We start from the raw sequence: 115,343 nt of genomic DNA on the forward strand, positions 1-115,343 counted from the left end.
TGGTGGGTTTGAAGTAAGGTCTCAATCCAACGTTTGAAAAGCTCGAAGCCGTCACGATGATTTCCAAATTGAAGCGGATTCCCTAGAGCAATCCCACGAAAGCTGACGGCCCTGGCTACATGGGTCTCTTGAGCGATATCTACGCCGACCACTAAATGATGAACGGTAATGTTTTCAATGAGTTGATTTTGTTTGTTTTGTGCTTTAAACTTCATGATAGAGCGACCTCCAGATGGGCTTTTTGAGGCAATGACCTCGTGCGTAACCCCATCATAACGAGGCGTTCTTTTTTATTCAAACTCCAAATATTCGTATTACAGGAATTCTAACGGGAAACATTAATTGAATAATATAATTAGCAGCTGATCAATCTGATCGGACTGCTTTTTTTAAGCCATAAGTTCAATTGTAGAGCTATTTCCATTATCTAATCCATTATTTTCACTTATTAGATACATATCAAATTATAATATTATATAATTAGTTAGGCAGTTATAAAATGTCCCAAGTCTGGAGTCATATCTAATAAACAAAAGGAGAGAACCTATGAACGTAAAGGATATTCCCGTTGAGCTTATAGATCAAATCGGTAAGATCCGCAACATCTCATATCCAAGGCAGGGGCATACTTCGCTTGTTGTTAAGATCGACACTAGTGATCATCAGTTCATTATCAAAAAAACACACCATGACCTATATAACGAATGGTTATCTGATGAATATGCAGCACTACAATTTCTTTCGACTACAGGCCTGCCTGTACCACATACTTATGCTTTCCATACAGATAGCAAATCAAGCTGGCTGCTTATGGATTACATCCAAGGTATTAGTTTAAGACATTATCTAAGCGACCAACCTAACCTTAGGGATCGAGAAGAGGTGGTGTCTCAATATGGTGCATGCCTACGGCAAATTCATGAATGCCCATGTCCTGTAGAGCTGCTCAAGGATGAGTCACCCTGGATCGATTCGATGCTCATGAAAGCCAGATACAATCTGGATAATTACAGTGTAGACGGGACGGAGGATCTCCTCGTACGACTAGATAGGAATAGACCATTACAGATTAAAAATACCCTGATCCATGGTGATTTTCATACAAATAATATATTAGTCAAAGACAATAAGGTATGTGGTATTATCGATTGGCCCAGAGCCGGTTATGGTGATCCTCGATTTGATATGGCACTAGCCATCCGTCCGAAGCAGGGGGTATTTGATCAAGCGAGGGATAAGGAAGTTTTTTTGGAGTCCTATGGCAGGTTAAGGATAACGGATGAAGAGTATAGCTATTTTCAGGAAGGCATATATAAGTTCTTTTAAATGTACTACTTGTGACGTATCTATTTCTTGAAATACCACTTTCTTTGATAACGGATGCATTGCACAAAGCGTTAAAATCTGTAGGTGATGGCAAGGAGCAATTTTATTTCCATTAATTATCGGACTTATCAGCAGGAAATTGAAAGAGAGAAAAAGAGCCTAAATTAAATCTGTAGATTTTTTATGTTATTTTAATGTTTTATTTTTGAAATCCTTTATATTTAATAAAAGGTCATGATATGGAAAGACACGAAGGGAGTTTTAGTTTAATGGATAACAACAAACCATCGCGTTTCGACAACGATGAAGAGAAGCAGGATGCTTTGCAAGAAGAGAAAGAAGTGCAACAGGGAAGTGAGCCTGATACTGAGCCTCATACACAGCTTGAATCAACGTCTGAAATACAGCCGGTAACAGAGGTGGAAGCACAGCCGGAAGCAGCTTCAGAGCCGGAGATGCAAAAGGATCATGCAGAGAATGAAGAACAGCCAGCAGCCAAAGGGAAGAGCAGTGTAGTCTGGATGGTGATATCGGGAGTTCTTGCTGCTGCGCTGATTATTGTGCTTATATATCCTCCGTTTGGAGGCGGTAAGGAAGCTGTTGCATCGGTGAATGGTACGGACATTTCCAAGGACGAGCTGTATAACGAACTCTTGACACTTGGCGGACAAGCTACGCTGGAGAACATGATTACGATGGAGCTTGTCGATCAGGCAGCAGCTGAGGCTAATGTGACGGTTACAGACGAGGACGTAAACGCAGAGCTTGAAACGTTGAAGACGCAATATGGCGGTGAAGAAGCATTTGACATGGCACTTGCCCAATCCGGGATGACACTTGACGCTCTTAAGAAGAATATGGATCTGCAAGTCAAAATGCGTAAAATTCTAGAACCGCAAACGGATGTAACCGATGAAGAGATCAGCACTTACTATGAGGAGAACAAGGCATCCTTCGCTACACCAGAGCAGGTAAGAGCGTCCCATATTCTCGTTGAAACCAAAGAAGAAGCGGATGCGATCAAGAAAGAGCTTGATGGCGGAGCAGACTTTGCAACACTTGCAACGGAAAAATCCACAGATACCGCTTCCGCAGCGAATGGCGGGGATCTCGGATTCTTTGGCGAAGAAGATATGCTAGAGCCATTCTCGAAGGCGGCTTTCTCCATGCAAGTTGATGAAATCAGCGATCCGGTGCAGTCGGATTATGGTTATCACATCATTATGAAGACAGATCATAAAGAAGCGACGAATCCAACCTTGGAAGACAAGAAAGAAGAGATTCGCAAAATATTGGTGGATCAACAGATCGGTGAACTTAGCTCAACCTGGATGACGGATCTGCGTTCCAATGCTACAATCTCGAATACACTTACGCCAGCAGAGGAAAGCACAGATGCTGGAGCTGATACGAATTCCACGGATTCCACGACTGAGGATACAGAGTCCACAACAAACGAATAATAGGTAACGATTAGTTAGATGAAAAAAGTAAGCAGCCAAGCAATTGAACCAGGGTTCATTGCTATGGCTGCTTTTTTCTACTCTAAAAATGACATGGATACATAATAGGATACAAAAAAATCATTATATGTGAATCAATTTCATATCTCATTAAAATGAAGATTATGAAATCATACATAGTCAAATTACACCGTTTTGATCTATATATACTCATGATTAAAGCAATTTGAGGTATTATGAAATGGATGACCCATGCTCAATCTATCTCTTCTGAACCGTCTCACCGTAAACAAGCTCGGGCTGATAGTACGTATTGTCCGGCAAATCCTTTTTGCCTTGCAATTTCTTAATAATCCAGTCGGCAGCATCGCGTCCCATTGCTTCTTGGGGGTGAGTCAGCGTCGTTAACTGGATATTCGCATTCTTGGCAATATAGGAATTGTCCTGACCGATGATAGATAACTCCTCCGGAATTGAGATGCCAAGCTGTCTGCACGCATGAACTACTTCAAGGCCGACCTCGTCGTTATAGCAGACGAGGGCTGTAAGCCCCTCTCTGTTCACATCCAGGAAATCCTTCAGGTTGCTCGAGAGTGCCTGCTTCGTCTCTGTATCAAAGGAAAAAACAAGCTCCGGGTGAAAACGTAATTTAGCTTCGCCGAGTGCTTTGATATAGCCTTTCATTCGATACTTTCCTTGCAAATCATCCATCTTAGAAATGAGTCCGATCTGCGAGTGTCCGTTCGATATCAGCTCTTTTGTCGCCAGATAGCTGGACTGCACGTCGTCGAGGCACAGAAAAGGCACATCAATCTCTTCGTAATAAGCATTAATCATAATAAAGGGGATGTCTTGTTCCTTGAAGGACAGGTAATAAGCAATATTCGGATTGTACAGATTGCTCTTGGTAGGCTCAATGATCAGTCCGTCCACACCGTAAGAGAGCATCATCTCCAGCGCCTTTTTCTCCTGAGCGACATCATTGTTGGTGCTGGCCAGCAGAAGTGAATAATTGTCCTCGTTCAGCCTGCTTTCAATCCCCCGAATGATAGAGGGGAAGATATAGTCAGAGATGTAGGTCGTGATGACACCGATCGTCTTTTTGTTAGAGGCTCCGCTTGTCCTCGTCCGATACTGGTTGCTGACATAGGTGCCGGATCCTTTTTCACTCCGCAAAAATCCCTCATTCGATAACTCCAGGATCGCCTTCCGAACCGTTTGCCGACTGACCTCGTACATGGTTTGCAGGGCAGACTCCGTTGGAATTTGTTCTCCTACACCATAATCCCCGGATAGTATTTTACTCTTTATATCATCAATGATGACTTGATACTTTGGTTTCATGAAACTCCTTCTTCCATACTTGTTCGCTAGGTTATTCGTTCATTTGGTAAATTTGTATGTACAAATTATAGCATGATTGTGAAATAAATAAAGAGAAGGTCCCATTTTAAATGACCGTGCGCTATTTTTATGTAGACTTAGAAAGTTATCACTATATTTGTAAACCTATACCAGATCGCTTTGATGCAGCTTTTTATAGGACAGAATTTGAAGAAAGGCACAAAATTTTATTGTATCCATATTTGTATGTATATATAACATATGATATTGACAAATGTACGTACAAAAAATATACTATACCTGTCAATTTAGAAAGCGCCTTCTTACAATTATCCTATTAATGAAGCGCTGCCAGAGAGGTGACCAAGGTAATGTCGAGTCAAGTAAGCATCGAACAAGCGATTGCTAAGGGAGAAACGTCGCTTGGTATTGAGTTTGGATCCACACGGATCAAGGCCGTACTCATTGATGGGCGGTTTCAAACGATCGCTTCCGGAAGCTATGAGTGGGAGAATCAGCTGAAGGACGGTTTTTGGACGTACAGCCTGGATGACATTATTACAGGCCTGCAAGAAGCTTACCGCGAGATGAAGCAGGAGGTTGAACGAAAATACGGAATCACCCTCCAAACGGTCGGTTCGATCGGTTTCTCTGCGATGATGCACGGATATATGGCTTTTGACGATACAGATAAACTGCTTGTTCCGTTCCGGACCTGGCGTAATGCAACAACAGGTGCGGCGGCGAGAGCATTGACCGAAGAGTTCAAGTTCAATATCCCTGAACGCTGGAGCATTGCTCACCTCTATCAAGCGATATTAAACGAAGAAGAGCATGTGCCTCAGATCCGTTTCGTGACGACATTGGCGGGATATATACACTGGCTGCTTACTGGAAACAAGGCGCTTGGCATCGGCGATGCGTCAGGCATGTTCCCAATCGATGAATCCACGCAAAATTATAATGAATCCATGATCCAGCAGTTTAATGAGCTGGTTGCAGATAAAGGCTATCCGTGGAAGGTAAGTGACCTGCTGCCTAAGGTGTATTCTGCAGGTGAAGCAGCAGGCGTGCTGTCCGAAGCAGGGGCCAAGATTTTGGACCCTTCACTAGATTTACAGCCAGGCATTCCTTTGTGTCCTCCAGAAGGGGACGCGGGAACAGGGATGGTGGCGACGAACAGTGTGAGAAAGCGTACGGGGAATGTCTCGGTAGGAACGTCCGTTTTTGCCATGATCGTCCTGGAGAAGGAGCTGTCCAAGGTTTACCCGGAGATCGATATGGTTACGACGCCAAACGGTAGTCCGGTCGGTATGGTTCATGCCAACAACTGCTCAAGCGACCTTAATGCCTGGCTCGGATTGTTCCGTGAGTTCTCTGAAGCAGCCGGACAAAAGGTGGATACAGAGAAGCTGTACAGCGTGCTGCTGAACAAAGCACTGGAGGCCGATCCTGACGGCGGCGGCTTGCTGAGCTATGGTTATTATTCCGGTGAGAATATTACGGGTCTTGAGCAAGGACGTCCGCTGTTCGTACGTTCCCCGGAGAGCAGATTTAATCTCGCTAACTTTATGCGGGTTCATCTGTTCACTGCATTTGGCGCTCTAAAGATCGGGATGGACATTTTGACGAAGGAAGAGAGTGTCGCGATCGACAGCATCCTGGCTCATGGCGGATTGTTCAAGACGCCGATCGTCGGCCAGAAAATGATGGCAGCTGCACTTCATGTGCCCGTGTCTGTTACATCGACGGCCGGAGAAGGCGGAGCTTGGGGGATGGCAGTGCTCGCTTCATACCTCCTGAACAAGACTGACGGAGAGAGCTTGGATGATTTCCTTGACCAGAAAGTGTTCAGCGATGTGGAAGAAGTAGAAATTAAACCGGATGCTGCTGATGTGAAGGGCTTTGAGGTCTTTATCGAGCGATACAAGAAGGGGCTTGTCATTGAGCAGGCCGCTGTCGACAATTTAGTGTGAAATGGGAGGGAGCAAGGTGTTAGAACAACTGAAAGAAGAAGTGTTTCAGGCCAACCTTGATTTGCCGAAGCAAGGTCTGATCAAATATACATGGGGTAATGTTAGTGCGATTGATCGGGAGAGCGGATTATTCGTCATCAAACCGAGCGGTGTCAGCTATGAGAAGATGAAGGCCAGCGATATGGTCGTTGTGGATCTGGATGGTAACGTAGTTGAGGGAGAGCTAAGACCTTCTTCCGACACACCAACGCATGCCGTGCTGTATAAGCACTATGCAGAGATCGGCGGCATCGTACACACGCATTCCATGTGGGCAACCGTTTGGGCTCAAGCCGGGCTGGATGTACCTGTGATGGGAACAACACATGCGGATACATTTTATGGTTCGATCCCATGTGCGCGTTTCTTGACCCAAGAGGAAGTGGATCGTGGTTATGAGGCGGAGACAGGACATGTCATTATCGAAACCTTCGAGCAGCGCGGTATTGATATCATGTCGATTCCAGGTGTATTGCTCCAGGGGCACGGACCTTTTACTTGGGGCAAGGATGCTAAATCCGCGGTCATGAACAGTGTCGTGCTTGAGGAAGTATCGAAGATGAATCTGTTTGCCAGAGAATTAAACCGGTTTGCACCAGAGCTGCCACAGCGTATTCTTGACAAGCACTATTTGCGCAAGCACGGTAAAGACGCTTATTACGGACAGAAGTAACGCAGAGGATTCAAGCCGGATTTTTAACTATACATTTATAGAAAAGAGGATGAAAATATGTCAGCAAACGTAGCAAAACAATTCTGGTTTGTCGTAGGTTCACAGCACTTGTACGGAGAAGAAGCTCTGTCTGAAGTTAAGGCACATGCACAGGAAATGACGGATGCGCTGAACAACAGCGGCGTGCTGCCTTATCCGCTTGTACTGCAGGATCTCGCTGTCAGCGCAGACAAAATTACAAGTATTATGAAGGAAGTTAACTATCGTGACGAGGTTGCCGGTGTAATTACCTGGATGCATACGTTCTCGCCTGCAAAAATGTGGATCCGTGGAACGAAGCTGCTCCAAAAGCCATTGCTTCATCTGGCTACACAATACAATGAGAGCATTCCTTGGGCAACCATTGATATGGACTTCATGAACTTGAACCAGGCCGCGCATGGTGACCGTGAGTATGGATTTATCAACGCACGGCTGAAAAAGCAAAATAAAATCGTAGTCGGTTATTGGGAGCGCCCTGAAGTACAGCAGCAAATTGCAGATTGGATGGACGTCGCTGTTGCTTATAACGAGAGCTTCAACATCAGAGTAGCCCGCTTTGGCGATAACATGCGTAACGTTGGCGTTACAGAAGGGGATAAGGTCGAAGCGCAAATCCAATTCGGATGGACAGTAGACTACTTCGGAATCGGCGACCTTGTGCAAGTTGTTAATGAGGTTACCGAGGAAGAAATCAATGATTTGTTTGGTGAATATGCGGAGCTCTACGAATTTGATTATGGTACTTACAGCAAGGAAGATTGGGAAGCCAGTGTCAAAGTCCAAGCGAGCTATGAAATTGCCCTTAAGCGTTTCCTCGATCAAGGGGGCTACAATGCCTTCACTTCGAACTTCGAGGATCTGCATGGCATGAAGCAGCTTCCAGGTCTCGCGGTACAACGCCTGATGGCACAAGGCTACGGATTTGCGGGTGAAGGCGACTGGAAGACAGCAGCCCTCGACCGTCTTCTCAAAGTCATGAGCCATAACGAGTCTACCGGCTTTATGGAGGACTACACGTATGAGCTCGCTGCGGGTCAGGAATCCATTCTTCAATCCCACATGCTCGAGGTAGATCCAACACTGGCGGTTAACAAGCCTAAGGTTGTCGTTTCTCCACTGGGAATCGGCGATCGCGAAGATCCAGCCCGTCTTGTGTTCGATGGCAAGGCAGGAGAAGGTGTGGTTGTATCGATGGCTGACTTTGGCACACATTACAAGCTGCTCATTAACGAGGTATCCTTGTTTGAGCCGACGACGCCTGCGCCTAAGCTTCCGGTTGCCCGTGTGCTCTGGAATGTGAAGCCGAACTTCCAGGATGGAGTCAAAGCGTGGATTGAGAATGGCGGCGGTCACCATACCGTTGTTTCCCTGAACCTGACCACCGATCAAATCGTAACCTATGCGAAGCTTGTGAATTTGGATTATGTCATTATTAAATAACAATTAATAATTAACCGAGGAACCGGCCGTATGCCGGTTCTTCTTTTTTTGCTGCAAATGAACGGGTAAGGCATAGGTAAACAATACAGACATGGTATAATCTTACAGGCGACTGCTAAGTACCATAGTCTAAATTAGGAGTGATCGTATGAAAGTGCGATTGAGTGATTACAGCGAGGCATGGTTCAGGCTGTTTCAAGAAGAAGCCAATTTCCTTATGATCTTATTCGAGGGTGAGATTCTGAGCATAGAGCATTTTGGAAGTACCGCAGTTCCCGGTTTAAAAGCCAAGCCTGTCATTGACATGATGTGTATCGTAAGTCAGATTGATCGAATTGACCGCTTCAATGATACCATGCAAGCTCTCGGCTATGACGTGGCTGGAGAATGGGGGATTCCGGGAAGAAGACTGTTTCGCAAGGGCGGAGAACATAGAACCCATCATATTCACTTTTACCAAGCAGGCAATCCTCATATTGAGCGGCATCTCGTATTCAGAGACTATCTGAGAAGTCATCCAGAGGAAGCTAAAAGATACGGCAGATTTAAAGAGGAATTAGCTCAGCGCTATGAGCACACAAGTGAATACAGTCCAGCCAAAAAAGCTTTTGTAACGGAAATGGAGCAGCTCGCGCTAGCCTGGTTTAGAGAATACAGTGTAAAGCATAACGGTAACTTTGGAAATCATCTTTGACGGTACAATTATGAAATTGTGCGCTTGCGGCTAGCTTACGCTAATGAGCATTGTCGCACCAGGAGGGGAAGTTGCTTGGTACTTGTTGTCGTAATACTGCTGCTGGCAGTTGGAGTATTTCTTATTGTAAGATCAAACAAAGAGGACGAAAATTCTGTACTTCTTCGTTGGGTCGGAATCTCTATTGTAATCATGTCTCTATTTTTTATAGTATTCTTAGCTTATCAAATCATTGATATAGAAACGCATCGCGTTGGGCATTAATCGAGAACGCTGGAATATTCACAAAATAAAAGAAGGAGCAGCTTGCCGGGTTGGCAGTTGCTCCATTTTTCTATTCAAGCAACTTATTATACTCGATTCTTGTAAATCCGCATGGCAAAGAAGTAGGAGATGATAATAATTCCGACACACCAGGCAAGAGCGACCCAAATTTCATTGCCCACCGGTGTCCCAGACAATAACGCACGAATGGTTTCTACGATCGAGGTCACGGGCTGGTTCTCAGCAAAGGCGCGAACGACTGTCGGCATCGTATCGGTTGGCACAAACGCTGAGCTGATGAATGGAAGGAAGATAAGTGGATAAGAAAAGGCGCTTGCACCTTCGACCGAATTTGCAGTCAGTCCGGCGATGACTGCGACCCAGGTCAAAGCCAGTGTGAACAATACGAGTATACCAGCCACTGCAAGCCAAGGCAGTATTCCTGCTGAGGAGCGAAAACCCATTACAAGTGCTACGAGGATGATGACGACAACAGATAGGACATTGGATACCACCGAGGTAAGAACATGCCCCCATAGTAAGGCAGAACGGGAAATGGGCATCGTGTTAAACCGTTCAATAATGCCTCGCTGCTTATCCAGAAACAGTCGGTAAGCCGTGTAGGATATACCACTGGCAATCGCAATCAGCAGGATGCCGGGCAGCAGGTAGTTAACATAGTTATCGGTATCGGTTTGGATTGCACCGCCAAATACATAGACGAATAGCAGCATCATGGCAATCGGTGTGATGCAGACTGTAATAATAGTATCCATACTGCGAAATATATGCCGCATGGAACGCCCAAGCATAACGCCCATATCGCTGAAAAAGTGCTTTTTTGTCATCTCCATGTTACTTTACCCCCTTGGTGCCGACGATTGCGAGGAATATTTCCTCTAGTGAAGGCTGTTTTTCAACATACTCCACCTTTGCAGACGGGAACAACTGCTTCAGCTCTGCGAGCGTGCCGCTTGCGATAATTCGGCCCTCGTGCAGAATGGCAATTCGATCGGCCAACTGTTCGGCCTCCTCCAGATACTGCGTGGTGAGTAGTACCGTTTTGCCTCCGTCAGCCAATTCTTTCACATTCTTCCATACTTCGATGCGCGCCTCCGGATCAAGCCCAGTCGTTGGCTCATCGAGGAATATAACCTCTGGATTCCCCACAAGGCTCAAGGCGATGTCCAGCCTGCGGCGCATCCCGCCGGAATACGTAGACACCCTGCGGTCGGCTGCATCTGTCAGGCCAAAGCGTGTCAGCAGCTCATCGGCAACCTGGCGTGGATTTTTGAGATATCGCAGCTTGGCGATCATGACCAAGTTTTCTCGTCCGGTCAAAATTTCGTCCACGGCGGCAAATTGTCCGGTCAGACTGATCGACTGGCGCACCTTATCAGGCTCGGCTGCTACATCGAATCCGTTAACGATCGCACTTCCGCTGTCTTGCTTGAGCAGTGTAGTAAGAATTCTGACGGTTGTGGTCTTACCAGCCCCGTTGGAGCCGAGCAGGGCAAAGATACTCCCCTTTTCGACCTCAAAATCTACACCCTTTAGGACTTGATGCTGCTTGTAGGACTTTTGAAGTCCTGTAACCTTAATAGAAATGTTTCGCATATTTTTTCCCCCTCCTTATCGAACCGTCACTTTGGACAGATCGGCCTCAATGCCTTTAAGCGAAGCGTAAGTCAGCTTATCCATGACTGCACCGTCAAAGCAGATCGTTTTGATGGCACGGTAATACTTCTTGGACAGCGGGAACCCTTGGAATGATACATTTCTCAGCGTAGCGCCCTTGAACGAAACCTCATTCAGTCCTGCTTTGTTAAACTTGACACCGATAAACGTCTGCCCGTCAAAACACATGCCTCCCAGATCTGATTTGCTGAAGTCCACTCCGTCAAAGATACAATTCTGGAAGGTGGTCTCTCGAAGATAAGTCATACTCAGATTGACGTCTGTCAGTCGTGCGTTAAGGAATTTGGCTCCGGCCAGCCACGATTTGCTGTAGTTGGTACGCACAAGGATCGATTGATTGAAGCTGCCATTGGTGAGGTCAAGGGTGGAAAAATTGCAGTCCGTGAGGTTCGCGCCGTCAAAAATCGCATCACGTACATTGCTTGAATTAAATGAGCTGCCGGTTAAATCTGCATTCGTGAAATCAGAGCCTTGCAGCAAGCTTGATGAGAAATTTCCTTTGTATGCGGTGATACCCGCAAAGTCACTCTGAGGCAGGTTGCTCGCCTTTAAGTTGGTCACCACTTGCCGTTCCAGCGAGCGGGAGAGGTTAGCCACCTCGATCACCGTTTGTTCAATATCCCCAATGCTGTCGACTGTCATCTTAAAGGCAGTTTCATCGTCCTTGCCTTCAGCCTTGAGCTCACGGAACCGCTCCTCAAGATCGGAGAGCAGATCGCTCTTTAATTCGGTAACGCTCTTCACTCCATCATAGGGTGCGAACACACCGTTCAAATAACTCGTCAGCTTCTCATTCATAACTTCCATCTCCTTATAATAAGTTTTCAAGCACACGCTTGGCATATTCCCAGTTGTCTTTGTTGTGGACATAGATTGCCTTGCCCTTCTCGGTAACTCTGAAATATTTACGTCTTCCACCCTGAGATTCGTCACCCCAGTACCACTCTACATCTCCATCATTCTCTAGCCGCCGGACGCTGGAGTACATTGTCGCTTCCTTTAATTCGTATTCGCCTCCCGAGCGCTCAGCAATCATCTTGACGATCTCATAGCCATAACGGTCAGCTTCGGATAACAATCGTAATATCATGGTATCCGTGTGTCCACGAAGTAAATCTGAAGTAATCTTGTTCTCACCCATATTTATCTCCTCCGTTAATTGTATAGTACAGCAAAGTACTTTGACAGTCAAGGTAGTATTTTAAATAAAATACCTTATTTATAATAAATGGGTGTTTCTGATTATTAATTGGATTCAAAAATGGAGGGCGAATTGTACCGTGGAGCAATGAAATACGAATAAAAAGAGAGCAGCACACAGTGACATTCACTGGTGCGGCTCTCTATTACTAAGCGCCGGGCTTCTTCGGTATTCACTACGTCCGTAACACCAAACATTTCAAAAGCTGGTTTTTCCTCGATTCTGTAATTCATCTCCACATCTCCCCGGATTGAAATATGAAAGGATAACCGTGGATAGGCCTTAAGCGCAATTCCTTTTTCGCGTGCAGAAGTCGGCATTACACCATGCATTTTTTTGAACGCTCTGGAAAATGCCTCGGGTGATTCGTAGCCATGCTTCAGAGCGGTGTCGATGACTTTGGCATGACTCTGCTGTAGATCAAATGCGGCGAGGGTTAACCTTCTCCGGCGGATATACTCCGATAGCGGAACACCGGTTATAAATGAGAACATCCGCTGAAAATGATAAGTAGAGCAACAAGCAACTCTTGCCGCTTGATTGAGATCAATTTCTTCAGTTAAGTGTGATTCGATATATTCCATTGCATTATTCATCAGCTGCAGCCAATCCACGAGTAACCTCCTTTCAAGATTCAATATACGGGATGTTGAAGGAAGGCACCTTGCAATCCGTGCACCGAAATATCATGATATTAAATAAGCTGCTGAAAAGATAAGATGGTAAACACTATTCCACATGCAAGAAGAAAAATCCCCCTAAATTTCACTTTAACCAGATCAGTATCGCCATTTTCATCAACAAATCTATTGAATGGCCAAGAATCCGGTTCGTATGAAATGTGAAAAGGTTAAATTAAGTATTGGATAGGCTAAGTTAGGTATTTTTCTTTGTTAATTGAAGAAGAGGCTATACCATTACTTAGAGTCGGTTTAATGTCGGTCAGTGGGACAATTCTCTTGGGGGAAGAACGATGGCTTTATATTTTGTAAGGCATGGTGTTGACGATGAAGGATATCGTGGTGGCTGGAGTCAAAGAGGCCAGAATGTTGAGTGCTATAGACAATCAGAAAAACTGGGCATCCAATACATCGGATCATCAGTTGCAGAGGGCATTGGATACGGCAAATGAGCTTGCCAAGGATCTAAATTAAAGACGGAGCGGGATATGACCCTGCTCCGTTTTTTCATGATTTGTTTAAGTTCCGATTCGCTTTTACATATTTGAGCTGAGCTACGATGATGACACTGATGATGACAAGGAGGAACCAGGAGCTGATCTTACTGAAGCTCACAAGCTGCCAGGCGTCATGCTGATCGGGGTACTTCCATCCATTAAAGAATGTTGCAATATTCTCCGCTGTCCAGATGAAGAAGCCTACAATAATAAATGCAAGTGTCAAGGGCATTCGGTATGTTTTGGCCCGGACCCGATAGATGATCCATGTTTTCCAGAACACAATAAACACAAGCAGTGTCAGCCACCAGCGGAAATCCGGAATAAAATGATGTGTGAAGAAATTTAGATAGATCGCTCCGCCTAACAGCATCGAAGACATCGTCCCGGGCCATCCCGTCATGTCCATACGCAGCCTCCGCCATATTTGGCACATAAAGCTGGCTACACTTGCATACATGAATCCACTGTAGAGTGGAACACCGAAGATCTTCGTATATCCAGGCTCTGGATATGACCACGATCCCATCCACACCTTATATAGCTCCAGTACCAAGCCAATGACGTGAAATACGCAAATGACCTTGATCTCATCCATTGTCTCCAGTCCGCTTCGGTACATGAAATACTGCACGGCGAGCAATATCAACAGAATGGCATCGTACCGGTATAGGAAAGGAATCTCAATGACACTAGTTATGGCAAGCGTCCCAAAGATCGCAACAGGAAAGATACAGCTCATCGCCTGATGATATCCAAAATGGAGCAGCTGTACAATCGATTTCAAGTGATGTTTTCTCCTTTCCATACTTCAGATGAGTATGATGCACTCTAATTAATGTAGAGCTTGCTTCCTTTCTTATCTTTAATTCATCTTACAGGTGTTATATGTTTGGAAAAATAGAAAATCGGTTGATTAAATTTTCTTGTTTTTAGCTGTAGAATCATCAACTAGTTATTGAATCAGCGCTTATGTTTATATTCTGTCAGGAAATATATGAATGCAAACAATGGTATTAGAACCCCCAGCCATGCACTCCATATCCAGCCGCCGTATGCATAGGTTAATCCTCCAAGAAATGATCCGGCCGCTCCGCCAATGAAGAATATTGCCATAAATATTCCGTTCAATCTCCCACTCGCTTCATTTCCGAGAGAGTATATGATCCTTTGGCTGACAACCAGATTGCCAGACACAGCCATATCCAGTGTGATTGCTGAGATGAATAGCAGCACCAGTGCGACGAAAGAATGGTCATGGAACAAGGCAATAAGCAGAAAAGAGCCAATTGCGGTTCCGATCGAGACGATGGTTAGGGTCTTTGTAAACCCTTTATCAGCTAATCCTCCAGCTATAGGAGCGGCTATGGCTCCTGCTACACCTACCAGGGCGAATAAAGCAATGCCGCCTTGTGTAAATCCGAAGTCGTTGGCAAGTCTGAGAGGGACAACTGTCCAGAAGAGGCTGAATGATCCGAACAAACAGGCTTGATAAAATGCCCGGCGTCTCAATATCGGGTATTTTCTAAACAGTTGAATTAACGAGGCTACAAGCTGTAGATATGTTAATTGATTCTCCGGCTTTCGATGAGGTAAAGAACGCGCAAGCCAGATGGTCAACAGAGCCATGAGCACAGCAGACAGGACATAAATCATCCGCCACCCCCAAATGTCTGCGATGAAGCTTGCGGCAGGCCTAGCCAGCATGATTCCGAGTAAAAGGCCGCTCATTACATTGCCTACCACACGGCCTCGTTCTTGTTCATTGGACAAGTATGCGGCAAGAGGGACGAGAATTTGTGCGACGACGGAGCCCGTTCCGATGAATAAGGTTGCTGTCAAAAACAAAGGGGATTGCGTAGAAACGGCTGCTATGATGAGAGCGACGACTACAATGGAGAGAACGGAGACCATAAGGCGGCGGTTCTCAAGCTTGTCGCTTAGAGGAACAATGAATAACAGCCCGACCACATAGCCTATTTGGGTTAAAGTTACGATAAGTCCTGCGGTTTCAGTAGATAGGCCAAGTTCTGTGCTGATGGGACCAACAAGGGTTTGAGAATAGTAGAGGTTAGCGACAATCAGACCGCATGCGGTTGCGAAAATAATCATCATCGCAGTTGAAATCTTACTTTGCTTGGTTATATCGACCTCATTCATAAATAATCATTCTCCTTTAACTTTTTTGTATTAAGTAAACGCTACGTTCACTTAATCGTTGAACAAAATATATACTGAACGCATCGTTTTGTAAATACCCAATTTATCATTTATACTGGAGCAAAGGATAGAAAGGGGAATTGGATTGGCAAAGAAGGGGCGCCCAAGGGATGTGACAATTCAACATTCCATATTGTCTGTGGCTTATGAATTGCTGCTTGAAAGTGGATTTGAAGAGGTAACGATTGAAAAAATTGCTGAGAGAGCAGGAGTAAGTAAAGCCACCATTTACAAATGGTGGCCTAATAAAGCTGCTGTTGTTGCGGATGGTTTTTTTGAAGGAGCAGCTAGCAGGCTGCCTGTTCCGGATACGGGATCTGTTAAGGAAGATATATTAACTCATGCAATCAACCTGTCATTATATATGTCAGGCAAGGAAGGGAAAGTGATCTCCGAGCTGATCGGGCATGGGCAGGTGAATTCGACACTAATCGAAGTATTTAGACAATACTATATTCAACCTCGTCGTGCGGAAGCCGCAGGAATACTGAGGAAGGGGATTGAACGCGGCGAACTGAGTGCAGAACTGGATGTGGACTCTAGTTTGGATTTGCTGTACGGCCCTTTATTCTACCGCCTGCTAGTTACAGGAGAGCCGTTAGCCGAGGACAAGGTAAGACCCATCTTGTTAGCAGCATTCGACGGAATGAAATCGTTATAACCTATGGCATGAAATGGATTCACTCTATGGATTTTGAACTGAGAAGGCCGCTGGCCTTCTTTTTTTATTTTTGTGTGAGATGTCGATTTCCACTTCTATTGTTCGTTGTTCTTATATAAGCAGGTGTTTTTGAAAAAATATCCAATTATATGAAATGAACACAGAGGAGATGAGGAATATGCATTTCGCCATTTCGAAGGACGGTACTCAAATCGCATATGACAAAAAAGGGAACGGTCCCGCAGTCATTCTTGTAACAGGTGCTTTCAGCTATCGAAAGTTTCCGGCGCAGGTAGAACTGACCGATCTGTTATCCGAGCAGTTTACCGTATACAACTATGATCGCCGGGGCCGTGGAGACAGTGGGGATACCCAGCCCTATGCGGTGCAGTGTGAGATTGAGGATCTGGAAGCTGTCATTCACGAGGCTGGAGGCTCGGCAGCTGTATGGGGGCTGTCATCAGGAGCCATCATTGCATTACAAGCGGCAGCAAACGGTGCAGCCATTACCAAGCTGGCTTTGCATGAGCCTCCATTTCTAGTGGAAGCTGATGGTCGCAAGGTCCCCGCGGATTTCCTTCAGCAAGTGACTAGATTGATTAAGGAGAATCGCCGAGCAGATGCTGTCAAATACTTCATGACCACGGGGATGGGAGCGCCAGCCTTTGTCGTCGGCATGATGCGGATGATGCCTGGTGTTTGGTCCAAATTAGTATCCATTGCTCATACACTGCCTTACGATGCAGCAATAAGTGATGAATACATGAAGGGAAGAGCGCTGCCCAGGGATCTATGGAGCTCTGTGAAGATACCGACCGCAGTGCTTGAAGGTACCGAGAGTCCAGCAGAGCTGCGTCAGGGAGCTGCTGCTCTTGCGAAGGTTCTTCCGAATGCACAGCTTGTCAGCAAGAAGGGGCTCGGTCACACCAAGAAACTGAATGCAAAGCTCATTGCATCCGAGCTGTCTGCTTTTTTTGCAGAAGGTCATTCGACTGCGTTTAGGATTGCAAAATAAATGCAGAACATTATTTTAGAGAGATGTCGATTTGCGTGAATATCATTCGTTGTATACATAAGGAGCGAAGAACGACTCTGGCTATAGCAATCGGTGAGAGTCAAGCCAAAAAAACGGAAACTCGAGCTGCTTCGCTTCACAATAAAACTTAGGAGGTAGTTAAACATGAGATTTATGATGATTGTTAAGGGAACAACGGATTCAGAGGCCGGCAAGCTGCCAAGCAAGGAGCTGATTGATGCGATGCACCGATATAACGAGGAATTGGCAAAAGCAGGAGTGCTGCTGGGAGGTGACGGCTTAGCACCAACCTCATCAGGAATTCGGATCTCCTATCCGGAGCCAGGCGGCAAGCCGAAGGTGGTCGATGGACCATTTACTGAAGCGAAGGAGATTATTGCGGGGTACACGCTCATCGAGGTCAAGTCAAGGGAGGAAGCAATTGAATGGGCGCTGCGCATGCCGGATCCCCATGGATTCGGACAGGGCGAGATTGAACTCAGGCAAGTATATGGGATCGAGGATTTAACAGATGATATGGAGTTCATCGAGAAAGAAAATGTGCTGCGGCAGCGAATTGAGGAGTCCAGAAAAGCGTGACCAGAAGCAGCACGACGGGGACAATTGATGCCATATGGCGGATGGAGTCGGCGAAGCTGATTGCAAGTCTTACGAGAATGGTTCGGGATGTGGGTCTGGCTGAAGATCTTGCGCAGGATGCCTTGGTTATCGCTCTTGAGAAATGGCCGGAATCCGGTATTCCAGACAACCCGGGCGCCTGGCTGATGACAACGGCCAAACGCCGTGCCATTGATCTTATGCGCCGAAGCAAAAGGCTTGATCAGAAATATGAGGAGATAGCTAAGAATACAGATTTATATACGGAGGAGGACATGGATCGGAGGCTTCACGGGGAGATCAGTGATGATCTTCTTCGTCTGATCTTTATGACCTGCCATCCCGTGCTGTCACAAGAGGCTAGAGTTGCTTTGACTCTGCGCCTCTTATGCGGACTTACTACGGATGAAATTGCCCGTTCTTTTCTGGCAGCGGAAGCTACGATTGCTCAGCGCATTGTAAGAGCGAAGAAGACGTTAAGTGCTTCGAAGGTTCCTTTCGAAATCCCGGTAGGGGAAGAGCTGAATAAACGACTGTCCGCTGTTCTTGAGGTGATCTATCTCATGTTTAATGAAGGATATTCGGCTACCTCGGGGGAGCAATGGTTCCGCCCCTTGTTATGTCAGGAGGCTCTTCGACTCGGACGCATGCTGGCTGAAATTGCAGCGCTTGAGCCGGAGGTGCACGGCCTGGTCGCTCTAATGGAGCTCCAATCTTCTCGTCTGAAGACCCGAATCAATAAGGATGGGGCGCCGGTACTGCTGCTGGATCAGAACAGGGGGCAGTGGGATCATCATTTGATCAGACGGGGGCTTGCTGCCCTTGAACGTGCCCGCAAGCTGGGCCGTACACTTGGTCCCTATTCACTACAGGCGGCAATCTCAGCCTGTCATGCGGTGGCTCCTACACCTGAAGCTACAGATTGGATCCGGATTGCGGCACTATATGAAGCTTTGTCCCGAGTATCTCCTTCACCTGTGGTTGAACTAAATCGGGCGGTTGCCGTATCAATGGCATTTGGTCCTGAATTTGGACTTCAGCTTCTCGACGAGTTAATGGGGGAGCCAGCGCTTAGAGGGTATCATTTGCTTCCGAGTGTTAGAGGAGATCTGTTAATGAAGCTTGGACGCTTCGATGAAGCTCGGACTGAATTGGAGCGGGCTGCTTCCATGACACGAAATGTCCGCGAGCGTGAGCTCTTGTTAGGCAGGGCTGCTGTATGCAGGGACAAAGGAAGGGGATGAAGGCATGAGAATGATGCTGATGATCAAAGCCACAGATTACTCCGAGACCGGTGTAAATTACAGCTCGGAGCACACGAAGAAGCTTCAAGAATACAAAACGATGCTGGCGCGAGAAGGCATACTGCTCGCAGAGGAAGAGCTTCAGCCGAGTACAAGAGGGATAAAAATCACGTATTCGCAAGATGGAAAGCCTGAGCTGCTGGCAGGTCCTTTTGAGGGGAACAGCAAGGAGCTTGTAGCAGCGTATTATGTGTTTGATGTGGAGACGGAGGAGGAAGCTGTGCAGTGGGCACTGCGAATGCCGATCGGGGCAGGTCAGGCTGGTCATGAGCTTGAGCTCAGATGGCTTGAAGAGAAGGGCGAACGAAAGCGAGAGCCTGTAATTGAAGGAATGGAAGCGGATCTGCAGGAGCAGCTGTATATTTATCAAAATCAGCCTAAAGGGAGCGAGCGAGTATGAATCAAGAAGTTACGGCATTTATTGAACAGATCAAGGAACCTTGGCAAGGAGATTTAGCTGTGAACCTGCGGAATGCGGTACATGCAGCTATACCGGAAGTGACGGAACGGATACAGTACAAGAAGCCACACTTTTTAAAAAATGGAAAGTATGCAGCTGTCATCTCCACTTCGAAAGAGGCGGTCAGCTTTACCATATTTAATGCAACAGGTCTTGCACTTCCAGAAGGGGAATTTGAAGGGCCTGAAGAAAGAAAAACCCGGAAGCTGCGTAAAGGCGACGCCATTGATCTGGATCAGCTGACAGAATGGGTGAGGCAGGCCTCGGAATCTCTTTAATAAGAGTAAAATGGAAAATACACAAATAAGAACTAGCTTTCGAAAGCACTAGACTATGCCTTGTCAAGCGTCCGGTGCTTTTTTTGCTGTATAAAAATAGGCGTGGCTTGTGAAGTGAAACTATCGCGCATTAATGGTATCATTGCAGTTACAAGAATTGAAACGTGATAGCCAGAAGGAAGGTAACAAAGCGAAATGACGACAATGCTGAATCGGAAGAAGATTAAACTGATGTGCGGCAAGAAGTTTTATGAACGTGGTGAAGAATACTACAATGCGGGCATGGTAGGTATAACCTTATCGGACGCATCGGCGGGCAATTTTCAGGCCGTAGTTAAGGGCGGCGGCAAAAATAAATATGATGTTTCAATCCAGTTGAAGGCCGGAGGAGATATTGAAGCACAATGCACTTGTCCTGCCTACAATAATTACAATTATTATTGCAAGCATATTGCCGCTGCCCTCCTTCAGATTAATGAGATGCAGCAGGAGGGGCGCATTGAGGTGAACGCTTACCCCTCTTTGCTTCATCCCGAGACGGTTGTTCCAGAGGGGAGATTAACCCCGCGCTACCACAGAGAAGCGAGCGAGGAGCAGATCATAGAGGATGTGCTGGCTCTCTTCAGCAGTACGGCTAAGGTGAGTCCAGCTGCAAAATATATTATGGAGACAAGAGAGCCTCTGAGCATCGAGTATCTAATTAAGCTGGTTCCATACGGTCTGAACAAGCATATGATTGGATTGGAGATGAAGCTTGGAGCGAGGCGCTTGTATATCGTTCAGCAGATGAAGCAGTTTCTAAGCCGGATGCAGCATGGGGGATCGTATGTCTTTTCGAAGAATTTCACCTATAACCCCGAAGCTCATTATTTCAAACCCCATGACGAAGCTGTGTTGAAAGAGCTGATCCAATTGGAGCGTCAGGAGGAAATGTATCACGAGTCGTTAAACTCCTATCCGGGACGCGGCAAGAACCAGGACAGGCTGCTGCTGATTCCCCCGCTGGCGTGGGAACAAATCGCCCCACTGCTTCAGAATGTGCCTGAGGCATATACGCAGCAGGAAGAGCAGATATTCAGCGGAGTTTCCCTTACGGACAGCTTGCTGCCGCTTGATTTTGAATTTAACAAGACGGACACAGGCGCAGGCTATGAGCTGACGGCTATGGGAATCCGTGATGTCCTGATCCTGCCTGAGTATCGGATGGCGGTGAAAAACGGCATTTTCTACAAAATGTCAGAGGAATCCGTCAGCCAGATCGCAGGCTTGCAGGAGAAGCTGTCACGTGTACATTTTCCGAAGCTCACGATACCTGCCAAGCAGATGGGACCTTATATCGAGAAGGTCGTCCCGGGTCTAATGCGGCTCGGACGAGTACATCTGGCAGAGGAAGTGTCCAGTCACATGGTCCAGGTGCCGCTGAAGGCAAGGCTGTATCTGGATCGCGTTCGGGACAAGCTGCTGGCGAGTCTCGAATTCCAGTATGGAGATGTCGTGATCAATCCAGTGGAGGAGAAGGTGAGGCTCCCGGAGAACAAGATCATTATTCGGGACAAGTCACAAGAGGAACAAATTATCCGGCTGATGCAAACAAGTGATTTTACCCAGACGGAATCTGGATATTACCTGGAGAATGAGGATGCGGAATTTGATTTTTTGTATTACACAATGCCTCAGCTTGAGCAGCTGCTTGATGTGTATGCCACTTCGGCAGTGAAGGTTAGGATTCTGTCTGAGCCGGTCAGCCCGAAGCTTCATGTGGATATGGATGAGCGGACGGACTGGATGGAATTCAAATTTGATATTAACGGCATACCGCTGAATGAAATCAAGCACGTGATAGAGAGTGTGGAGGCAAAAAGAAGATATCATAGGCTGTCGAATGGGGCACTTATGCCCTTGTCAGCTTCTGCCTTTCAAGAGATTGTGAGACTCATGAACGACATGGGCTTTCGCAAGGGAGAGATCGACGACGGGATCATGAAGCTTCCGGTCGCAGCAGGTCTTAAGATAATGGACCGGGATCTGGGGGAGCAAGTACAGCTTGGCAGCAGACTGAAGGAATTTATAGGGAACCTCGCCCATCCAGAACATATGGATTTTCCCATTCCTGATAGGCTCGCTCCTATACTGAGGGACTATCAGAAGCAGGGCTATCAATGGATGAAGACGCTCGCCTCCTATCGGTTTGGCGGTATTCTGGCAGACGATATGGGACTCGGCAAAACGCTTCAGAGCATCACCTATATCGTGTCTGAGCTTCAAACCATACGGGAGCATAAGCAGCCCGTAATGATCGCAGCGCCTGCTTCCCTCATCTACAATTGGAAGAATGAGCTTGAGAAATTTGCTCCAGAGCTCACGACAATCATCGTAGACGGAACCAAACCGGAGCGACTGAAGATCATCCGTGAGCATACCGCGGTGGATGTACTTATCACCTCCTATCCGCTTCTGCGCATGGATGCGGATATGTATAGTGAAAGGCATTTCCATGCCTTTATTATGGATGAAGCGCAGGCGTTCAAGAATCATGTGACACAAACTGCACATGCGGTAAAATCAGTCAGTGCAAGACATCGTTTCGCACTCACCGGAACACCGATCGAGAACCGTCTGGAAGAGCTATGGTCTATCTATGACGTTGTCTTTCCAGAGCTGTTTCAAGGCAGAAAAGCCTTTAATGAGTTGCCAAGAGAAGTAGTTGCTCGTAGAATCCGTCCGTTCCTGCTGCGCCGTGTGAAGGCAGATGTCCTTGCGGAGCTGCCGGAGAAGATTGAGTCCTTGCACACTTCCGAGCTGCTGACCGAGCAGAAGAAGCTCTATGTTGCCTTCTTGGCCAAGCTGCGGGCAGAGACCGTGAAGCATCTGAGCGAGAAGCAGTTCGACAAGAATCGAATCAAGATCTTGGCTGGCTTGACCCGGCTAAGACAGCTGTGCTGCCATCCTGGTCTATTTGTAGAAGGATATACGGGAAGCTCTGCGAAATTCGAGCAGCTGTTGGAGCTCATCGAAGAAAGCCGAAGCGCAGGCAAAAGGGTGCTGCTCTTCTCTCAATTTACTGAAATGCTGGGCATCATCGGCAGGGAGCTCGGGGCTCAAGGGGTTCCATTCTTTTATCTGGATGGGCAGACACCGGGCCAAGAGCGTGTTGAAATGTGCCAGCGCTACAACGAAGGAGAGAAGGATTTCTTCCTGATATCGCTGAAGGCCGGCGGTACAGGACTTAACTTGACGGGGGCGGATACCGTTATTCTGTATGATCTATGGTGGAACCCTGCGGTAGAAGACCAGGCAGCGAGCCGGGCACACCGGATGGGACAGAAGAACGTGGTTCAGGTGATCCGGCTGGTGAGCCGTGGAACGGTAGAGGATAAAATGTACGAGCTTCAGCAGCGCAAGAAAAATCTCATAGAAGAAATTATTCAGCCCGGTCAGGAATCATCATCCGCCTTAAGTGAGGAAGAAATCCGCGAAATACTGGCGATCTAGCATGTATGATCCTGAAGAAAGAAAAGGATAGAATCGACAGATACCCGCTGCGTACGGGTATTCGATTCTATCCTTTTATACATTAATTGAGCTTTGATTTATCCTGCTGCTGCTCAAGCTTGAGTTTCTCTGGAGTGACGTCGTCCCCATTCGGATCAACGATGGTCAGTCCGGATATCGTGGACAATACCTGTCCGCGGATGGCCTTCAAATATTCCTCACGAAGCGCCTTCTGCTCGGTAATTTCCTCCGGCGTGAGGCCTTCCTTCTTCTGTTTGCGGCTCAGCTCATTGATTCTATTTAATGAAGGGATCTCCATGGTATCAGCCTTCCTTTCAAGTAACATTGTATCATGACAGTTTACTGTATGAAGCAGCTTTATGCAACCCGAATAGGTAGAAGATAGGCTGTTATCTGCCTTGCTGCTTAAATTCTTCTTAAACAATTCAGATATATCGCTGAATTAATCCAAACTTTACAAAACAGGAGAAAGCAGTATAATGGGATACGATTGGAACAGCATAATCGAAATGTAGCACTAGGGGTGCCTTAACTGGCTGAGAGACCAATACGTCGATGAAGGAAATGGACGATGGCGGTTAACCCTTTACACCCGATCTAGATCATACTAGCGTGGGGAAGTGCGGGGATATGAAATGATAATAGCCCATTCAAATCTGAACCGAAGGCTTCGGTTCAGATGAAGTAAGATTTTGGGCTTCACATTTTATTGAGCTGCACTCACTTAGGGGTGCAGCTCTTTTTGTGTTGTTTCAACAATACTTGACCTGAGGAGATGGAGCAATGAGTACAGAAGTCTGTGGAACAAGCCGAATCGTGGGCTGTCGTTTTTCGCTATATCCGATGAGTGATCGGTTTGTTGATATTATTCTTGGTGCGATCAAGGAGGCAGACACCTCCAAGGTATGGACAGAGACCGGTGATGTAAGTACTTGCGTACGAGGCAGGCTGGAGCATGTGTTTGATGTAATGAAGGCGATCTTTCTGCATGCGGCAAATACAGGCGAGCACGTAGTGTTCAGCGGCACCTTCTCTATTGGCTGTCCGGGTGATTCGGCGGGTGAAGTGTATATGTCAGAAGATGCCGCTCGAATGAATGAAGATACGGTATCCTCCATCCGTATGGAAGGAGCGGCGGAATATGCGCTGTACGCTCTCGGGGAGCCGGAATACATGAAGAAGATTGCGCATGTCGTTGATATTGCGAAGGACGATGGCAGCTACGGTGGGGGCATACATTACGCTACACGCCTTGAAGGAGATGTACATACGATCTTTAAGACATTGGAGCAGTCCTTTGAAGTGACGCAGGAGTCGGTGTCCCATGTCGTGATGACTGTAACCCTGTCCTGCAACAGTCCGTCCAAAAAGGTACAAGGGAAGGTGGTATAGCTTATGGGAGCCTGGAAGCTGCGTGACATTATCGTATTAAGCTCATTGTCCGTTGTTTTTGCTGTCATTTATCTCGTGTTCTTACAGATTGGAAATCTGCTGACAGGTGTTATGGGGCCGATGGGTTATGAGGTGATCTTCGGAATCTGGTTCATTGTCTCGATCATTGCTGCCTACATTATTCGTAAGCCAGGGGCTGCCTTTCTGTCAGAAACGATTGCCGGCATCATTGAAGTCCTGATTGGAAATACAACGGGACCCATTCTTATCGTATCGGCCATGATACAAGGTCTTGGAGCTGAAGCGGTCTTTGCGGCTGTTCGTTATCGTAAATATTCGCTCCCGGTCCTGATGCTGTCAGGTATTGGTGCGGCGGTGTTCAGCTTCGCCTGGGGCTACTTCCGATCCGGCTTCGCCGCTTTATCACCTGAATTTGTCATCGCGATGCTGGGGGTTCGTATCATCAGTGGGGCACTCCTGGCCGGTCTGCTTGGAAAATGGATCGCGGATGCGCTTGTTCGGACCGGTGTGCTGCGGAGCTTTCCGGTTGCCAAAGCAGCAGCCCGGTCACACAAAGCATAATGGTACTCCAACCGCGTAAAGATCAGCCGGCTGATGAGATACTCAGATCCTCTGCTGCCATTGAAGTGAGAGATTTAACGCTGAAGTTCGAAGAAGAAGCTGCGCTCATATTAAACGGGGTTACATTCGACTTGAATCCAGGTGAAATGCTGCTGCTCCTGGGACCTAGCGGCAGCGGTAAGAGCTCATTGGCGCTGTGTCTGAACGGAATTTATCCGCAAGAGATCGAGAGTATGGTTACGGGAAGTGTCAGGATATGGGGCAGATCCATGACAGAAGAGAGTGCAGCCGTACATGCACAAGCAGTAGGAATCGTCTTTCAAGATGTAGACAGCCAGTTCTGCATGCTGACAGTGGAAGAAGAAGCTGCCTTCTGCCTGGAGAACGTGGGATGTCCACATGAGAGGATCAGCGGCCGAATAGATGAAGCACTTCAGATGGTTGATTTGCACCAGTACAGGACAGCGCAGATTCATACACTCTCGGGCGGTATGAAGCAGCGTCTAGCTATCGCCTGTGCACTCGCACTTCGGCCCGGCATCCTTGTGCTGGATGAACCGACGGCTAATCTTGACCCGGTTTCTACTCGAAATCTGGCTCAGCTCATCTCATTACTTCGCAAGAAGCATGGAATAACCGTCCTTCTGATCGAGCATCAGCTGGATGCCTGGATGGCTGATGTTGATCGTATTGTCTTAATGGATCACGAAGGGCGAATATGTCGAATGGCTGCGCCAGACGTATTTTTTTCCATGTATCGTGCTGAACTGGATCAAATGGGAATTTGGGTGCCCGGACCAGTGAGCCTGCAGCGGCAATTATGTGAACATGTACCTGGAACGGCTGAAGTCCTTCCACTTACGGCAGAGGAGCTCATTGATTATTGGAGATCGCGTCCGGTGCTTGAGCAAGAACAGGTTAGTCATTACTTGCGGGAGAGGGCTGAGCAATCTCCGTTTCCTCGAAGAGATGAAGAGAGACGGGATCCGGTGCTGGAGGCCCAAGGTATAACATTCTATCGGCAGAATCGGCCAGTCATTCAGAATGTCTCTCTAAGTGTAAGGGGAGGTGAATTCATTGCCGTAACTGGACCGAACGGAGCAGGAAAGTCTACCCTGGCCGGGCTTCTGTCCGGATTGCTCACGCCTAAGGAGGGGCGGGTGCTGGCTGGCGGAGAGGATATGACCCGGCTGCCGGAGTCCATCATTCGCAAGCGGGTGGGCCTCGTCTTTCAGCATCCCGAGCATCAGTTCGTCACGGATAAAGTGAGCGAGGAGCTTGCATTTGGACTGCGTTTGCAGGGCATACCCGAGAGAGAGGTTCAGCTAAGGTCAGCTGAGCTTCTAGCCGAGTTTCGTCTATCCCATCTTGCAGATCGCAGTCCTTATGCACTGAGTCAGGGCCAGAAACGAAGGCTGAGCGTGGCTTCAATGCTTGTGGAAGAGCAGCAGGTGCTCATATGTGATGAGCCCACCTACGGGCAGGATGCCTATGCATCTCTGCGGCTGCTGGAAGCACTGAAGGCAAGGGTCCGGCAAGGGCTTACTGTTATCATGATTACACATGATATGGAGTGGGTCCGGGCATATGCGAGCCGTGTGATCGTGGTGGTGGATGGAGGAATAGAACTGGATGACAGCGCGACAACATTGTGGCACTGGCCCGAGGACAGACTTGCCGGGGTGAAGCTGGTGCTGCCGCTTGAGGTACAGCTGGCAAGAGCACTCGAAGCAAACACAGACACCGCAACGAACAGGGACATCGCAACAAGCACAGGCATTGGAACAGGCACAGACCTCACAACGGAGAGGGACTTCTCTAACCCACACCCCGCTCACGCGGCATTGCTTGCTTCCGAAAGTGCTCAGCACGCCGGTTGGAATCTTCACCAGATGAATCCGAGTATCAAGGCACTTGCAGTTACCCTTGGCGTCATTCTGCTGTCCTTTGCGTTTGATCCCATAACACAGCTCAGCGCTTTAATGGTAACGATCCTGCTTACGGCTCGGCTTGGTCAAGTATCCTGGCGCAGATGGCTGCTGCTGTTTGCTCCGTTTCTGATCATGGCACTCGGCTACGTATGGACAGCTATCGTTTTCCCTAGAGAAAGCATCGCTATGGATGATGTAGTATGGATCAGGATCGGAGGCTTTGAGGCAGGTCGAGAAACGGTGCTTACCGCTCTGTCCCTCGGACTTCGTACCCTCGCATTCTCTGCGCTCTCGCTCTTGTTCATTCTTACGACTGATCCAGTGAAGCTGATGTTTAGCCTGATGCAGCAGTGCAAGCTGTCTCCGAAGCTGGCTTACGGGGTTATGGCGGGTTATCGCTTCTTGCCGCTATTTCGGGAAGAGCTTGCGACCATGCAGCAGGCTCACCGTATGCGTGGGATTCTGCGGCAGAGGGGAGTTCGCTTTTTTCTTCATGCCTTCAAGAGGTACTCTATTCCGCTGCTTGCCAGCAGTATCCGCAAATCCGAACGGGTAGCCGTCGCCATGGTATCAAGAGGATTCACTGGGGTGCGCAATCGCGACTTTTACTTGAAGCTTCAGGTAAGGTGGCAGGATTGGTGCTTCCTGTTGGTACTGCTGGCTGCAATCTCAGCATGTTTTATCCTGGCTGATCAGCTTGGTTATTTGGAATGGTATGGAGGACAACTGTAAGAGGATAATCTGCGCAGGTGGAGGATACATGACATTTGTCATACTCATGACTTGACGTTTATGACTTCAAGGGGTGACATTCTTCTTCTATAATGGAAGGAGAATAGGGACGCGAGTACATAGGATCGTTATGCTTCGATCTCTGTGCTGTCCTGATATGAAGGAGACGATGTCATGTCTGCATCATTTAAAACCCAGTTGAAAAAGGAAGTGGCTCCTTACGAAAGAACGGAGCTTAAAGCAAGTGTAATCCAAATGGTAAATACGCTTATTCCTTTATTTGTGCTTTGGTATTTGGCATATGCAAGTCTGTCTGTATCCTACTGGCTCACCTTGCCTATAACCCTGGTTGCTTCCGGTTTTGTCATTCGGACATTTATCATCTTTCATGACTGCTGTCATGGTTCATTTTTCAAAAATAAAAAAGCCAATAACATTGTGGGTACGCTGACAGGTGTCATCTCACTTACCCCTTACATGCAATGGAAATACAGTCATTCGATGCATCATGCTTCCAGCGGTAATCTGGATAAACGGGGGATCGGCGATATCTGGATGATGACCGTCACCGAATATAATGAATCTCCATGGTATACAAAGCTATATTATCGTGTTTATCGTAATCCGATCATTCTGTTCGGTATCGGTCCAATTGCAGTATTTTTGCTGCAATATCGATTTAATCGGCGCGATGCCAAGCGCAAAGAACGCTTAAATACGTATTTGACGAATCTGCTCATTGTGACTGTGTACGCGCTTCTAATCCTGGCCATTGGCTGGAAGGCGTTCCTGCTTGTACAGGTGCCGATATTCTATTTTGCCAGCATGCTTGGCATTTGGCTGTTTTATGTACAGCACACCTTTGAGGATTCTTATTTTGAGAATGAGGAAGAATGGTCCTATATTCAAGCTGCTGTTGAAGGCAGCTCCTATTATAAGCTTCCGAAGCCGCTGCAGTGGATCACGGGAAATATCGGATTCCATCATGTTCACCATCTGAGCCCAAGAGTGCCAAACTACCATTTGGAAGAGGCGCACAACGCCACGCCGCCTTTGCAGCAAGCAACGACGATTACCGTAATAGAGAGCTTCCAGGCGATGAGATTCCGATTATGGAATGAGGAAATGAAGAAATTCGTAACATTCAGGCAATATAAGAAAGGGCAGCGTCTTAAGGAGCGAGCGCAGCGCGAGCTTGCATCAAGAAGACTGCAGCCATTCAAATAGGAAGCATAAGACCCCAATGCTTATGGTAAGATGACTATAGATGATCATTTCATCTGTAGTCTTTTTACTGTTAAGATGGATAATTTTAGAAATGAGCAGGTGAGCTTAAGTGAACAGCATGCATCGCTGGCAGGATATGTTCCGCAAGAATACGGGCCTGAACCCTTATGTGTGGCTGGTCTGTTTTATATTGCCGTTTTATTTTATTATCGGATCTTCTTCCAGAGGATATATTGTATTTGGTGTTTTGCTGATCATCCTCTTCTTTGCTTCAAATCTGCTTGGCCTTGTCATGAGGGGATGGCCGGTATACATCTGGTATGGTATGCAAATCGCGATTTCGGTTATGATGGCGCTCATTTTTGGCTTTGTTTATTTTTCTCTGTTTCTAGCTTTCTTCATCGGGACGATTCAAAATAAGGCTGGGTTTATTACGCTTTATACCGTACACCTCGTCAGCACCTTTATTACGATTAATTACTCACTGGCTTCGGCCAATGAAGTCGTCATTAAGCAGCTTCCCTTCGTGCTGATCAGTATGATGGCTGTTATTTTGCTGCCTGTCAGCACCTATAACAAAAATAAACAAGATCGGCTTGAAGGCCAGCTGGAGAATGCGAATAAACGGATCTCCGAACTGGTTAAGCTCGAAGAAAGGCAGAGAATTTCTCGTGACCTGCATGATACTTTGGGTCAGAAGCTGTCGCTGATTGGCCTGAAGAGTGAACTGGCGGGTAAGCTCGTCATCCGTGACCCAAAGCGTGCGCAGAGTGAAATGGATGATGTGCGGCAAACGGCACGCACCGCACTGAAGGAAGTGCGCGAGATGGTAACCCAAATGAGAGGCGCGCGGCTGGAGGACGAGCTGTTTCGAATCCGTCAAATTTTGAAGGCAGCTGACATTGAGCTTCATATTGAAGGAGAAGAGCATTTGAGTGACCTATCCTTAATGAATGAGAATGTGCTTGGAATGTCGCTGAAGGAAGCCGTGACGAATGTAGTGAAGCATAGCGAGGCGACCCGGTGTGATATAACGATTCACCCTGAGCGAACCGAGCTGGCAATCATCGTGAAGGATAACGGGCGAGGGATTGGAGAAGCGGCTAAGAAGTCTAGGGGCAATGGTCTAAGAGGAATGAAGGAACGACTTGAATTTGTAAACGGCAGTCTCCAAATCACAACGCATGAAGGAACCGAGCTGCGTATTGCTGTGCCACATGCAGTACTCGCGGCAGAGTGAAATAGGGGTGAATTATCTTGATACGAATTGTCATTGCAGAAGATCAGCGTTTGCTGTTAGGGGCTCTTGCTTCGCTGCTGGATCTTGAAGAGGATATGAAAGTGATCGGAAGGGCGAACAATGGAGAGGATGCAATCAAGCTTGTCCATCAGTATGAGCCGGATATTTGCATCATGGATATTGAGATGCCGGTTAAGAATGGGCTCGACGCCGCTGAGGAAATCAAGGGCAGGGACTGCAAAGTCATTATACTGACTACATTTGCCCGTACGGGTTATTTTGAGCGCGCCCTTAAGGCAGGTGTCAGCGGGTACTTGCTCAAGGACAGTCCGATTGAGGAGCTGGCCCAGACGATTCGAAGTGTCATGTCAGGAAGAAGAATCTATGCGGCAGAGCTGGTTGACGAAGGTTATGGTGAGAAGAACCCGCTGACCGATCGGGAGAAGGCTGTGCTTGAGCTGATTGCAGATGGCAAGAATACGAAGGAAATTTCAGATGAGCTGTACATTACGACAGGAACGGTACGCAATTATGTGTCGGTCATCCTGGACAAGCTCGGAGTCAGCAACCGGATTGAGGCCATCAAGCATTTCAAGGAAAAAGGCTGGTTTAAGTAAAAACACTTCTAATGATTATGTGTGTTACGATGAGATACAGAATATAACCTTGCATGTAATGAATCAGCTGATTCCGGTGTGTTGCTGCACACTTAGACTTCAATTATTCATTAAAGAGGACCACCTTGTCTAATGATTATTCCGGTACTTTTCTATCCCTTGATATACTGGAACACACGAAGCAAGTGAAGGTGCACATTCACCTGTATCGTGAGGACTTGTATTCAAATTATACGGGTAAAGGATGGGATTGATTATGAAGACAGTGCTCAAGAAACGTTTAACAGGAGCTTTGTTATCTACGACTCTGGTTGCGGCAGCATTTGGTATACTGCCAGGAAGTATGAATGCGGCTACAACTGTAAATGAAACCATCATTGTGCCTGCGGGACAAACTTATGACGGGCAGGGACAAACCTTTGTAGCCAACCCGAATACGCTTGGTGACGGTGGACAAGGTGAAGGACAGAAGCCAGTGTTCAGACTTGAAGCGGGAGCCACATTAAAGAACGTTGTTCTTGGCGCACCTGCAGCAGACGGGGTACACTGTTATGGAAACTGTAATATCACGAATGTAACTTGGCAGGATGTGGGCGAGGACGCATTAACCTTGAAATCCTCCGGAACGGTGAACATCACAGGCGGAGCAGCTTATAAAGCCTACGATAAAGTATTTCAAGCGAATGCAGCAGGTACATTCAATATTAAGAACTTCAGAGCCGACGATATCGGCAAGCTTGTTCGTCAGAATGGCGGAACCTCCTATAAAGTGGTGATGAATGTGGACAGCTCGGATATTTCGAACGTCAAGGATTCGATTCTGCGAACAGACAGCAGTACTTCCACTGGCAGGATCACGAATACTCGTTATCATGATGTGCCTACTCTATTCAAAGGCTTTGCTTCAGGGAACACCTCCCAGTCCGGGAATACACAGTACTGAGACTAGTGATTTTTTCAACATTTAGACCTTAAATGTTGAAAAAGCGGGGAATTTCAGGCACATATATGCTATAATCTATAAGGTTGTATTTTTTGAAAAAGTGTTACACACGCTCGCCCGGGTTATGTACTTCTATCCGGTGCGGGCTCTTTTATGATTAAGGAGGACTGAATTTTACGTGATATCGCTAAGCCATGTCAGCAAGACATTCGGGGCAGGGCATCATGGCAGTGGCTTGACCGTCGTTAATGATGTGTCTCTTCATATCGAGCAAGGGACCATTCACGGCATTATCGGAGCAAGCGGCGCGGGAAAGTCTACTCTTCTTCGTATGATGAATGTATTGGAAAGGCCGGACCAGGGACAAGTCTTCATGGGGGATCAGGAGCTGACCCAGATGAAGGAAGGCGAGCTGCGGGAAGCGAGAAGAAGAATCGGAATGATCTTTCAGCATTTCAATCTGCTGTCCAATCGAACCGTGCATGGAAATGTCGCTGTTCCGCTTGAGCTTGCTGGCGTTTCACGAGATGAACGCAATCAGCGGGTTCAGGAATACTTACAGTTTGTTGGCCTCTCAGACAAGGCGGCACAATATCCTGCTCAGCTCAGCGGTGGGCAGAAGCAGCGGGTAGCCATTGCCAGAGCGCTTGCGAATCAGCCTCAGGTACTGCTCTGTGATGAACCTACATCCGCACTTGATCCGAAGACAACAGGCGGTGTACTGGAGCTGCTGGAGCATGTCAACAGGGAAATGGGTATTACCATCGTCATCGTTACCCATGAGGTATCTGTTGTGGAGCGGCTGTGCCAATCCGTCTCCTTCATGGATTCGGGCAAGCTCCTCCGGACGGTACAGCTGGCAGAGGGGGCTCTCCCTCCAGATATGCTGGCCTGGTACGAGGAACAGGAAGCAGGTGACGAGGGATGAGTGATTTTTTTATAGGCCTATACGATTATGTCGTTAATTTCTATCCTAATTATGTGGAGACCTATTCTTCTGAAATGTGGGAATCGATCGGACAGACTTTTCTGATGGTCGGTATCTCACTGGCAGCGGCCATACTGCTGGGCCTTCCACTGGGAACACTTTTGTACTTGACGCGCAAAGGACAGAAATATGAGAATCGGACGCTATTTGGCGTACTCGACTTTGTCGTTAACATTGTCCGGTCGTTCCCGTTCCTGCTGCTGGTCGTATTCATGATTCCTTTTACCCGAATGATTGTGGGGACAGCACTTGGAACCGTCGCTGCTTCCGTACCGCTTGCCGTAGTGGCGATTGCCACCTATTCGCGTCTGGCAGAACAATCACTGCTTGAAGTGCCAAGAGGGGTTGTGGAAGCATCCTCGTCTATGGGAGCGACACTCCCGCAGTTTATATTCAAATTTTTGTTTGTTGAGGCACGTTCCGGCTTGGTCCGAGGCCTTACCACTTCAACCATCAGCTTCATTTCGTACTCGACCGTGGTCGGTGTCGTGGGGGGCGGCGGGATTGGAGACTTTGCCATTCGCTATGGTTATCAAAGATATGAGACTGAGCTTATGGTGTTTACGATTATGATCATGATTGTGCTTGTGCAGTTGGTTCAATATTTAGGTAATCTGTTATCGAGAAGCTTGGACAAACGCTAAACTAATTCAAATTTGGAAGGGAACTTGTAATTGATGAGAACATTAAGCAGCAAACGAGTTATGAAGTGGACAGGGCTCCTATTATTAGTGACAATAATGCTGGTCGCGGCGGGCTGCGGCTCCAATAGCGGCGATACAGCTGACAATAATGAAGGCGCATCAGAGACCGGTGAATCCCAGACTTTGCGAGTGGCAAGCAGTCTTCCAGCGATGGTCGATATGATGGAAGCCTTGAAGCCGACTTTGAAGGAAGAAGGAATCGAGCTTGAGGTTGTTAACGTGTCAGACAACATCCAGCCGAACGATGCGCTCAAGAATAATGAAGTGGATGCGAATTTCTTTCAGCATCAGGTGTTCATGCAGCAGTACAATGAGAATGCCGATGCTAACCTGACGGTTGTCACTCCGATTTACCATATCATTTATGGCGGCTATTCCAAGAACTATGACAGTATTGATGCGCTTCCGGAAGGTGCAACGATTGCCATTCCGAACGATCCGGCGAACATCGGACGCTCTCTTGCCATGTTTGATCAGAATGGAATGATCAAGCTGAAGGAAGGCGTAGGCACGGACGGACTTCAATCTGATATTGTGGAGAACCCGAAGAACTACAAGTTCCAGGAAGTGGATCTCTTGATGCTTGCTCGTGCATATGAGGATGTTGATCTGGTAACGATGTATCCTGCATATGCCTCCCCTCTGGGACTCACACCGAAGGACGCGATTGTAACAGAGGAGCTGGATGAGAAATATGCCATTTCACTTGTTGCGCGCGAGGATAACAAGGATTCAGAAGCGATTCAGAAGCTGGCCGAAGTGCTTACCAGCGATGAGGCTAGAAAATATATTGAAGAGAAGCACCCGGATACAATGATTCCGGCGTTCTAATTAACAGGAGGTCCCAGATAACGGGGCCTCCTTCTTTTTTAGGATATGTACATAAGGATCTAATCCTTAAATCTCTCATGTTTGGTTTTACACCTGCCATACAATTTGCTGCTATTCCCTTAATAGTTAGTTTATATAATAGCAAGACGCAGCTTAAATCTATTATTTAATTGGGGAGAGAGAATATGAGAATTAAGGCACGGAGATACATAACCATGTTGCTGGCCGCAGGACTTACCCTTGGTATGGTACCGGTAGGTCCCGCAGACGTATATGCAGATAGCAATGCACTTCAGATCAACAAGATCGGAAGCTATGAAGTAGGTGTTACCAATGCGGATGGCGGTATTGCCGAGATCGTCAGATATAACAAGGACAACGGCAGTTTTTATCTAGTAAACGGAGCTACTCAGCCGCCAAGTCTGGATATTGTGAAGCTTGCCGAAGACGGCAAGACTAGCAAAGTGAACAGCATTAACATTGAGGCGCTTGCGGCAGCAGCTGGTTTTGAGGTCGGCGATTTGACAAGCGTGGATGTGAACACAGTAGGGAAATATGTTGCTGTAGCGGTACAAGAAGAAGCATCCATGAAAGCAGGAAAAGTGCTGGTCTTGGATTACGATGGCAAGCTGCTTAAGGAATATGCGGTTGGTGTACAGCCGGATATGATCAAGATCAGCAAGGACGGACGCTATATTTTGACTGCGGATGAAGGAGAGCCTCGTGATGGCATCGGGGCAGATCCGAAGGGCAGTGTCACAATTATTGATACACGTACAGATGAAGTAAAACAGGTCTTGTTCAACGATCCTTCAGTGATACGCGATGACGTACATATTCGCGGTGATGTAAACGAGGATGGAATTATCGTTTCGATCGGCGCGAAGGAGAAGGCAGAGACGGATTTTGAGCCGGAATATATTGCACTGTCTGACGATAATAAGACGGCTTATGTGGCCCTGCAGGAGAACAATGCCATTGCTGCAATTGATCTGGCAGAGGCGAAGGTAATCTCTGTGCAAGGACTGGGAGCCAAGAATCTGAACGAGCCTGGAAACGAAGCTGACTTGATCTCTGATGGTCAGGTGAAGCTTGAGAATGCTCCTTTCAAAAGCCTGTATATGCCGGATGGCATCGTTTCTTACACGATAAATGGCCAGGCGTATCTCTTCACAGCGAATGAAGGAGATGCTACAGGATGGGAAGGTCTTGAGAATGAGCTCAAGGTATCTGATGTAAAAGAGGACTTCAAGCTGTCTGCATCCTTATCCGAGTGGCTGGGTCAAACGGAGGACTACGACGATGTTCGTGTCATTTCCGAAATGGGTATGAAAAATGGCGTATATGAAGAATTGTACTTGTACGGAGGCCGATCCTTCTCCATCTGGAATGCAGATACGATGGAGCAGGTGTATGATAGCGGAAGTGATTTTGAACGGATTACGGGAGAAATAAATCCTGAATTTTTCAACGTAAGCAATGATGATGAAGAGATGGATGACCGCAGTCCGAAGAAAGGTCCTGAGCCGGAATATGTGGCGGTTGGTGAGGTAGGAGACAAGCTCTATGCCTTTACGGGCCTTGAGAGAACGGGAGGGGTCATGGTATACGATGTGACTAATCCGGAGAATCCCGTGTTTACAAGCTATGTGAATACTCGCAAATATGGTCAAGAGGACATTCTGGCGACAGATACGGGACCGGAAGGTCTGGAATTCATTCCTGCTGCGGACAGTCCGACAGGCAACCCGCTGCTTCTTGTAGCCAATGAAGTAGGCGGCACAGTTACAATTCTAGAAATGAATACAGAGGGAGAAACGGATCCTGGAGAACTTCCGGAAGACAATACACCAGGTGAAACTCCTTCATTTACAGACCTAGAAGGTCACTGGGCGGCTCAAAGTATTACTGAACTTGCTACAAACGGAATCATTCATGGAATAACCAGTGAGCGATTTGCTCCCCATATGTCTGTGACCCGGGCTCAGTTCGCTTCGATGCTCGTTAACGCCCTGGATCTGACTTCAATCTCGGCTGAAGCAAGCAGCTTCACAGATGTAGCTCCGAATGCCTGGTATGCAGCACATGTACAGGCTGCTGTAGAGAATAACCTGATCTCCGGCAGAACCAGCAGCTCTTTTGCTCCCAATGCTCCTGTTACAAGGGCAGAGATGGCCGTAATGGTTGATCGTGCAGCCCGTCTCGTAGACGCTTCGGAGAAAGGAGCGATCTCTATACTGAGCAAGTATAAAGACTTCGCAGACGTGCAGGAATGGGCCAAGGAGAGCTTCGCAAACCTGGTTCACAGCGGTATGATCAAAGGCGATCAAGCTAATCGCCTAAGTCCAACGGCACACACAAGCCGTGCAGAGGCAGCCGAAGTGCTGTACAGACTATTAATCAAGGCAGGGACAATAGAATAAGCAAGATTACTGAGGTAAGTGAGTAATTTAACAGCAGCAGCGAGGTAGTGTTGTGTAAGTTCGTGTGACTCAGGATGGCGGTTTCGCTTGAATAGCGAAGCCGCTATTTTGCATTCCAGAAATTAGAAGTCGTAAATTTTGTCAATTTTCTAAAAATCGACCTCCTCCTACGCTGACACCTCATGTATAATATTTGAACGAGGAGGGGCGATAAATGAGTGATATTCAACAATTTGATCAGCAAGCCATAGCAAAACATATTTATAATCATGCACCGGTAGGCATCGCTCTAGTATCGACCCAGGGTAAGTTGATTCATGCGAATGAGGCTGCCTGCCACATTCTAGGTTATGCGCTGGAGGAGCTCATGTCCCTTCCAGCCATAGATTACATTTTGTCCGAAGCGATTCATCCATCAACGTTACTGGAAAGGGTTTCGACTTCAATTCAATTTGAGAAGGAATATCTGCACAGAAACGGAAATTTGGTATGGGCCAGTGTCCATGTGTCTTTGGTGCTTGATGAAACATCAGCGGAACCAATCTATTTCATTGCACATCTTATAGATATTACTGCAAATAAAATAGCAGAGTTAAAGCTGAATGAAAGTGTGGAAAGATACACTTCACTGAAAAAATATAATCACGATGCCATCATTTCATTTGGCCTGGATGGCAACATTATTAATGGCAATCAAATGACAGAAACATTGACGGGTTATAAAATTGCGGAATTGATCGGGACAAGGATTGCCAGGCTGATTGACGAAAAAGTACTGGAAAATCTGAAATCAGATGAACTTGATCATTCTCTGATTGAAGAGGAGATTGATCATATCAAGCATAAGGATGGTCATCTCGTCGAGGTCCTTGCCTCCCTTGCTCCAATTATTATTCACAATAACAGAGTTGGCTTCTATCTGATTCTGAAAGATATCACCGAGCAAAGGCGGCTTCTAATTGAGAAAGAAACGGCTGAGAAAACGAATAAGGCAAAAAGCGAGTTCCTGGCGATGATGAGTCATGAGATTCGCACGCCGATGAACGGTGTAATCGGTATGACGGATTTGCTGCTTGAAACCGAGCTTGAATCGGAACAGCGCCAGTATGTTGAAATTATTAAACAGAGCGGCAGCACCTTGCTGAATATTATTAACGATATTTTGGATTTCTCCAAGATTGAGTCCGGCAAGATTGAGCTGGTTCATGAAGTCTTTAGTATGCGAACCACCTTGTCCGAGGCTTTCTATATTAATCAGCCTAGGGCCATCGAGAAAGGGATTGAAATCACCACATTCATAGCTTCGAACGTACCTGAGTATATATTTGGTGACGGGACCAAAGTAAGACAAATATTGATGAATTTACTGAGCAATGCGGTTAAATTTACGCCAAGCGGCAGTGTATCGGTAAGCGTTGGACAAGTCGAACAGACAGCGAGACATGTGAGGCTAAGGGTAGAGGTTGAGGATACGGGAATTGGCGTGTCCGCAGATAAGAGGCTAAGGTTATTTGATCCCTTCTACCAGGTTGATAATTATATGACTCGGAAGATCGAGGGTACTGGTCTTGGGCTTGCGATATGTAAGAAGCTGGTTGAGCTGATGGAGGGAGAAATTTGGTATGAACCGAGACCGGATGGTCCGGGGTCCAAATTCATATTTACGGCGAACTTTAGACTTCAGCCTCCTTCTGTGGGTCAGTGGACTGATCAGAAACATCAGGATTATGAAACTTCTGTCGAACCACTTAAGATTTTAGTGGCTGAGGATAACGAGGTGAATCAGCTGGTGTTCATTAAGATGATGGACAGGCTGGGATATCGTGTAACGGTTGTGCCAAACGGAGAACAGGCAGTCCAGGCTTGTAAAGAGCAGGATTACGATATGGTGTTTATGGATGTCCAGATGCCTGTAGTGGATGGCCTGATGGCAACAAGAATGATTCGCCAAGAGAAGCCTGGTAATCGGGGGCCATACATCATCGCCGTCACGGCACATGCAATTCATGGGGATCGTAATAAATATTTGGAGCTTGGAATGGATGACTATGTGAGCAAGCCGCTCAGCATGACTGCTGTTTCAGCTGTGATTCAAAAATATTTTGCACAGCGAAAGGGCTAAGGAGGAACTGTGATGCGAGGCAGCTTTTTTCATCATGAGCTTTCTCCTTCCGAGGCAGGCCCTGGCTTTTACGCCTATTATTATAAACAGTGGCAGAATTATAAAATGGAATATCATGAGCATCGCTGGACAGAGATCATGTATATGATCCAAGGAACAGGTGCAATTGATGTTATGGGCGATGACGGCAGCACTGAGAGGATCGTTCTGCGTAGAGGTGAATTTATTGTTCTCGATGAGGGAGTTCCTCATCGATTAATTGTGGAGCAGGCGGCTCCCTGCCGAATGCTGAATGTAGAATTCGGTTTCCAGCCGTATTCGGGGCCATTCTCTCTTGGACATATAGCAAGGGAGGAGCAGGAGGTCGCTGTGTTTCTGGCACGTCCGTTCAGACATCTTGTGTTATCTGACCCGGAAGAAGTCTATTATGTGCTGAAGAGTCTCGTGCTGGAACTGGACCGGCAGGATACTGTAAACACCAGCTTCATGATTGAGCTTCTATTTAGCCAGCTGCTGGTGCGGATCGCAAGGCTGAGGATTGCTGCTGAAGGCAGTGAGCCGCTTGCGGATGGATACATTACCAAGAGTATCCAATACATGCATCAAAATGTTGACCAGCGGCTTCAAGTTAAGGATGTAGCTGGATTTGTTAATCTGCATCCGGGCTATTTGCACCGAATTTTTAAGAAACATACAGATCAAACACTAACCGAATATTTGACCAAAGTTCGGATGGATAAGGCGAAGATGCTGCTGTCCCAAACTGAAATCCCGGTTCAGGATATTCCGGATTATGTAGGCATTAGCAGTCGTCAATATTTTCACACCTTGTTTAAGAAGCATACAGGCTTAACGCCCGTTAAATATCGGGAGCTTGGTGAAAGAAAGTCCTGGGACTAGAGAAGAAGAGGTCTTGTGATCTCTTCTTTTTTGTGTTCACAGGTGAGGATTTTATACATTCAGCAGATGAAAAAGTCACGATATTGGTAACGCTTCCTGAATAGATATTGCTACAATGGCGAGGTAAGTATCAAAGATCTCAATATTGAAGGGTGATGAGAAGCAGATGTCTTTTAAAGTGGCATTTATCGGTGCTGGAAGTATTGGATTTACTCGGGGACTATTACGTGACTTGCTGACCGTACCGGAGTTTAGCGATATTGAAATTTCGTTTACAGATATTAGTCAACATAATCTGGATATGGTAACAGAGCTGTGTCAACGTGACATTCGGGAAAATGGTCTGTCCATCGAGATTAAAGCGACCACGGATCGACGTGAAGCGCTGAAGGACGCGAAATATGTCATTTGTACAATTCGTGTCGGAGGACTGGAGGCTTTTGCGACGGATGTCGATATTCCGCTGAAATATGGTGTCGATCAATGCGTAGGAGATACGCTGAGTGCAGGCGGCATCATGTATGGACAGCGCGGAATTGCTGAAATGATGAATATTTGTAAGGATATCCGCGAGGTATGCGCGGAGGATGTACTGCTGCTCAACTACTCCAATCCGATGGCGATGCTGACCTGGGCCTGCAACAAATACGGCGGCGTAGATACAGTAGGCTTATGTCATGGCGTGCAGCATGGACACCATCAAATCGCTCAGGTATACGGACTTGAGATGAAGGAAGTCGATATCGTCTGTGCCGGAATCAACCACCAGACCTGGTATATCAAAGCAAGCCATGAAGGCAAGGATTTGACCTCAGGTCTGCTTGAAGCGTTCGAGAAGCATCCGGAATTCAGTCGTACAGAAAAAGTGAGAATTGATATGCTGCGCCGGTTCGGTTATTACAGTACAGAATCGAATGGTCATCTTAGCGAATATGTGCCTTGGTACCGCAAGCGTCCGGATGAAATCCAGGAATGGATTGATCTGGGCAGCTGGATTAATGGTGAAACCGGCGGATATCTTCGTGTATGTACGGAGGGCAGAAACTGGTTCGAGACGGACTTCCCGAATTGGATGAAGGAGGCGCCGAACCAATTTGTGCCGGAGAAACGTGGACAGGAGCATGGTTCCTATATCATTGAGAGTTTGGAGACAGGCAGAGTGTACCGGGGACACTTTAACCGAGTTAATAACGGTGTTATTTCCAACCTCCCGAATGACGCAATTATCGAGGCCCCAGGCTATGTAGATCGGAACGGAATCTCGATGCCGCATGTCGGGGATCTCCCACTTGGACCGGCAGCGGTATGCAATGTGAGCATATCCGTACAGCGGCTTGCAGTCGAAGCGGCCATTCATGGAGATGATCAGCTGCTCCGCCAAGCGTTTATGATGGACCCGCTCGTAGGAGCGGTCTGCAATCCGAAGGAAATATGGCAAATGGTTGATGAAATGCTGGTCGCTGGAGAGACGTGGCTTCCACAATATACAGAAGCCATTGCTTCTGCCAAGGAACGGCTTGCTTCAGGCAACCTGATTCCAACCCGGGATTATCAAGGGGCTGCAAGGCTTAAAGTGAAGACCATTGAGGAAATGCAGCAGGATCGTGAAGCTGCGAATAAAAATGCAGGTGAATCCGACAAAGGCAAGGACCGCGAGAAAATTGAAAGTTGAAAAAAATTTCTCAGTTGAATCCATCAATTTCATAACTCATAGGGCAATACAGCGAATGCTGTCGTTGCTCTTTTTTTAATTAATCCAGCATGGCGTTAAAAAGCAGCTGAGAAAAATCGATATATAAACTATACAAAAATAAAACGAGCTGTTAAATTAAGGATAAATGCATATTGGAGGAGAAAATGATGGCAAAAAGTATGGATATGGTCGTAATGTTTAGTTATTTATGTTTTCTCCTGCTAGGAGTACTGCTCAAAGAAATACCTTATTCGTTAAGACGAAGATCGTAAGCAGCAATCACCATACATAACGTGAGAGCTTGTCCCTAAGCGGGGACAGGCTTTTTTCAATCCGATCATTATTGACCACTTGTTTATTCTGCCATATAATTATTAACAAAAATGTTAAGATATACGAAGCTGGATGTGAAGCTATAAACTCTTGATAAAGTAAGAAATGGTATTAGAAATTAATCGATTTACGTATATTCTGGGCATATCAAGCAATACATATTTATATGATCTGCTGAAAAAAGCATCACAAGTATGAGGAGTAAAGGAATGAGTGTAAATGATCAAGACTGAAACCGCTTACCGAAGAGCTTTGGAAAAAATGAAGGATCATAAGGCTTATATCGCTAATGAGAAGCTGCGTTATCAGAGCATCGGCATGAGCAAAGAACAGACAGACCTGGCCCTTCGCCCGCTGTTGTCTTTTAAAGAGGAGCTGGCCGAAGAGATTTATGACTATGAAATGATCAAGAAGGGATCATTTGGTCCGCTGGAGAGCATAACGGATCTCGGAAAGAATCTAATTGCATACCGGATCTTTATGAATATATCGCAAGCTGAGCTTGCCAAGAGATTAGGTGTGTCCGAGGCACAGGTATCAAGGGATGAGCGCAATGAATACAGCGGAGCCACAACAGAGAAGATTCAGTCCGTCATGAATGTCATGGGACTAAGAACAACGATCAAGATTGAAACTAGCGTAATGCAAGTATAGGTTAGGGAACGCGAACAGGCAAATCTCCATTTATTTGGATGATTTGCCTGTTTTATTTTTATATCCGAAGCGAGTTAGAAGTAATGCAGGTTGTAATTTCATAAATAAAAACTCCTTTATAGATGAGCAGTACATTTTGAGAAGAAAGGAGCTATTGCGATGAGTGAAGCAAATAAGCAGTCGGTAGAACAAAGTGCAAATGAGGAGGTTGTGCTTCCTCTTGATCCAGCTGAATGGGGAGATGTGATATCGGATTTGGAAGAAGAGCTTCCCCAAGACCCTAATGTCGTGTTAATGGATATTGATGCAATTTATGAACTGTAAGCATAACAAATGAGGAGGGGTTAGAATGTCTTTAAGAATGAATATGGTGAACACTGCCATTTCACAAGTGGGTACACTAGAAGGAGCTAATAACAATAATAAATATGGTGTTTGGTTCGGAATGAATAATGTTGCCTGGTGTGCAATTTTTGTTAGTTGGTGCGCTACGAATTCAGGTAACATGAATTTTGATGGTGGGCGTCCGTTGTTTGCAAGAAGTGCATCAGTAAGGGAACATCGCTGGTTTCATGAAGCTTTTGGTGAATACTTAGGGAAATCGGAGTTTATCGATTATATTGGCTACGATCAGAAGAGAATTGCTAGAGCAACAGGCTGCCTTATTTTTTTTAGTGGAGACTCTCACATCGGCATTGTGGAGAGGTACGATCCATCCAGCGGGACTGTTGTAACTATAGAAGGCAATACGTACCTGCCTTCCAAAGGTCAGAATTATCAAGGTGTGTTTAGAAGATATCGGAGAATGACGGATTCAAATATCGTAGGCTTTGCTATTCCTTATTACGAAAATTATGAGACAGAGTATGGAGGAAGTGAAGGCTCGGGAGCATCTGTTAAGCCACAGATGCCGCCTTATGGGAACAGCGGTGGGGCAGGTTCTGTTGCCTTCCCCGGCAGCCGATATTTCTACCTTGGAGCGAACAATAATTACGTTACGCTGCTAGGTAAAATGTTGATTCATGCAGGCTATGGAAGCTACTATCAAGTCGGAGCAGGTCCGCGTTTTACAGAAGCAGATCGTAATGCATGTGCAGCTTTTCAACGGGCACAAGGCTGGAGTGGAAGTGATGCAGACGGCTACCCTGGCCCGTCAACCTGGTCCCTTCTTACAGCTGCATATGCAGGTGGAGCCGGAACTATAAGCTGGCCGCCTGCATTCCCCGGCACATCCTACTTCAGGGCAGGAGCTTCAAATGCATATGTGACACAGCTCGGTGTTCAGTTAGTGAAAGCAGGATATGGAAGGCATTATACTGTAGGCCCGGGACCTACTTGGGGTGAAGCCGACAGATTAAATTGTCAGGAATTTCAACAAGCCCAGGGGTGGAGCGGCAGTGACGCGGATGGCTATCCAGGCCCCACTACGTGGCAGCGGTTATTTGAAATTGTAGGAAGCAATCCGAATGTTTCCGCATTTCCGGGGACACATTTTTTTGGAAATGGAGCAAACAACGAGTACGTTACTGCAATGGGGAAACGGTTGATTGCAAAGGGGTACGAAGAGTATTACGTTGTCGGGGCTGGCCCTAAATGGAGCGATGCAGACCGAAATGCCTGCGCAGCGTTTCAGCGCGCTCAAGGCTGGAGTGGAAGTGATGCGGACGGGATTCCGGGTCCATCGACTTGGAGCAGGCTCTTCGCCTGAATTTATAACTTACACTAAAAGGCGCCGTTATGGCGTCTTTTTAATGAACTGAATATTTTACATAAACAGCTATTGGATGTGACTTCCAGATAACATTTTCTTCCTATACTTGACCTAACCAAACGCATAAGGAGAGTGTTAGAACATGAAGCTGGCGATCCTGGGAGATTTGCATTACCACGAAGCCGACGAGAGTACTAAGGCGTGGGTAACGGCAAGAGATGCGTTTTATAAAAAAATGCTGCACCATTTCATGAGCGCTGAAGCGGATATGCATATATCGCTGGGTGATCTTACGAACTTTGGTACAGAGAGAGAGATCAATGAAGTATATGACATTATAGAACAATATGACGCAAGCTTCTTCCACGTACTTGGCAATCATGATACATATTCCCAGACCAAGAGGGATTTGCTCACTTTGACGGGACAAGCCCGTTATCAAGCACTCACGATGGGCAACGCGATTCTTGTGTTTCTGGATACGACAAGAGAGATGGATCTGACCAACTGGGGGGGCTGGATGGATGATGAGCAGCTGAGCTGGTTTGAGAATGTCATCGTCAGCTCAGGAACGAAGCCGTTACTGGTATTCGCTCACCATCCGATTCATTTGACGACAACAGGCTCAGACCGGGATAAGGGCTCGATTGACCCATCGATCGATATGTGGCGGATCTTAAGCAAGAAACAGGGAACGGCAGTATATTTTAATGGACATACACATGTTGATTCTATCACCAAACAAAATAATTGGACGTTTGTTCAGCTGTCTGCATGCCTGGACGAGCATGCATTCCGGATGGTGGAACTGGGAGAGGACTATATCGACGTCACGGCAGTAGACATTGAAGATGCTGAGCTTCCTAAGCAGCTCCCGGAAATCCATCTTCATATGAAGCATTTCTCTCCGTCCGTCAATGCAAGAGGAACAGAGCTCGAAAGAGGCTGCCGTGTGATGCTGACGGGTGGACAGGCTGCATTTGCATCTGCAGACACAGCAGCTCCTGGTCAAGGTCATGTCTAAAGAGCAGCCAAGCGCCATCAAGCAGCCTTTTGTAAAGAAGAGCCTGACAAGCACAAGGACAAGAGCTTCGGTCAGCACGCTGCTTGAGAGGCTCGAAACTTATAGAAATGTGGCTTCCATTCGAGATGTCAGACAGCTGGAGACAGCACTTGAGCATAAAGATCGTTTAAGCTGTGTCTTCCTGCTGACAGGAAGCATCGGGGTCATTAAGGGCTATGTAGATCTGTTTCGCAAGCACGAAATTCCGGTGTTCGTTCATGTTGAGAAGATCGGGGGCTTGTCCTATGATCAGCCGGGGCTGGATTACCTCGCCAATGCGATTAAACCGGATGGAATCATCACGACGAAGATTCAGGTTGTCAAGAAGGCACAGAAGCTTGGCCTGATGACGATTCAGCGCTTTTTCCTCATCGATTCGGAAGGGCTTGATAACATTGCCCAGTCGCTGGATCAGGCACAGCCCGATGTCATTGAGATCATGCCGGCTCGTATTCCCGAAGTGCTCGGTAAAGTGAGGTCAATGACGGAGCTGCCCATTATCTCAGGAGGACTGCTTACCGAGCGCAGACATGCCAAGGAATGCCTCAAGTATGGGGCAACCGCCGTTTCCTCGTCGAGCAGCTCCATGTGGAAGGAAGTCTTTAACTTAACTCATGTTTAACAATTACAACTAATGCTGTTAACAAAGAAGAGATAAGCTAAGTGCAGGATGAAAAGACAAAGAGTCAAGCATCCACTTATAAATAGACAAGTAAATAGCCAGTGGGTTGGAGTGATGGAGAAACCTGAACAGACCAAAGAGGCCTTGTATAGAGCCTTGGATGGTTTCGTTCAGGTTTCTTTTGTCATGTCTAAGAGCGGCTTAAAACTATTAGGAGGAAATAGAAAATGAAAAGTAATAAAAGACGCGGTTTCTTATCACTTATGCTGGGGATGGCGGTTATGCTGTCCGCCTGCGGCGGTGAATCCGGAGGAAGCTCAGTGACGAATGCGGGGGCAGGCTCGGCAAGTGAAAGTGAAGGGACAGGAGAGAAGATTCAGATTAAATACTGGTACGCCTTCGGAGATAAGATAGAAGAGGCGAAGCAGGAGCTGGTCAAACGCTTCAATGAATCCCAGGATGAGATCGAGGTTATCGCCGAATACCAAGGAAATTATGACGATCTGCATGCCAAGGTTCAGGCTGCATTTGCAGCAGGGGATGCACCTGCGGTGTCCGACTTGGAAATTGCCTCGACCGCTACATTTGCCAGATATGGGATGATTCAAGAGCTCGGTCCTTTGGCGGAGCAGGATGCTGAGGAAGTGCAAATGGATGATTTTAACCCGGGTCTTATGGGAAATGCATATGTAGACGATAAGCTGTACGGACTGCCCTTCATGCGCAGTACACCGATCATGTATATGAATGTAACTGTGCTTGAAGAAGCGGGCCTTGATCCTGCCGGACCAAAGAACTGGCAAGAATTTGAGGAGTACGGACGTACGCTCAAGGAAAAAGGAATCTCGCTGATGACCATGCCGGTTGATATTTGGTTCTATGAAGGACTTGTTGCCCAATCCGGTGGACAAATCCTAACTGAAGACGGCAAATCCGTACTGTTTAATTCTCCAGAAGGTGTAGAACCGGTGGAATTCTGGAAGAAGCTTGCAAGCGAAGGCTTGATCAAAATCCCGGTTGGGGATGAGGCAGGAGCGACGGCAGACAAGGACTGGGCTAATCAGACTTCGGCGTTCAAATTCGGTTCTACCGCAGGTGTAGCAGGTGCAATTGATATTTCGGAAGGTAATAATTTTGAGTTCGATACTGCCTTTATGCCCGCCAATAAATCCTATGGTGTTCCGACAGGTGGCTGTCAGCTCGTGATGACGTCCAAGCTCACGGAGGAAGAGCAGGCTGCAGCATGGGAGTTCATCAAATTTATGACAACGACAGAGAGTACAATTTATCAAAGTGAGCATGTAGGATACCTGCCAACTCGTCTGTCTGCTCTGGAAACAGAAGAAATGCAGTCCCTGTACAAAGAATATCCGCAATATAAGGTAGCTGTGGACCAGCTCGAATATGCAAGACCTCGTCCAATGGAGACTGCTTATCCGGAAGTTGCACAAATCATGAAGAGCGCGATTGAAAAAACGATTCTTGATGCCAATGTGACGCCTCAGCAGGCACTTGATGAAGCGGCTGAGAAAGCAAACGCGCTGCTCAGCAAATAAACGGGAGGTGGCTCTAAATGGGCAGAATCGAGCTGAAGGGAATCAGCAAATTTTTCAAAGAAGAAGAGGTTATCAAGGATTTGGATTTGACGATTCGGGACGGTTCCTTCACCGTCCTCGTCGGACCCTCGGGCTGCGGTAAATCAACGACCCTGCGTATGATTGCAGGTCTTGATGAGCAGACAAAGGGAGAGATCTGGATCGATGATATGTGTGTCAACGGAGTTGCTCCAGGCAATCGTGATGTGGCTATGGTATTTCAGAATTATGCCTTGTACCCGACAATGAACGTGTACGACAATATTGAGTTTGGACTCGTTAACCGGAAGGTGCCGAAGAAGGAACGGGAGAAGCTTATCAAGGACATCGCTGAGATCGTAGGTCTCAGTGATTACATGAAAAAGAAGCCGGAGATGCTGTCCGGCGGGCAGAGACAGCGGGTAGCGTTAGCACGTGCCATGGTCAAGAAGCCGCAGGTGTTTATACTGGATGAGCCGCTCTCTAACCTCGACGCGAAGCTGCGCCACCAGATGCGGACAGAGCTGATTCAGCTGCACAAACGGCTCGGCACTACCTTTGTATATGTCACTCACGACCAGGTGGAAGCCATGTCTATGGGGGATGAGATCGTCATCATGAACAAAGGGGTCATTCAGCAGGCAGCATCACCTATGACGCTGTACAACGATCCGGCGAATGTGTTTGCAGCCCAGTTCATTGGAACTCCAGCCATGAACGTGCTTCCGTACAAGGGGTTTAAGCTTCATTCGACGCAAGGGAAATCACAGGATATAGCCAGCTTTGGCTTCCGTCCGGAGCATGCCCTCTTGAATCCACAGGATTCATCAGAAGGTCTTCGCCTGGATGGAGAGGTTATGACCCGGGAAAGTCTCGGTGCAGAGAATATCTATCAGATTCAATCTCCATTCGGGATGTTCTCGATCAAGACCTTTCTAGAGCCGCTTGTTCCGGATAACATAGTCAGCATCACAGTTCCGTATGAGCGCCTGTACTATTTTAATACCGAAGGTCAAAGACTGAAGCAGTATGAAATCAGGCAAGGGCATGAAGGAAGTAAACCGAATGCTCCTGAATTGATCTCGATCGGTGGAGGGCTGTAGCATGACGTCTCGTTTATGGGAGAAGCTTAGACCTTATGGAATGATATCTCCATCCCTAGTGATCTTTGGTGTGTTCTTTATTTATCCGATCTTTTATATGATCTATCTTAGTTTTTTTGATTGGAATTTTGTCAGTCCAACGAAGAATTATGTAGGCTTGCAAAATTTTTCAGACCTTTTGTCGGATTCAGAGTTTATGCAGGTGCTCCTGAATACGACAATTTACACCTTTGCAACTGTGGCCCTGACACTCAGCTTCTCGCTGTTGATCGCGTTGTGGCTTAACCGCTCGGGGCTGTTCTATGGGTTTGTTCAAGGAGCGATCTTCAGCCCGCATATCATTTCTTTGGTATCGATCTCTCTTCTGTGGAGCTGGCTGATGGATCCGGAATACGGGCTGCTCAACTGGGTTATCGGACTGTTTGGAATGGCGCCGCTGGATTGGTTGTCGCACCCGGATACCTCTCTCATGTCACTCATTCTGGTGGCCGTTTGGAAAGGTATCGGCTTCAATACACTTGTCTTTATCGCAGGACTTCAGAGCATTCCGCCAAGCATCTATGAAGCCGCGGCACTTGATCGATCCAAGCCGCTGCGCACCTTCTGGAAGCTGACACTGCCCATGCTGTCGCCGACGCTTTTTTTCCTGGCGATTATGAGCATGATCGGTTCGTTCCAGGTGTTTGAAACGATTGCGATTATGACGCAAGGCGGTCCGGTGAATTCGACGAATACACTTGTCTATTACATCTATGAATATGGCTTCCGCTTCTTCAAGATCGGTTACGCTTCTGCGGCGGGTGTCATTCTGCTTATCATTGTCGGCCTGCTTACCATCATTTATTTCCGTATGTTATCAAGACGGGTCCATTACCGGTAAGCATGAGGAAGGAGAGGAAATGAAGTGAATGCAATAGATCCTACAGCTAGAGCGAGTGAGACCGCTCAAGGAACGGGCAGACAGCAGAGCTGGAGTGGGCTGGGCGCAATGAACAGCGTCCTGAAGATCGTCAACGTCATCGGCTTGCTGATCCTGGTTCTGATCTTCGCACTGCCATTTGCGTGGATGATCTCAACATCGCTTAAAACACTGCCCGAAACAATGATCTTTCCTCCGGATTGGATACCAAATAATCCGCAGTGGCAAAACTTTAGCCAGGCCTGGAACTCAGGTCCGTTTCTCCATTATTTTATGAACAGCGTATTGATCGCTGTCGGGATCTTGATCCTGCAAATGCTGACGATTATCCCTGCTGCCTATGCTTTTGCGAGATTTCAGTTCAAGGGATCTGGAATTTTGTTCGGACTTGTTATGGTTACCTTGATGATTCCATCCCAGCTGATCTTTCTGCCCGTATATTTGCAGCTCAGCTCCTGGAACATGCTGAATACCCATCTGGGCCTGATTCTGCCTTTTGCCTCCAGTGCTTTTGGCATCTTCCTGCTCCGGCAGTCCTTTAAGCAGGTTCCCGAAGAGCTGATCGAAGCGGCCAGGCTGGACAAGGCCAAAGAGTGGAAGATTATGTGGAAGCTGATGATTCCGATGGCGCGCCCAGCACTAATCACCATTGCTCTGTTCAGCTTTATCAGTCATTGGAATGACTATTTCTGGCCGCTTGTCATGACGACGAATGAAACGGCAAGAACCCTGCCGCTCGGGATTGCGAAGATTCGTCAGACCGAGGGAGTCGCTACTTGGAATATTCTCATGGCAGCCAATCTTATTCTTGTTCTGCCGATCCTCGTCGTCTTCTTCTTCGCACAGCGTTCGATCATCAAGGCGTTTGTGTACAATGGTGTGAAGTAGCTTGCAAGCACTTGAAGTAAAATCAATAAAGAACAGTCCGGCTGAAGAGCCGGGCTTTTTTTTTGTGAGGATGCTGCATTCTTCGGTATTACATGAGTTATTTGTTGGGATATATGCAAAATACGCGTGCAAGTGTGTTATTTTCGGCTCATATGTTATTTTTGCTCTGATCTTCTACAGTCTTATCAAAGCTGATATGGTGTTCGCAAGGGTAGACTCAAGGGTCACTCTTTGCAGAGAATACTCTTGATGTGAGTACTGATTCGACAGACAAAGAGGAGATGAGCTTTCAAGATGATCTATAAAGATGCAGCAAGCTCGGTGGCGGAACGAACGGAGGATCTGCTGAAGCAAATGACAACAGAAGAGAAGATCGGTCAGCTGGTGCAGCCATTCGGCTGGAAAGTATACGAAAACGTTGAGGGTCGAATTACTTTAACAGAGGAATTTCGGAAACAGGTGCAAAAAGGCGGCATTGGCTCGCTCTATGGTGTTCTCAGGGCAGACCCATGGACAGAGGTGACGATAGAGAACGGTTTGTCACCCGAGCAAGGGGCAGAAGCTGTGAATGAAATTCAGCGTTATGCAATCCAGCACTCGCGGCTCGGAATTCCGATCTTGTTCGGAGAGGAATGCTCGCATGGTCATATGGCCATCGGTGCAACCGTATTTCCTGTGCCCTTGTTAATTGGCAGCACGTGGAATACGGAGCTGTACAGCGAAATGTGCCGTGCTGTTGCCCTGGAGACGAGAAGTCAGGGTGGGGCGGTGACGTATTCGCCTGTGCTTGATGTGGTGCGTGACCCGAGATGGGGAAGAACAGAAGAATGCTTCGGTGAGGACCCTTATCTGATTGGTGAGTTTGCAGTTGCCTCGGTTAAAGGACTACAAGGCAATTCACTCGATCAACAGACATCTGTTGCTGCAACGCTGAAGCATTTTGCTGGATACGGCAGCTCGGAAGGCGGAAGAAATGCGGGTCCTGTTCATATGGGAATGCGCGAGCTGCGAGAGGTGGATCTGTATCCATTTCGCCGGGCAGTTGAAGCGGGAGCCGCTTCGATTATGCCAGCTTACAATGAAATTGATGGTACGCCCTGCACGTCAAATCAAGTACTGCTTAAGGACATCCTCCGTAAGGAGTGGGGCTTCGACGGTATGGTCATCACCGACTGCGGTGCAATAAATATGCTGGCCTGGGGCCATGATACCGCGGAGAATGGTCTGTCTGCAGCAGTCCAAGCAATCACAGCCGGTATTGATATGGAAATGTCCGGCGAGATGTTTGCTAAGTATCTGGGAGAAGCCGTAGAGACAGGCAGGTTGGACATAGAGGTACTGGATCAGGCGGTAGGGCGGGTGCTGACGCTGAAATTCAGGCTTGGTCTGTTCGATCAGCCCTATGTTGATCCCAAGAGGGCTGGAGAAGTCATTGGCAGGTCATCGCATAAACAGCTGGCAAGACAAGTGGCAGCGGAAGGGATCGTTATGCTCAAAAATAAAGATCGCGCCCTTCCGTTATCGGGGACGGACGCTGTAATTGCAGTTATCGGTCCCAATGCGGATCAAGGCTATAACCAGTTGGGCGATTATACGTCTCCTCAGCCGGATGGTGCTGTGACCACAGTGCTGAACGGGATCAAGGCCAAGCTCGCTGAGAATCCCGAGCGAGTCTTGTATGCGCCTGGCTGCCGAATTCAGGGGGATAGCCATGAAGGCTTTGAGGCTGCTCTTCACTGTGCAGCCCAGGCCGATACGGTCGTGCTTGTACTGGGCGGCTCAAGTGCGCGGGATTTTGGGGAAGGGACGATTGATCTTCGAACCGGTGCTTCTGTCGTCACAGATGCATGGAATGACATGGACTGTGGAGAAGGAATTGACCGGATGACCTTGACCTTATCAGGTGTACAGCTGCAGCTGGCTCAGGAAATTCATAAGCTTGGCAAGAAGCTGATCGTTGTATATATTAATGGCCGGCCGATAACAGAGCCCTGGCTGGATGCCCATGCGGATGCCATTCTCGAAGCCTGGTACCCCGGACAGGAGGGAGGACATGCAGTAGCCGATGTGCTGTTTGGTGATGTTAATCCGTCAGGCCGGCTGACAATTTCGATTCCGAAGCACGTCGGTCAGCTGCCCGTACATTACCTTGGCAAGCGCTCGCGCGGCAGAAGATACTTGGAGGAGGACAGCAAGCCGATGTATCCATTTGGATACGGACTCAGCTACACCTCTTTTACATATAATGATCTCCGTTTGTCTGCCTCTGAAATGCATTTGGATGACACGGTCGAAGCCGAAGTGATGGTAAAGAATACAGGAGATTGCCGAGGGGCAGAAGTCGTTCAGCTGTATATTTCCGATGCAGCAAGTCTTTATACAAGACCGGCACTTGAGCTGAAGGGATTCAGCAAGGTCGAGCTGGAGCCGGGTGAGGAGAGACGCATCACGTTTACCGTTGGACGCCAAGAACTGGAGTATGTTGGAGCGGATTACAAGACGGTTCTTGAGCCTGGGCTTTTTCACATCAGGATTGGCAGACATGTAGATGACACGCTGAGCACTGAACTTACTGTACTGGAGGGTTAAGCGAAATGCAGCGAATTCATAGAATGATTCGGGAACTATCAGAGCGACAGTGGCTGGAGAGTACAGAGATTCACGATTGGAAAATGACGAGCACAACGTATTACATGCCTGGAGAATATGATGAGGAAACGTCCCTTCCAGAGGGGACTACACTTACCCAGTTTCCCGGCCAGCATGGAATCACCTATTTCTTCAGAAAAGAATTGGATTGGCCGGAGGCATGGGGAAAGGAAGGGATCGGCCTTGTGTTTAGCGCCGGGAGCGGGGAAGGACTGCTCAGAGTTAATGGGGTTTCTTATCAGGGCTTGGACCGGAACCATACCTATGTGACACTTGACCCGGCGTATGCCGAGAAGGATTCAAGGCTGGAATTAACCATTGAGCTCTATGACCCCATTCCTGAGCCGATTGACCCGCTAAACCATCAAGCGAACAGACCTGCGCCGATCTCTCGTATAACCAGCCTGTTAGTGAAGGTGAACCGTCCGGTACAGAGCTTAATGTATACACTTCGGACACTGCTAGGTACGGCGCAGCAGCTGGCCGAGAGTGATATGCGAAGCGTTAGACTGCATGAAGCGATGTTCCGGACGCTCGATGGATTTCTCGGAATGAGTGAGGCCGACATTCGTGAAGGTAGTCGTATATGTGAGCTGGAGGAACAACTAACTGCCCAGGTACAGCAGATCGGTGGAAGTACGGAAGGAATAGAGCATATGGTCGGTCAGTCACACATTGATATTGCCTGGTTGTGGCCGGTAAGGGAAACGGTACGCAAAACGAGCCGAACCTTCTCAACCGTAGATCGATTGATGGATGAGTATCCTGGGTACAAATTTGCACAGAGTCAGCCGATCCTGTATCAATTTCTGAAGGAGCATGACCCTGAGCTGTATGACCGAGTCAAACGGCGAATTCAAGAAGGCCGATGGGAGCTGGTCGGGGGGATGTGGGTGGAACCGGATTTGAACATTCCGTGCGGTGAGTCGCTGATGCGGCAAATGCTCTATGGACAGCGGTTCTATGAGCAAGAGTTCGGACGTACTTCTGAGATCGAATGGCTCCCTGATACTTTTGGTTATTGTGCTTCCTTACCCCAGATTCTGAAGCATGGCGGTATTCGTTATTTCATGACGACCAAGCTGAACTGGAATGATACCAATGTATTTCCTTTCGATCTATTTCAATGGGTAGGTATTGATGGTACACCGATGCTCTCTTATCTCAATCATGGATTGAATGAAGATACATCGCCGAAGGATATACAAGAGCACTGGCAATCTTATCGGCAGCGCGCTGTTCATCCACAGCAGATGCTGCTGTATGGACATGGAGACGGCGGAGGCGGTGTAACCCGGGAGATGCTGGAATACATGGACCGCAGTGAGCTGCTGGTTGGCCAGCCGGAGGTTCGATACAGTACAGCTTCAGAGTTCTTCAAGACGACGGAAGAGGTAAGGCACCGGCTTCCCAAATGGCATGGAGATCTCTATCTGGAGCTGCACCGCGGTACCTATACGACACATGCCAGGAATAAAAGGGCTAACCGAAAGGCCGAAGTTCTGTATAGAGAGGCGGAAGTATGGCACAGCCTGAATAAACTGGCAGGTGGAGAGCATAAGCACGGTAATATGGAATCCGCGAATTTGGAGCAAGGGTGGAAACTGATTCTGCTGAATCAGTTCCATGATATCATCCCTGGGTCCGCAATTACGGAAACGTATGATACCTCTTCTAAGGAGTACGAGCAGATCTTTAACATCGGCTCGGAAGTCTTAACGGAACGCTTGCAGCAAATCGCAGAGAACGTTTCACTTGTTGGAGATGGAATTCCTTATGTCGTATATAACAGCCTTGGATGGGCCAGAGATGCGATTGTGGATATCGAGGTAAATCCTGCAAACATAATTCCTTATGATGAGACAGGGCAGGCTCTACGATATGAACGGAATGAACAGCGGGATGAGCAAGGACAAGCAGTTTTTAGTCTGCATGTGCTTGTGAGAGATATTCCTGCCTTTGGTTATCGAACGATCTGGCTAAAAGAAATCGAAACGGTAAGCGATCGTACCCAGGATCATGAATCATCCCCAGCCGCAGCGTTCCCTGATCGCTGGGATACCACATATTATTCCGTGACCTTTGGAGCGAATGGAGAGATAACAAGTCTATGGGATAAGGAGGCTTCCCGTGAAATTGTAATGCCTGGAGAATCAATCAACCGATTCGAGCTGTTCCACGACCGGCCTACATACTGGGATGCTTGGGATATTGATCCTAGGTATGAACAGCAGAAGGCGGATGCTCCGATCCTTGTCCATCGACAGCTGCTCAGTCAAGGAGAGGTAAAGGACGTATTCCGGTTCATCTGGAAGCTGAGCAATTCAACAATTCGGCAGGACATTATTTTCTATCATCACGATCAGCGTATCGACTTTGAGACCCATGTGGAATGGAATGAAGCGCATAAGCTGCTCAAAGTTGCATTCCCTGTGCAGGTCGTAACGAACAAGGCGGTCTACGAAATTCCTTATGGCACAATTGAGCGTTCTGTTCACCGCAATACGAGCTGGGAACAAGCTCAGTTCGAGGTGTGCGGTCATCGCTTCACGGATCTATCAGAGCATGGATATGGCGTCAGTCTCCTGAACGACTGCAAATACGGCTATGACATCCAAGAGAGTACGATTCGTTTGTCTCTCCTGCGAGCACCGAAGTGGCCGGATATAACAGCAGATTTGGGTGAGCACCGCTTCACCTATTCACTCTACCCGCATCAAGGGAGCTGGCAAGGGGCTGGGACCATTCGCAAGGCAGCAGAGCTGAATACAGATATCCAGGTGAGCAAGGCAGCCCTCCATTCTTCTTCCGGTATCCTGCCACCAGTTAACTCGTTGCTTCCGTTTCAAAGTCAGCATGTCATCCTGGACACACTCAAACCGGCAGAAGACGGTACCGGCTGGATTGTCAGATTGTATGAATCTGCTGGAGGATGTGAGCAGGCAAGCCTTACCTGGCCCGGCAAGTTGAGCGAGGTTTTTGAATCCGATGCACTGGAAAAAGAAACGACGGTGCTGAGCCATCACGAGGGAACCATAGAACTCAACTTCCGGCCATATGAAATAAAGACGATAAAAATGAAGTAGTCTAGGATAGCATCTTCTGCCATGTTAAGTTACTTGCTGGTAGAGGGTGCTTTTTTTATGATTTCCGTAATTAACGTCATTTAATTTAACATCATAAAATCGCTTACAACCAAAAAGAGGTAAACCTAATGTAAATTTAGATCATCATAAACCTTCGTTTTAGATTGGTAATTTTCCGTTTTTCTATATGTAATCGCTTTCTTTTGTGCGAAAACAACATATTATTGAATTGTAATCTGTTGACAATAAGACGGAAAAACCTTGATATATCAACGTTTATAGGGTGTGCCAAAATGACATGTTTACGAAGTGAAGCCTCATCCACTATCGTTAACCTAAAGCTGCGCCAACAAAACTGACATAGCAGGATTTGTATTTTGTATTTGGAGGCTTGCTCCTGGCGCAAGACCAAGATGAGTAATGACAGAAGGAGGCGAACCTGAGTGCAGGAGATCAAGACGGTCAGAAGACAACAGACCATGTCGAGGCCGAAGAGCAGCAGAAAGCAATGGCAGAAAATCTGGAGAAACTGGGAACTGTATTTGTTTATTGCACCGGCATTTTTGTATTTTCTTATATTCCACTACGGACCCATGTATGGCATCCAGATTGCGTTCAAGAACTACAATCCGGTTCGCGGGATATTCGGCAGCCCATGGATCGGCTTCGATCACTTTGTTCGGTTCTTTGACTCTTATTATTTCTGGGATTTGATGTGGAACACGCTGACGATCAGTTTATATGAGCTGGCTGTTGGCTTTCCGATTCCGATTATTCTGGCGCTGGCGTTCAATGAACTGAAGCACAAGCGCTTCAAGAAGCTCGCCCAGACCGTCACTTATGCTCCTCATTTTATCTCCATGGTCGTAATGGTCGGGATGATCATTTCTTTCCTTTCACCTTCAACGGGGATTCTGATCCACTTTATTGAATGGCTTGGTTTCGATGCCCCAGCCTTTCTGACAAGCCCGGCCTGGTTTAAGACGGTGTATGTGCTGTCTGGAGTATGGCAGAGTGCCGGGTGGGGGACGATCATCTATCTGGCTGCGTTGTCAGCAGCAGATCCCGGTCTGCATGAGGCAGCCATTATTGATGGAGCGAACAGGCTGCAGCGAATACGGAACATTAACATTCCGGTGCTGGTGCCAACGATGACCATTCTGCTCATTCTGAACATGGGAAGTCTCCTCGGCGTCGGCTTTGAGAAAATTCTCTTGATGCAAAACCCGCTGAATATGGAATCTTCGGATGTCATTTCTACCTTTGTGTACCGTTCCGGTCTTGAGAATGCTCAGTATAGCTTCTCTACGGCTGTCGGGCTGTTCAATTCTGTAATCAATGCCATTCTGCTCATTGTAGTCAATCAGATCGCACGCAAGACAAGTGAGAATAGTCTGTGGTAGAGGAGGGAGCTGGACGATGCTAACCGGTATTAAAGAAACGAGACAAGACAAAATTTTTCTGACACTGAATTATCTCTATGTCACGATTGCATTCCTTGTTGTCGCTTATCCGCTGGTCTATATGATCAGTGCTTCAATCAGTAATCCAAAAGCCGTTGCTTCCGGAGCGATGTGGCTCTTTCCCAAAGATATTACGTTTGAGGGGTATCAGCGTGTGTTTCAGGATACACGCATCTGGTCAGGTTATGCGAACACCATTCTGTATACCGTGGTCGGTACCGCGGTGAACCTGATGGTTACCATTCCAGCAGCTTATGCGCTCAGCAGAAGAGATTTCGTAGGAAGAAACTTTTTTATGGGAATGTTTATGGTCACGATGTTCTTCGGAGGAGGGCTCGTACCAACCTATCTGCTGATTAAGGAGCTGGGCATGATCAACAGCATGTGGGCACTGATTCTGCCTTCCGCCGCATCGGTGTGGAACATTATTGTCTCCCGCACCTTCTTCCAGGGGACGATTCCGGGAGAGCTTCATGAAGCAGCACAAATCGACGGATGCTCGAATCTGAAGCTGTTTCTCAAGATTATATTGCCCCTCTCGATGCCGATTATTGCTGTCATGGCTCTCTTCTATGGGGTAGGACACTGGAACAGCTACTTCTCCGCCATGATCTATTTCAATGATTCGGATAAATATCCGCTGCAGCTTGTGTTAAGACAGATCCTCGTTCTGCAGGAAATGTCGGCCCAAGGCTCGGGCATGATGGACAGCACATCCGCAACAGCGCTCAATAACAAAGCGGAGGTAGCTGCACTGGTCCGATATGCAGTTATCATCGTCTCCACACTGCCGGTCATCATTATCTACCCATTCCTGCAACGCTATTTTGTACAGGGTGTTATGATTGGCTCCGTAAAGGGCTGATCGTTACCATATAAACCATCAGAAAAGGGAGTTGTTGTCATGAAGAGAGTTCGTAAGAAGTCAGCGGTTCTTCTCAGTTTGATCCTTTCCGCAAGCATGCTTGCCGCATGCGGAACCTCACCTTCTGAATCAGGCGAGACGGCGGAGCCCCGTACCCCGGAGGAAACGGGTGTCAAGAAAGAGGGCTTTCCGATTGTGGACGAGCCGATCACGATGACCATGATGTCCCAGGATGCTGGTGTAGCAGACTGGAGCAATATGCCGGTCCTGCAGGAAGCAGAGAAGCTCACGAATATCAAGTTCGAATATCAGCTTACACCGATTGACAGCTTCGCAACGAAGAAGAACCTTGTGTTTGCAAGTGGCGATCTGCCAGACGTTCTATACGCAGCCGATCTTACACCCGCAGAGCAAGTGACTTACGGGACTCAGGGTTCTCTTATTCCGCTTGAGCCTTACATTGATGGAGGTTATGCGCCGAATATTAAGAAATTGTTTGATGAGAATCCCGACATTCGCAAATCCTTCACAACACCTGATGGACATATATACTCCCTCCCATTCATCGACAGTGCTGCTGTCTGGTATCGCAGCCCCATGTGGTATAACGGCAAAATGCTGGAAGCGCTAGGTGTAGACGAGCTTCCAAGAACAACGGACGAGCTGTATGAATTTCTTAAAAGAGTGAAGACAGAAGATCCGAACGGCAACGGTCAGGCTGACGAAATTCCGCTGACGTCTGTCAAGCTGGACGATCTGCGGATGTATTTCCTTGGCTTCTGGGGCATTTATGATCCGGTCGTCTATGTGGATAAGCAGGATCAGGTTTTTTACAGTCCGATGCAGGAAGGCTACAAGGGTTATTTGGAATTCATGAACCGTCTATGGGAAGAGGAGCTGCTGGATCATGAGACCTTCTCCCAGACGCCTGAGCAGAAAAAAGCTAAGGGAGAAAATAATCAGATCGCTGTCTTTAATGATTACTACTCCTACTTTACACTCGGCGGAGATCCGAATGACGCTATGAATAATCCACTGATGACTCCGGTAGCGAGCGAGATCGAGGGATCTCCAGTCTATGGAATGCATCCGGGACTCTCGGCTAACGGAACCTTTGCGATTACCAGTGTGAATGAACATCCGGAAGCGACGATGCGCTGGATCGACTATCTATATACGATTGAAGGACAAACCTTATTTAACCAAGGCCCTGAAGGCACTTTGTGGCAGTACACAAATAAAGATACGTATGAAAAAGAATGGCTTCCCGTTCCAGGCGGTGGAGATCGTGAGGAGTACAGAGGTACGATTACACCAAACTTTGGCATGCTGACCCCAGGATATAACACACCTGAGCTGACAAATGGGCTTAGAACAGAGTTTGATGATTGGATTGCCAAGGAAAATGAGGAAAAGCTCGTACCGATTGGTAAAGCGCCTTTCCCGAATGCTTACTTGAATAATGAGCAGCAGGATGAGGCCTCAGCACTTCTCTCAGACCTCAACACATATGTAACACAGATGGAAGCAAAGTTTGTAACTGGCGAAGAGCCCCTGTCCAATTGGGACAGCTACGTTGAGCAAGTGAAGAAGATGGGTGGAGACCGTATCCAGGAAATTTATCAGGAAGTTTACGATACATGGAATGCTGCAGGTTTATAAAACAGATTAACTTGATCTTATGAAATGAAAGAAGCAAGCCAACATCCTCTCCGGAGTCGATGGATTACGGATGTTGGCTTTCTCTGCACACTAGCTGGCAGAGCCGTTCTCATCATTGGCGGTGGTGCGGTGCTGCTTGCGATATTGTCCTGGTGTAAGACCGGTCTCCTTCTTGAATTTACGAATAAAGTTGGGTGTATCCAGATAGCCGACCTCCTGAATAAGATCTTTCAGCGGTGTATCGGTTGTCTTCAGCTGGTAGATCATTCGATCGAGCCGTTTCTGCCAGATGTACTGAACGAAATTTATTCCCGTCTTGTCCTTGAAGGATCGGCTGACATGGGACGGTGAAATTTCAAATTCACAGGAAATGGTATCAAGGCTCAGGCTGTGATCTGTAAAGTGTGTATCAATATATTCAATGATCCGGTCGATCAAGGACTGTTCTTCCTGCTTGGAATCCTGCTCAACCTCGGTACATACCTGGGAGGCAAGGGAGAGCAGGACGGATTCCAGCTCCTTAAGTGAGCTGGTGAATACCATGCCTGGAGCAATTCTTTGCAGCATATGATGTTCGCCCAGTTCAGTAGCGGTCTTCAATATCGTGTTGAGCAGATCAAAGCTAATGCAGCGAACAAGGAGAGCCGGCAGCTTGGAAGCCTGCAGACTGTCTACAGACGAGCGAATCATCTGGGAGGCGATGTCATAGTTGCCCTGCTTCAGACTTTGCGTAAGCTTTAGCTGAACATGATTCGGTATCCAGAAGGAGTGGCTCGGTGTCTTGGACAAATCTGCAAACAGCGCTACGGACCCGAATTCCCCTGGAACGAGCAGATCGAAGGCCGAGCAAGCCTCGATATAAGATTGATTCAGCTCGTGAAGGTGATGGTAACAGCTTCCTGTCCCAATCATCGGTGTAATGGCAAATGTATTCATCAGCATGCTGCGGATCTGCTCTGTAATCTGCTTCATTTGGGCCAGTTCATCAAGCTCTTCGGCTTCATCAAAATTGATAATGATCGCGAATTGATCCAGCTGTGTCAGTTCTACCCCATACCCGGTTGCCTGCAGCTCGGGCAGCTCAAAGCGAGCAAGCCGATTAATAATTTGACTGCGATTATCCATATTTGAGGGCTTTGCTTCGTTCCAGCCGATAACCATCACGAACAGATTGTTCCTGCTTAGATTAAGATCAAACAGCTGTGCGAGCTCAGGTGAGTGATGATCGGTGTCTCCAACCTTAATGAGTGTGGACAGATAGTGATTGCGGGCAAAAGGCTCCTGTATATCCATGCGGGAGCTGTAATCCTGCAGAGCAGAGCGTATCCGTTCCAGCTCGTTTCGGTAACTGTGCTTTCCATTGATTTGTGTCTCAGGGAAGCGCGAGGATGCGAATTCGACTAGCGATGAGATAGGACGATACTGCATTCGTGCAAGAACAAGTGCGATGACGGCTCCAATAAGCAGTACGAGTGCAATGATCATAATCATAACGCTGCGGACATCTATCACACTGCTGAAGAACTGTGAGCTTGGCATTACCGTCATATACGTCCATCCATTGGATTCGGATTGAACCGATACAATAGAATGCTCTTTACCATCCAGTGTTCGTTCATGGATACCTGGAGCAGTCTCTGCAAACAGGGTTTGTGAGGCTTCTTCGCTCAGTGTATCCCCTTGACGATTCGCAGCAAGCACTTGACCTTCTGCATCAAGAACGAAGGTGAGACCCTGGTAGCTTCCAAGGATCGAATCAATCAGATTGGTTATCTCTGTTTCCTTAATGAAATACATGACGGTGGCATGAGGATTAAGACTGTTTGGTGTAATCGGAATGAGAAAGGCCAGCTTACGGTCCTGCACTCCTCCGATCTTGGTGACCAAGTCAGCAGGTCTTACAGTAGGATGCTTCACTTCATTCAGATCACGATAGAAGGACTGCTTGTCCCAGCTCGCAAAGCTGAAATTGTCTGCAAATACTTCAAAGTCGGTTAAGCCTTTGCTGGAGTAAATACGTTTATCGTTGTGGAAGTAGAGATGAATTTCATCAATCATGGAGCTGGTCGCCTTGTACTGATCCAGAGCACGAATCGCTTCCGGGCTGGTGCGTGTATTGTTCACACGATAGGACGAGAGCCGATCATCATAAGAAATCCGTGAAGCTATTTCACTGAGCTCTTTCATACGGCCATCAATCGTTACTTTCGTTTGAGAGAGTTGGGCTAGACGTGAGCTTTCAATTTCAGTACGGAGGGTTGCTACAGCATTTTCATAAATAAACACAGTCATGAGTACGAGAGGGATAAGCAGAATGAACAGATAGGACAGGATGTACTTCAGGAACAGCTTGGATTTGAAATAGTCCATTCTCAAGATGAAATGCCGCCTCCTTTTCCTATGAATTGGTCATTTCTTATACATGATAGCAATAAACAAAAGATTTGGACATACAAATCTCGTCAAATGCAGATTTTTCTCTAATCTCAGTAGGAGGGTACACGATGAGTCAAGATCAGACCCAGACAGAAGCTTCACCTGCCGTAGAGCAGGGAGTTCATAATTACAGCAGCGAGGATAAGTGGGTCAAGCCCGAAGATCCGTTATTGCTGGAACGCTTGGAATGGTTTAAGGATCAGAAGCTCGGACTAATGATGCATTGGGGTCCTTATTCCCAGATTGGCATCGTAGAGTCCTGGGCGCTTAGTGATGAAGATGCGGTGTGGTCCCGTGCCGATATTGAGTGGGATATTGACGGTGAAGAGATGAAGCGGGAGTATTTTGAACTGAATAAGACCTTTAACCCCATTCGTTTTGAACCAGAGAAATGGGCAGAGCTTGCCGCAAATAACGGATTTAAATATTTGAACTTTACGACGAAGCATCATGACGGGTTCTGTATGTGGAATACCCGTACCACAGAATATCGGATTACCGGAAGAGAATGTCCCTTCTCGAGGCATAGGTATGCAGATATTACGAAGCATCTATTCGAGGCATTTCGTGCTCAAGGACTCGGAATCTCGGCTTATTTCTCCAAGGCAGACTGGCATTCTCCCTATTATTGGGCTGAAGGTATGGAGAGAGGGATGAAGACATCACGCGGTCCGAGCTATGACCCTAGGGAGTACCCTTGGCTGTGGGAGGAATTCGTACAGTTCACCCATGAGCAGATTATGGAGCTGATGACAGACTACGGACGGATCGATGTTCTATGGCTGGATGCCGGGTGGGTTAACGATTATAGGGTCCAGAATATTCGTCTCGGCGAAGTGGTGGAGAAGGCTCGTCAATTGCAGCCTTGGCTTCTGTCTGCAGATCGAACAGTGGGAGGACCCTACGAGAACCTGATTACCCCGGAGCAGACGATGCCGGAACGGGCCCTTCATGTGCCGTGGGAGAGCTGTATTACGATGGGCACCTCGTTTTCTTTTCGCTACGAGGATGACTACAAGACCGTACGGCAGCTCATTCATATGCTGATCGAAATCGTCGCAAAAGGAGGCAACCTGGCTCTTAACGTCGGACCTCAGCCAGATGGCCGATTGTCCAGAACAGCCATTGCCCGGATTGAGGGTATGGGGGCATGGCTGAAGGCTTACGGAGAATCCATATACGGAACACGGATATGTGAACCCTATTCGGCAGGTAACGTCCATTTCACACAAAAGAATGAACAGATTTATGCTTTTTATCTCTATGCTGATAAGAAACAGGAAGTGAAGCGCACGATGATGCTTCCGCTGATTCATCACGAGGATATTTCCCGGATTGACCTAGTCGATGGAGCTGAGGATCTCCATTTCACGAAGACAGGGGAAGGGATTGAAGTTGAAATGCCGGAAGGTGAGCTGACCGGTGTTGCACCGATTGCTCATGTGTTCAGAATCTCATAGATGGAAAGGTGCAGATATCCGTATGCAGAAGTGGTTTGAGGATGCGAAGCTGGGAATCTTTATTCACTATGGAATTTATGCAGTAGATGGAGTTGCGGAATCATGGTCCTTTTATAACGGACGGATGACTTACGACGAGTACATGAATCAGCTGAACGGATTTACAGCCTCTCAATTTGATGCCGAGGCTTGGGCTGACCTCATTGAGCAATCTGGAGCGAAGTATGCGGTGCTCACGACCAAGCATCATGATGGAGTAGCCCTGTGGGACACGCAGTACAGTGACCTCAATACGGTGAAGAGAACGCCGGCGCGTCGCGACATTGTGCGGGAATATGCTGATGCGATCACGGCTAAAGGATTAAGACTTGGACTTTATTATTCGCTGATTGACTGGTCTCACCCTGATTATCCAAGTGTGTATGAAGGAGGCAAGGTTCCTGAGGACGCGGCTTCTGTCAACAATTATTCTTATCCGGCAAACGGAATTCAGGATGAGGAGAAGTGGACCCGATTTCTTGCATTCAACAATCATCAACTGGAAGAGCTGCTAACCGGATACGGCAAGGTAGACCTGCTGTGGTTTGACGGGGATTGGGAACGGAGCGCGGAGCAGTGGAATCTGCCTGCATTTAAGCAATACCTGCAATCCCTGCAGCCAGAGGTCATCATTAATTCACGTCTTGCGGGACATGGAGATTATAAGACTCCTGAGCAAGGGCTGCCGATTACTCGTCCGGAAGGAGCGTGGGAATTCTGTACAACGATCAATTCTTCCTGGGGTTATGTGCCGACGGATCAGCATTACAAATCACTGCATCAGATTGTCCGTATGTTCTGCGACTGTATCTCGATGGGCGGTAATATGCTGCTCGATATTGGACCGAGAGAAGACGGTACCATTGACGACAGACAGGAAGCTATTTTACTCGGGCTGGGAAAATGGATCAGAGCTCACGAGGAAGCGGTATATGGAACAAGAGACGGGATTATGACCCGCTACTACGGGGAAGGGAGTGCTCTCTCTGCCGATCGAAAGTCACTTTACTTATTTGTGCATGGAGACCCGAAGGAGAGCATTTGTCTCAAGGGACTGTTGAGTAAAATCAAGAAGGCATCTGTACTCCATTCAGGCAAGGAGCTGACACACGAAATTCATGGCGGGGTTCCGTGGTTTCAGATTCCAGGTACAACCTGGATTCATCTGACTCATGAGGATACTCATGAGCTGACTACCGTCGTGAAGCTGGAGTTCGATGAAGAAGTCGAAATGTATGGCGGCTCTGGTGCGGTGGTCACTCACAATTAATTAGGTTAACGGTGCTGAGGCCAGGTTTAAGACACCTCATTATTCTGTTGAGAAAGGAGCTTTATTCTTTAATGGATTCTTTTCAACTCCCCAGCATAGACATTCCGAAATTCCCGCTGCCTGAAGCTATTCAGCAGGTATTGGATAAGGCAGAGCAGGCGCTCTCCCATAGGCCAAAGCTCTCCAAGCTGTTTCGAAACTGTTTCCCGAATACATTGGAGACAACGGTCAAGCTGCTAGATGACGGGACGACGTTTGTTATAACGGGAGACATCCCGGCGTCGTGGCTTCGGGACTCGGTCGAACAGGTCATTCATTATGTACCCTTCGCGAAGGAGGATGCGGATCTTCGAAGAATAATCAGTGGTCTCATTAAGAAGCATGTCGAGTATATTCATCTGGACCCTTATGCCAATGCATTTAATGAATCAGCAAGCGATTGGCACTGGAATACAGACGACGTAACCGAGATGTCCCCATGGGTGTGGGAACGCAAATTCGAGATTGATTCTCTCTGCTTCCCGATGCGTCTTGCATACCATTATTGGCAAGAAACAGGGGATACAGCAGTGTATAATGCCGAATTTAAGTCCGCAATGCGAATGATATATGAACTCTTCCGTACCGAGCAGCGTCACGAGGCGCGCTCCCCCTATCGATTTATGCGTCATAACGGGATACCGGAAGATACCCTCGTAAATGAGGGGCTCGGCACGCCGGTGAACTATACGGGGATGGTCTGGTCTGGATTCCGCTCAAGCGATGATGCATGCGATTTTCACTATAACATTCCCGGCAATATGTTTGCGGTTGTGGTGCTCCGCTATATGCAGGAATTTGCAGACCGGATTTACCGGGATGCTAGGTTTGTACAGGAGCTTAAACAGCTTGAAGCTGAAATCAGCCGCGGCATTTCTCTCTACGGTATTTACCGGCATCCAGAGTTTGGCCCGATCTATGCCTATGAGACAGACGGATACGGGAATTACTGTTTGATGGATGATGCGGGTACACCGGGGCTCTTATCTATCCCTTATCTTGGATATTGTACAGCAGACGATCCGGTATATCAGAATACACGGCGATTCGCCCTCTCCAAGGACAATCCGTTCTACTATGAAGGCAGCTGTGCCCGGGGAATTGGAAGCCCGCATACACCAGACCAATTTATTTGGCATATGGCGCTGTCTATGCAGGGGATAACCGCTCAATCTGCTGAAGAGAAGCTGACCCTTATTCAAATGCTTGAAGCAACGGACGCGGATACCGGCTATATGCACGAAGGCTTTCACGCCGATGATCCGCACAATTATACGAGATCCTGGTTCGCCTGGTCGAACAGCCTGTTCTCGCAATTCATCTATCAGGCTTGGCAGGATGGAATTCTGGATGAGGAGGGGACATCATGATGCTGAGCGGGGTGCCTGTCCCTCAGATCGAAGAGTATGAACCGAAGCATTATATTTGCCGGCGCGCAAATGGTGAGGCTGTACTTGACGGAAGACTCGACAAGCCATTCTGGAACAAGGCAGCATGGACCGATAAGTTTGTCGATATTGAAGGCGATATCCGTCCCCGGCCCGGTCAAGATACACGAGTGAAGATGCTGTGGGATGATGACTATTTTTATGTAGGGGCTGAGCTGTGGGAGAATCGTATTTGGGCTACGCTGACAGAACGTGACTCGGTCATTTTTTATGATAATGACTTTGAAATTTTTATTGATCCGGACGGAGACAGTCACGGGTACTACGAATTTGAGATCAATGCGCTGAATACGGTGTGGGATTTACTCCTCATCAAGCCTTACCGGGACGGCGGCCCTCCGCTGGACAGCTGGGATATGAAGGGACTGAGGACAGCGGTGCATATAGACGGCGAGCTCAACAATCCAGAGGCAGCGAACCGCAAATGGTCTGTTGAAGCAGCTATACCTTGGACCAGTCTGAAGGAATGTGCGAAAGAACACCGCGCTCCGCTTCCGGGTGAGTACTGGAGAGTGAATTTCTCAAGGGTGGAGTGGCAGACAGAGGTGGTAGGTGGGATTTATAGCAAAGTGATTAATCCTGATACGGGTAAGCCTTACCCCGAGGATAACTGGGTCTGGTCTCCGATGGGCCTGATCAACATGCATTATCCTGAGCTGTGGGGATATGTCGTATTCGCAGATGATGAAGGTCCGGGTCAATTCCGTATTTCTCAGGATGAACGAATAAAGTGGGAGCTTAGAAAACTGTACTACCTGCAGCGTAATTTCGCAGAACACAATGGAAGCTATACGGAGGACTTGACACGACTCGGCTGGTCTTCGGACCTGGAACTCGATCCCGAGGTTTATACAGCGAAGCATTTATTTCAAATTACTGCTGAAGCAGCAGACGGAAGCGGCACGTGGATCATCCGTGAGGATGGAAAACTGTGGAAGGAGTGAAATAGATATGAGTACACAAACCTCGGTGTTTTCACTAACCCGTGAAAGAATGAATGATATTGAGAATCAGCTTCGTATTAAGCAGCAGCTTGTCAGAGCCAGAGCAGATGAGATATTTGCTGTTTTTCAGGAGACGATGACCTTAGAAGAGGAATGGGCGCTGAAGTATGTGTATGCCTACAGCCCGCTGCAGGATCTGGCGGATGTTCCAAGCTCGGTGTTTTTAAGCCATGTGCGGTCCGCATTACGAATCCGGCAGGAAGTTCCGTGGGGTAAGCAGGTCCCGGATGAACTATTTCTGCATTTTGTGCTGCCGGCGAGGGTGAATACCGAGAATATCGAGGATTGCAGGGATATTTTCTATGCAGAGCTTGCTGACCGTACCCGCTCATTATCCATGGCAGACGCCATTCTGGAAACCAATTACTGGTGCTATGAGAAGGCAACTTATATCGGCAGTGATCTGAGAACCGCTTCACCGCTAACTATGATTCGAAGTGCCCGGGGGAGATGCGGTGAAGAATCTACGCTGGCAGTTACAGCACTGCGCAGTATCGGCATTCCTGCTCGTCAGGTATATACACCTCGATGGGCCCATTGCGATGATAATCATGCCTGGGTGGAAGCTTGGGCTGATGGTACCTGGTATTATATTGGTGCATGCGAACCGGAAGCACGCCTTAATCAAGGATGGTTTACACCGCCGGCACGACGCTCGATGCTGATGAACACAAGGGTGCTCGGCAGCTATCACGGTTCAGAGGACATTACGATAGCGAAGCAATGGTACACCGAGTTGAATCTCCTTACGAACTATGCTCCTGCGAAGGAGCTTACGGTTTCAGTCAAGGACCAGGACGGAATGCCGGTACAGGGAGCGATAGTACGTTTCGAATTATATAACATGGCGGAGTTCTATCCGATTGCAGAGCTTACGGCAGATGAGAGAGGAGAAGCCTTCTTTAAGACAGGCTATGGGGACCTGCTGATTCGTGCTGTATTCCAGGATCACTGGCAGGAGCGCAAAGTAAGAGTGGCCGAGATGGACAAAGTGGAGCTGATTCTGAATCTTTCCTCTCCACAGGTTCAAGAGAGCGGCGTTGTTGATCTTGATATGGTACCTCCTCCTGAGCTGGCAGGCGAGGTGCTTCCAGAGCTGACGGAACAGGCGGAATCCATGCATCAGGAGCGAATGAAGGAAGGGGCCGCTATTCGTGCAGCGTTTGAAGGCACTTTTGTCACTCAGTCTGAGAGCAGGCTTCTCTCTGAGGAGCTGGGTCTACCGGAGGGAAGAGTATGGGATGTCCTGCAGAAGGCACGCGGCAATGGTCATGAAATTGCAGAATTTCTCAAGGAAAGCGCTCCTGAGCATGGAGAATGGCCCCTCATTCTGCTGGAATCGCTCAACAGCAAGGATTTGATTGATACTTTCCGTCCTGTGCTGCACGAGCATCTGAGAAGTGCTCTTCCTCTTCGAGGTATGCTGCCTGACACCTTGTTCATTCCTTATGTCCTCTGTCCGCGGGTATCTTATGAGATGCTTGGTCTATACAGAGAGCAGTTCCAGGCTGCCTATAACCTGGAAGAGCAAGCCTCCTTCATAAAACGACCTGAGCTTCTGGCCGAACAGCTGAAAGAACAGTATATGTGCTCTGAAGATCTGCCGAATCTGAAAGGAAAAGGCACTGTCGCTGGAACTTACCGCTTGATGGCCGGAGATGAGGACTCCCTCGCTGTCCTGTTTGTTGCCCTATGCCGCAGCTTCGGAATTCCATCTCGTCTGCATCCGAATGAGCACAAACCACAGTATTGGCAAAAAGGGAGCTGGATCTATGCGGATCTAGGCAGTAATGATGAGGTGAGCGAGCGAATCGGATACCTGCATCTTGACTTGGGAGAGTCAGCAGAAGGTATACCGAGTGCTGCTTATTATGAGGATATTTCCATCGCCCGGCTTGTCCATGGGAAATATGTGACCCTGCACTTTCCGTTTGGATCGAAAGACTGGTTTGCAGAACCATTGGAGGTCGAATCGGGCTTCTACCGTATGGTTACGGGCGTACGTCTCAAAGACGGTACGGTGAGGGCAAGGTTTACTTACTTTGAGGTGGAGGAAGGCAAAGAAACCGAAGTGACAATCACCTTGCGCAGCAGCGAGGAAGAGATTCCCGTTATGGGGACAGTGAACGACAATTTAGCACTGGATCGGCAGTATGGCACCGCACCCGGTATGAACGATAAGCGACCTGGTACTGCCTGCGGCATTATTGCTGCCTGGATAGAACCAGAGAGAGAACCGACCATGCACTTATTTAAAGAGCTTGCTGACCTTAAGGAGGAACTGGCGGAGCGGAATGTTCCAATCTTATTGATTACAGGCTCTACAGGGAAGCAAATGACCTTGCGAGATGAACAGCTGGAGCAGCTTCCAAGGCAGGTTCATATAGCCGAGGGTGATCCTTCCTCATTGCCTGAGCTGTTTCGGAGTTCTTCCGCCCTAGAGTCTGGGTATCCTCATCTGGTCGTACTGGATGAAGCGAATCAGATTCGATACGCGTCGTCCGGTTACCGCATCGGAGCTGTAAGGGAAGCCATTCAGGTCAGTTCCCGGCTGAACCGACAGCTTCGCGAAGTGAAGCAGACTGGAGGATAAGACGAATGAGCAAAAAATGGATTATTGGATATGTTAGTCACCGTGGACTGAACGAAGTCACAGAAGTAGATCTGGACCGGATGACGCACATCAATATCGCTTTTGGCATCATTCAGGACGGAGTTATTCAGACCAGTCACCTGCATAATATGGAGCAGATTTCTGTTATTAAGGAGAAGCATCCCGAGCTCAAGATCATTCTGTCCGTAGGTGGCTGGAGCTGCGGCGGCTTCTCTGAAGCAGCAGCAACCGAGGAAGGGAGGCTGAAGCTGGCAGCATCAGCTGCCCGCACTGTACAGACCTATTCGTTAGACGGCATAGATCTGGACTGGGAATACCCATGCTATGGTCAGGCAGGCATTGCTGCATCTCCCGCGGACAAGCAGAACTTCACACGGCTGCTGAAATTGATCAGGGAAGAGCTGGATCAGCTGGGTGAACAAGATAGCAGACATTACATGCTGACCATTGCTGCCGGAGCCGATCAATATTATATTGACGGTACGGAGATGGGTCAAATTGAGCCCTATATTGATTATGTGCAGCTGATGACTTATGACATGCGGGGAGGCTTCCAAGTGCTCACCGGGCATCACACCAATCTCTATACTGCGACAGGGGATTTGAATCGTATCAGCACGGACGCTTCGGTGAATATGTTTCACGACGCAGGGGTTCCCAGGGATAAAATAGTTATTGGAGCCGCGTTCTATTCCCGGAAGTGGACAGGCGTGCCGGGGCGGAACAATGGTCTGCACCAGATGGCAGCGACGACAGGAGGATTTGGCCCGGATTATACGGAGTTGTCAGCAGATTATATCAATAATAATGGATACACGAGATATTGGGATGACGAGGCGAAGTCGCCATATTTGTTTAACGGCAATACGTTTATCTCTTACGATGATCCGGAATCCATCACAGCAAAATGTGAGTATGTCATAGGGCAGGGGCTTGCGGGCATCATGTTTTGGGAGTATAAATGCGATGCTTCCCATACACTCCTTGAGACGATGAACGAAGTGCTTAAGTAGTAGAAATTAAGTTTTAAAAAGTATGATCTTAAATCAAAAACAACCGTTCCTAAAGCAAATGGAAGGCCTATCCATGCTATCCTGCTTGTCGGGAACGGTTGTTTTTTGTTGTGGAACAGTGAAGAGCAGCTTAAGCAGGTAAAAGCCGTACGTAAAAATGGTATAATTGGAGTTATGCGCAGGGGTCCACATTCTTCAGTATAAGGGGAGACTATAGGTATGGGCTTTAAAATTGATCTATATAAGAATGGAGAACAGTTTAAGGAATTCAGTGGAATTCAGAACCTTCATCGGTACTTAGCAACAATTTCGGATTATAGACCTAGTCAGCTTTATGATCTCATTAATTTCGGCATTGATGAACAGATGCCCTGGTATTTGCATGGCGATAAATATGAGGTAAGAGTAGCTCCTGAAGTACGTGAACAACGAAAGAATCGCAAGACACGTAAATGTGGCACACATGAAAAGATAGACAATGAAGTCGTGATCGTAGGAGCTGGTCAATCAGGATCTTCTTTTACTGGCGAGAAAAAATCTTATAATAAGCTTGTTCGTGATCGAATCCCAACGATTATAGCTTCGAGGGGAGATTCCTGTAGAATTACCGTTCTTGATAAAGAGCAATATAAATCCGAGCTCAGGATTAAGCTTATGGAAGAAATAGAGGAATACTATTTAACAGATCATGATGAAGAGGCTCTTACTGAACTGGCAGATGTGCTGGAAGTCATTATGGCATTGTCAAAGGTACATGGCTCAACACCTGAACAACTGGAGAGCAAAAGGGTGGAAAAGCAAAAACAACGTGGTGGTTTCGAAGATCGGGTGTATTTAATTGATACAACGGTGCATTAAGCGACATCCTGAATTTCGCTGAGGAGGTGATTCGAATATTCAATTCAAAGGACAAGAAGGATCGTAATCCGATGCTGGCAAAGCTAGAGGCAGTGCTGACCGTGGTTGCCTTTATCATGCTGGTTATTGGTTTCATTAACTCGGGGTTCTCACTTGGATGGTTCTTTGTCGTGATGGCGTTGGTGTATGTAATTCGATACATAGAGTATAGAAGATGGACAGCCATTGTTTCGTTCATACTGCTCGCAGTGGGTGCGGCCGCACTATTTTTTATCGGAAGTTAGGTTTACTACAGAAACAGCTCATTATGAATGAGCTGTTTCTTCATTATAAGAGCTTGCATAGTGCGTAACGTCTACACAGATATGGGGACGAGTGTGGAGCAGTGTTTGATCTCATGGAAAGGAACGGTAACGATGCCTCCACGATACTTTAACCGAAGCTTCATTTGACCCATATTCAAACTTACGATACCGGAATAAGTAGATCCGTCCGTTAGAGATAAGTGTACATTGTATCTTTTTCGTTCGGCCTTTCGTAGTTCTTGAATCATATGGATTCCTCCATTCGCGCATGCTTTAGTTCATAATAACTATGTCGGTAGAAGGGAGAGAAAAATGAAGATTTATTTTTGGAATCGCTTACTTACTATTAAATCATTTTCGCTCATATGAATCAGTATGACTAAAGGCCTAATAAAAATACCTGTGTAGAAGGAGAATTTATAACGATTTGAGTATGGAGAGGAGATGAATTCAGGTGCATAGAGGAATTGAAAAATGAATACATTATTCATTCTGCGAGAAACCACAAATCCCCTGCAACTTATTTTACAGGGGGCTTGTGTATTTTAATTCTGTTAACAAGAAATTGATTTCCCTTTCGGGTCTAGAACAAAACGGTTGTGCGGCCGCCCTTGATCTCAACAGGCTGTTCGTCCAGCAGCACCCATACGCTCGCAGCAGAAGGATTATACACAAGATGCTGATCTGCCGAGAATCTCAGATTCTTATACGCATTCACATAATCAACGATTTCAATATTTGTCGCATACCAGATGTCATCGCGTCCAGCTATGTATTTGCTAAATTCTTCGATAACATGCCAGTTGTCCTGATCATCAAACTCATAGCTGTGACCCCAGACATACATTAGGTGAATGTTCTTCCGCGGCAGGGAAACGAAGGTCTCCGCATGCTGCTTCAGGTTCTGGTTATGGTGGCAGGTCGCCTTCCATTCAAGAAAATTCTCGGGCAGCTGATAACCGCCCGTCGTTTGTACGACACGTGCATATTCAATGCCGAACACGGGGAGCATCTCAATAATCTCCTGGCTATAGGAGCCGTTAGGGTAAGACATGCCTCTGACAGGATAACCAAACAGTCCTTCGAGGTTTCTGCGGTCATCCATAATCTCATAGAGCACCTGCTCTCTGGGACAGCGGGCAATGGATGGATGCGTTACGGTATGTACGGATACTTCATGGCCCTGATATACTTCCTTTGATTCGTTCTCTGTCAGACGGGCACGATATCTTGTATCGCCGAACATTCCCGAATTAATATGAAATGTACCTTTGAGACCATTCTCATTAAAAATAGCGGCTAGCCGCCGATCGGAGACAACACCGTCATCATAGCTCAACGTTAGCGCTTTCAATTTACCTTCTGGATAACAGCTGAGAATTTTAGGCATGAATTCAATGAACCCCTTCCAATAAATGTAATCCAGTTCTTCTTTCAGTGTACCATAGTTTAAAACAAGCCAGATATGCAAAAATCAGTGGATAAACATTAAACAGCCCTCCTAAACGACAGTTCAGGAGGGCTGCTATATCACCATTTATTTGGTTTGTTCTGCATATTTCTTATTGATCACTTGATGATCTTCACTGCCCGAGGTGAAGCCGGTCACTTCCGTGATGGCAGCTTCAATTCCTTTGGCCTTGATCAGATTCTGCAATTCGAGCGATTGCGGATCCTGGGGATTGTCATAATGGAAAGCCGCAGCAATACCTGTCAGAAGCGCCTCATGCGGAAGTCCATATTCAATCGCCATATTTGCCGGACCTACGAGACGATCAGCCGCTCCGAGCTTACGAAGAGGCTCACGTCCTACACGGATAACTTCATCCCGAATATAAGGGTTTTTGAAGCGATTCTCGATCTTGTCGATGTATTTGTAATGCTCATCCTTATCAAACCCATGCTTCTTGATCAGAGCTTCGCCGCTTTCTTCCATCGCCTGGCGAACAACCGAGCGGATGGTCTCGTTATTGATGCTCTCCTCGATCGTTTCCGTTCCTGCCAAGAACCCGAGATAAGCCGTGATGGCATGACCTGTGTTCAAGGTGAACAGCTTACGCTGCACATAAGCCAGCAGGTTGTCCGTCAGCTTCATTCCTGGAATATGAGTTGTGTCTCCCTTGAGGGAAGGCTCTTCTACGATCCATTCATAGAAGGATTCCACGCCGACATCCAGTATATTCTCTCCTTCATAAGGAGGCACGATCCGGTCTACAGAGCAGTTGGCAAAGCCGACATGTTCATCCGCATAAGCTCTTGCTTCAGCAGACAGATGAGTATACACCTGCTCCTTCAGATGACTGCTTGCACCCACCATATTCTCACAGGCGATGATATTGAGTGTGCCTTGTCCGGAAGAACGGCGTGCTTCAATACCAGCAGCCAAGGTTGAGGCGATGATCTTCAATACATTAGGTCCTACCGCCGTCGTAATGATGTCGGCATCTTCAATCGTTTGTACAATGTCAGGTCCATTCGACAATACGCCGGATACATTGGTAATCGTCTCTTGTCTTTGTTCCAGATCAAGGATGTGGATCTGGTAGCTCTTCTTGTTGTTCAGTTCATTGATCATTTCTTCGTTAATATCGGCAAAAACGACATGATAATCTGCCTGGGAGAGAAGGGCGCCAATAAAGCCGCGCCCGATATTACCTGCCCCAAATTGTATTGCTTTTTTCATTGTGATTCCCGCCTTTATATAAAGAGTTGCATTTCTTTAAGTCTTATACCCCGAAAGTGTTGTACAGTTCGTCTGGATTTGTAACTTTGGCGAGTCTTGTAACCGTAGATTCATCCTCGATGGCCTCAGCAATTTTGGTGAGAATCTGCAGATGCTCTCGGCCTGCTCCAGCAATACCGATGACGAGATATGCAGTTCCGCCTTCAAATTCGACACCTTCTGGATACTGATGGATGACGATTCCGCTCGTCTTGATCTCCTTCTTCGCGTCTCCTACACCATGAGGGATGGCTACACCGTTGCCTATATACGTCGTTGCTACACCTTCCCGCTCAATCATGGCATCCACATAATGCGGCTGCACATATCCGGCGGAGACGAGGGATTCACCCGCACGGCGGATCGCATCCTCTTTGCTTACAGATGGAAGCTGAAGAACGATATTTTCTTTGCGAAGTACACCACTGCTATCAGCTTCACCGTTAGTCTCTGCGGTCACGGAATCTTCAGGGAAGGTCTTATCCAGACTTTCCACCACATCTTCCTGTGCATATTCCGGAACAGGAGAAGTTTCAGGTTGTTCTGCCTTTGCTTTCAGATCCTCAATCAGTTTATCGTAAATCGGATTGTTCACAAAATTATCGATAGAGACGTGTACTGCATTTGGCGCTTTGGCCTTCGCTCTCGGTGTTAAATTCTGCTGTGTGACTACAAGGTCTGCGTCAAGCGGAATATTTTCGATTGCTGTGTTGGTCACTTCAATGGCGAGACCCGCATTCTTCACTTTCTTACGGAAGGAAGTAGCGCCCATTGCGCTTGATCCCATACCAGCATCACATGCAAAAATAATTTTGTTGATTTGTGCTTTATTATTCAAATCAGCAGTACCAGTCGTGTTATTCGCGCTGATGCCTTTACTGCTGTTCTTCAGGTCAGATACGGCTTCCTTAGCCTTATCGAGATCCTCGTCTGTCGCAGCAGATCTGCGAAGGAAGAGGGAGGATAGCAGGAAGGAAACAACGGTTGCCACAAGCACACCTGCAATGACCGGAATGTAGCCTCCTTTTGGAGACATGAGCATAAGAGCAATGATACTGCCCGGTGACGCGGCCGCAATAAGTCCTGCATCGAGCAGGCTGAAGGTAAATACCCCTGCCATGCCGGATACGATAACAGATACAAACATAATTGGCTTCATCAAAACATATGGGAAGTATACTTCATGAATACCACCAAAGAAATGAATGATGGCAGCACCTGGTGCAGAGCCTTTGATGGAGCCTTTACCAAAGATCGAATAGGCCAGCAGAAGTCCAAGACCAGGGCCTGGATTCGCTTCGAGCAGGAACATAATGGATTTACCATACTCCCCCGCCTGCTGAATTCCGATCGGGCTGAGTATTCCATGGTTAATCGCGTTGTTCAAGAACAGGATTTTGGCCGGCTCGATAAAGATCGATACGAGCGGGAGCAATCCCCAGTTCAGAATCGCATCCACACCGGATGCAAGCAGATCAGTAAAGGCGGATACGACAGGACCGACACCGTAGAATCCTGCAATGGCCAGCAGCATACCGATAATACCTGCGGAGAAGTTATTGACGAGCATTTCAAATCCAGATGGAGTCTTGCTCCCAATATACTTGTCGAATTGTTTAATAATATAACCACCAAGCGGACCCATAATCATGGCACCAATAAACATAGGGATTTCCGCACCAACGATAACCCCCATTGCCGCTATAGCGCCAAGCACACCGCCGCGATGATCATGAATCGCTTTACCCCCGCTATAGGCAATAAGCAGAGGCAGCAGGTATTTGATCATAGGATCTACAAGAGAAGCCAGATCTGCGTTAGGGAGATAACCCGCCTCAATGAAGAGAGCCGTCAGGAAGCCCCAGGCAATAAATGCACCGATGTTCGGCATAACCATAGCGCTAAGGAAGCGGCCGAACTTCTGTGTGGCCTGTTTGACACCTCCGGTCTTCTTCGGAGCCGGAGCGCTTTGTTCGAGAGTACTCATAATTGTTCAACCTCCATTGTATACTGTTCTATTTTTCTTAAATACAGGTCTTTCATAATGCCCTGGATTTCCAGGTTCAATACTGCAGACGTTCCGTCTGTCAGACGTGCAGCAAAGCCCGGGCGGTCAATGAGTGACTTGCTGACTTCGCTTGCTGCCTCAAGGTATGTTCGGTCACTGCCGCGCGGAGCGAGCAGCACGATAGCTGCGGACAAATGTGCCTCCTTATCCGAACCATAAGTGATCGGCTTGGTGAAACGGAGAAAACTCAGTGTCAGCTTAGAAATGACGGTTGAGCGGCAATGAAGCAGGAAGATACCTTCCCGGGACAGAATGGTCTCACCGAGCTTCTCTCTTTCGTGCAGCTCTTGGATCAACTGGGTCTTCCCGGCTTCATCCTTGGCATAATTCCCAGCGATTCCCTCAATCAGTTCATCAATCGAACCAAAGTAAGCTCCATCCTGGATCACGAGGTTATTCAGGAGATCCTGAATGCCTTCAATCAGCATTTTTTGCTTCTGCAGTGTGTCAGCGAGTGAAGCCGAGGACTCCTTCTTCAGCGGGACTCGGTCCGTGTGTGGTGTAGTATCCTCGAGCATAGTTCTTACTTTCTCGATGTCTCTATCACCAAGTAAGGGTGACACGCGCACGACAGGCAGCCTGCTAACAAGATCTACTGTCGTGATGATGAGGTCAACCTGTTCTTCATAGCTTTTCGTTTCAGCAGCAGATACAACAGCAGCAATATGCAGCGTCGGGAATTCCTTGCGAATTCGGGTTTGGAGCAGGCTGGAAGTTCCAATTCCACTTGCGCAGACGACCAGTACCTTTAAAGAATTCTTCATGTATTTGGCTTCTGCATATTCCAGCATGGCTCCGAGATGAAGAGCGATATAGCCGATTTCGGCATCAGGGATAGGTAGCCCCACATATTCTTCAAGCACTTTGGAACAATGATGTGCAATATCGTATACGCTTGTATATTGCTCCTTAATCTGTCCAAGCAGCGGATTGCGTATATCCAACCCCAGCTTTAACCGTTCAACAGCGGGACCAAGATGGTTAATGAAGCCAAAGAATAGTCGGCTGTTGCTCTTCAGCTCAAGACCGGTCAGAGCTTCCGCCTTTTTCAGAATATCTCGTGCCAGCCGTACAAGCTCAAAGCTGACATTTTCATAATCCGTTTCCTTTTCGGCATCGAGCTTAATCTCCGCACCTTTTAAATGCATCGTAATATAGCCGGTTTCATCCTCGGGAATCGTTAGGGAAAAAGCGTCCTCAAGCCGATTCACCAGTGTTTGAGCAGCTGAGAATGAAGGATGACGCTTCAATTCATGAAGCACCTGAGGCGGAATCGTAATCCGTTGTCCTGATCTCATTCGTTCGATAGCAAGTGCCAGATGAACGGCAAGGCCGATAAAGGCACTGTCGGTCAGCTTCAATTGCATATGCTGCTCCAGGTCGGTTAGATATTTCTCCAGCTGCACAATCGTACTTTCTTCAACCAGGTTAAGGAGTCGATTTCGAATATGAGACTGCACTTTACTCATATTGTCTTCATTTTCTTTATCCCGATCCCTAATTAGGTGAATGAGTTCATATTCGTTCAAATGCTCATGCAGCAGGTGGATCAGGGCGGTACGAACATCTTTTTCATTCCCTTCGACATAGACACCGTAGCCCGGTTTACGAACGAGCTCGATATTGAAGCCGCTGAGCCATTCCTCAATCCGATCCAGATCATGGCTGAGCGTTCCTTCCGTTACTTTGAACCTGGAAGCAAAGGCATACAGCTTAATCGGCCCAGAAGCAAGGAGCAGCTCGGATATGATAAAGTAGCGGCGCTCGTCTCTTGAGAAGGAAGGACTTACCGATATCGAATCCATCTCGGCCTCAAGTGTGGCGAGAGCATCACTGTCCCCCTCGAGCATGATCCCATAGCCGGGCTTACGCGTCAGGGTTACTCCTTGTTCATCTAGCCACTCTTCAGTAAGGGGAAGTTCGCGTTTAATCGTTCGTTCACTGACATCAAGTGCATCTGACAGCTCACGAACGGTGATAAAACGGCTGGGAGAAGCTAGAAGAAACCTTACGATCAGCACGGTCCGCTTACTGGGCTTCTCCATACCTTCACGCTCCTTTCCTGTTTAGTGCAGCTGATGAAGACAATTACCACTATTTTGAAAACGGTATCATTAACCGACTGGAAATATAATAACGAAGCTAGCTAAGCTGCTAACCCAAATTTTAAGGAAAGATTATCTTAATATCAAAGAAAAGATGGCCTGTTTTGTCCTCTTGTCACAAGGGCCATCTTTAAATAGTATTCTTCGATTTACATAAAACATTCATTTATAAGCTTTATATGAGAGTTTAAGGAAGAGTATATAAAGATATTACGAAAATGAGGCGTTTCTGAAACAGAAGATGTTATTCTATGTAAGGAATTTGCATGATCTAATGTAAGAAGAGGCAGCTGAACCCTATTTATAGAGGGAATATACGCTAGATCTCAAAAAAACGATCTCTTTCGACTAAGGCAACACGGAGAGAGAAGGAGCGATACCATTCCTTTTTGCCTCGTTCCTGTGCGATCTGATGCACTGAGTGCTCTTTCCAAGCACGAATGGATTCGAGATCCTTCCAGTAGGATACTGTGATTCCCAGCTATTGATCCCGGGCCGCTTCAACACCAAGAAAGCCGGGCTGACGTGAAGCAAGCTCTACCATTTTGTCCGCCATAATGCCGTACCCGTTATCCCCTTCTGTTCGCTTGGAGGAGAAGATCACGGCATAGTAAGGCGGTTGAAACTGCGCTCTAGGTAAGTCCATGAATTCAATGCTCCTTTTTATGTAAATTTCTATTTCTATATAACATTCTATAGCATACAACATTCTGCTTTATACAGCGATAGGAGCAGGCCGACATTTTTACACCGAGATAACACCATCTATCGAATTGAAAAAGTAATTAAAATAACTTATAACATCTTAAAATGAGGAGGGTTTTAAATTATGGATATGAGCTCTGTTCGTTCCATCTGCCCTGTTTGCGGCGGGGAATTGAAAATTCTGAAGCACAGCATCTCTTGCAAATGCGGCAGCCGGATGAAAGGGATTGTAGGGAAAGCACGAGTACAGAAGGTAGGCAGACAATGAATGATGGAGACACGGAGGCACTCATAAGGATATGAGTGCCTCTTTTTATGGTATAATTTGGCTGTCAATAGAAAGAAGAAATGAGGGCTGCTACCGTGTCTGAAGAAGAACAGGAGCGACTTAGAGATATTTATGGACTGGAAGAGCCAGTTCCGACTAACGATTCGATTCTATCCTTTATAGGAGATTTTGGAGCAAGCTTTGCATTGGATCTGAGTGTCTCCGAGCTGGCACAGTATATAAAGTATATCTTCACCATGCTTTTTTACATTTTCTAGTCAGTCCGCCGTCAAAAAAAGGCCATTTTTTCATTGATCTCAAATTCGTTCATCTTTTCCTTCTAAACCGACGTAGTACTCTCTGTTTTAATACACAAGTGTGCAAGCAGCCGGTTTCTGCTAAAATAGAATCCGACTATATAGGTAACAAGACAGAATGGATGAGCAAATATGATGACAAAAAGAAAATGCACTGCATTAATCATGACGCTTCTATTGTCAGCGGCCTTAATACATGGGCCAAATGCAGATGCATATGGAGTTGATCAGACTGGGGCAACTACAGTATCAGCTGATCAATCGACAAATGGTCTATTAGCCCTTGAAGAAAGGGAAATGTCGAAGGAAATTCAGGAGAGAATAATGGATCAATACGATCTTACTCCTCCTGCTCCCGAGCCTCCTAACTATTCAGTTGATTTTGGAATATCATTTAAACAGGAAGACATTGATCCCAGGGAATGGGTTCGCTGGATTATGATTATGCTGACGCTTGCTTTTTAAATAAGGTAGTCTTATTCTGCTGCTGTATCCTTATCTTTTTGTATCTCATAAGTAATAAGGGTGATAGGCGTTCCGTACTGCTTTGGTAAGCTGCTGCTCGGTACGCTGAATCAGTTCAACAGCCTCAGATTGATCATTCAGCTCGGCAAATTTGTAGCGGCCTTCGTTTTTCATTAGCGAGCTTATGAAATTGATTCGAAACAGCAAGTTTTTGAAAATATTGAGCGAGTTAGCTCAAGCATTTGCAGGTGAACCTCTATTATACTCTAGTTAGCACATAATCCTGTTTCATCGGAAACAGACAAATAGGGAGGATTCTATGCCGGATATGCTCGTTAAGCTGTATGATTTGCCTGAAGTGGAAGGAAGAGCCAGCTACGAACAGCGAACAGGGGTAACGATCCGCCGGGCTATTGCACCGGAGAAGCATGTTGTAAGTGAATGGGTCGGAGCTCATTTTGGAAAGGGCTGGGTAAGTGAATGCGAGGTTGCGTTCGCCAGATCGCCAATTACATGTCTTATTGCCGTCGAGAACGGCAAGCTGCTCGGATTTGCGTGTTACGATGCAACGGTTAAAGGTTTCTTTGGACCGACTGGAGTCGACGAACACGAACGTGGCCGCGGAATCGGCAAAATGCTGCTGCTCTATGCTCTCGACTATATGAAGCAAGATGGATACGGTTATGCGGTGATCGGAGGAGCAGGACCTGTAGATTTCTATGCCACAACAACGGGAGCCACTGTTATTGAAGGCTCAGTACCCGGTGTATATAAGGGAATGCTGTCCTAGCAGGGAGTATGTTGCTGCATACATATGATTTAAGTTCTTGATGCCTTGTGCTAAACCTCGATATTTCGGGGTTTAGCACAAGGTGTATTTTATTTTGACGAAAGAATAGGAAATACACATTTTGTATTGCTAGACTCTGACCGTTGGTCATGCCCGTAAATACAATATTCCAATGATCCAGTTCATTCTCTCCTCTCTGGTCCTAAGACCAAGAAGTAACTTAATTACTTTTTCATTATTCTTGGTCCTAAAATCCAGATTAAGGAAGAGGACAACTAGCCAATACTTAAGACAAGAGTGAACTACTGGGAGAGGGAGTTGTAATAATACCCATCTGATCCTCAGTATGGGGTAAAAATAATTAGCACCTGGTACTAGGACATGTTATAATAACCCAAACACATGGTCACGAAGGAGAAGATGAGTGTGAATTATGAACATTGGGTTGCCCCTGAACTATATAATATGACTTCCGAAATGGAACAGCATCGAGAGGATAAGATCGCACTGAGATGCCTGGATGAACAGGGTCAATACGAAGAGATCACATATGGAGCGCTGATCAAGAAGGCGAATCAGATTGCCGGCGGACTGGAGAGTCTTGGTCTTATCAAGGGTGATCGCGTTCTGGTCATGGTACCTCGAAGAGTCATCGCCTATGCTATATATATCGCTTGTCTCAAGCTGGGTCTGGTTATCATCCCTTCGTCAGAAATGCTGCGAGCGAAGGATTTGTCTTACCGTCTGGATCATTCCAAAGCCAGGGCTGTTATTGCATGGTCTGCCATTGCCGATGAAGTAGACAGAATTGAAGAGCCGCTGCCTGCCCTTGATTTCCGCATTGCGGTCTCGGCTGAGGAAGGAGAGCAGCAGGAAGGCTGGTCCATGCTCAGTGAGCTGATGGAGAATCAGCCTGAAGTGCGTCCTGCTGTGGAAACGCACCGAGACGACATTGCAATTCTGACCTATACCTCGGGTACGACGGGCAATCCCAAAGGAGTTGTGCATACGCACGGCTGGGGTTACGCCCATTTACGCATTACTGCGCCATGGCTTGATATTCAGCCGGAGGACACAGTGTGGGCGACGGCAGCACCAGGATGGCAGAAATGGATCTGGAGTCCGTTCTTATCTGTACTCGGACATGGAGCAACCGGGTTTGTATTCAGCGGCTCCTTTGATTCTTCCCATTACCTCAGACTGCTGCAGGAATACCGGATTAATGTCCTCTGCTGTACGCCAACGGAGTACCGATTGATGGCCAAATCCGATGGTCTGGAGAAATATGACCTGTCTGCACTGCGCAGTGCAGTATCGGCTGGTGAACCGCTGAATTTGGAAGTCATCAGCACCTTTGAACGTTATTTCAACATTACGATTCGCGACGGTTATGGACAGACGGAAAGTACGCTGCTTATCGGGAACCTGAAGGGAATGCCATTCCGCAAAGGTGCGATGGGACAGTCGATCTCGCCAGGACTTGTACAAGTGGTGGATGACGAAGGTCAGCCAGTAGCACCAGGCACGGTTGGAAATATTGCGGTGCATATCGAAATGCCTGCCTTGTTCCGCAGCTACTATTTGGATCCGGAACGCAAGCCGGCAAATACACTCGGAGAGTATTTCATCACCGGCGATCGGGCAAGCCTCGATGAAGAGGGTTATTTCTGGTTTGAAGGCCGAGGAGATGACATTATTATCAGCTCAGGCTATACGATTGGCCCATTCGAGGTGGAGGAAGCCTTGATGAAGCATTCTGCCGTGAAGGAATGCGCGGCGGTGGCGAGCCCGGATGAGACCCGCGGAAATATTGTCAAAGCCTTTATCGTATTGAAAGATGGTATGGAAGGCTCAGATGAGCTTGTTAAGGAGCTGCAGCAGCATGTGAAGAGCATTACCGCTCCTTACAAATATCCACGCCGGATTGAGTTTATCTCGGATCTTCCCAAGACGAGCTCAGGCAAGATCCGCCGGATTGAGCTGAGAGAACTGGAGAAGCAAAGAGCGCAGAAGTAATGTCAGCTGAATCTTTAGCACGTGGAAGCTGTTCAAGTGTGTAGTCACTTGGACAGCTTTTTTTGCTAAGATAAGGTTGATGCAGACCCTGCACAATTGGTGCAGCTTAAGTCGGGAGAGTCTGCCTCTTCTCCTGTATTCTAAATGCGAAGGAGGAAGCTATAGTGGGTATGGATTTTCTTGCAGGCATGAACCGTGCGATGGAATATATGGAAGAGCATCTAGTGGATGAGCTGGATTATAAACAGGCAGCAAGGGCAGCAGGCTGTTCAGAATATCATTTTAAGCGGATGTTTTCCTTCCTCGCTGGTCTTCCGATATTCGAATATATTCGGCGCAGAAGGTTGACTCTGGCAGGGCAGGAATTGATGGAGGCGAAGCCGGGGCTGAGAATTATTGATATTGCTCTAAAATATGGATACAACTCGCCAGATTCCTTCACCCGTGCTTTTCACAGCATGCATGGCATACTGCCGTCGGAAGTCCTCCAAGCGGAAAAAAATATCAAAGCCTATCCCAAGCTGAGCTTCTTCTTGTCAATTAGAGGAGGAGAAGAAATGAATTATCGAATCGTAGAGAAAGAGGCTTTTCGCATTGTTGGGCTGTATAAGCGGGTTCCTATCGTCTTTCACGGCGTTAATCCAGAGATTGCTTCCATGTGGAGCCAGCTTAATGAACAACGTATTACAGAACTTAAGGCATTATCCAACATAGAGCCTGTAGGCTTGATCAGTGCCTCAACGCAATTCTCCGAAGGAAGAATGGAGGAGCAGGGAGAGCTGGATCATTATATTGGAGCAGCGACAACGCTCGCACCGCCTTCCCATTATCATGTGCTTGAAGTTCCTGCCTTGACCTGGGCTGTGTTTGAAGCGGTGGGGAATTTTCCGGATAAGCTGCAGGAAGTTTGGGGCAGGATTTATGCGGATTGGTTCCCTTCCTCTAATTATGAAGCGGCGCAAGGACCAGAGATTCTGTGGAATGAGAGCAAGGATACCTCCTTACCGAACTATCGCAGCGAGATCTGGATTCCTGTTGTCAAAAAATTGTAAGCTCAACATATGCTCAGAATGAATGATCAGAATGAACTAGACATGCCGAATAACCGTAACCTACTCAGGGTGCGGTTATTTTTTTACTTATGGAGAGGTAGAGAAGAATCAATCTACGTTATAATATACATATGAGTGTTTTTTTGGAGTAATCAGTGAATCGTCGGAGGAATGTACATGGCTCTTATATTCAGTTATTTGCGGAAGTACCGGGTAGCGGCAATCGCAGCGTTGTTCATGCTGCTGCTTGAGCTCATGGTTGAGCTGATTCAGCCCTATCTGATCCAGAAGATTATTGATGACGGTATTCAGCAGGAGAATATGTCCGTAGTGTGGACGTGGGGAGGTGTGCTGCTGATCAGTGCCTTTATTGCGTTTGCTGCCGGGATCTCAAGCTCGTTCTATGCCGCCCATGCAAGCCAAGGCTTTGGAGCAGATCTTCGGGAATCGCTGTACAAGAAGGTACAGTCATTCTCTTACGCTGTATTCAACCGATTTGCAACATCTTCGCTAATTATCCGGCTGACAGGGGATATCACCCAACTGCAGGACACGGTGTTTATGGGGCTGCGGTTTGCGACCCGTGTTCCGCTCGTCGTGATCGGAAGCGTCATCATGGCACTGGTTGTCAACGTGAAGCTGGGATTGTTTCTGGCGGTTACCGTGCCTGTGCTGCTGCTGTTTATTTTTTACATCATGAAAAAAGTGTCGATCATGTTCCGGGCAGTTCAGAACAGATTGGATGAAGTCAATGGCGTTGCGCAGGAGAATTTGATCGGCATTCGTTTAATCCGGGTGTTCGTCCGCATGGGACATGAGATTGAGCGGTTCGGACGCTCGATACGCCAATTGATGACTTCAACGATGGCCGCCCAGCGTTTCGCAGAAACGACGATGCCGTTCATCATGCTAGTCATGAATGCAAGCATTCTGACCATTCTGTGGTTTGGTAGAAATGATATTAACGTCACGGGTGATGCGACGATGGGAGAGGTTGTAGCAGTCATCAATTATGCGGTAAGAACGATGGGTTCCTTATCCATGCTCTCCTGGATCGTAGCTACATTATCACGGGCAAGTGCATCGCGTCACCGGATTAGTGAGGTACTTGATACGGACCGGACAGGTTTCGATTCTGTTCAGGAAGGGAACGGAAGCGGTACGACAAATATATCAAAAGAAGGCAATAACTCTGCCGTGACACAAAGTGTACAGTACGAGCAGGTAAGCTTCAGTTATCCGGGAAGTGACCTTCATGTGCTGGAGAAAGTGTCTTTTGAAGCGAAGGCCGGGGAGCGTATTGCGATTATGGGAGCAACCGGCTCAGGCAAAACATCTCTTGTACAGCTGCTCCTTCGTTTATATGACCCGGATGAAGGCATGATCCGTATAGACGGGAACAATATTAAGCAATATCCGGTGGATGATCTGCGCGGCTTCATCGGGTATGTTCCCCAGGAAGCGGTACTCTTCACTGGCAGTGTTAAGGAAAATATTGCGTGGGGAAATCCGCAGGCAAGTGAGGAGGAAGTGAAGGAAGCGGCGCGTAAAGCTCAGATCCATCAAACGATTGAGTCGCTCGCAAGCGGATATGATACGATGCTTGGCCAGCGTGGAGTCAACTTGTCGGGTGGGCAGAAACAGCGCTTGTCCATTGCAAGGGCCCTTGTCCGGAATCCACAAATTCTCATTCTGGATGACAGTACGAGTGCACTCGATGTCAAGACAGAGGCAGCTCTTCTAGATGAACTGTCCGAGCTGTCGTGCACGACGTTCCTCATCACCCAGAAGATTTCGTCAACCTTGTCGGCGGATCTGATTCTGCTGCTGGATGAAGGAAGATTGATAGCACAAGGGACACATCAAGAGCTTCTGCAGAATTCAGAATTATATAGACGCATATATGAATCACAATTCGGACAGGAGGCCAAGCATGCTTAAACAACTGGTGGAACCCTTTCGTCAGCCGCCTTCTGAGGTGCTCAAGGACAAAGCAGCGCTCGAAAAGGGACCGGCTAAGAAGACAGCCAAGGCCAAGGATTGGTCCTGGACGCTGAAGCGAATATGGTCCTATCTTGCGAAGAGACGGCTTAAGCTTACTCTGATTCTATTTATGGTCGTTCTTACTTCCGCTCTTGCCCTGCTCGGACCATACCTGATTGGTGTTGCTATAGATACCTATCTTGTGGGAGAGGCGGGTCAAGAATGGATTTACTTCCTGTGTGCACTAGGGGCGGTGTATCTGATTCACCCAATCTTTGCCTTTTTGCAAAGCATATGGATGATCGAGGTCGCACAGGAGACGATCTACCGTATGCGGTTTGATCTATTCACCCACTTGCACCGGCTGCCTATTCCGTTCTTCGGCAAACGGCAGCAAGGAGAAATTATGAGCCGGCTCACGAATGATATTGAGAATGTCAGTGCAACGCTGAACGGGTCCATTATTCAGGTGACTTCAAGTATCCTTACATTGGTGGGGGTGGTGACAGTTATGCTGACACTTAGTCCACTGCTCACTTTACTTACATTTATCGTCGTTCCGCTGATGGTGCTCGGCATGCGCTGGATTACCCGCCGGACAGGTCCTTTATTCAAGGAGCGTCAGCGTAATCTCGGTGATCTGAACGGTTACATAGAGGAGACGTTATCGGGACAGCGGATCATCAAGGCTTTTTCGCAGGAAGAACGTGTGATTACCTCCTTCCAGGAGAAAAATGATAAGATCAGACTCTCAGGCTTCTGGGCGCAGACGATATCAGGGTTTATTCCGAAGCTGATGAACAGCCTGAACAATCTGAGCTTTGCCATTATTGCCGGTATCGGCGGAATCATGGTCATTAACGATATGATTACGATCGGCGTGATCATTATCTTTGCAGAATATGCGCGCCAGTTTACCCGTCCGCTTAATGATCTCGCGAATCAGTGGAATACCGTTCTGTCCGCCATCGCAGGGGCCGAGCGTGTGTTTGAGGTCATGGATGAGGATGAGGAAATTAAGGACGAGGTCGGTGCTGAGAAGCTGAATCATGTTGAAGGTGCTGTAAGATTTGAGCAAGTGTCCTTTGGTTATGAGGAAAAAGGGGCAACACTGCAGGACATATCCTTCTCTGCCAAGCCGGGAGAGATGGTCGCGCTTGTGGGTCCAACCGGAGCTGGCAAAACAACACTGATTCAGCTGATCTCGAGATTTTACAACCCGGATCAAGGGGAGATCTCGGTCGATGGACAGGATGTAACCAAGGTATCGCGAGAGAGTCTTCGTTCTCATATGTCTTTTGTACTCCAGGAATCCTTCTTGTTCGAAGGTACGATCAGGGAAAATATTCGTTATGGCCGGCTGAGTGCCACCGACGAAGAGGTGGAGGAAGCCGCCAAGCTGGCGAATGCGCATTCCTTTATTACCCGGCTTAAGAAGGGCTATGATCAAGTGCTGAGTGCGGACGGCAGCGGTATCAGCCAGGGACAGAAGCAGCTGCTCGCCATAGCCCGCGCCATGCTGGCCAATCCGGCGATCATTGTACTCGATGAAGCAACAAGCAGTATTGACACCGTGACCGAGATCAAAATTCAGGAAGGTCTTGCAAGGCTCATGCAAGGCAGAACCAGCTTCGTTATTGCCCACCGCTTGAATACAATTCGCCAGGCGGACAAAATATTAGTACTGAAGGATGGGCGCTTGATCGAACAGGGCTCGCATGATGAGCTTCTTGCCGCAGAAGGATTCTACAGTGATCTGTTCCACAGTCAAATCAAGAAAGAGGCCATGACATAGCAATAACAAGAATGACAGTATGGAGGTAAAGCTATATGGGAGCATTAACACTGGATCAAGTGATGAGCACCCTTGAGGAATTGGGGACAGAGCAGACCAAGAAGACCTTCCTGCGACATGGGGCTCGCGAGCCCTTTTTCGGCGTCAGAGTGGGTGACATGAAGAAAAAGCTCGTGAAGGAAGTGAAGAAGGATCAGGAGGTTGCGCAGTCCTTGTTTAGCACGGGGAATAGTGATGCGATGTATTTGGCAGGTCTTACCGTGAATCCGAAGCTGGTCTCGAAGGAGATGCTTGAAGCTTGGGTGCAGCAGGCTTATTGGTACATGATTGCAGAGTATCCTGTGGCTTGGCTGACTGCAGAGAGTCCCTTTGCCACAGAACTGGCGATGAAGTGGATTCAATCGGAGGAAGAGATGATTGCGACAGCCGGCTGGAGCACCTATGCCAACTATGTATCCATCACACCGGATGATGAGCTTGATCTGGATGAACTGGCTGGTTTGCTGGAGCTTGTAAGATCGACTGTACATGAGGAACAGAATTGGGTGAGGTCGGTCATGAATGGCTTTGTCATCAGCGTGGGGAGCTATGTCCAGCCACTCCATGAACAGGCGATGAATGTAGCACACCAGATTGGAAAGGTCCATGTGGATGTTGGGAATACAGCTTGTAAAATACCGCTGGCAGAGGAGTATATCCGCAGAGTGGAAGAGAAAGGCAAGCTGTTCAAGAAACGCAAAACCTGTATCTGTTAACACAGCAGATCACACCATATAAGGGCTCATGAATAACGGCTTCCGCAGAATTTATCGCGGGGCCGTTATTTTTTGCCTTTTCATAATCATGTCTTTAACTAGCTCAGATTTACCCATTTTATGCGTTTTAAAGTAGATATAACAAAAATTATTAAAAATGTATTGAATTCATAAAGCTCCTTCATTACAATAAGAGCAACTACCATACTAGTATGACTAGTATGCAATTATCTCTTCACTTTTTCAGCTCAATTCTGGCTGCATATCCAGCTTCAATTTCAGCTACAGATCGCTATTCCACTTGTCGCACCAATTTCACGTTATTATTTTAATGCACATTTGTAAGCGCTTCAACAACAGAAGGGGGTTAAGATCCGGATTAGAACGAAATGGGTAAAAAAATAGCTCATTTTAGAAATGTAAGCGATTTTATGGACTTGTCTATACGGATAGGAGTGAAATAAGCTATGGAACCGAAGACTGTAAACCCAGCCTTGCCGGAGATGAACATTGCGAGGAAGAGTAAACGGAGAACCATCCTCTATCTCCTGCGCAAAGACTGGCAGCTCTATTCCCTATTAATCTTGCCGATTCTGTACTTGCTCATATTCAAATATGGGCCAATGATCGGTAATGTCATCGCTTTTAGAAGATTTGTGCCTGGGGGCAGCATCTTTGGAGAGCAGTGGGTTGGACTCCATTACTTCCGAATGTTTACCGAGGACCCGACCTTCTGGAGAGTATTCAGCAATACGCTCATCCTGGGCGGACTTACAATGCTGTTGACCTTCCCAATGCCGATCGTGTTCGCACTTCTGCTCAATGAGGTCAAGAACAAGAAGTTTAAGAAGTTTGTTCAAACGGCTTCGTACTTACCGCACTTTTTATCCATTGTCATTGTAGCAGGGATGATCTTACAGCTGACGGCTTTGAATGGTTCGATCAACTCACTGATCCAATTTTTCGGTGGAGACCCGATCAACTTTATGCAGCAGGCCGATTGGTTCCGCACCATTTATGTCACATCTGAAATATGGCAGGGGATGGGCTGGGGTGCAATTCTGTATCTTGCTGCGCTAACGACCATTGATGATTCCCTCTATGAGGCAGCCCGAATTGATGGCGCTAACAGATGGAAACAGACGCTGCATGTAACGATTCCCGGAATATTACCTACCATCGTTACCGTATTGATTCTGAACATGGGCAGCTTCCTGGCTGTCGGCTTTGAGAAGATTCTACTCCTGTACAATCCGCTGATTTACGAGACATCCGACGTGATCTCGACTTATCTGTATCGCGTAGGTCTTGGATCCAGTAACTTCAGCTACGCGACAGCGATCGGATTATTCGAATCCGTCATCGGACTTGTTCTTGTATTATCCGTCAATGCGATCTCACGCAAGGTGACGGAAAGAAGCTTATGGTAAGGAGGCAGCCACATGAAGGAATCTGTATCGTATAAGGTCTTTAAGATATTTAACGCATCGGCTCTTATATTCATCGTGTTTATTACCCTGTATCCTTTTCTCAACGTTGTTGCTCAATCTTTTAGTAGTGAAGCCTATATCAATTCTGGTCAGGTCAATCTGATTCCAAGAGGATTCAATATTGAAACCTATAAGAAAGTTGCAAGCGATTCCATGTTCTGGACCAACTATAAGAACACCATTATATATGCTGTCGTCGGAACTCTGATATCGATGTTCTTGACTACGATCTTTGCTTATGCCTTATCCAGAAAACGGCTGATGGGACGCAAATTTCTGACGGTGTTCGCAGTGTTCACGATGTTCTTTAACGGCGGTTTGATTCCGAACTATGTACTGATCAACACACTCGGAATGGCGAACTCCATGTGGGCGATTGTTCTGCCAGGAGCGATTAGCATCTACAACATGCTTATTATGAAATCCTTCTTTGAGAATATGCCGGAGGAGCTGGAGGAAGCGGCCTCGATCGATGGACTGAACACATACGGGATATTGCTTCGCATTGTACTTCCGTTAAGTAAAGCTGTACTTGCTACCATGATCCTCTTCTATGCGGTAGCGCATTGGAACTCTTGGTTCCCTGCCTTTATCTATCTGGATAAGAAAGAGCTGTTCCCTGTCACCATCTATCTGCGGAACATGATCGCTGCGGCGACAGGCGGTGCAGCAGTCGGTGCAACTTCTGCGGATAATCTGACTCAGATATCAGCAAACATTAAATCGGTGACCATGGTTCTTACCATTTTGCCTATACTGACGATTTACCCTTTCGTTCAAAAGTACTTTGTTTCTGGTGTCATGCTCGGATCTGTCAAAGGGTAAGAATCGTTATTTCTCGGTCACAATCACTTAGGAAACCACAAATTGCGGGATTACAAATCTTAGGGGGAGTATAAGATGAAGAAAAAATGGAGTAAAGTAGTGCTCACCGGATTGCTGAGCTTGTCTCTGGCTGCATGCAGCAACGGCCTTGGCACTCAGGAAGCGGAAGTTCAGAACAAAGGTGCAATGGAGTCTTATGCAGTAGGCGATACCTTCAAGGCAACCGAACCATTTAACCTATCGATTATGTACAACGACAATCCGGCTTACCCGATCAAGCAAGATTGGATGCTATTTAAGAAAATTACGGAAATCACAGGGGTGACGCTGGAGCCTACCATTGTACCGATGAGTGATTACAGTCAGAAGCGTTCACTACTCATCAGCTCCGGAGATGCGCCGCTCATTATTCCTAAGACCTATCCTGGAGAAGAAGCTCCGTTCGTCTCTTCTGGCGCAGCACTACCTGTAAGCGATTACGTCGATTTGATGCCGAACTACAAGGATAAAGTTGAGAAATGGGGTCTTGAAGACGAGCTTGAGGGACTCAAGCAAGAGGACGGAAAATATTATGTGCTTCCTGGTCTCCATGAAGAAGTATGGCCAGACTATACACTTATTGTGAGAACCGACATTTTTGAGAAGCATAATATCGCCATTCCGACAACCTGGGAGGAGCTGTATACAGCACTTAAGCAGTTGAAGGAGGAGTACCCGGACTCCATTCCATTCTCTGACCGCTTCAAATTCAACAGCACGTTGAATATTGCTGCGACCGGATTTGGTACAAAAGGCGGCTGGGGCTTCGGCAACGGACTTACCTATAAGGAAGATCAGGATGAATTCGTATATACAGCAACTACACCAGAGTATAAAGAAATGCTGGAGTACTTCAACAAGCTGGTAGAGGAAGGCCTTCTGGACAAAGAAAGCTTCACTCAGGATGATGAACAGGCGATTCAAAAGTTCGTATCCGGCAAATCTTTTGTAATCAACGGCAACTCTCAAACGGTTGTTATGCATCGTAACGATATGGATAAGACACTCGGTAAAGATAACTATTCCATCTCCAAGATTACCGTGCCGGGCGGTCCAGCAGGGCAGCTCATGTCCGGTTCAAGACTTGAGAATGGTGTTATGATCTCTTCCAAAGCGAAAGAAAGCGAGAACTTTGAAGCCATCATTCAGTTCATTGACTGGCTGTACTATAGTGACGAAGGTCAGGAATTTGCGAAGTGGGGCGTAGAGGGCGAGACTTTCACTAAGGAAAATGGTGTTCGTAAGCTTGTAGACGATATTAATTATAATGGTCTGAACCCGGATGGAACTAAAGATCTGCGTATTGATTACGGATTCTCCGGCGGTGTATTTGCTTACGGAGGTACGACGGATCTGCTCCATTCCATGTTCAGTGAAGAAGAGCTTAAATTCCAGAACGATATGAAGGAAGTCAAGGATGTTGTTCCTGCAGAACCGCCAATTCCATATTCCGTTGAAGAGCGCGAAAGAGTTACGCTGCTCAGCACTCCGCTTAAGGATTACACAGATCAAAATACGTTCAAATTCATTCTTGGCGAGCGTGATCTAGCTGAATTTGATACATTCGTCTCGGAGCTGGAGAGCCAAGGCGTGTCTCAATATCTAGAAATTGCAAATGAGACATACAAGGAATATAAAGCACAGGCTGGTGAATAAAAGCTCTGGTGAGTAAAAGCTGATGTTATAGCAGGAGGCTGCCGTTTCGCCTACGAAAAGGCAGCCTCCTGTATTGTGGATGAGAAAACAGCAAATCAAGGTACTGGAGAGTGAGAATGTTGGATATCACGGTACAGGATGTAATTAGCAGCTTGGAGAAGCCGGCCTCAGCGCTTGAATCCACAGTAGACAAGATTGTATGCGGCCGTTCGGATGAGCTCGTCCAGGGTATTGCAGTCTCCTTCTCCGCATCTTATGAAGCATTAGAAAGAGCGGCAGAGCTTGGGGCCAACCTGTTTATTACCCATGAAGGCCTGTTCTACAGTCATCACGATGGAGCACATGACATGCTGAAGGCAGATCCGGTATACCAAGCGAAGCAAGCGCTTATTGAGTCGCGGCAACTTACAGTATATCGATTTCATGATTATCCGCACCGATATAATCCTGATGAAATTACAGATGGGCTGATTGAAGCGATTGGATATGCTGGATATCTAGTCCGTCATTTGTCTTCAGCATCCATTATTTATCTACCAGCAGGTCAAACGGTACGGCAAATTACAGAACATATAAAGTCGAAGCTTCAGCTCTCGTATGTCAGAGTTATTGGAAATATGGAGATGATGTGCGAACGCATAGGCATCGCTGTAGGATACAGAGGTGGAGGTCCGCACCTGATTCCCATGTACGAGAATGAACAATTGCAGCTCATTATTGCAGGTGAGGGTCCGGAATGGGAGACCCCCGAATATATACGGGATGCATTAGCCCTAGGAGGCAGCAAGTCTCTTATCCTCACAGGCCATGCGGCCAGTGAGGAGCCGGGTATGAAGCGAATTGCAGACAGAATCAGTCAACGATTCCCGAATGTGCCGGTTCACTTTATTCCAGCTGCCCCCATCTTTCAGGTGGTATAACAAGGACGGAACCAAATAGCTTCGAAGAAAGAGGTAACAGTATGTCGACTGAGCAGAAGATCAAAGGCTCAACCAGAGCCTACTCCTATGATTTATTGAAGGATCGCATTCTTCGTCTTGAGCTTCCGCCAGGGACGAAGATCTCTGAGAAGGAAATTGCGGATGAGCTGAACGTAAGCAGAACCCCGGTACGCGAGGCATTTATGAAGCTTGCCGAAGAGGAACTGCTCGATATTATTCCCCAGAGCGGAACCCTTGTCTCCCGTATTCATCTGGCTCATGTGGAGGAAGGCAGATTCATTCGGGAGAAGCTGGAGAAGGAAATCGTCGAGCTGTGCTGTGAGCACTTCCCCGAGGAGTTTAAATTCAAGCTGGAGACGAATATTGCGATGCAGGATGTATGCGCAGATAAGAAGAACTATCAAAAGCTGTTTGAACTCGATGAAGAATTTCACCAAATCCTGTTTCATGGCACGGGGAAGCAGAGAACCTGGAGGATGCTCCAGCAGCTAAACATTCATTTTAATCGTTTGAGACTGCTACGGTTGCTGTCGGATTCCAACTGGGGGAACATTATTTCACAGCACAAGCAGATCTATCGCCTGATTGTGAACAAGGAGACCGAGCAGGCCAGAAAGATGATGGAGAATCATCTGCGTCTGGTCGTTGTTGATCAGGATATATTGCGTGAGAAATACCCGCATTATTTTGTGTGAGGAATGTTCTAGGCTTGGCATAAATTAGAGCAAGATAAGGGAGAGGAGTTTCACGTCATGGCACAGATCACACAGCTTCCACACTCTGCTGCAGACCGCGGCTGGCTTAGATACGAGAGGAAGGCATCCTGGCAGGGTACTTTTGAAATGTCGAAAATTGTAAGTATGGATCGTTCACAAATTACAGAGTCAGCCATTCGGGAATTGCAATATGGTATTTCGGAAATGTTCGGTGTATTGCCTGAAGTGCTGAATTTAAGGGATACCATAACTACAGGCTGTATTCGTCTTGCTGTCTCTGATGAAGATTTGCCACAAGAGCTTGGTGCAGCTTCATGGGCGCAAGAGCTGAACGAAGAAGGATATGTCCTTAAGTCTTTTTCGGATAACAATGCTGCAGTAAACTCTCTTTATGTTGTGGGAAAGACCGATAAAGGATTGCTGTATGGAACATTCCACTTGCTTCGCCTGCTTCAGATGGGAGAGGATCTAAGGGAGATCCACATCATGGAGAATCCGAAGAACCAGCTGAGAATGATGAACCATTGGGACAATATGGACGGTTCCATTGAACGAGGTTATGCGGGTAAATCCATCTTCTTCAAGGACAATCAATTTGTTAATGATGATGCACGAATTCGTGATTATGCCCGGCTGATGGCCTCGATTGGAATCAATGGAATTTCGATTAACAATGTGAACGTGCATGAGGTGGAGACAAGGCTGATCACACCGGAATATTTGCCGGATGTGGCGATAGTGGCAGGGATCTTTAGAGCATATGGTATTAAGACGTTCCTTAGCGCCAATTATGCCAGCCCAATTCAGCTTGCAGGGATAGCTACGGCTGATCCGCTCGATGAGAAGGTTGCTGCTTGGTGGAAGGATAAAGCACAGGAAATATATAGCTACATACCTGATTTTGGGGGCTTTGTCGTCAAGGCTGATTCTGAGGGCCGTCCTGGACCGTTTACATATAACCGGACACATGCCGACGGTTCCAATATGCTGGCTGAGGCACTGGAGCCCTACGGAGGCATCGTTATTTGGAGATGTTTTGTCTACAACTGCCGCCAGGACTGGAGAGACCGCAAGACAGATCGGGCCCGCGCCGCGTACGATCATTTCAAGCCGCTTGACGGACAGTTCAAGGATAATGTGATTCTTCAAATCAAGAACGGACCGATGGACTTTCAGGCTCGGGAAGGGGTGTCTCCGCTTCTCGGGGCGATGCCGCATACGAACCAGGTTCTGGAGTTCCAGATCACACAGGAATATACCGGCCAGCAAAGACATCTATGCTACCTGATTCCACAGTGGAAGGAAATTCTTGATTTTGATACTTACGCGAATGGAGCGGGATCTGAGATCAAGAAGGTCGCTTCAGGTGAATTGTATCCTTATAAATACAGCGGAATTACGGCCGTAATTAATGTAGGTGATGATCATAACTGGACAGGTCACACCCTTGCGCAGGCAAATTTATATGGCTACGGCCGGTTGACCTGGAATCCGGATTTAGCTGAAGAGCAGATTACATCAGAATGGATTAAGCAAACCTTTGGCTCGAATTCTGCAGTGCTTGAGGCTGTAAGTTCGATGCTTCAGGATTCCTGGCCCATTTATGAGAGCTACACTTCACCGCTTGGCGTAGGCTGGATGGTCAATCCGGAGCATCATTATGGACCCAATGTAGATGGCTATGAATATTCGATGTGGGGAACATATCATTTTGCGGATTGCCATGGCATCGGTGTTAATCGGACAGTTAAGAATGGTACCGGATATACAGCGCAATATTTCCCGGAAAATGCTCAGATGTATGAATCGCTTGCGACTTGTCCGGATGAACTGCTGCTCTTCTTCCATCATGTGCCGTATACGCATGTGCTTCACTCCGGCAAAACGGTCATTCAGCACATTTATGACACTCACTTTGCAGGAGTGGAAGGTGTTGAAACGTTGATTGAGCGCTGGAGTAAGCTTGAGGGAGTGATAGATTCCGAGCGCTATCAGGGGGTAATGAAGCGTCTGGAAGGACAGCTTGCTCATTCAAAGGAATGGAGAGACATCATCAATACTTATTTCTATCGTAAATCAGGAATTGCAGATGAGCTAGAACGTACAATTTATTAGGATTGAAGGAACGTCTCTGCTTCAGGATTTTGCCTAATTCGATATTATGATGTTTTTAGATGACAAGAACATTAATACTTTAATAAGAGTCGATAAAATGCGGCTTTTCGTATTATCAGGTTAGCCAGTAATTACTGGATTCGGCAGCATGAATTCGTTACGGGGATTTTTGTGCAGGCGAAGTTAAACAGCAGAGCCTTACTGGAGCAAGTGTTTCCGGGATATAAACAGGTATTTTCGAATGTGTTTTCTGCAACGTCATTGAGAGTGCTGTCCCATTGTTTAGAGGGAGATACAGCAGATTGGATTGAGGTCATTCAGAAAAGCACAGGGAGATCACGATCCAAGGCGAATGAAAAGGCCAGAAAACTAGAGGAAGTGCTGATTGACTGGAACGAGACATGGCGCAGTCCCACTCAAAACCAGGCGTTTCAAGGGATGGTCACTTTATTGCTGACAATGATCCAACAGCTGGACTAACCCGAAAAGCAAATGCTTGAGGAAGGGGGAGCCCCACCAAGTCTAAACCATATTTAACCAAAACCTCCATAGGCGTGGAGGTTATTTGGGTTGGTTGGAAAGTATATCACGAAAAAAGAAATCCACCGAAATTGACAAGAGCTTGATTACTTCAACGATTAGATAATTACCTAATTATATTTCAATCTATATCAATAAGCTACTATGAAAATAACGCAGTGGTGGTCTGTAAATGATAGCACTTAAGAAGACACAGCTCGGCCGGTTTTTAAAAACGGGAGAGCGCCCCTGAAGGTTGCGGAGGTTAGACAGAATTAAAAAACCTCTGGTTCTGTGATTGTTACACTGTAACCTAGTCATACATGTTTTCTTAGAGCATGCTGAACAATAGAATATTGTCTATGTTTATCAAAATAGTCTGGTCTAAGTATAAATACATTTCTTTACGAGTGAGAGCAACATGACATAAGCGACTATGTTTGCGCTCACTTCTTTCCTTTTCACGCAGCAACACGCCTAGCATTGCACCTAGGTAGTTCTTAGAACCTCTTATCGATTGAGCAGCCCCTGTTAATCCAGATCTCAAGTATTAATTATCCTTTTTGGCTTTTCACGATTTCCTTTTGCCTGAACTTTCTTTCCAGGAACACGTGTGATTCGCGCTAGTTAACTGGTTTCTAATAACTGTACCGAGTTCAGTGAGGATTTTTTCGGTCATTCGAGTTGAAATCCCTGGGATGGAATCAAGTCGTTCGATCTCTTCTTGAAAAGAACTTAAACGTTGTACGACTTCTCGATCAAGGTTATTGTGGGTTAGCATGCGATTTTGATATGTTGTTAGATGGAATTTGTTTCACACACTTCTATTTGGAAGTTAGACAATAAAAAAACTCTAAAAGCTAATCTCAATATGGAGTGTCATTTTAGAGAAATTTTATTTTGATTAGATAAAGGAGGGCATCATTTTGATCTATACCAGACAGGTTCTTATTTTAATATCTTCTTTATTGCTAATGAGTTTAATAGGTTGCCAAAATAATACTGAAATTGAAAGTTATCTCGCACCGGACTCCAATAGCTATGCTGTTTTTTTTATAGTTGAGGAGAAAAGTGATACCATTGTCGAAAATGAATTATTATCAGATTTATATATTGAAAATTTCCAATATATAAGTCAATTCGGAATACTAAAATCCTCTACTGAAGATGCTAAGATAATAAGTGAAGAGTTGCTTATAGATGAATATCCAGCATATATCTTATTCAATTTCGAAGAAGCACTATTAATTGAGCAAGATTATAATAAATTTAAACTTAGTCTAGTAGATATTATTGCCAGAGAGAGGTCGAGGTGATTCAAGAATAAATTGTATACATTAATAGTCGATACGCTCCAATTAAGTAGTAGAGTTGAATCATAAATAATTGGTCTAGATACTCAGCTTGTATTAGTAAAGCTGAGTTTTTTTCGTTAAGCAACTGGTCAGAATTCGATTGGTGAGAAACCATTTAATAACTCTGTATAGTGCTGATTGTTATAATAAGAAGAAGAGTAAGTAGGTGAATATAAAATTATTTACTCTATATAAAGAGTATCTAGAAGTCTATCTAACTAAGAACGTTAGGATCTACGCCAGCTAACTATTCGTCGCCAGTGACTTAATGAATGAACAGCAATTAACCAAGGCAGAGACGCTATCCGCAATCAAGAAAATGGATTTGGCAGATTATCGGCTTCGAGCCATGCAAATACATAACCGAATATTCACCCGTAACCTCAGAAGACAAGAAGGAGCTCAGCAAATGGCTCAGTCTGGATTTTCAGAAGGTCTGGTCTGACCGGCTGCCCCGTTCAACAACACAGGATTATGTATCCATTATGGAGAAGCTGAACAGCAAATCTTACTTCTCGAAAGAGGTGCATCGATACCTTGATCCTGTTATGGAAGGACTCATGCGAGATTCCCGCAACCAAGAATGGCTCCAGCATGCAGGGCAAAAAGGCGGCTCCACGATGTTTGTCCTGACGAATGCCATGTATGCGACGGATAAACAGGGAAATACGCTGGAGCTGGCTGTTTTTATAACGGATCTTACCTGGAAGGAACAGACCAAGCTATCCCATAGTTTGAACAGCTTTCAATTAAAGCTGCTGACGGATGAGACGTTCCGGGAGTATCTAAAGGGGATTAAATGATCTGCTGGGGAAGGCAACGCCAGTGATGCTGTGATATTCTATGTAAAATAATTTAGGGGGCTGTCCCAAAAGTCTCGGTAAGAGACTGAGGGACACCCTTTTTTAACGATTGGAAGTTAACAGATGGAGAAGATCACATATTAATGTTACTGCACTTACTTCAGTAATAACTTGTACGCTGACTTCACCGTATGCTCAATAAGTGTCGCAATGGTAACCGGGCCCACACCGCCAGGTACAGGTGTGATGGCAGAGGAGTGAGGCAAGCAGGCATCATAGTCGACATCACCGATGTTGCCTTTATTGTATCCTGCATCCACGACAACGGCGCCAGGCTTGATCCAATCTCCTTGTACAAAATTTGGTTTGCCTACGGCAGCGACAACAATATCTGCCTGTTTCACAATCTCTTCAATATTTACGGTTCTGGAGTGGCAGGTCGTCACGGTTGCATTCCGATTCAGCAGCATCGCGGATACGGGTTTGCCGAGAATCGGACTACGGCCGATCACCACGGCATGTTTTCCTTCCAGCGGAATGTTATAGAAGTCGAGAATGCGGATAATGGCCTGTGGTGTGCAGGATGGATAATCGGCTTCGCCAAATGCGTTCAATGCATAGCCAAGAGTGGTTACCCCATCCACATCCTTTTCGATGCTGATTGTGTCAAAGCAAGCTCTTTCATCGATGTGATGCGGAACCGGATGCTGCAGCAAAATTCCATGAACGGATGGGTCTTGGTTCAGCTTGTTGATCTCCTGAATCAGCTCCTCTGTCGTTGTCTCAGCAGGAAGCACGACCTTGATCGATTCGACCCCAATTCGTGCACAGGCGTTCCCTTTCATACGTACATAAGTTGCCGAAGAAGGATCATCCCCCACCAAAATGGTAGCCAGACAAGGCTGAATCCCCCTCTCTTTCAGTTCCTTCACCTTCGCTCCTGTTTCTTCTTTCATGTAATCTGCTACCGTTTGACCATTCAGAATCAGTGTGTTGTCACTCATCAATCACATCGCCCTTTCCAAAGTAAAAAGAGGCAAGGAAACCTAAGTTTCCTTACCTCTGCCCAGGCGTACGGCTATATCTAATCACATGCTCCCTCACGGTTCACCGTGTACGCCAGTTACATGCGACGATCTTAATTGTAGTGTATAGGTGAGACCTCATATGATGAATCGGTGGATTAATGGAAGCTCACCCCATGATGGTACTTCATTTTGTCGAATTGATCAATAGGGATGAATCAATTTCATAATACCTTTGGCTGCTTCAATCAAGAGTATATATAGTTTCAAATTCACCTTTTTTATGATTTATGAAATTGATTCGAATGCACAAGATTTGGAATGACGAGCTGTGATCCAGCTTCGGTATAATTCATATAGGACCTGGCGACACGGTAAATAAGTGATGTCGGCTGAGTTTTAGACAATATATCGAACCCATCATATAGTTTTCACTAACAATAGATAGATATAGTTCCAAATTCTTCGGTTCAATAAGTTTCGAGAAGGACTTAATTAAACATTTTTATAAAACCTGCTATAAAAATAAACCATCGTTCGTCTTATGTATAGCTGCAGCTGAAAGGAGACGTAAAACATATGGGAGGACAGGAAATCGAGGTTTTCCGTACAGTGTTTGAAGAGCATTATCCCATTGTGCGACGAAAACTGATGGCTCTGATCCAGGATGAAGCCGCCGCGGAAGATCTTGCGCAAGAGGTATTTATTCGGCTGTATCGGAATCCACCAGATGATCCGGCTGCGATGGGTGCATGGCTTCACCGTGTACTGACGCGCATCGGATATGATTATATGAGTAGGCAAATAAGAGAACGGAAACTCAAGGAGAAGCAGGAGCAGTACTATGACAGCAGAGAGCAGCTCCTGTCCTCTGGAGAAGAGATTGTACTGAAGCGTATGGATCAGGAGGAAGTGCGTGAATGGATGGACGAGCTGCCGGAGCGCGACAGACAACTGCTGATGCTGAAGTATTCAGGCTACAGCTATGCAGAGATTGCGGAAGAACTGAATGTAAGACCTCCCCTTGTCGGCTCGATGTTAAGCAGAGCTACAAGTAAGCTGAGGAGAAAGGTTCAGGGAAAGTCCGCACCACAGTCCTGAGGGTTATACCAATTAGCATAGTTAGGAGTTGAACCTGCATATGACATCAAAGCCGAACGGAGTAGACGAGAACAAGCAGCTTGAAGCTGCTTGGAACAAGCTTGCGTCAAGGCTTGAAAAAGAAGAAATGAGCCCCAAGTGGTCATCATGGTCCATGGAGCGTGGAATCGAGCCTAAGGCAGCACATTCATTTGAGGAAGATGCATTATACGGTGTATTAAATAATGAAATCAGGGGAGAGAGAATCGATATGACGAATCATCAGAATCAGGAACAGAAAACGTCTGTTGTGAAGAAGAAGCATACCATGAAGAAGCCGGTTAAGAAGTGGCTGAGTATAGCGACGGCAGCTGCTGTGGCGGGGGTAATGATTGCGACTCCGCTCGGAGACAAGGCACTTGCCGCCATACTGAATCAGTTCCGAATGGATGAAGTGACGGTGGTCAATGAAGGGGATGTTATGCAATTCTTCAACACTGTATCCGAAGGAAGCAGTTCATCGGACTTTATCAACAAGCATGGTTCGTTTACGAATGCATATGGAACTGAACTAAACAATGAAAAACTAAGCTTGAAAGAGATCGAAGAGATCACCGGGCTTACAGCATATCAGAATGACATTTTCAATGAAGAAGGTTATTACGCATTCAGCTCACAGACGATCACGATGAAATTGAACATTCATGAGGTCAACTCGACGATGGCGCGGCTTGGTGCCAAGGAATTAATGCCTGAATCTCTTGATGGGAAGCCAATTACGCTCCATATTCCAGAGACGCTGCATCAATATTATCATGCTGATGCTGATGGAGAGAATCTGTATGCTTCTTTATCTCAACAGAAGCTTCCAACTGTAGAGGTTGATCCTTCTGTGCCGGTCGAAGAAGCAGTCCAGGCAGTGCTGGATTTCCCGCTGCTGCCGGATAAACTGAAGACAGCAATTAAATCAGACAATATCTTGTCCGGCAAGCTTCCAATGCCAGTGTTCACGGATGGAGATGCAGAGAAGGTGGAAGTGAAGGAAGTGCCGGTCGTTATTGTTGAACAAGATTATGTGTCTTCGACCGGGAAGCCCGTTTATACAGCTGCATGGACACAGGACGGCGTATTATTCAATCTGTCCGGGGATTCGTTGTTTGATTCAAAAGAAAAACTGCTCGCAGAGGTGGAGGAGATGATCACGGAATGACGGCCGCAATTCACACCGAAGGTCTAACCAAACAATTTAGTAACGGACGCGGCTGCCGTGACGTATCCATTACGGTTCAGGAAGGGGAAGCCTTTGGCTTCCTCGGCCCGAATGGAGCGGGCAAGAGCACCTTTGTCAAAATGCTCGTTGGGCTGACCTATCCAACAGGCGGCAGTGCATCGATCTTTGGACATCCGATTCACTCCGTTGAAGCGAAAGGACAAATTGGCTATTTGCCTGAGCTGTTTCGATATCAAGAGTGGCTGACCGGCGAAGAGGTCATGAAGCTTCATGCCAAGCTGTGCGGTGTTAAATCTTCCGATGCGAAGCGGCGCATTCCCGAACTGCTCGATGAAGTGGGGCTCGGCAACCGGGGCAAAGGCAAGGTAAAGGATTATTCCAAAGGGATGCAGCAGCGCCTTGGACTCGCAGCGGCACTGGTAAGCGATCCGAAGCTGGTCTTTCTGGACGAGCCTTCCTCCGCACTTGATCCGGTCGGACGCAAGGAGGTTCGCTCCATTTTACAAAGACTGAAGGCTCAAGGAAAGACGATATTCCTGAACTCGCACATGCTTGAGGATGTCGAAGCGGTGTGTGATCAGATCGCACTGCTCAACAACGGGGAAATTCTACGCGCCGGAGATGTAGGTTCTGTCCTTCAACAGCGTATAACCTACCGTTTTAAAGTGGGAGGCTATACGCCGGTAATTCTGACCTGGTTACAAGAAGAGACCGGGATCGCTATTCAGGTAGACAGTAAGACGGCAATTTCATCTCCCACTACTCAAGAACAGCATTACACTTGGCTTACCGCTGAGCTCGAAAGCGAAGAGCAGGCAGGCTGGATCAATTCCCTCATTATGGAGCAGGGGATGACGCTATATGAAGTGACGAAGGTCACCGGCAAGCTTGAGGACTGGTTCCTTACCGCCGTTTCGGGACTTAGCCATCGGGGGGAACACGAATGATACTTATTATGAATATGACCTGGAAAGAGATGCTGCGCAAGCGTGTCATGATCCTTGCGAGCATTCTTTCTATTTTGTTTTTAATTGCTTACTGGTTTATTGGAGGAGCAATAGCTGACAGTAATCGGAACAGTGGCTTTACAACGGGAAGCAATTTGATCACAGACTATGCAAGCGGCGTATTGATGATGATGATCGGCTTTTTCTTCGCCGGATTCGTTGTGGCATTGCTGTCCATCTTCAGCTCCTTCTCCTCCATAGCAGGTGAGGCCGAACAAGGGGTCATGCAAGCACTCCTGCCAAGACCGATCCCAAGGTGGAAATTTTATATCGGCAGATGGCTTGGTTATGTATCCTTGTTAATGTGTTATACGTTAGTACTCTATACCGCCATTATGATCATCACAGATATTCATGCGACAATTCCTCAGGAACCGATGGTTCATATCCAGGCTTTCTTATTGTATGCGCTGGTCATTGTACTGCTGATCTCCTTGACGATGCTTGGTTCCACAAGGTTCTCTTCACTTGGTAATGGCGTGTTTATGACGATGCTGTTTGGCGCGGGCTGGCTTGGAGGTATGCTTGATAAGATTCGAAGCATAGGGATTATTGATATCATGGATGCGGAGGTAGCCGTCAAGCTGTCCAATATCTCCGGACTGATGTCGATGCTGATGCCTGTCGATGCACTGCAACGAAAAATGATGCATGGTTTGATTGGGATGGATGAGCTTGGCGGGCTTGTTGATATCAGCGGTATGGTAGCTGAGTTTTTTGTTGGTGATCCGCCTTCCGGCACATTTGTCGTGTATGCTCTCATCTACACGGCCATCGTATTCGTATGGGGCATTCTGCGCTTCCAGCGAAAGGATTTGTAAATTGAGCTGTTCAGATAAATAAGTGGTTCGAAAAAGACCATCGCGAAGAACGACGAAGCGGTAATCCTTCCTGTTGCAGGGAAGAAAATTATGGATTCGGATTCTTCCCGAGGGTCTTTTTTTGTCGATTAAAAAAGAGATTGCCTAAAATGGATGGTTTTGGTATGATAGTGTCCTTCTCTCGCATTTCACCTTGTCTGAAGTGGGCGTATGTTTCAACGTCTCATCAAGCTTATCGGAGGTGTATCAAATTGCTCTTTTTCACCCTGGCTCGAAAAGCCTATGCAAGAAACCTGCAATACCGTGGTGCACATATGGTGCACAATATTGCCAGCGTCATGTTCGGCTACTTGTATGCCTACATCTGGATTGGCATTGGTCGTGACAATACGCTCGGCGAATACGGGACCTACGGGATGGTCAGTTACATTGCGTTTACGCAAGCTTCCCTGTGGGTTACGACCTTCTTGACGAATGGACTTGGTATCCCTGAAACCGTACGGACAGGGCATATTGCCATGGATTTAATGCGGCCTGTCCACTTGTTCATGCATTTGATGAGCCGGGAATGGGGACAGGTGCTCTACCAGTTCATCTTCAAATCCATTCCGATCTACATCGTTTACCTCATTGCATTTCACCTGCAGCTCCCCGCCGATGCTATGACTTACATATGGACAGCGATTAGTCTGCTTGGGGCTGCCTACATGGGAATATGCATCAATTACATCATTGGTGCTACAGCCATGTGGACAACCGAATCATCCTGGCTGCAGTGGGCTCATCATGCGCTCGTGAATTTGCTTGCCGGGTTCTTCATTCCTATTGAATGGCTGCCGGAATGGCTGCAAACCGTCGCCTGGCTCTCCCCCTATCCTTATCTTCTGTATGTGCCTACCAGGATCTATCTGGGATACCCGGATGCTCATCTGCTTGCGGGTACCGTTATTTGGGGTGTGCTGCTCACATTGCAATGTTTCCTTGCGACCTATTTTCTGAGACGAAAAGTGGAGGTGCAGGGCGGATGAAGCAGAACAAGCTAAAAGCATACTTTGAACTCTACTCTCTTCTCATACGCACCAGCATCAAAAGCTCAATGCAGTACAAATTCAATTTCTTCCTAGGTGCCATGCTTGCCGCACTCATTCAAATTGCTGAATTTCTGATGATTGCCATCGTCCTGAACCGATTCGGAGCCATTCAAGGCTGGTCCATCTATGAAGTCGGCTATTTATTTGCCATCATGACCTTGTCCAAAACGGTGTACCGCTCACTTGCCAATGAAGTTCACCATCTGGAGAGATATCTGGTCAGTGGGGACATGGATCAGCTGCTCACAAGGCCGCTGCCCGTGTTGTTTACTCTATTGCCTCAGCGCTTCCGAATTATGCTTGGTGAATGGCTGCAGGGGGGCTTCGTGTTCGGCTGGTCGATCTACGGCATGATGAGCTCGGGGCAGATCGGATGGGTGGCCATCCCGCAGTCACTATTTGTCATCCTTACCGGAGCGGTCATCCTCTTCTCCATCGGTCTTGCCACGGCCACTCTCGGATTTTGGACGACACGGATCAGCGAGCTGCAGACATTCACCGAAGACGCGGCGGGAACGGCAGCAAGGTATCCCATATCGCTGTACCCGAACTGGCTTGCCGGACTGCTGCTGGTCGTTCTGCCTGTAGGACTGGTCAATTATGTGCCTGCACTTTACATTTTACGCGGTGAGGTTGGACCTTGGGTGCTTGGGGTTGTCTTAGGTGCGGCACTGGTGTGCTTGACGGTAAGCCTCAGGTTCTGGAGTTTTGGCATAACGAAATATCAGAGCACAGGTAGCTAAAGGAGGTATCGCTCATCATGATTGAAGTTCAGGAGCTACACAAACAATTTAAAATACCGATTGTACAGGAAGGCAGGTTCTCTGGCCTGCGTACATTCTTCTCCAGACAATACCATGTGAAAAAAGCAGTAACCAACATCAGCTTCACGATTGAGCCGGGTGAGTTTGTCGGTTATATCGGTCCGAACGGTGCCGGGAAATCGACAACCATCAAGATGCTGACCGGCATTCTTCATCCCAGTGCAGGTAAAGTAACGGTGAGCGGGATGAATCCGCATGAACAGCGCAGACAGGTCGTAAGGAGACTTGGTGTCGTATTCGGACAGCGCAGTCAGCTGTGGTGGGATCTGCCCGTCAGGGACAGCTATGATATTCTTGCCAAGATGTACCGTGTGGAGGATACCGATAAGAAGAGGCGTATCGATCAATTCTCCGAGCTTCTGGATCTGAAGGAATTCTGGGATACACCGGTCCGTAAGCTGTCGCTTGGACAGCGGATGCGGGCGGACCTTGGGGCAGCGATGCTGCATGAACCGGACATTTTGTTTCTGGATGAGCCGACAATCGGGCTTGATGTCAATGCCAAGCGGAATATTCGATCCTTCTTGAAGCTGCTTAACGAGGAACTCCGCAAAACAATTCTGCTGACAACCCATGATATGGACGATATTGAGCAGCTGTGCAGCCGGGTCATGGTGATTAATCATGGACAGCTTACCTATGATGGAACGGTTCAATCCTTGCGGGATAATATCGGTCTTCCTACCATTATTAAAGTCTCATACCGGGGAGGCTGTTCCATCCCTTCATCTGCAGCGGTGTATAGCCACCCGATGATGAAATTGTCACAGATGACCGAGAATACGATTACCGTTGAAGCCAATCGAAGCAAGATCACCACCATGGAAATTTTGAAGGAGCTTGGTGAATGGGGTGAGATCGAGGACGTCGAGATGCAGGAACCGGATTTTGAAGATGTGATTCATAAAGTATATTGAAGTGTCATATAATGAAATTTCATATGAAATCAGAGGATCTCCCGCAGCAGCATGTCAGGGAGATTCTCTTTTTTTACATATGCCAATTATTATGATGAATGAGGTCTATAAGGATGAACCAGGTTCGTATTTGTTGCGGCCGGGCAGTCGTTTCATTTGGTTCCAAGCGTCAATGGCTTCCCTTTCGAGTCTTTCCCTTATTATTGGGGTCAGCAAAAAATCTCGTGTAAATTACTTGTATTCGAACTGAGGAGCAATCATTGTTCAACATTTAGGACTTGCTTTTTTGTCACTTTTTTAGGACGATAACAGAGGAGAGCGGAATCCGCTTTCATCTGAAAATAGAAGCGCAGAATCAAGCATTAGTGCAGCAGGATAACAAGATTTCTAAAACGTTTTAGGAAAAACATGCGGATATAGGATGATGGCAGCGACTGCTCGCCTATTTCGGTATAAAAAATACAAGTAGGAGGAAAGTTCATGTTCTTAACGTACAATCGTCCGGCCAAGGAATGGACGGAGGCTCTTCCCATCGGCAATGGCCGAATGGGTGCCATGGTATTTGGACGGATGGAGCTGGAGAGATTGCAGCTGAATGAAGACACTTTATGGTCTGGTCCACCGAAGGAATGGAATAATCCTGAATCTCTTGAAGTTTTGCCTGAGGTACGCCGTTTGCTGAAGGAAGGTAAGCATGCAGAAGCGGACCAGCTGAGCAAGAAAATGATGGGTGCCTATACCCAGTCTTATCTGCCCTTTGGCGATCTGAATATCAGCTTTGATCACGGGGATATCGGCTGGAATTACAAACGTACTCTGGAGCTGACTGAAGGCGTTGCTACAACTCAGTTCCAAATCGGGGAGACGGTGTATACCCGAGAAGTATTTGCCTCTTATCCAGATCAAATTATTGTTATGCGGCTTGAGTCGAGTGTTCCGGGAAGGCTGGGCTTTAAGGCAAGCTTCAGCAGTTTGCTTCGTCATGAGCAGGCTTTCGATGGAAATCACGCTATTCTATCCGGATATGCACCAGAAGTGGTACACCCAAGCTATTACCCTGCGGACAATCCGATCCGATACGGTAACCCTGGAGAAACGGATGCGATGCGTTTTGAAGGACGTATTGCCGTAACCCATGAGGGCGGAACTTCCAAGGTCGATGCATCAGGTATTCGGATCGTGGGTGCAGATCGTGCTACGATTTACTTGAGCATGGCAACCAGCTTCAATGGTTATGACCGTTCGCCGGGTAAAGAAGGCAAGGATGAATCTGCCTGCGCGAGGAAGAATCTGGAGAATGCATTACAATATAATTATGCAGAGCTCCGTGCACGTCATGTAGAGGATTATCAAAGACTGTATCAACGGGTGGAGCTTGATCTTGGACCAGGACTCGCACCAGCAGATCTACCGACAGATGAACGTATCGTGGAATATGGAGGCAAGGATCCTTATCTGGTGAATCTTCTCTTCCAATATGGACGTTACCTGATGATATCCAGCTCCAGACCGGGAACACAGCCTGCGAATCTACAAGGCATCTGGAACCACGAAACGAGAGCGCCGTGGAGCAGCAATTATACACTGAATATCAATGCGGAAATGAACTATTGGCCAGCTGAGACAGCTAATCTGTCTGAATGTCATGAACCGTTAATCGATCTGATCAAACGTCTGTCCGTCAACGGCAAGAAGACGGCAGAGGTTCACTATGGAACCCGAGGCTGGACCGCTTCCCACAATACAGATCTATGGGGACATACAGCTCCTGTAGGAAACTTCGGGCATGGCGATCCAGTATGGGCACTATGGCAGATGGGCGGGGTATGGCTCTGTCAGCACTTATATGAGCATTATGTGTTTACGAAGGATGAGGATTTCCTAAGAAATACAGCGTATCCGATCATGAAGGACGCTGCACTCTTCTGTCTCGATTGGCTCATTCCGGATGAGAACGGCATGCTTGTAACCGCACCATCTACCTCGCCGGAGCACCGATACAGAATCGACGGTGAGCTGTATGGGGTGACAACGGCAGCGACGATGGATCTTGCCCTCATGCATGATTTGTTCACTAATATTGCTGAAGTGACTGAAGTCTTGGGAGAAGATGCTGAATTTGCGCAAGAAGTGCTTGCAGCAAGAGATCAGCTTCCACCGCTTCAGATCGGCAAATATGGTCAGCTCCAGGAGTGGTTCCATGATTATGAGGATGAAGATGTTTACCATAGACATGTATCTCATCTATTTGGTGTATATCCTGGCCGCCAAATTACCGAAAGCCTTGCACCGGAGCTCCTTCAGGCCGCACGGGTATCACTGGAGAGACGCGGTGACGGTGGAACGGGCTGGAGCTTAGGCTGGAAAGTGGGGCTGTGGGCACGCTTCCAAGACGGGGATCGGGCGCATCGTCTCGTATCCAATCTGCTTCAGCTTGTTCGCGACGGCTCCGAAAGATACGAGAGCGGCGGGGTGTACCCGAACCTATTCGACGCACATCCACCGTTCCAGATCGATGGCAACTTTGCGGCAACCTCGGGCATCATTGAGCTGCTTCTTCAATCACATCAAGGATATATTGAACTGCTTCCTGCTCTTCCGCAGGCTTGGGAGAACGGATCAATCCGCGGTCTTCGTGCAAGAGGTGGATATGAGGTCGATCTTGCATGGAAGAGCGGACAACTGTCTGCTGCTGAGATTCGTTCGGATTATGATGGCATGTGTATGGTTCGGACGGGAGCCTCAGCCATTAAGGTGGCGAATAAAGCGGGTGAGGAAGTAAAGGCAGAGGTCAAGGAGAACGGAGTCTTGGTCTTCTCTGTACAAGCTGGAGGAGCCTATACCTTCAGCATTCAGGAGTAGGAGTGAGAATGACTTATTAATGCAAGAGAGGGAGACCGCCGATATGATCGGAGGTTTCCCTCTTTTGTTCTTGATTCTTATTATAATTTATATAGGACGGGTTCCAATTCTCGCGATGCCTCTGGTGGATTTTGTCAAGAAGGCAAGGGTGTGTTCTTTGAACTCGCTCTGAGGCAAATGATCAATGGCATCTTGAGCATGGGCAAGCGTCAAGTTCTTGCGGAACAGGAGGGAATGAATCTGCTTGATCATTCGAATGTCCTCCCCTGACATACCTTTGCGTCTTAAGCCGATGAGGTTGATGCCGTAGATTCTGGCATGATCTCCACTGGCAAGGGAATAGGGGACAATATCTTGAGTGACACAGCTCCCGACTCCAATCATGGAATAGGCGCCAATCTTGCAGTATTGGTGAACACCAACCAAGCCCCCAAGCGTTACATCGTCTTCGACCTCCACATGACCTGCGATCTGCACACTGTTGGAAATGACGATATGATTCCCCAGGACAACATCATGCGCGACATGAACATAGTTCATAATAAAATTATGATTCCCTACCCTTGTTACTCCGCCGCCGGAACCTGTTCCTTTGGCAATGGTTGCATACTCTCGTATTGTATTGTGATCCCCAATGATCAGCTGTGTTTTCTCTCCGCTATATTTAAGGTCCTGAGGAGGGGAGCCGATAATGGCGCCCTGGTATACATGATTGTGTTCACCGAGTGTGGTATTAGCGCCGATTCGGACATGGCTTTCAATGATACATCCATTTCCTATCCTTACGTGTTCTTCTATGATGCAATAAGGCCCGATCTCGACTTGATCTCCAATAACAGCGGTAGGATGAATGATAGCAGTTGGATGAACCGTTACCGTTGGGAGAGACATGGTTTATTCCTCCTTTGTCAGCTTCTTCATGCTCTTCTCTAAGGAGTCTATTTGTGTGCTGATTTGCTTCAGTGTATCTGGCAGGCGCTCAATAGCGGCTTGCTTTCCCATTTGTTCATGATGAGGACGGGCGTAATAACCCGATACGAGGGATTGTGCAGGTAAGTTCTTCGTTATATTTGTCTTGCCCAGAATCGTAGCGTTATTCCCGATCGTCAGATGACCAACAACCGCAGATCCGCCGGCCAGAACAACATGGTCTCCAATAGAAGCTGAACCCGCAATAGCTGTGGTACCTGCGATAATACAGTGTTTGCCAATGTGGACGTTATGAGCGATTTGGACCAGATTGTCGATCTTCGTTCCTCTTTCAATAATGGTGGCATCGATTGTTCCGCGGTCTATTGTTGTGTTGGCACCGATCTCGACTTCATCATGGATGACGACATTGCCGACATGAGGAATTTTTACATGCTGCTCCCCATCCCATTCATAACCAAATCCATCACCGCCGATAACTGCACCCGAATGAATAATGACGTTGCTGCCGATATGCGTATCTCTCAGAATCGTCACATGAGGATGAATGATGCAATGATTTCCAATCGTAACATTCTCGCCAATATAGGAGTTCGAGGAGATGAGCGTGCCCGCGCCAATCGAGACGTTTTCTTTGACAACGGTACCTTCATCAATCTGTGTGCCCTCCCCGGCTCTGAGAGAACAATCGACCATAGAGGAAGAAATTAGACCGTTCGCTCTGGTACTTTGTTGGAACATGTTCATGACATGAATGAAGGCCAACCTTGGATTCTTTACCTGGATGACAGGCAGGTGCGAATCGGTAAACGTCTCGGGAACTACGATGGCTGAGGCGTGGCATTCGTTTAGTTTATTTTTATTTTTCTCCGTTACATAGGTGATTTGTCCACTTTGTGCACTTGATAAGGAAGCGATGCTATGTATGGTCACTTCTCCGTCACCGATTAACACTCCATTCAGTTCCTGTGCAATGGCTCTTAGCGTATATTCCATCTTTGCTTTCTCCTCTGGTAGTTATCTTTAATGAAGACTATTCATAATCTCTCGTGCCAAAAGTGTGTTCAGACGGTGGGAAGTCCGTACACCTTTAATTTGTGCTAGAAAAGGAGGCGCCAGTGCCAAATCACCAATCACATCTAACAGCTTATGACGAGCAAATTCATCCGGGTAACGCAAGTTAGACAGAATTTGATTGTTTCCGATGAGTACGGCATTGTCCAAGGATGCGCCTTGGATTAGACCTTTGCTTTTTAGGGCGTTTACTTCTTGTTCAAATCCGAAGGTGCGTGCCGGAGAAATTTCACTTCGATAATCGTGGATGCCAGGGTTGAAATAAGCAGTTTGATTCGTCAAAAAGGGAAGCTCATGATCGTTCATAAACCGGATCTCATAACTTATCTCTTCAGAAGGAAGTGCTTCCAGATACGAATGGCCGAGCTGTACTCGGACGGCTTTGGTTAAGCGCATGTATGTCTTGAGGGCATGCTGTTCTACGAGTCCGGTCTCGGCGATTCTGTCGCTGATCATTGCAGAACTGCCGTCGAGGACCGGGATTTCTTCACCATCCGTTTCGATGATTGCATTATCAACTCCCATGCCGCGAAGGGCTGACAGGACATGCTCGACCATCGAAATGGAATAGTGATATTCATTAGTGAGCTGTGTACAACGATCGGTCGATGATACATTATACGGCACTGCGCTGATGATCTCGGCAGGGGTTAGATCTGTTCTTCTGAAGTGGATTCCACTGTCAGCTGGAGCAGGATGCAACGTCATTGATGCCGAAATTCCGCTGTGCAGGGTAATGCTGTTCAGTTCAATAGCATGGGCAAGTGTTCGCTGATTCACCATTACATTCTCCTTTCTATTAGAATATTATAGATTAATTCTCGAATATTGGAAAATATCGTATGTCTTTTCAGCAACATTTCATAGATGAAAAACACTGATTTTTGAACAATAAACTCTGTTATTTGGATGGTGATACGGGAAAGGCATAACTATAATTTGGGATGGCTGATCACTATTTGGATGAAGAGGTGTTGAGATGGCATATTTCAGTATAGGACTGTTCAAAAAGATCGCTCTGACAGGAATGAGTGTTGTCTTGATCGCTACAGGAGGAATTGCATTTGCAGCTAATGATATAAACAGGAAGGGGGAGCCGAGTATGGAACGTCGTATACAAATGGAATATCTGGATCGCGGGCTTATCGCTGTACCTGCCAATAACGGAGTATTTTTGAGCTGGAGACTGCTTGCCAACGAGGCAACAGGGAGTAATGAAACGGGACTCACGGGTACGGACTTCCATATATACCGGGACGGCAAAAGGATTGCCCAAGTGAGCGACAGTACGAATTATCTTGATCCAGCAGGTGAGACAGACTCCCGCTATTACGTATCTGCCGTCGTGAAGGGCAAAGAAGTCGATCAGAGTGAGGCCGTTATTCCGTGGGGGAATTCATATTATGATCTTCCGATCCAGAAGCCGCAAGACGGTATTACACCTGCAGGTGAAGCCTACACTTATTCAGCTAACGACATGAGTGTAGGAGACGTGGATGGGGACGGCAAGCTCGAGTATTTTGTAAAATGGGAGCCGAGTAATGCGAAGGACGTCTCCCAAGTCGGCTATACAGGCAACACTTATATTGACGCTTATACTTATGAAGGCAGACTACTGTATCGCATTGATCTGGGTGTGAATGTTCGGTCCGGAGCGCATTATACCCAGTTTCTTGTATATGACTTCGATGGGGATGGTAAAGCCGAGCTCATGTTCAAGACTGCCCCAGGCACGAAGGTTCTTCGTTACGATGATCAGGGAGATGTCGTGTCCGAGCGCTATATAACGATGTTGAAGGAAGATCTTGCCGCGGGCTACTCGAATGGAGATGATTATAGACTTAGCAGCGAGGGCTACTATGAACATATCGTAGATATGTTCATGAACTGGCATGAATATGAGGAGGTCATAGATGGCAGCTGGCCGCAAACGCTGGAGGAAGCCTTCGGAATTGCTCCAGCATATGACTATCCGCTGTCCCGGGAGGATGCAGGCCATCTTGCTGATCACTACATGGATGTATTTGCTCCCTCCAAGGATGCTAACCGGAATAAATTCCGTCAATTTGAAGGGTTCATATTGTCGGGTCCAGAGTATTTAAGCGTATTTGAAGGAGAGAGCGGAGCGGAACTTCAGACTATTCGTTACAAGCCAGGCCGGTATGATGACGG

97 protein-coding genes, 3 pseudogenes and 2 riboswitches (1 of these 102 running past the window's edge) are annotated in these 115,343 nt (G+C 47.1%); of the genes and pseudogenes, 78 read left to right on the top strand and 22 right to left on the bottom strand.

All coding sequences use genetic code 11. The features are described 5' to 3' along the window. Nucleotides 1–215 (bottom strand): annotated as a pseudogene (locus BM415_RS00005) (IS110 family transposase); the annotation flags it as partial. A gap of 331 nt (nt 216–546) precedes the next feature. Here BM415_RS00005 and BM415_RS00010 point away from each other — a divergent pair. Further along, a complete protein-coding gene (locus BM415_RS00010; protein ID WP_091153266.1) occupies nt 547–1,326 on the top strand; it encodes a phosphotransferase in 780 nt (259 codons plus the stop codon). Nucleotides 1,327–1,595: 269 nt separating this feature from the next. Further along, entirely contained in the window at nt 1,596–2,789 is a 1,194-nt protein-coding gene (locus BM415_RS00015; protein ID WP_170862316.1) for a peptidyl-prolyl cis-trans isomerase, read from the top strand. Between the two features lie 261 nt (nt 2,790–3,050). Here the strand turns inward: BM415_RS00015 and BM415_RS00020 are convergent, their stop codons facing one another. After that, nucleotides 3,051–4,133: a GntR family transcriptional regulator gene (locus tag BM415_RS00020; RefSeq protein WP_091153270.1), complete on the bottom strand. Its 1,083-nt coding sequence runs from the start codon at nt 4,131–4,133 to the stop codon at nt 3,051–3,053. A 371-nt stretch (nt 4,134–4,504) separates the two neighbouring features. Here BM415_RS00020 and BM415_RS00025 point away from each other — a divergent pair, with 371 nt between their 5' ends. The 4 genes from BM415_RS00025 (at nt 4,505) to BM415_RS00040 (ending at nt 8,997) form a co-directional block, all read left to right on the top strand. Next, nucleotides 4,505–6,109, top strand: a complete 1,605-nt coding sequence (locus BM415_RS00025) for a xylulokinase (RefSeq protein ID WP_091153272.1) — start codon at nt 4,505–4,507, stop codon at nt 6,107–6,109. A 16-nt stretch (nt 6,110–6,125) separates the two neighbouring features. Then, a complete protein-coding gene (locus BM415_RS00030; protein ID WP_091153274.1) occupies nt 6,126–6,821 on the top strand; it encodes an L-ribulose-5-phosphate 4-epimerase in 696 nt (231 codons plus the stop codon). A gap of 57 nt (nt 6,822–6,878) precedes the next feature. Next, nucleotides 6,879–8,303: an L-arabinose isomerase gene (araA, locus tag BM415_RS00035; RefSeq protein ID WP_091153276.1), complete on the top strand. Its 1,425-nt coding sequence runs from the start codon at nt 6,879–6,881 to the stop codon at nt 8,301–8,303. 148 nt (nt 8,304–8,451) lie between these two features. Next, nucleotides 8,452–8,997 carry a GrpB family protein gene (locus tag BM415_RS00040; RefSeq protein ID WP_091153279.1) on the top strand — a complete coding sequence of 182 codons (546 nt, stop codon included), beginning with the start codon at nt 8,452–8,454 and terminating at the stop codon, nt 8,995–8,997. A gap of 350 nt (nt 8,998–9,347) precedes the next feature. Here the strand turns inward: BM415_RS00040 and BM415_RS00050 are convergent, their stop codons facing one another. From BM415_RS00050 to BM415_RS00070, 5 genes and pseudogenes are all read right to left on the bottom strand, one after another. Further along, nucleotides 9,348–10,115: an ABC transporter permease gene (locus BM415_RS00050; RefSeq protein ID WP_091153283.1), complete on the bottom strand. Its 768-nt coding sequence runs from the start codon at nt 10,113–10,115 to the stop codon at nt 9,348–9,350. A gap of 1 nt (nt 10,116) precedes the next feature. Next, entirely contained in the window at nt 10,117–10,878 is a 762-nt protein-coding gene (locus BM415_RS00055) for an ABC transporter ATP-binding protein (protein ID WP_091153284.1), read from the bottom strand. Nucleotides 10,879–10,893: 15 nt separating this feature from the next. Then, nucleotides 10,894–11,757: a pentapeptide repeat-containing protein gene (locus BM415_RS00060; RefSeq protein ID WP_091153287.1), complete on the bottom strand. Its 864-nt coding sequence runs from the start codon at nt 11,755–11,757 to the stop codon at nt 10,894–10,896. Nucleotides 11,758–11,770: 13 nt separating this feature from the next. After that, entirely contained in the window at nt 11,771–12,100 is a 330-nt protein-coding gene (locus BM415_RS00065; RefSeq protein WP_091153288.1) for a PadR family transcriptional regulator, read from the bottom strand. A 227-nt stretch (nt 12,101–12,327) separates the two neighbouring features. Continuing rightward, nucleotides 12,328–12,774, bottom strand: a pseudogene (locus tag BM415_RS00070) (AraC family transcriptional regulator); the annotation flags it as partial. A 393-nt stretch (nt 12,775–13,167) separates the two neighbouring features. Between BM415_RS00070 and BM415_RS24875 the strand changes: the two are divergent. Continuing rightward, nucleotides 13,168–13,314 (top strand): hypothetical protein, encoded by a 147-nt coding sequence (locus BM415_RS24875; protein ID WP_170862317.1) that lies wholly within the window; start codon nt 13,168–13,170, stop codon nt 13,312–13,314. Nucleotides 13,315–13,347: 33 nt separating this feature from the next. On the opposite strand, the gene BM415_RS00080 is transcribed toward BM415_RS24875, so the two are convergent. Together BM415_RS00080 and BM415_RS00085 are read right to left on the bottom strand one after the other, a co-directional pair. Then, entirely contained in the window at nt 13,348–14,124 is a 777-nt protein-coding gene (locus BM415_RS00080; protein ID WP_091153293.1) for a DUF817 domain-containing protein, read from the bottom strand. 176 nt (nt 14,125–14,300) lie between these two features. Further along, nucleotides 14,301–15,497 carry an MFS transporter gene (locus tag BM415_RS00085; protein ID WP_091153295.1) on the bottom strand — a complete coding sequence of 399 codons (1,197 nt, stop codon included), beginning with the start codon at nt 15,495–15,497 and terminating at the stop codon, nt 14,301–14,303. A 172-nt stretch (nt 15,498–15,669) separates the two neighbouring features. Between BM415_RS00085 and BM415_RS00090 the strand changes: the two genes are divergently transcribed. The 7 genes from BM415_RS00090 (at nt 15,670) to BM415_RS00120 (ending at nt 23,385) form a co-directional block, all read left to right on the top strand. Continuing rightward, entirely contained in the window at nt 15,670–16,218 is a 549-nt protein-coding gene (locus BM415_RS00090) for a TetR/AcrR family transcriptional regulator (protein WP_244533098.1), read from the top strand. A gap of 178 nt (nt 16,219–16,396) precedes the next feature. Next, nucleotides 16,397–17,233: an alpha/beta fold hydrolase gene (locus BM415_RS00095; RefSeq protein WP_091153299.1), complete on the top strand. Its 837-nt coding sequence runs from the start codon at nt 16,397–16,399 to the stop codon at nt 17,231–17,233. Between the two features lie 165 nt (nt 17,234–17,398). Continuing rightward, nucleotides 17,399–17,833, top strand: coding sequence for a YciI family protein (locus tag BM415_RS00100; protein WP_091153302.1), 435 nt, complete (start codon nt 17,399–17,401; stop codon nt 17,831–17,833). Further along, nucleotides 17,830–19,095, top strand: coding sequence for an RNA polymerase sigma factor (locus tag BM415_RS00105; protein ID WP_091153303.1), 1,266 nt, complete (start codon nt 17,830–17,832; stop codon nt 19,093–19,095). Before BM415_RS00100 ends, BM415_RS00105 begins: the two co-directional genes overlap by 4 nt. 4 nt (nt 19,096–19,099) lie before the next feature. Continuing rightward, complete coding sequence (locus tag BM415_RS00110) at nt 19,100–19,555, top strand: YciI family protein (protein WP_091153306.1); 456 nt, start codon at nt 19,100–19,102, stop codon at nt 19,553–19,555. Beyond that, on the top strand, nt 19,552–19,893 hold the full coding sequence (locus tag BM415_RS00115; protein ID WP_091153307.1) for a DUF1801 domain-containing protein: 342 nt from the start codon (nt 19,552–19,554) through the stop codon (nt 19,891–19,893). The genes BM415_RS00110 and BM415_RS00115 overlap by 4 nt, the downstream gene beginning before the upstream one ends. A gap of 195 nt (nt 19,894–20,088) precedes the next feature. Continuing rightward, on the top strand, nt 20,089–23,385 hold the full coding sequence (locus tag BM415_RS00120; protein WP_091153310.1) for a DEAD/DEAH box helicase: 3,297 nt from the start codon (nt 20,089–20,091) through the stop codon (nt 23,383–23,385). An 82-nt stretch (nt 23,386–23,467) separates the two neighbouring features. On the opposite strand, the gene BM415_RS00125 is transcribed toward BM415_RS00120, so the two are convergent. Continuing rightward, nucleotides 23,468–23,704 (bottom strand): DUF896 domain-containing protein, encoded by a 237-nt coding sequence (locus BM415_RS00125; protein WP_076312214.1) that lies wholly within the window; start codon nt 23,702–23,704, stop codon nt 23,468–23,470. A 211-nt stretch (nt 23,705–23,915) separates the two neighbouring features. Then, a riboswitch (TPP riboswitch) is annotated at nt 23,916–24,042 on the top strand. A 147-nt stretch (nt 24,043–24,189) separates the two neighbouring features. Here BM415_RS00125 and BM415_RS00130 point away from each other — a divergent pair. The 28 genes from BM415_RS00130 to BM415_RS00270 all read left to right on the top strand — a co-directional run bounded on the left by BM415_RS00130 (nt 24,190) and on the right by BM415_RS00270 (nt 60,323). After that, the gene (locus BM415_RS00130; RefSeq protein WP_091153313.1) at nt 24,190–24,798 is read left to right on the top strand and encodes a YkoF family thiamine/hydroxymethylpyrimidine-binding protein; all 609 of its coding nucleotides are present in this window, start codon (nt 24,190–24,192) and stop codon (nt 24,796–24,798) included. 3 nt (nt 24,799–24,801) lie between these two features. Beyond that, on the top strand, nt 24,802–25,380 hold the full coding sequence (locus BM415_RS00135; RefSeq protein ID WP_091153315.1) for an ECF transporter S component: 579 nt from the start codon (nt 24,802–24,804) through the stop codon (nt 25,378–25,380). Next, a complete protein-coding gene (locus BM415_RS00140) occupies nt 25,380–28,043 on the top strand; it encodes an energy-coupling factor transporter ATPase (protein WP_170862318.1) in 2,664 nt (887 codons plus the stop codon). The genes BM415_RS00135 and BM415_RS00140 overlap by 1 nt, the downstream gene beginning before the upstream one ends. 174 nt (nt 28,044–28,217) lie before the next feature. Then, nucleotides 28,218–29,270 carry a Delta(5) desaturase DesA gene (locus tag BM415_RS00145; RefSeq protein ID WP_091153319.1) on the top strand — a complete coding sequence of 351 codons (1,053 nt, stop codon included), beginning with the start codon at nt 28,218–28,220 and terminating at the stop codon, nt 29,268–29,270. A 118-nt stretch (nt 29,271–29,388) separates the two neighbouring features. Further along, a complete protein-coding gene (locus tag BM415_RS00150) occupies nt 29,389–30,510 on the top strand; it encodes a sensor histidine kinase (protein ID WP_091158932.1) in 1,122 nt (373 codons plus the stop codon). A gap of 17 nt (nt 30,511–30,527) precedes the next feature. After that, nucleotides 30,528–31,127 (top strand): response regulator transcription factor, encoded by a 600-nt coding sequence (locus tag BM415_RS00155; RefSeq protein WP_091153321.1) that lies wholly within the window; start codon nt 30,528–30,530, stop codon nt 31,125–31,127. A gap of 256 nt (nt 31,128–31,383) precedes the next feature. Further along, entirely contained in the window at nt 31,384–32,070 is a 687-nt protein-coding gene (locus BM415_RS00160; protein WP_170862319.1) for a pectate lyase, read from the top strand. Between the two features lie 235 nt (nt 32,071–32,305). After that, nucleotides 32,306–32,998 carry a methionine ABC transporter ATP-binding protein gene (locus tag BM415_RS00165; protein ID WP_244533236.1) on the top strand — a complete coding sequence of 231 codons (693 nt, stop codon included), beginning with the start codon at nt 32,306–32,308 and terminating at the stop codon, nt 32,996–32,998. Between the two features lie 74 nt (nt 32,999–33,072). After that, nucleotides 33,073–33,702 carry a methionine ABC transporter permease gene (locus tag BM415_RS00170; protein ID WP_244533237.1) on the top strand — a complete coding sequence of 210 codons (630 nt, stop codon included), beginning with the start codon at nt 33,073–33,075 and terminating at the stop codon, nt 33,700–33,702. A 33-nt stretch (nt 33,703–33,735) separates the two neighbouring features. Next, complete coding sequence (locus tag BM415_RS00175; protein WP_244533238.1) at nt 33,736–34,593, top strand: MetQ/NlpA family ABC transporter substrate-binding protein; 858 nt, start codon at nt 33,736–33,738, stop codon at nt 34,591–34,593. Nucleotides 34,594–34,778: 185 nt separating this feature from the next. Continuing rightward, nucleotides 34,779–37,016 carry a choice-of-anchor I family protein gene (locus BM415_RS00180; RefSeq protein WP_091153327.1) on the top strand — a complete coding sequence of 746 codons (2,238 nt, stop codon included), beginning with the start codon at nt 34,779–34,781 and terminating at the stop codon, nt 37,014–37,016. Between the two features lie 214 nt (nt 37,017–37,230). After that, nucleotides 37,231–39,138, top strand: a complete 1,908-nt coding sequence (locus BM415_RS00185; RefSeq protein WP_091153328.1) for a PAS domain S-box protein — start codon at nt 37,231–37,233, stop codon at nt 39,136–39,138. Nucleotides 39,139–39,150: 12 nt separating this feature from the next. Beyond that, on the top strand, nt 39,151–40,038 hold the full coding sequence (locus BM415_RS00190) for a helix-turn-helix transcriptional regulator (protein WP_091153330.1): 888 nt from the start codon (nt 39,151–39,153) through the stop codon (nt 40,036–40,038). 166 nt (nt 40,039–40,204) lie between these two features. Then, nucleotides 40,205–41,710, top strand: a complete 1,506-nt coding sequence (locus BM415_RS00195; protein ID WP_091153332.1) for an alpha-glucosidase/alpha-galactosidase — start codon at nt 40,205–40,207, stop codon at nt 41,708–41,710. A gap of 573 nt (nt 41,711–42,283) precedes the next feature. After that, complete coding sequence (locus tag BM415_RS00200; protein WP_091153334.1) at nt 42,284–42,718, top strand: helix-turn-helix domain-containing protein; 435 nt, start codon at nt 42,284–42,286, stop codon at nt 42,716–42,718. A 159-nt stretch (nt 42,719–42,877) separates the two neighbouring features. Then, the gene (locus tag BM415_RS24880) at nt 42,878–43,042 is read left to right on the top strand and encodes a hypothetical protein (RefSeq protein WP_170862320.1); all 165 of its coding nucleotides are present in this window, start codon (nt 42,878–42,880) and stop codon (nt 43,040–43,042) included. 25 nt (nt 43,043–43,067) lie between these two features. Continuing rightward, the gene (locus BM415_RS25315; protein ID WP_091153335.1) at nt 43,068–44,426 is read left to right on the top strand and encodes a peptidoglycan-binding protein; all 1,359 of its coding nucleotides are present in this window, start codon (nt 43,068–43,070) and stop codon (nt 44,424–44,426) included. A 145-nt stretch (nt 44,427–44,571) separates the two neighbouring features. Further along, the gene (locus BM415_RS00210; RefSeq protein WP_091153337.1) at nt 44,572–45,453 is read left to right on the top strand and encodes a metallophosphoesterase family protein; all 882 of its coding nucleotides are present in this window, start codon (nt 44,572–44,574) and stop codon (nt 45,451–45,453) included. Next, nucleotides 45,410–46,114 carry a glycerol-3-phosphate responsive antiterminator gene (locus tag BM415_RS00215; protein WP_244533099.1) on the top strand — a complete coding sequence of 235 codons (705 nt, stop codon included), beginning with the start codon at nt 45,410–45,412 and terminating at the stop codon, nt 46,112–46,114. Before BM415_RS00210 ends, BM415_RS00215 begins: the two co-directional genes overlap by 44 nt. A 227-nt stretch (nt 46,115–46,341) precedes the next feature. Continuing rightward, nucleotides 46,342–47,670 (top strand): ABC transporter substrate-binding protein, encoded by a 1,329-nt coding sequence (locus BM415_RS00225; RefSeq protein WP_091153340.1) that lies wholly within the window; start codon nt 46,342–46,344, stop codon nt 47,668–47,670. Between the two features lie 17 nt (nt 47,671–47,687). Further along, the gene (locus BM415_RS00230; RefSeq protein ID WP_091153342.1) at nt 47,688–48,791 is read left to right on the top strand and encodes an ABC transporter ATP-binding protein; all 1,104 of its coding nucleotides are present in this window, start codon (nt 47,688–47,690) and stop codon (nt 48,789–48,791) included. A gap of 1 nt (nt 48,792) precedes the next feature. Beyond that, entirely contained in the window at nt 48,793–49,671 is an 879-nt protein-coding gene (locus BM415_RS00235) for a carbohydrate ABC transporter permease (RefSeq protein ID WP_052512246.1), read from the top strand. Nucleotides 49,672–49,779: 108 nt separating this feature from the next. Next, nucleotides 49,780–50,598 (top strand): carbohydrate ABC transporter permease, encoded by an 819-nt coding sequence (locus BM415_RS00240; RefSeq protein ID WP_091158938.1) that lies wholly within the window; start codon nt 49,780–49,782, stop codon nt 50,596–50,598. 294 nt (nt 50,599–50,892) lie between these two features. Then, complete coding sequence (locus BM415_RS00250; protein ID WP_091153346.1) at nt 50,893–53,187, top strand: glycoside hydrolase family 3 N-terminal domain-containing protein; 2,295 nt, start codon at nt 50,893–50,895, stop codon at nt 53,185–53,187. 5 nt (nt 53,188–53,192) lie between these two features. After that, nucleotides 53,193–56,333, top strand: coding sequence for an alpha-mannosidase (locus tag BM415_RS00255; protein ID WP_091153349.1), 3,141 nt, complete (start codon nt 53,193–53,195; stop codon nt 56,331–56,333). A 479-nt stretch (nt 56,334–56,812) separates the two neighbouring features. Continuing rightward, a complete protein-coding gene (locus tag BM415_RS00260) occupies nt 56,813–57,736 on the top strand; it encodes an ABC transporter permease (protein WP_091158940.1) in 924 nt (307 codons plus the stop codon). A 16-nt stretch (nt 57,737–57,752) separates the two neighbouring features. Continuing rightward, on the top strand, nt 57,753–58,661 hold the full coding sequence (locus BM415_RS00265; protein ID WP_091153351.1) for a carbohydrate ABC transporter permease: 909 nt from the start codon (nt 57,753–57,755) through the stop codon (nt 58,659–58,661). A gap of 39 nt (nt 58,662–58,700) precedes the next feature. Next, nucleotides 58,701–60,323 carry an extracellular solute-binding protein gene (locus BM415_RS00270; protein WP_091153354.1) on the top strand — a complete coding sequence of 541 codons (1,623 nt, stop codon included), beginning with the start codon at nt 58,701–58,703 and terminating at the stop codon, nt 60,321–60,323. Nucleotides 60,324–60,413: 90 nt separating this feature from the next. Here BM415_RS00270 and BM415_RS00275 read toward each other — a convergent pair whose 3' ends face one another. Next, the gene (locus tag BM415_RS00275; protein WP_244533239.1) at nt 60,414–62,693 is read right to left on the bottom strand and encodes a helix-turn-helix domain-containing protein; all 2,280 of its coding nucleotides are present in this window, start codon (nt 62,691–62,693) and stop codon (nt 60,414–60,416) included. 134 nt (nt 62,694–62,827) lie between these two features. Between BM415_RS00275 and BM415_RS00280 the strand changes: the two genes are divergently transcribed. The 8 genes from BM415_RS00280 (at nt 62,828) to BM415_RS00315 (ending at nt 72,788) form a co-directional block, all read left to right on the top strand. Beyond that, nucleotides 62,828–64,219, top strand: a complete 1,392-nt coding sequence (locus BM415_RS00280; RefSeq protein ID WP_091153358.1) for an alpha-L-fucosidase — start codon at nt 62,828–62,830, stop codon at nt 64,217–64,219. A gap of 22 nt (nt 64,220–64,241) precedes the next feature. Beyond that, nucleotides 64,242–65,528: an alpha-L-fucosidase gene (locus tag BM415_RS00285; RefSeq protein ID WP_244533100.1), complete on the top strand. Its 1,287-nt coding sequence runs from the start codon at nt 64,242–64,244 to the stop codon at nt 65,526–65,528. Nucleotides 65,529–65,599: 71 nt separating this feature from the next. After that, nucleotides 65,600–66,937, top strand: a complete 1,338-nt coding sequence (locus tag BM415_RS00290) for a glycoside hydrolase family 125 protein (protein ID WP_091153364.1) — start codon at nt 65,600–65,602, stop codon at nt 66,935–66,937. Continuing rightward, nucleotides 66,934–67,959 carry a carbohydrate-binding family 9-like protein gene (locus tag BM415_RS00295; RefSeq protein WP_091153366.1) on the top strand — a complete coding sequence of 342 codons (1,026 nt, stop codon included), beginning with the start codon at nt 66,934–66,936 and terminating at the stop codon, nt 67,957–67,959. Before BM415_RS00290 ends, BM415_RS00295 begins: the two co-directional genes overlap by 4 nt. Nucleotides 67,960–67,966: 7 nt before the next feature. After that, complete coding sequence (locus tag BM415_RS00300) at nt 67,967–70,612, top strand: transglutaminase-like domain-containing protein (RefSeq protein WP_091153368.1); 2,646 nt, start codon at nt 67,967–67,969, stop codon at nt 70,610–70,612. A gap of 5 nt (nt 70,613–70,617) precedes the next feature. Beyond that, nucleotides 70,618–71,646, top strand: a complete 1,029-nt coding sequence (locus BM415_RS00305; protein ID WP_091153372.1) for a glycoside hydrolase family 18 protein — start codon at nt 70,618–70,620, stop codon at nt 71,644–71,646. Between the two features lie 489 nt (nt 71,647–72,135). Continuing rightward, nucleotides 72,136–72,504, top strand: coding sequence for a nucleoside triphosphate pyrophosphohydrolase (locus BM415_RS00310; protein ID WP_091158941.1), 369 nt, complete (start codon nt 72,136–72,138; stop codon nt 72,502–72,504). A 71-nt stretch (nt 72,505–72,575) separates the two neighbouring features. After that, nucleotides 72,576–72,788, top strand: a complete 213-nt coding sequence (locus BM415_RS00315; protein ID WP_091153375.1) for a hypothetical protein — start codon at nt 72,576–72,578, stop codon at nt 72,786–72,788. Between the two features lie 71 nt (nt 72,789–72,859). On the opposite strand, the gene BM415_RS00320 is transcribed toward BM415_RS00315, so the two are convergent. The 6 genes and pseudogenes from BM415_RS00320 to BM415_RS00345 form a co-directional block, all read right to left on the bottom strand. Beyond that, a complete protein-coding gene (locus tag BM415_RS00320; protein WP_091153377.1) occupies nt 72,860–73,057 on the bottom strand; it encodes a hypothetical protein in 198 nt (65 codons plus the stop codon). A 335-nt stretch (nt 73,058–73,392) separates the two neighbouring features. Further along, complete coding sequence (locus BM415_RS00325) at nt 73,393–74,199, bottom strand: polysaccharide deacetylase family protein (protein ID WP_091158943.1); 807 nt, start codon at nt 74,197–74,199, stop codon at nt 73,393–73,395. Between the two features lie 147 nt (nt 74,200–74,346). Beyond that, nucleotides 74,347–75,492 carry a mannitol-1-phosphate 5-dehydrogenase gene (locus BM415_RS00330; RefSeq protein ID WP_091153380.1) on the bottom strand — a complete coding sequence of 382 codons (1,146 nt, stop codon included), beginning with the start codon at nt 75,490–75,492 and terminating at the stop codon, nt 74,347–74,349. A 43-nt stretch (nt 75,493–75,535) separates the two neighbouring features. Further along, nucleotides 75,536–77,518, bottom strand: a complete 1,983-nt coding sequence (locus tag BM415_RS00335; protein WP_091153383.1) for a PTS mannitol transporter subunit IICBA — start codon at nt 77,516–77,518, stop codon at nt 75,536–75,538. Beyond that, on the bottom strand, nt 77,515–79,644 hold the full coding sequence (locus BM415_RS00340; protein WP_091153386.1) for a BglG family transcription antiterminator: 2,130 nt from the start codon (nt 79,642–79,644) through the stop codon (nt 77,515–77,517). The genes BM415_RS00335 and BM415_RS00340 overlap by 4 nt, the downstream gene beginning before the upstream one ends. A 379-nt stretch (nt 79,645–80,023) precedes the next feature. Beyond that, nucleotides 80,024–80,350: pseudogene (locus BM415_RS00345) on the bottom strand (antibiotic biosynthesis monooxygenase). Between the two features lie 183 nt (nt 80,351–80,533). Between BM415_RS00345 and BM415_RS24900 the strand changes: the two are divergent. From BM415_RS24900 to BM415_RS00355, 3 genes are all read left to right on the top strand, one after another. Beyond that, entirely contained in the window at nt 80,534–80,677 is a 144-nt protein-coding gene (locus BM415_RS24900) for a hypothetical protein (RefSeq protein ID WP_170862321.1), read from the top strand. A 95-nt stretch (nt 80,678–80,772) separates the two neighbouring features. Continuing rightward, a complete protein-coding gene (locus BM415_RS00350; protein WP_091153387.1) occupies nt 80,773–80,955 on the top strand; it encodes a hypothetical protein in 183 nt (60 codons plus the stop codon). A gap of 171 nt (nt 80,956–81,126) precedes the next feature. Further along, entirely contained in the window at nt 81,127–81,459 is a 333-nt protein-coding gene (locus BM415_RS00355) for a hypothetical protein (protein WP_091153390.1), read from the top strand. Nucleotides 81,460–81,504: 45 nt separating this feature from the next. Here the strand turns inward: BM415_RS00355 and BM415_RS25730 are convergent, their stop codons facing one another. Further along, nucleotides 81,505–81,633 carry a hypothetical protein gene (locus BM415_RS25730; RefSeq protein WP_280142834.1) on the bottom strand — a complete coding sequence of 43 codons (129 nt, stop codon included), beginning with the start codon at nt 81,631–81,633 and terminating at the stop codon, nt 81,505–81,507. A 145-nt stretch (nt 81,634–81,778) separates the two neighbouring features. On the opposite strand from BM415_RS25730, the gene BM415_RS00360 reads away from it, so the two are divergent. The 16 genes from BM415_RS00360 (at nt 81,779) to BM415_RS00430 (ending at nt 100,309) form a co-directional block, all read left to right on the top strand. After that, entirely contained in the window at nt 81,779–82,249 is a 471-nt protein-coding gene (locus BM415_RS00360; protein ID WP_091153392.1) for a GNAT family N-acetyltransferase, read from the top strand. Between the two features lie 420 nt (nt 82,250–82,669). Beyond that, nucleotides 82,670–84,265 carry an acetate--CoA ligase gene (locus BM415_RS00365; protein WP_091153394.1) on the top strand — a complete coding sequence of 532 codons (1,596 nt, stop codon included), beginning with the start codon at nt 82,670–82,672 and terminating at the stop codon, nt 84,263–84,265. 170 nt (nt 84,266–84,435) lie between these two features. Then, nucleotides 84,436–85,317, top strand: a complete 882-nt coding sequence (locus tag BM415_RS00370) for an AraC family transcriptional regulator (protein ID WP_091158944.1) — start codon at nt 84,436–84,438, stop codon at nt 85,315–85,317. A gap of 177 nt (nt 85,318–85,494) precedes the next feature. Further along, nucleotides 85,495–87,258 carry an ABC transporter ATP-binding protein gene (locus tag BM415_RS00375; protein ID WP_091153397.1) on the top strand — a complete coding sequence of 588 codons (1,764 nt, stop codon included), beginning with the start codon at nt 85,495–85,497 and terminating at the stop codon, nt 87,256–87,258. Then, a complete protein-coding gene (locus tag BM415_RS00380; protein WP_091153400.1) occupies nt 87,251–89,095 on the top strand; it encodes an ABC transporter ATP-binding protein in 1,845 nt (614 codons plus the stop codon). The genes BM415_RS00375 and BM415_RS00380 overlap by 8 nt, the downstream gene beginning before the upstream one ends. Nucleotides 89,096–89,130: 35 nt before the next feature. Next, nucleotides 89,131–89,850, top strand: a complete 720-nt coding sequence (locus tag BM415_RS00385) for a DNA alkylation repair protein (protein ID WP_091153402.1) — start codon at nt 89,131–89,133, stop codon at nt 89,848–89,850. Between the two features lie 467 nt (nt 89,851–90,317). Then, entirely contained in the window at nt 90,318–91,280 is a 963-nt protein-coding gene (locus BM415_RS00390) for an ABC transporter permease (protein ID WP_091153404.1), read from the top strand. A gap of 12 nt (nt 91,281–91,292) precedes the next feature. After that, nucleotides 91,293–92,165, top strand: coding sequence for a carbohydrate ABC transporter permease (locus BM415_RS00395; RefSeq protein ID WP_091153407.1), 873 nt, complete (start codon nt 91,293–91,295; stop codon nt 92,163–92,165). 75 nt (nt 92,166–92,240) lie between these two features. Continuing rightward, on the top strand, nt 92,241–93,860 hold the full coding sequence (locus tag BM415_RS00400) for an ABC transporter substrate-binding protein (protein ID WP_091153410.1): 1,620 nt from the start codon (nt 92,241–92,243) through the stop codon (nt 93,858–93,860). A gap of 116 nt (nt 93,861–93,976) precedes the next feature. After that, complete coding sequence (locus BM415_RS00405) at nt 93,977–94,780, top strand: Nif3-like dinuclear metal center hexameric protein (protein WP_091153412.1); 804 nt, start codon at nt 93,977–93,979, stop codon at nt 94,778–94,780. A 41-nt stretch (nt 94,781–94,821) separates the two neighbouring features. Beyond that, nucleotides 94,822–95,496, top strand: coding sequence for a GntR family transcriptional regulator (locus tag BM415_RS00410; RefSeq protein WP_091153414.1), 675 nt, complete (start codon nt 94,822–94,824; stop codon nt 95,494–95,496). 57 nt (nt 95,497–95,553) lie between these two features. Beyond that, nucleotides 95,554–97,632 (top strand): alpha-glucuronidase family glycosyl hydrolase, encoded by a 2,079-nt coding sequence (locus BM415_RS00415; protein ID WP_091153416.1) that lies wholly within the window; start codon nt 95,554–95,556, stop codon nt 97,630–97,632. Between the two features lie 171 nt (nt 97,633–97,803). After that, nucleotides 97,804–98,112 (top strand): hypothetical protein, encoded by a 309-nt coding sequence (locus BM415_RS00420; RefSeq protein ID WP_211753643.1) that lies wholly within the window; start codon nt 97,804–97,806, stop codon nt 98,110–98,112. Nucleotides 98,113–99,077: 965 nt separating this feature from the next. Continuing rightward, nucleotides 99,078–99,467, top strand: a complete 390-nt coding sequence (locus BM415_RS00425) for a hypothetical protein (protein ID WP_091153418.1) — start codon at nt 99,078–99,080, stop codon at nt 99,465–99,467. A gap of 307 nt (nt 99,468–99,774) precedes the next feature. Continuing rightward, nucleotides 99,775–99,951, top strand: coding sequence for a hypothetical protein (locus tag BM415_RS24905; protein ID WP_170862322.1), 177 nt, complete (start codon nt 99,775–99,777; stop codon nt 99,949–99,951). Nucleotides 99,952–99,991: 40 nt separating this feature from the next. Then, nucleotides 99,992–100,309: a hypothetical protein gene (locus BM415_RS00430; protein WP_091153420.1), complete on the top strand. Its 318-nt coding sequence runs from the start codon at nt 99,992–99,994 to the stop codon at nt 100,307–100,309. Between the two features lie 155 nt (nt 100,310–100,464). On the opposite strand, the gene BM415_RS00435 is transcribed toward BM415_RS00430, so the two are convergent. After that, nucleotides 100,465–101,313, bottom strand: coding sequence for a bifunctional 5,10-methylenetetrahydrofolate dehydrogenase/5,10-methenyltetrahydrofolate cyclohydrolase (locus tag BM415_RS00435; RefSeq protein ID WP_091153423.1), 849 nt, complete (start codon nt 101,311–101,313; stop codon nt 100,465–100,467). 53 nt (nt 101,314–101,366) lie between these two features. Then, nucleotides 101,367–101,446: riboswitch (ZMP/ZTP riboswitch) on the bottom strand. Between the two features lie 467 nt (nt 101,447–101,913). Here BM415_RS00435 and BM415_RS00440 point away from each other — a divergent pair. The 8 genes from BM415_RS00440 to BM415_RS00475 all read left to right on the top strand — a co-directional run bounded on the left by BM415_RS00440 (nt 101,914) and on the right by BM415_RS00475 (nt 111,167). Beyond that, the gene (locus tag BM415_RS00440; RefSeq protein ID WP_091153424.1) at nt 101,914–102,435 is read left to right on the top strand and encodes a sigma-70 family RNA polymerase sigma factor; all 522 of its coding nucleotides are present in this window, start codon (nt 101,914–101,916) and stop codon (nt 102,433–102,435) included. Nucleotides 102,436–102,475: 40 nt separating this feature from the next. Next, entirely contained in the window at nt 102,476–103,624 is a 1,149-nt protein-coding gene (locus BM415_RS00445; RefSeq protein WP_091153427.1) for a hypothetical protein, read from the top strand. Next, nucleotides 103,621–104,592: an ABC transporter ATP-binding protein gene (locus tag BM415_RS00450; protein ID WP_091153429.1), complete on the top strand. Its 972-nt coding sequence runs from the start codon at nt 103,621–103,623 to the stop codon at nt 104,590–104,592. The genes BM415_RS00445 and BM415_RS00450 overlap by 4 nt, the downstream gene beginning before the upstream one ends. Then, entirely contained in the window at nt 104,589–105,473 is an 885-nt protein-coding gene (locus BM415_RS00455) for an ABC transporter permease subunit (RefSeq protein ID WP_091153431.1), read from the top strand. The genes BM415_RS00450 and BM415_RS00455 overlap by 4 nt, the downstream gene beginning before the upstream one ends. Before the next feature lie 251 nt (nt 105,474–105,724). Next, nucleotides 105,725–106,501 (top strand): ABC transporter permease, encoded by a 777-nt coding sequence (locus BM415_RS00460; protein WP_091153433.1) that lies wholly within the window; start codon nt 105,725–105,727, stop codon nt 106,499–106,501. Then, nucleotides 106,498–107,307 carry an ABC transporter permease gene (locus BM415_RS00465; RefSeq protein WP_091153435.1) on the top strand — a complete coding sequence of 270 codons (810 nt, stop codon included), beginning with the start codon at nt 106,498–106,500 and terminating at the stop codon, nt 107,305–107,307. The genes BM415_RS00460 and BM415_RS00465 overlap by 4 nt, the downstream gene beginning before the upstream one ends. Nucleotides 107,308–107,324: 17 nt before the next feature. Then, entirely contained in the window at nt 107,325–108,305 is a 981-nt protein-coding gene (locus BM415_RS00470) for an ABC transporter ATP-binding protein (RefSeq protein ID WP_091153437.1), read from the top strand. A gap of 480 nt (nt 108,306–108,785) precedes the next feature. Then, nucleotides 108,786–111,167, top strand: a complete 2,382-nt coding sequence (locus tag BM415_RS00475) for a glycoside hydrolase family 95 protein (protein WP_091153440.1) — start codon at nt 108,786–108,788, stop codon at nt 111,165–111,167. Nucleotides 111,168–111,254: 87 nt separating this feature from the next. Here the strand turns inward: BM415_RS00475 and lpxA are convergent, their stop codons facing one another. The 3 genes from lpxA to lpxC are packed head-to-tail and all read right to left on the bottom strand — an operon-like array spanning nt 111,255 to nt 113,954. Further along, complete coding sequence (gene lpxA / locus BM415_RS00480; RefSeq protein WP_091153442.1) at nt 111,255–112,058, bottom strand: acyl-ACP--UDP-N-acetylglucosamine O-acyltransferase; 804 nt, start codon at nt 112,056–112,058, stop codon at nt 111,255–111,257. 3 nt (nt 112,059–112,061) lie between these two features. Next, the gene (gene lpxD, locus BM415_RS00485) at nt 112,062–113,093 is read right to left on the bottom strand and encodes a UDP-3-O-(3-hydroxymyristoyl)glucosamine N-acyltransferase (RefSeq protein WP_091153444.1); all 1,032 of its coding nucleotides are present in this window, start codon (nt 113,091–113,093) and stop codon (nt 112,062–112,064) included. A gap of 27 nt (nt 113,094–113,120) precedes the next feature. Further along, entirely contained in the window at nt 113,121–113,954 is an 834-nt protein-coding gene (gene lpxC / locus BM415_RS00490) for a UDP-3-O-acyl-N-acetylglucosamine deacetylase (protein ID WP_091153447.1), read from the bottom strand. Nucleotides 113,955–114,150: 196 nt separating this feature from the next. On the opposite strand from lpxC, the gene BM415_RS00495 reads away from it, so the two are divergent. After that, nucleotides 114,151–115,343 carry the 5' end (the start) of a rhamnogalacturonan lyase gene (locus BM415_RS00495; RefSeq protein WP_091153450.1) on the top strand. Its footprint extends 1,375 nt past the window's final position, so the window shows 1,193 of its 2,568 coding nt (coding positions 1–1,193); the start codon lies at nt 114,151–114,153; the stop codon falls past the right edge of the window.

The organism is Paenibacillus sp. 453mf, from assembly GCF_900116105.1.
GTDB classification, from domain to species: domain Bacteria; phylum Bacillota; class Bacilli; order Paenibacillales; family Paenibacillaceae; genus Paenibacillus; species Paenibacillus provencensis.

Bases quoted from the DNA above. Each gene is read 5' to 3' on its own strand.
- BM415_RS00180 (WP_091153327.1), top strand. From the start codon at position 34,779: ATGAGAATTAAGGCACGGAGATACATAACCATGTTGCTGGCCGCAGGA.
- BM415_RS00450 (WP_091153429.1), top strand. From the start codon at position 103,621: ATGACGGCCGCAATTCACACCGAAGGTCTAACCAAACAATTTAGTAAC.
- BM415_RS00470 (WP_091153437.1), top strand. From the start codon at position 107,325: ATGATTGAAGTTCAGGAGCTACACAAACAATTTAAAATACCGATTGTA.
- BM415_RS00015 (WP_170862316.1), top strand. From the start codon at position 1,596: ATGGATAACAACAAACCATCGCGTTTCGACAACGATGAAGAGAAGCAG.
- BM415_RS00335 (WP_091153383.1), bottom strand. From the start codon at position 77,518: ATGAGTACTCTCGAACAAAGCGCTCCGGCTCCGAAGAAGACCGGAGGT.
- BM415_RS00375 (WP_091153397.1), top strand. From the start codon at position 85,495: ATGGCTCTTATATTCAGTTATTTGCGGAAGTACCGGGTAGCGGCAATC.
- BM415_RS00455 (WP_091153431.1), top strand. From the start codon at position 104,589: ATGATACTTATTATGAATATGACCTGGAAAGAGATGCTGCGCAAGCGT.
- BM415_RS24900 (WP_170862321.1), top strand. From the start codon at position 80,534: ATGGATATGAGCTCTGTTCGTTCCATCTGCCCTGTTTGCGGCGGGGAA.
- BM415_RS00305 (WP_091153372.1), top strand. From the start codon at position 70,618: ATGAGCAAAAAATGGATTATTGGATATGTTAGTCACCGTGGACTGAAC.
- BM415_RS00010 (WP_091153266.1), top strand. From the start codon at position 547: ATGAACGTAAAGGATATTCCCGTTGAGCTTATAGATCAAATCGGTAAG.
- BM415_RS00225 (WP_091153340.1), top strand. From the start codon at position 46,342: ATGAAAAGTAATAAAAGACGCGGTTTCTTATCACTTATGCTGGGGATG.
- lpxC (WP_091153447.1), bottom strand. From the start codon at position 113,954: ATGGTGAATCAGCGAACACTTGCCCATGCTATTGAACTGAACAGCATT.
- BM415_RS00175 (WP_244533238.1), top strand. From the start codon at position 33,736: ATGAGAACATTAAGCAGCAAACGAGTTATGAAGTGGACAGGGCTCCTA.
- BM415_RS00385 (WP_091153402.1), top strand. From the start codon at position 89,131: ATGGGAGCATTAACACTGGATCAAGTGATGAGCACCCTTGAGGAATTG.
- BM415_RS00355 (WP_091153390.1), top strand. From the start codon at position 81,127: ATGATGACAAAAAGAAAATGCACTGCATTAATCATGACGCTTCTATTG.
- BM415_RS00325 (WP_091158943.1), bottom strand. From the start codon at position 74,199: ATGCCTAAAATTCTCAGCTGTTATCCAGAAGGTAAATTGAAAGCGCTA.
- BM415_RS00265 (WP_091153351.1), top strand. From the start codon at position 57,753: ATGCTAACCGGTATTAAAGAAACGAGACAAGACAAAATTTTTCTGACA.
- BM415_RS24875 (WP_170862317.1), top strand. From the start codon at position 13,168: ATGAAGGATATCGTGGTGGCTGGAGTCAAAGAGGCCAGAATGTTGAGT.
- BM415_RS00340 (WP_091153386.1), bottom strand. From the start codon at position 79,644: ATGGAGAAGCCCAGTAAGCGGACCGTGCTGATCGTAAGGTTTCTTCTA.
- BM415_RS00260 (WP_091158940.1), top strand. From the start codon at position 56,813: ATGTCGAGGCCGAAGAGCAGCAGAAAGCAATGGCAGAAAATCTGGAGA.
- BM415_RS00140 (WP_170862318.1), top strand. From the start codon at position 25,380: ATGGTACTCCAACCGCGTAAAGATCAGCCGGCTGATGAGATACTCAGA.
- BM415_RS25730 (WP_280142834.1), bottom strand. From the start codon at position 81,633: ATGAAAAACGAAGGCCGCTACAAATTTGCCGAGCTGAATGATCAATCT.
- BM415_RS00050 (WP_091153283.1), bottom strand. From the start codon at position 10,115: ATGGAGATGACAAAAAAGCACTTTTTCAGCGATATGGGCGTTATGCTT.
- BM415_RS00365 (WP_091153394.1), top strand. From the start codon at position 82,670: ATGAGTGTGAATTATGAACATTGGGTTGCCCCTGAACTATATAATATG.
- BM415_RS00115 (WP_091153307.1), top strand. From the start codon at position 19,552: ATGAATCAAGAAGTTACGGCATTTATTGAACAGATCAAGGAACCTTGG.
- BM415_RS00150 (WP_091158932.1), top strand. From the start codon at position 29,389: ATGCATCGCTGGCAGGATATGTTCCGCAAGAATACGGGCCTGAACCCT.
- BM415_RS24880 (WP_170862320.1), top strand. From the start codon at position 42,878: ATGAGTGAAGCAAATAAGCAGTCGGTAGAACAAAGTGCAAATGAGGAG.
- BM415_RS00280 (WP_091153358.1), top strand. From the start codon at position 62,828: ATGAGTCAAGATCAGACCCAGACAGAAGCTTCACCTGCCGTAGAGCAG.
- BM415_RS00065 (WP_091153288.1), bottom strand. From the start codon at position 12,100: ATGGGTGAGAACAAGATTACTTCAGATTTACTTCGTGGACACACGGAT.
- BM415_RS00190 (WP_091153330.1), top strand. From the start codon at position 39,151: ATGCGAGGCAGCTTTTTTCATCATGAGCTTTCTCCTTCCGAGGCAGGC.
- BM415_RS00380 (WP_091153400.1), top strand. From the start codon at position 87,251: ATGCTTAAACAACTGGTGGAACCCTTTCGTCAGCCGCCTTCTGAGGTG.
- BM415_RS00320 (WP_091153377.1), bottom strand. From the start codon at position 73,057: ATGATTCAAGAACTACGAAAGGCCGAACGAAAAAGATACAATGTACAC.
- BM415_RS00395 (WP_091153407.1), top strand. From the start codon at position 91,293: ATGAAGGAATCTGTATCGTATAAGGTCTTTAAGATATTTAACGCATCG.
- BM415_RS00185 (WP_091153328.1), top strand. From the start codon at position 37,231: ATGAGTGATATTCAACAATTTGATCAGCAAGCCATAGCAAAACATATT.
- BM415_RS00200 (WP_091153334.1), top strand. From the start codon at position 42,284: ATGATCAAGACTGAAACCGCTTACCGAAGAGCTTTGGAAAAAATGAAG.
- BM415_RS00135 (WP_091153315.1), top strand. From the start codon at position 24,802: ATGGGAGCCTGGAAGCTGCGTGACATTATCGTATTAAGCTCATTGTCC.
- BM415_RS00020 (WP_091153270.1), bottom strand. From the start codon at position 4,133: ATGAAACCAAAGTATCAAGTCATCATTGATGATATAAAGAGTAAAATA.
- BM415_RS00025 (WP_091153272.1), top strand. From the start codon at position 4,505: ATGTCGAGTCAAGTAAGCATCGAACAAGCGATTGCTAAGGGAGAAACG.
- BM415_RS00230 (WP_091153342.1), top strand. From the start codon at position 47,688: ATGGGCAGAATCGAGCTGAAGGGAATCAGCAAATTTTTCAAAGAAGAA.
- BM415_RS00170 (WP_244533237.1), top strand. From the start codon at position 33,073: ATGTGGGAATCGATCGGACAGACTTTTCTGATGGTCGGTATCTCACTG.
- BM415_RS00360 (WP_091153392.1), top strand. From the start codon at position 81,779: ATGCCGGATATGCTCGTTAAGCTGTATGATTTGCCTGAAGTGGAAGGA.
- BM415_RS00130 (WP_091153313.1), top strand. From the start codon at position 24,190: ATGAGTACAGAAGTCTGTGGAACAAGCCGAATCGTGGGCTGTCGTTTT.
- BM415_RS00290 (WP_091153364.1), top strand. From the start codon at position 65,600: ATGGATTCTTTTCAACTCCCCAGCATAGACATTCCGAAATTCCCGCTG.
- BM415_RS00370 (WP_091158944.1), top strand. From the start codon at position 84,436: ATGGATTTTCTTGCAGGCATGAACCGTGCGATGGAATATATGGAAGAG.
- BM415_RS00390 (WP_091153404.1), top strand. From the start codon at position 90,318: ATGGAACCGAAGACTGTAAACCCAGCCTTGCCGGAGATGAACATTGCG.
- BM415_RS00040 (WP_091153279.1), top strand. From the start codon at position 8,452: ATGAAAGTGCGATTGAGTGATTACAGCGAGGCATGGTTCAGGCTGTTT.
- BM415_RS00255 (WP_091153349.1), top strand. From the start codon at position 53,193: ATGCAGCGAATTCATAGAATGATTCGGGAACTATCAGAGCGACAGTGG.
- BM415_RS00160 (WP_170862319.1), top strand. From the start codon at position 31,384: ATGAAGACAGTGCTCAAGAAACGTTTAACAGGAGCTTTGTTATCTACG.
- BM415_RS00410 (WP_091153414.1), top strand. From the start codon at position 94,822: ATGTCGACTGAGCAGAAGATCAAAGGCTCAACCAGAGCCTACTCCTAT.
- BM415_RS00315 (WP_091153375.1), top strand. From the start codon at position 72,576: ATGCTGGCAAAGCTAGAGGCAGTGCTGACCGTGGTTGCCTTTATCATG.
- BM415_RS00210 (WP_091153337.1), top strand. From the start codon at position 44,572: ATGAAGCTGGCGATCCTGGGAGATTTGCATTACCACGAAGCCGACGAG.
- BM415_RS00095 (WP_091153299.1), top strand. From the start codon at position 16,397: ATGCATTTCGCCATTTCGAAGGACGGTACTCAAATCGCATATGACAAA.
- BM415_RS00330 (WP_091153380.1), bottom strand. From the start codon at position 75,492: ATGAAAAAAGCAATACAATTTGGGGCAGGTAATATCGGGCGCGGCTTT.
- BM415_RS00435 (WP_091153423.1), bottom strand. From the start codon at position 101,313: ATGAGTGACAACACACTGATTCTGAATGGTCAAACGGTAGCAGATTAC.
- BM415_RS00415 (WP_091153416.1), top strand. From the start codon at position 95,554: ATGGCACAGATCACACAGCTTCCACACTCTGCTGCAGACCGCGGCTGG.
- BM415_RS00110 (WP_091153306.1), top strand. From the start codon at position 19,100: ATGAGAATGATGCTGATGATCAAAGCCACAGATTACTCCGAGACCGGT.
- BM415_RS00300 (WP_091153368.1), top strand. From the start codon at position 67,967: ATGAGTACACAAACCTCGGTGTTTTCACTAACCCGTGAAAGAATGAAT.
- BM415_RS00285 (WP_244533100.1), top strand. From the start codon at position 64,242: ATGCAGAAGTGGTTTGAGGATGCGAAGCTGGGAATCTTTATTCACTAT.
- BM415_RS00400 (WP_091153410.1), top strand. From the start codon at position 92,241: ATGAAGAAAAAATGGAGTAAAGTAGTGCTCACCGGATTGCTGAGCTTG.
- BM415_RS00465 (WP_091153435.1), top strand. From the start codon at position 106,498: ATGAAGCAGAACAAGCTAAAAGCATACTTTGAACTCTACTCTCTTCTC.
- BM415_RS24905 (WP_170862322.1), top strand. From the start codon at position 99,775: ATGAATGAACAGCAATTAACCAAGGCAGAGACGCTATCCGCAATCAAG.
- BM415_RS00060 (WP_091153287.1), bottom strand. From the start codon at position 11,757: ATGAATGAGAAGCTGACGAGTTATTTGAACGGTGTGTTCGCACCCTAT.
- BM415_RS00145 (WP_091153319.1), top strand. From the start codon at position 28,218: ATGTCTGCATCATTTAAAACCCAGTTGAAAAAGGAAGTGGCTCCTTAC.
- BM415_RS00235 (WP_052512246.1), top strand. From the start codon at position 48,793: ATGACGTCTCGTTTATGGGAGAAGCTTAGACCTTATGGAATGATATCT.
- BM415_RS00125 (WP_076312214.1), bottom strand. From the start codon at position 23,704: ATGGAGATCCCTTCATTAAATAGAATCAATGAGCTGAGCCGCAAACAG.
- BM415_RS00120 (WP_091153310.1), top strand. From the start codon at position 20,089: ATGACGACAATGCTGAATCGGAAGAAGATTAAACTGATGTGCGGCAAG.
- BM415_RS00295 (WP_091153366.1), top strand. From the start codon at position 66,934: ATGATGCTGAGCGGGGTGCCTGTCCCTCAGATCGAAGAGTATGAACCG.
- BM415_RS00445 (WP_091153427.1), top strand. From the start codon at position 102,476: ATGACATCAAAGCCGAACGGAGTAGACGAGAACAAGCAGCTTGAAGCT.
- BM415_RS00270 (WP_091153354.1), top strand. From the start codon at position 58,701: ATGAAGAGAGTTCGTAAGAAGTCAGCGGTTCTTCTCAGTTTGATCCTT.
- BM415_RS00275 (WP_244533239.1), bottom strand. From the start codon at position 62,693: ATGGACTATTTCAAATCCAAGCTGTTCCTGAAGTACATCCTGTCCTAT.
- lpxD (WP_091153444.1), bottom strand. From the start codon at position 113,093: ATGGAATATACGCTAAGAGCCATTGCACAGGAACTGAATGGAGTGTTA.
- BM415_RS00430 (WP_091153420.1), top strand. From the start codon at position 99,992: ATGGAGAAGCTGAACAGCAAATCTTACTTCTCGAAAGAGGTGCATCGA.
- BM415_RS00195 (WP_091153332.1), top strand. From the start codon at position 40,205: ATGTCTTTTAAAGTGGCATTTATCGGTGCTGGAAGTATTGGATTTACT.
- lpxA (WP_091153442.1), bottom strand. From the start codon at position 112,058: ATGTCTCTCCCAACGGTAACGGTTCATCCAACTGCTATCATTCATCCT.
- BM415_RS00085 (WP_091153295.1), bottom strand. From the start codon at position 15,497: ATGAATGAGGTCGATATAACCAAGCAAAGTAAGATTTCAACTGCGATG.
- BM415_RS00475 (WP_091153440.1), top strand. From the start codon at position 108,786: ATGTTCTTAACGTACAATCGTCCGGCCAAGGAATGGACGGAGGCTCTT.
- BM415_RS00405 (WP_091153412.1), top strand. From the start codon at position 93,977: ATGTTGGATATCACGGTACAGGATGTAATTAGCAGCTTGGAGAAGCCG.
- BM415_RS25315 (WP_091153335.1), top strand. From the start codon at position 43,068: ATGTCTTTAAGAATGAATATGGTGAACACTGCCATTTCACAAGTGGGT.
- BM415_RS00440 (WP_091153424.1), top strand. From the start codon at position 101,914: ATGGGAGGACAGGAAATCGAGGTTTTCCGTACAGTGTTTGAAGAGCAT.
- BM415_RS00100 (WP_091153302.1), top strand. From the start codon at position 17,399: ATGAGATTTATGATGATTGTTAAGGGAACAACGGATTCAGAGGCCGGC.
- BM415_RS00055 (WP_091153284.1), bottom strand. From the start codon at position 10,878: ATGCGAAACATTTCTATTAAGGTTACAGGACTTCAAAAGTCCTACAAG.
- BM415_RS00250 (WP_091153346.1), top strand. From the start codon at position 50,893: ATGATCTATAAAGATGCAGCAAGCTCGGTGGCGGAACGAACGGAGGAT.
- araA (WP_091153276.1), top strand. From the start codon at position 6,879: ATGTCAGCAAACGTAGCAAAACAATTCTGGTTTGTCGTAGGTTCACAG.
- BM415_RS00240 (WP_091158938.1), top strand. From the start codon at position 49,780: ATGAACAGCGTCCTGAAGATCGTCAACGTCATCGGCTTGCTGATCCTG.